The sequence below is a fragment of the Shewanella denitrificans OS217 genome, assembly GCF_000013765.1.
Lineage (GTDB): Bacteria > Pseudomonadota > Gammaproteobacteria > Enterobacterales > Shewanellaceae > Shewanella > Shewanella denitrificans.
In genome coordinates this window covers 633,457-748,799 of the sequence record NC_007954.1, presented here as the reverse complement: position 1 = coordinate 748,799, position 115,343 = coordinate 633,457, and the positions used below count along the sequence as shown (strand labels likewise).

86 protein-coding genes and 2 pseudogenes (2 of these 88 only partly in view) are annotated in these 115,343 nt (G+C 45.5%); 43 read left to right on the top strand and 45 right to left on the bottom strand.

Annotated elements, in window-relative coordinates; translation table 11 throughout:
- A protein-coding gene (locus SDEN_RS03375; protein ID WP_011495102.1) for a RidA family protein crosses the window boundary here: on the top strand, positions 1-396 show its 3' portion. 18 nt of this gene lie to the left of the window's left edge; the window shows 396 of its 414 coding nt (coding positions 19-414); its start codon lies off the left edge, out of view; its stop codon occupies positions 394-396.
- Between the two features lie 95 nt (positions 397-491).
- Complete coding sequence (locus SDEN_RS03370) at positions 492-1,364, top strand: DMT family transporter (protein WP_011495101.1); 873 nt, start codon at positions 492-494, stop codon at positions 1,362-1,364.
- A 78-nt stretch (positions 1,365-1,442) separates the two neighbouring features.
- On the opposite strand, the gene SDEN_RS20140 is transcribed toward SDEN_RS03370, so the two are convergent.
- The 4 genes from SDEN_RS20140 to metF form a co-directional block, all read right to left on the bottom strand.
- On the bottom strand, positions 1,443-1,682 hold the full coding sequence (locus SDEN_RS20140; protein WP_083759636.1) for a cysteine-rich CWC family protein: 240 nt from the start codon (positions 1,680-1,682) through the stop codon (positions 1,443-1,445).
- Positions 1,683-1,819: 137 nt separating this feature from the next.
- Positions 1,820-2,179 carry a GNAT family N-acetyltransferase gene (locus SDEN_RS03365; protein ID WP_011495099.1) on the bottom strand — a complete coding sequence of 120 codons (360 nt, stop codon included), beginning with the start codon at positions 2,177-2,179 and terminating at the stop codon, positions 1,820-1,822.
- A gap of 192 nt (positions 2,180-2,371) precedes the next feature.
- Positions 2,372-2,830 (bottom strand): nuclear transport factor 2 family protein, encoded by a 459-nt coding sequence (locus SDEN_RS03360; protein ID WP_157599821.1) that lies wholly within the window; start codon positions 2,828-2,830, stop codon positions 2,372-2,374.
- 442 nt (positions 2,831-3,272) lie between these two features.
- Positions 3,273-4,169: a methylenetetrahydrofolate reductase gene (gene metF / locus SDEN_RS03355; protein ID WP_011495097.1), complete on the bottom strand. Its 897-nt coding sequence runs from the start codon at positions 4,167-4,169 to the stop codon at positions 3,273-3,275.
- A 643-nt stretch (positions 4,170-4,812) separates the two neighbouring features.
- On the opposite strand from metF, the gene SDEN_RS03350 reads away from it, so the two are divergent.
- Positions 4,813-5,118 carry a GNAT family N-acetyltransferase gene (locus tag SDEN_RS03350; RefSeq protein WP_011495096.1) on the top strand — a complete coding sequence of 102 codons (306 nt, stop codon included), beginning with the start codon at positions 4,813-4,815 and terminating at the stop codon, positions 5,116-5,118.
- Here the strand turns inward: SDEN_RS03350 and SDEN_RS03345 are convergent, their stop codons facing one another.
- From SDEN_RS03345 to SDEN_RS03315, 7 genes are all read right to left on the bottom strand, one after another.
- Positions 5,119-5,928, bottom strand: coding sequence for a PepSY domain-containing protein (locus tag SDEN_RS03345; RefSeq protein ID WP_011495095.1), 810 nt, complete (start codon positions 5,926-5,928; stop codon positions 5,119-5,121).
- Positions 5,929-5,988: 60 nt separating this feature from the next.
- Entirely contained in the window at positions 5,989-6,519 is a 531-nt protein-coding gene (locus tag SDEN_RS03340; RefSeq protein ID WP_011495094.1) for an FMN-binding protein, read from the bottom strand.
- Between the two features lie 139 nt (positions 6,520-6,658).
- Positions 6,659-7,837: a porin gene (locus SDEN_RS03335; protein ID WP_041405651.1), complete on the bottom strand. Its 1,179-nt coding sequence runs from the start codon at positions 7,835-7,837 to the stop codon at positions 6,659-6,661.
- A 625-nt stretch (positions 7,838-8,462) separates the two neighbouring features.
- Positions 8,463-11,213, bottom strand: a complete 2,751-nt coding sequence (locus tag SDEN_RS03330; protein WP_011495092.1) for a TonB-dependent receptor domain-containing protein — start codon at positions 11,211-11,213, stop codon at positions 8,463-8,465.
- A gap of 92 nt (positions 11,214-11,305) precedes the next feature.
- Positions 11,306-14,146, bottom strand: coding sequence for a hypothetical protein (locus SDEN_RS03325; RefSeq protein ID WP_011495091.1), 2,841 nt, complete (start codon positions 14,144-14,146; stop codon positions 11,306-11,308).
- A gap of 1,788 nt (positions 14,147-15,934) precedes the next feature.
- Positions 15,935-16,804, bottom strand: a complete 870-nt coding sequence (gene yghU / locus SDEN_RS03320; RefSeq protein ID WP_011495090.1) for a glutathione-dependent disulfide-bond oxidoreductase — start codon at positions 16,802-16,804, stop codon at positions 15,935-15,937.
- A 154-nt stretch (positions 16,805-16,958) separates the two neighbouring features.
- Positions 16,959-17,684 carry a 4'-phosphopantetheinyl transferase family protein gene (locus SDEN_RS03315; protein ID WP_011495089.1) on the bottom strand — a complete coding sequence of 242 codons (726 nt, stop codon included), beginning with the start codon at positions 17,682-17,684 and terminating at the stop codon, positions 16,959-16,961.
- 1,048 nt (positions 17,685-18,732) lie between these two features.
- Between SDEN_RS03315 and SDEN_RS03310 the strand changes: the two genes are divergently transcribed.
- From SDEN_RS03310 to SDEN_RS03255, 12 genes are all read left to right on the top strand, one after another.
- Complete coding sequence (locus SDEN_RS03310) at positions 18,733-19,842, top strand: hypothetical protein (protein ID WP_011495088.1); 1,110 nt, start codon at positions 18,733-18,735, stop codon at positions 19,840-19,842.
- A gap of 22 nt (positions 19,843-19,864) precedes the next feature.
- Complete coding sequence (locus SDEN_RS03305) at positions 19,865-20,845, top strand: alpha/beta fold hydrolase (RefSeq protein WP_011495087.1); 981 nt, start codon at positions 19,865-19,867, stop codon at positions 20,843-20,845.
- Between the two features lie 12 nt (positions 20,846-20,857).
- A complete protein-coding gene (gene glyA, locus SDEN_RS03300) occupies positions 20,858-22,213 on the top strand; it encodes a serine hydroxymethyltransferase (RefSeq protein ID WP_011495086.1) in 1,356 nt (451 codons plus the stop codon).
- Between the two features lie 168 nt (positions 22,214-22,381).
- Positions 22,382-23,083, top strand: coding sequence for a flavodoxin family protein (locus SDEN_RS03295; RefSeq protein ID WP_011495085.1), 702 nt, complete (start codon positions 22,382-22,384; stop codon positions 23,081-23,083).
- 86 nt (positions 23,084-23,169) lie between these two features.
- On the top strand, positions 23,170-24,273 hold the full coding sequence (locus tag SDEN_RS03290) for a DNA glycosylase AlkZ-like family protein (protein WP_011495084.1): 1,104 nt from the start codon (positions 23,170-23,172) through the stop codon (positions 24,271-24,273).
- Positions 24,274-24,311: 38 nt separating this feature from the next.
- Positions 24,312-29,825: a non-ribosomal peptide synthetase gene (locus tag SDEN_RS03285; protein WP_011495083.1), complete on the top strand. Its 5,514-nt coding sequence runs from the start codon at positions 24,312-24,314 to the stop codon at positions 29,823-29,825.
- A gap of 14 nt (positions 29,826-29,839) precedes the next feature.
- Positions 29,840-31,159 carry a phenylacetate--CoA ligase family protein gene (locus tag SDEN_RS03280; RefSeq protein WP_041406008.1) on the top strand — a complete coding sequence of 440 codons (1,320 nt, stop codon included), beginning with the start codon at positions 29,840-29,842 and terminating at the stop codon, positions 31,157-31,159.
- Positions 31,159-32,559, top strand: coding sequence for an anthranilate synthase component I family protein (locus SDEN_RS03275; RefSeq protein WP_011495081.1), 1,401 nt, complete (start codon positions 31,159-31,161; stop codon positions 32,557-32,559). The genes SDEN_RS03280 and SDEN_RS03275 overlap by 1 nt, the downstream gene beginning before the upstream one ends.
- Before the next feature lie 4 nt (positions 32,560-32,563).
- Positions 32,564-33,184, top strand: coding sequence for an aminodeoxychorismate/anthranilate synthase component II (locus SDEN_RS03270; RefSeq protein ID WP_011495080.1), 621 nt, complete (start codon positions 32,564-32,566; stop codon positions 33,182-33,184).
- A gap of 49 nt (positions 33,185-33,233) precedes the next feature.
- A complete protein-coding gene (locus tag SDEN_RS03265) occupies positions 33,234-34,661 on the top strand; it encodes an MFS transporter (RefSeq protein WP_011495079.1) in 1,428 nt (475 codons plus the stop codon).
- A gap of 5 nt (positions 34,662-34,666) precedes the next feature.
- Positions 34,667-35,980 (top strand): hypothetical protein, encoded by a 1,314-nt coding sequence (locus tag SDEN_RS03260; protein WP_011495078.1) that lies wholly within the window; start codon positions 34,667-34,669, stop codon positions 35,978-35,980.
- A gap of 75 nt (positions 35,981-36,055) precedes the next feature.
- The gene (locus tag SDEN_RS03255; RefSeq protein WP_011495077.1) at positions 36,056-36,931 is read left to right on the top strand and encodes a phospho-2-dehydro-3-deoxyheptonate aldolase; all 876 of its coding nucleotides are present in this window, start codon (positions 36,056-36,058) and stop codon (positions 36,929-36,931) included.
- 317 nt (positions 36,932-37,248) lie between these two features.
- On the opposite strand, the gene SDEN_RS03250 is transcribed toward SDEN_RS03255, so the two are convergent.
- Positions 37,249-39,309, bottom strand: coding sequence for a TonB-dependent receptor (locus SDEN_RS03250; protein WP_011495076.1), 2,061 nt, complete (start codon positions 39,307-39,309; stop codon positions 37,249-37,251).
- A gap of 403 nt (positions 39,310-39,712) precedes the next feature.
- On the opposite strand from SDEN_RS03250, the gene SDEN_RS03240 reads away from it, so the two are divergent.
- Positions 39,713-40,012 carry a hypothetical protein gene (locus SDEN_RS03240; RefSeq protein WP_011495074.1) on the top strand — a complete coding sequence of 100 codons (300 nt, stop codon included), beginning with the start codon at positions 39,713-39,715 and terminating at the stop codon, positions 40,010-40,012.
- Positions 40,009-41,652 (top strand): PepSY-associated TM helix domain-containing protein, encoded by a 1,644-nt coding sequence (locus SDEN_RS03235; protein ID WP_011495073.1) that lies wholly within the window; start codon positions 40,009-40,011, stop codon positions 41,650-41,652. Before SDEN_RS03240 ends, SDEN_RS03235 begins: the two co-directional genes overlap by 4 nt.
- Before the next feature lie 829 nt (positions 41,653-42,481).
- Here SDEN_RS03235 and SDEN_RS03230 read toward each other — a convergent pair.
- The 3 genes from SDEN_RS03230 to metB all read right to left on the bottom strand — a co-directional run bounded on the left by SDEN_RS03230 (position 42,482) and on the right by metB (position 47,922).
- The gene (locus tag SDEN_RS03230) at positions 42,482-43,969 is read right to left on the bottom strand and encodes an alanine/glycine:cation symporter family protein (RefSeq protein WP_011495072.1); all 1,488 of its coding nucleotides are present in this window, start codon (positions 43,967-43,969) and stop codon (positions 42,482-42,484) included.
- Positions 43,970-44,297: 328 nt separating this feature from the next.
- Entirely contained in the window at positions 44,298-46,739 is a 2,442-nt protein-coding gene (locus SDEN_RS03225; protein WP_011495071.1) for a bifunctional aspartate kinase/homoserine dehydrogenase II, read from the bottom strand.
- A 10-nt stretch (positions 46,740-46,749) separates the two neighbouring features.
- Positions 46,750-47,922, bottom strand: coding sequence for a cystathionine gamma-synthase (metB, locus tag SDEN_RS03220; RefSeq protein ID WP_011495070.1), 1,173 nt, complete (start codon positions 47,920-47,922; stop codon positions 46,750-46,752).
- Between the two features lie 200 nt (positions 47,923-48,122).
- On the opposite strand from metB, the gene metJ reads away from it, so the two are divergent.
- Positions 48,123-48,437 carry a met regulon transcriptional regulator MetJ gene (gene metJ, locus SDEN_RS03215; RefSeq protein WP_011495069.1) on the top strand — a complete coding sequence of 105 codons (315 nt, stop codon included), beginning with the start codon at positions 48,123-48,125 and terminating at the stop codon, positions 48,435-48,437.
- Between the two features lie 102 nt (positions 48,438-48,539).
- A complete protein-coding gene (locus SDEN_RS03210; RefSeq protein WP_041406005.1) occupies positions 48,540-49,271 on the top strand; it encodes a sulfite exporter TauE/SafE family protein in 732 nt (243 codons plus the stop codon).
- A gap of 32 nt (positions 49,272-49,303) precedes the next feature.
- On the opposite strand, the gene SDEN_RS03205 is transcribed toward SDEN_RS03210, so the two are convergent.
- Positions 49,304-49,957, bottom strand: coding sequence for a hypothetical protein (locus tag SDEN_RS03205; protein ID WP_011495067.1), 654 nt, complete (start codon positions 49,955-49,957; stop codon positions 49,304-49,306).
- A gap of 162 nt (positions 49,958-50,119) precedes the next feature.
- Positions 50,120-51,004, bottom strand: coding sequence for a sulfite exporter TauE/SafE family protein (locus SDEN_RS03200; protein ID WP_011495066.1), 885 nt, complete (start codon positions 51,002-51,004; stop codon positions 50,120-50,122).
- 133 nt (positions 51,005-51,137) lie between these two features.
- On the opposite strand from SDEN_RS03200, the gene SDEN_RS03195 reads away from it, so the two are divergent.
- Together SDEN_RS03195 and SDEN_RS03190 are read left to right on the top strand one after the other, a co-directional pair.
- Positions 51,138-51,887: an AraC family transcriptional regulator gene (locus SDEN_RS03195; protein WP_232279923.1), complete on the top strand. Its 750-nt coding sequence runs from the start codon at positions 51,138-51,140 to the stop codon at positions 51,885-51,887.
- Positions 51,888-52,144: 257 nt separating this feature from the next.
- Complete coding sequence (locus SDEN_RS03190) at positions 52,145-54,277, top strand: TonB-dependent receptor family protein (protein ID WP_011495064.1); 2,133 nt, start codon at positions 52,145-52,147, stop codon at positions 54,275-54,277.
- Positions 54,278-54,347: 70 nt separating this feature from the next.
- Here SDEN_RS03190 and SDEN_RS03185 read toward each other — a convergent pair whose 3' ends face one another.
- Positions 54,348-54,686, bottom strand: coding sequence for a DUF3703 domain-containing protein (locus SDEN_RS03185; RefSeq protein ID WP_011495063.1), 339 nt, complete (start codon positions 54,684-54,686; stop codon positions 54,348-54,350).
- A 234-nt stretch (positions 54,687-54,920) separates the two neighbouring features.
- Here SDEN_RS03185 and SDEN_RS03180 point away from each other — a divergent pair, with 234 nt between their 5' ends.
- Positions 54,921-55,997 carry a hypothetical protein gene (locus SDEN_RS03180; protein ID WP_011495062.1) on the top strand — a complete coding sequence of 359 codons (1,077 nt, stop codon included), beginning with the start codon at positions 54,921-54,923 and terminating at the stop codon, positions 55,995-55,997.
- Between the two features lie 9 nt (positions 55,998-56,006).
- Complete coding sequence (locus tag SDEN_RS03175) at positions 56,007-56,417, top strand: phosphate ABC transporter substrate-binding protein (protein ID WP_011495061.1); 411 nt, start codon at positions 56,007-56,009, stop codon at positions 56,415-56,417.
- Between the two features lie 118 nt (positions 56,418-56,535).
- Here SDEN_RS03175 and SDEN_RS03170 read toward each other — a convergent pair whose 3' ends face one another.
- Complete coding sequence (locus tag SDEN_RS03170) at positions 56,536-56,772, bottom strand: diguanylate cyclase domain-containing protein (protein ID WP_011495060.1); 237 nt, start codon at positions 56,770-56,772, stop codon at positions 56,536-56,538.
- A 96-nt stretch (positions 56,773-56,868) separates the two neighbouring features.
- Here SDEN_RS03170 and SDEN_RS03165 point away from each other — a divergent pair, with 96 nt between their 5' ends.
- Positions 56,869-58,197, top strand: a complete 1,329-nt coding sequence (locus tag SDEN_RS03165; protein ID WP_269571454.1) for a c-type cytochrome — start codon at positions 56,869-56,871, stop codon at positions 58,195-58,197.
- A gap of 98 nt (positions 58,198-58,295) precedes the next feature.
- Here SDEN_RS03165 and SDEN_RS03160 read toward each other — a convergent pair whose 3' ends face one another.
- From SDEN_RS03160 to SDEN_RS03150, 3 genes are read right to left on the bottom strand one after another with little or no spacing between them, the layout of a single operon-like run.
- Entirely contained in the window at positions 58,296-59,255 is a 960-nt protein-coding gene (locus SDEN_RS03160; RefSeq protein ID WP_011495058.1) for a lipase family protein, read from the bottom strand.
- A 55-nt stretch (positions 59,256-59,310) separates the two neighbouring features.
- Positions 59,311-59,862 (bottom strand): response regulator transcription factor, encoded by a 552-nt coding sequence (locus SDEN_RS03155; RefSeq protein WP_011495057.1) that lies wholly within the window; start codon positions 59,860-59,862, stop codon positions 59,311-59,313.
- Positions 59,859-61,247, bottom strand: a complete 1,389-nt coding sequence (locus SDEN_RS03150; protein ID WP_011495056.1) for a sensor histidine kinase — start codon at positions 61,245-61,247, stop codon at positions 59,859-59,861. The genes SDEN_RS03155 and SDEN_RS03150 overlap by 4 nt, the downstream gene beginning before the upstream one ends.
- Positions 61,248-61,612: 365 nt before the next feature.
- Between SDEN_RS03150 and SDEN_RS20785 the strand changes: the two genes are divergently transcribed.
- Positions 61,613-63,739 carry a hypothetical protein gene (locus SDEN_RS20785; RefSeq protein ID WP_011495055.1) on the top strand — a complete coding sequence of 709 codons (2,127 nt, stop codon included), beginning with the start codon at positions 61,613-61,615 and terminating at the stop codon, positions 63,737-63,739.
- A 1,322-nt stretch (positions 63,740-65,061) separates the two neighbouring features.
- Here the strand turns inward: SDEN_RS20785 and SDEN_RS03135 are convergent.
- The 3 genes from SDEN_RS03135 to SDEN_RS03125 all read right to left on the bottom strand — a co-directional run bounded on the left by SDEN_RS03135 (position 65,062) and on the right by SDEN_RS03125 (position 68,088).
- A complete protein-coding gene (locus SDEN_RS03135) occupies positions 65,062-66,186 on the bottom strand; it encodes an ISAs1-like element ISSde9 family transposase (RefSeq protein ID WP_011495053.1) in 1,125 nt (374 codons plus the stop codon).
- A gap of 510 nt (positions 66,187-66,696) precedes the next feature.
- Positions 66,697-67,578 carry a Kiwa anti-phage protein KwaB-like domain-containing protein gene (locus SDEN_RS19720; RefSeq protein ID WP_011495052.1) on the bottom strand — a complete coding sequence of 294 codons (882 nt, stop codon included), beginning with the start codon at positions 67,576-67,578 and terminating at the stop codon, positions 66,697-66,699.
- A gap of 3 nt (positions 67,579-67,581) precedes the next feature.
- Entirely contained in the window at positions 67,582-68,088 is a 507-nt protein-coding gene (locus tag SDEN_RS03125; protein ID WP_011495051.1) for a hypothetical protein, read from the bottom strand.
- Positions 68,089-68,769: 681 nt separating this feature from the next.
- Between SDEN_RS03125 and SDEN_RS03120 the strand changes: the two are divergent.
- Positions 68,770-69,066: pseudogene (locus SDEN_RS03120) on the top strand (transposase); the annotation flags it as partial.
- A 1,229-nt stretch (positions 69,067-70,295) separates the two neighbouring features.
- Here SDEN_RS03120 and SDEN_RS03110 read toward each other — a convergent pair.
- A protein-coding gene (locus SDEN_RS03110; RefSeq protein WP_086022093.1) for an IS3-like element ISSde8 family transposase occupies positions 70,296-71,455 on the bottom strand; the annotation gives its coding sequence in 2 pieces (ribosomal slippage) (positions 70,296-71,197 and positions 71,197-71,455; 1,161 coding nt in all).
- Positions 71,456-71,616: 161 nt separating this feature from the next.
- Between SDEN_RS03110 and SDEN_RS03100 the strand changes: the two genes are divergently transcribed.
- The 12 genes from SDEN_RS03100 (at position 71,617) to SDEN_RS03050 (ending at position 87,548) form a co-directional block, all read left to right on the top strand.
- Positions 71,617-72,633 carry an IS110-like element ISSde4 family transposase gene (locus SDEN_RS03100; protein WP_011495048.1) on the top strand — a complete coding sequence of 339 codons (1,017 nt, stop codon included), beginning with the start codon at positions 71,617-71,619 and terminating at the stop codon, positions 72,631-72,633.
- Between the two features lie 765 nt (positions 72,634-73,398).
- Positions 73,399-73,542 (top strand): hypothetical protein, encoded by a 144-nt coding sequence (locus SDEN_RS20465; protein WP_157599820.1) that lies wholly within the window; start codon positions 73,399-73,401, stop codon positions 73,540-73,542.
- A 124-nt stretch (positions 73,543-73,666) separates the two neighbouring features.
- Positions 73,667-74,206 carry a DUF1697 domain-containing protein gene (locus SDEN_RS03095; RefSeq protein ID WP_011495047.1) on the top strand — a complete coding sequence of 180 codons (540 nt, stop codon included), beginning with the start codon at positions 73,667-73,669 and terminating at the stop codon, positions 74,204-74,206.
- A 342-nt stretch (positions 74,207-74,548) separates the two neighbouring features.
- Positions 74,549-75,559 carry a 2,3-diaminopropionate biosynthesis protein SbnA gene (sbnA, locus tag SDEN_RS03090; protein ID WP_011495046.1) on the top strand — a complete coding sequence of 337 codons (1,011 nt, stop codon included), beginning with the start codon at positions 74,549-74,551 and terminating at the stop codon, positions 75,557-75,559.
- A gap of 28 nt (positions 75,560-75,587) precedes the next feature.
- Entirely contained in the window at positions 75,588-76,601 is a 1,014-nt protein-coding gene (gene sbnB / locus SDEN_RS03085) for a 2,3-diaminopropionate biosynthesis protein SbnB (RefSeq protein WP_011495045.1), read from the top strand.
- Positions 76,602-76,616: 15 nt separating this feature from the next.
- The gene (locus SDEN_RS03080; protein WP_011495044.1) at positions 76,617-78,311 is read left to right on the top strand and encodes an IucA/IucC family C-terminal-domain containing protein; all 1,695 of its coding nucleotides are present in this window, start codon (positions 76,617-76,619) and stop codon (positions 78,309-78,311) included.
- The gene (locus SDEN_RS03075) at positions 78,304-79,482 is read left to right on the top strand and encodes an MFS transporter (RefSeq protein ID WP_011495043.1); all 1,179 of its coding nucleotides are present in this window, start codon (positions 78,304-78,306) and stop codon (positions 79,480-79,482) included. The genes SDEN_RS03080 and SDEN_RS03075 overlap by 8 nt, the downstream gene beginning before the upstream one ends.
- Entirely contained in the window at positions 79,479-82,925 is a 3,447-nt protein-coding gene (locus SDEN_RS03070) for an IucA/IucC family protein (protein ID WP_011495042.1), read from the top strand. The genes SDEN_RS03075 and SDEN_RS03070 overlap by 4 nt, the downstream gene beginning before the upstream one ends.
- Positions 82,922-83,701 (top strand): HpcH/HpaI aldolase family protein, encoded by a 780-nt coding sequence (locus tag SDEN_RS03065; protein WP_011495041.1) that lies wholly within the window; start codon positions 82,922-82,924, stop codon positions 83,699-83,701. The genes SDEN_RS03070 and SDEN_RS03065 overlap by 4 nt, the downstream gene beginning before the upstream one ends.
- Positions 83,694-84,911: a type III PLP-dependent enzyme gene (locus tag SDEN_RS03060; RefSeq protein WP_011495040.1), complete on the top strand. Its 1,218-nt coding sequence runs from the start codon at positions 83,694-83,696 to the stop codon at positions 84,909-84,911. The genes SDEN_RS03065 and SDEN_RS03060 overlap by 8 nt, the downstream gene beginning before the upstream one ends.
- Positions 84,898-85,293, top strand: a complete 396-nt coding sequence (locus SDEN_RS03055; RefSeq protein WP_049762935.1) for a ParB N-terminal domain-containing protein — start codon at positions 84,898-84,900, stop codon at positions 85,291-85,293. Before SDEN_RS03060 ends, SDEN_RS03055 begins: the two co-directional genes overlap by 14 nt.
- A gap of 125 nt (positions 85,294-85,418) precedes the next feature.
- Entirely contained in the window at positions 85,419-87,548 is a 2,130-nt protein-coding gene (locus SDEN_RS03050) for a TonB-dependent receptor (protein WP_011495038.1), read from the top strand.
- A 29-nt stretch (positions 87,549-87,577) separates the two neighbouring features.
- Here the strand turns inward: SDEN_RS03050 and SDEN_RS21005 are convergent.
- The 15 genes and pseudogenes from SDEN_RS21005 to SDEN_RS02980 all read right to left on the bottom strand — a co-directional run.
- Positions 87,578-87,712 (bottom strand): annotated as a pseudogene (locus SDEN_RS21005) (IS30 family transposase); the annotation flags it as partial.
- A 213-nt stretch (positions 87,713-87,925) separates the two neighbouring features.
- On the bottom strand, positions 87,926-89,221 hold the full coding sequence (locus tag SDEN_RS03045) for a hypothetical protein (protein ID WP_011495037.1): 1,296 nt from the start codon (positions 89,219-89,221) through the stop codon (positions 87,926-87,928).
- Positions 89,196-90,608 carry an MBOAT family O-acyltransferase gene (locus SDEN_RS03040; protein WP_011495036.1) on the bottom strand — a complete coding sequence of 471 codons (1,413 nt, stop codon included), beginning with the start codon at positions 90,606-90,608 and terminating at the stop codon, positions 89,196-89,198. The genes SDEN_RS03045 and SDEN_RS03040 overlap by 26 nt, the downstream gene beginning before the upstream one ends.
- Before the next feature lie 175 nt (positions 90,609-90,783).
- Positions 90,784-92,409, bottom strand: a complete 1,626-nt coding sequence (locus SDEN_RS03035; protein WP_011495035.1) for a M56 family metallopeptidase — start codon at positions 92,407-92,409, stop codon at positions 90,784-90,786.
- Between the two features lie 26 nt (positions 92,410-92,435).
- Positions 92,436-92,816, bottom strand: a complete 381-nt coding sequence (locus SDEN_RS03030) for a BlaI/MecI/CopY family transcriptional regulator (protein ID WP_011495034.1) — start codon at positions 92,814-92,816, stop codon at positions 92,436-92,438.
- A 237-nt stretch (positions 92,817-93,053) separates the two neighbouring features.
- Positions 93,054-93,317, bottom strand: coding sequence for a YdcH family protein (locus SDEN_RS03025; RefSeq protein WP_011495033.1), 264 nt, complete (start codon positions 93,315-93,317; stop codon positions 93,054-93,056).
- A gap of 232 nt (positions 93,318-93,549) precedes the next feature.
- On the bottom strand, positions 93,550-96,783 hold the full coding sequence (locus SDEN_RS03020) for an efflux RND transporter permease subunit (protein WP_011495032.1): 3,234 nt from the start codon (positions 96,781-96,783) through the stop codon (positions 93,550-93,552).
- A 31-nt stretch (positions 96,784-96,814) separates the two neighbouring features.
- A complete protein-coding gene (locus tag SDEN_RS03015) occupies positions 96,815-98,056 on the bottom strand; it encodes an efflux RND transporter periplasmic adaptor subunit (RefSeq protein ID WP_011495031.1) in 1,242 nt (413 codons plus the stop codon).
- A gap of 139 nt (positions 98,057-98,195) precedes the next feature.
- Positions 98,196-98,786 (bottom strand): hypothetical protein, encoded by a 591-nt coding sequence (locus tag SDEN_RS03010; protein WP_011495030.1) that lies wholly within the window; start codon positions 98,784-98,786, stop codon positions 98,196-98,198.
- Between the two features lie 205 nt (positions 98,787-98,991).
- Complete coding sequence (locus SDEN_RS03005) at positions 98,992-99,273, bottom strand: energy transducer TonB (RefSeq protein WP_011495029.1); 282 nt, start codon at positions 99,271-99,273, stop codon at positions 98,992-98,994.
- Between the two features lie 786 nt (positions 99,274-100,059).
- Entirely contained in the window at positions 100,060-102,393 is a 2,334-nt protein-coding gene (locus tag SDEN_RS03000) for a bifunctional diguanylate cyclase/phosphodiesterase (protein ID WP_011495028.1), read from the bottom strand.
- Positions 102,394-102,792: 399 nt separating this feature from the next.
- A complete protein-coding gene (locus tag SDEN_RS02995) occupies positions 102,793-103,269 on the bottom strand; it encodes a hypothetical protein (protein ID WP_011495027.1) in 477 nt (158 codons plus the stop codon).
- Between the two features lie 105 nt (positions 103,270-103,374).
- Positions 103,375-103,773 carry a CC0125/CC1285 family lipoprotein gene (locus SDEN_RS02990; RefSeq protein WP_011495026.1) on the bottom strand — a complete coding sequence of 133 codons (399 nt, stop codon included), beginning with the start codon at positions 103,771-103,773 and terminating at the stop codon, positions 103,375-103,377.
- Between the two features lie 138 nt (positions 103,774-103,911).
- Positions 103,912-104,661: an anti-sigma factor family protein gene (locus SDEN_RS02985; RefSeq protein WP_011495025.1), complete on the bottom strand. Its 750-nt coding sequence runs from the start codon at positions 104,659-104,661 to the stop codon at positions 103,912-103,914.
- Entirely contained in the window at positions 104,658-105,146 is a 489-nt protein-coding gene (locus tag SDEN_RS02980) for an RNA polymerase sigma factor (protein ID WP_011495024.1), read from the bottom strand. The genes SDEN_RS02985 and SDEN_RS02980 overlap by 4 nt, the downstream gene beginning before the upstream one ends.
- Positions 105,147-105,272: 126 nt before the next feature.
- On the opposite strand from SDEN_RS02980, the gene SDEN_RS02975 reads away from it, so the two are divergent.
- Positions 105,273-106,670: a S8 family serine peptidase gene (locus tag SDEN_RS02975; protein ID WP_011495023.1), complete on the top strand. Its 1,398-nt coding sequence runs from the start codon at positions 105,273-105,275 to the stop codon at positions 106,668-106,670.
- Here SDEN_RS02975 and SDEN_RS02970 read toward each other — a convergent pair.
- From SDEN_RS02970 to SDEN_RS02960, 3 genes are all read right to left on the bottom strand, one after another.
- A complete protein-coding gene (locus SDEN_RS02970) occupies positions 106,667-107,587 on the bottom strand; it encodes a surface lipoprotein assembly modifier (protein ID WP_011495022.1) in 921 nt (306 codons plus the stop codon). The two genes, SDEN_RS02975 and SDEN_RS02970, sit on opposite strands and share 4 nt — an antisense overlap.
- A gap of 94 nt (positions 107,588-107,681) precedes the next feature.
- Positions 107,682-108,287: a hypothetical protein gene (locus SDEN_RS02965; RefSeq protein ID WP_011495021.1), complete on the bottom strand. Its 606-nt coding sequence runs from the start codon at positions 108,285-108,287 to the stop codon at positions 107,682-107,684.
- A gap of 565 nt (positions 108,288-108,852) precedes the next feature.
- A complete protein-coding gene (locus SDEN_RS02960; protein ID WP_011495020.1) occupies positions 108,853-109,704 on the bottom strand; it encodes a hypothetical protein in 852 nt (283 codons plus the stop codon).
- Between the two features lie 323 nt (positions 109,705-110,027).
- Between SDEN_RS02960 and SDEN_RS02955 the strand changes: the two genes are divergently transcribed.
- Complete coding sequence (locus SDEN_RS02955) at positions 110,028-112,064, top strand: winged helix-turn-helix domain-containing protein (protein WP_011495019.1); 2,037 nt, start codon at positions 110,028-110,030, stop codon at positions 112,062-112,064.
- Between the two features lie 235 nt (positions 112,065-112,299).
- On the opposite strand, the gene SDEN_RS02950 is transcribed toward SDEN_RS02955, so the two are convergent.
- The gene (locus tag SDEN_RS02950) at positions 112,300-112,821 is read right to left on the bottom strand and encodes a DUF1993 domain-containing protein (RefSeq protein ID WP_011495018.1); all 522 of its coding nucleotides are present in this window, start codon (positions 112,819-112,821) and stop codon (positions 112,300-112,302) included.
- A gap of 319 nt (positions 112,822-113,140) precedes the next feature.
- Here SDEN_RS02950 and ompV point away from each other — a divergent pair, with 319 nt between their 5' ends.
- From ompV to SDEN_RS02935, 3 genes are all read left to right on the top strand, one after another.
- A complete protein-coding gene (gene ompV, locus SDEN_RS02945) occupies positions 113,141-113,914 on the top strand; it encodes an outer membrane protein OmpV (protein WP_011495017.1) in 774 nt (257 codons plus the stop codon).
- A 19-nt stretch (positions 113,915-113,933) separates the two neighbouring features.
- A complete protein-coding gene (locus SDEN_RS02940) occupies positions 113,934-114,416 on the top strand; it encodes a CC0125/CC1285 family lipoprotein (protein WP_011495016.1) in 483 nt (160 codons plus the stop codon).
- Positions 114,417-114,521: 105 nt separating this feature from the next.
- Positions 114,522-115,343: the 5' portion of a hypothetical protein gene (locus tag SDEN_RS02935; RefSeq protein WP_011495015.1), read on the top strand. It continues 177 nt past the right edge of the window; 822 of the gene's 999 nt are visible here — the first part of the coding sequence; the start codon lies at positions 114,522-114,524; its stop codon lies beyond the right edge, outside the window.

The window sequence follows — 115,343 nt, the reverse complement described above, 5'->3', positions numbered from 1 at the left end:
AATTACTCCAACCCAGCAGAGCTATTTGACCCAACACCATTCGGTTTTTGTCACACAGTCAAAGTCCCATCAAATGGTGAGTTGGTGTATATCTCAGGACAAAGTGGTGGTGAAGGACCTGAACACATTTTAAATGAAGATTTTCGTCATCAAGTCCAAGTCCTGTTATCAAACCTTAATATTGCGCTCACAGCACACGAATTACATTTTGATGACGTAATAAAAATTACCATTCTTATTGTGGATCATAATGTCGATAAACTTGAAATTTGGAGTGAAGAAATGCAAAAACGCTGGTCAACAACACTCCCAGCAAGCACGCTAATCCCAGTCCCTAATTTGGCGATTACGGGAATGAAAATTGAAGTCGATGCCATTGCTTTTAAATCTGCATAACCCTTAGAACCGCGGCTCCGCGGTCATATTTATTATCCTCATAAGCATCAGCCTGGCTAACCTAGTCAGGCCCATTTATCTTAGGTATACCTCTAATGATATATAAAAATTACGCAATCCTATTTGCTATCGGCTTTATTTGGGGCTCTCAATTCATCTTTCAAGAGCTGGCATTAAACAGTTTCTCTCCCATTTGGCTAGGCAGCTGCCGAGCGATACTTGGGACAATAACCTTATCCCTAATATGTAAAATGATGGGCCTGAAAGGCGCGAGTAACCAATGGCGACTGTTTACCTTAATAGGGCTATTGGAGGCTAGCATACCCTTTGTGTTGATCCCTTGGGGACAGCAACACTTGACCAGCTCTATCACGGCCATCTTGATGGGAACGATCCCCTTCTATACGCTAATGTTCGCCCCACTATTCATTAAAGATGCAAGGATCAGTATGGGGAGTACCCTAAGCCTGATTGTTGGTTTCTGTGGGTTATTGATCCTATTCTATCCCGAACTGTCTTCAGGGACTGGAACGATAAACCTAACCAGTTCCATAGCAATTATCATCGCTGCTGTGTGCTTTGCTCTTGCACTACTATTGCTCAATCGCGTTAGGGATGAACATCCATTAATTGTGGCTCGAAATGTCCTTTCCATGGCGAGCATTCAACTGATGGTAATTGCACTCATAATGCTCCCAATGGAGTTTACTCAAGCCTCTTTGACTTCAGTATTCTCACTACTTTACTTAGGAGTGATATGTGCGGGCGCCGTTTATTACCTTTACATGGTAAGTATAAAAAATGCGGGAGCAGTATTCACTTCAATGACCAATTATCTAGTCCCTGCAGTTGGGGTGCTAATAGGTGCACTAATCGCGAATGAATCAATCCAAACAACAACTTGGGTAGCATTAGCTGTCATTATTTTCGCCTTAATTATTAACCAATCAATGACGATAAAAAAATAAACCATAAAATGAATAGCCGCCACATACTCTGACACTGCTGAGGTGGTATTTCTAATCTAAGACTGAGGATATATAGGGCTATTGCTGTTTTAGCACGACAAGGCAGGACTGACAGATACAAGCAGGCGCCGTCAATTTAGCTTGCTGAGATGTTGCCAGTACGGCTTTAGGCGGGAAGGTTTGTGACTGGCACCAACACGCTGCTATGGGAGTATTGGTTGTCGCCGCGCACAAGTTTGCTTGCTGGCACAGAGGGCAAGTATCGGCAGTTTGAGTTAACGACTCTTTGGGAGAAAATTTAGTTACCTCAGCAGTCATCTCAGCACTCATTTCAGTACACTCGCAGGTTAAAAGCTAATATTAGCAGCAAATCACAGCCGAATGGCACAGTTAAGTGACATGGTCTCTCTAAAAGGAAACATTGACTAAATCAATTTAGAACACGCCCAATTATGCTAGATACCCGTTTGCTTCTTTAAAAAGTAGCTGGTAAAAGTGGGCGGCATATCGGGCAACTGACCAAATACCGTATAGCCCTGTTTTACATAGAAATCTAATGCTTGGAATGAAGTGGTTTCTAAGCGAACATTGCTCACCCCTTTAGATAAAGCATACGCTTCCAGTTGTTGCAGTAATTTAGCCCCTAACCCACTGCCACGAACATCATCGGCTATCCACAGGCCTTCTATATATAGCCAGCCCCATTTTATTTCCCCAAGGATCCCGTCCACCGTCTTATCATCTTCATCTTTAACAAAAGAAGAGATCGTTTCGCGATAAACAGCCCCAGTATGGCGCTCGTTAAATCCATTCAAGCCCTTTTTTTAATACGTCAAAATCACTCTCTTCAGGTTGAGATACGGCGGTAATTCTCATGTTCTAAAACTTCTCCATAGGGCCAGTGTTAGTATCTTATTCTACTTTTTTACAACCACTTCAATTCTATCTATAGCTTACTTTTCAATGCCTTTAATCGAGTTGGTAAACCACAGCTGATTGATAGCGCGTTATTTCGAGTACTTTCGAATGACTGATACTTTTTCCTTGTCAATTTCGAGCACTTCCATGGTGTCATAGCTTTGATTAATGACCTGACCCGTGTGAGCATGCTTACCACTGCTTGATGTTGAGTAGGTTATTACAATCACATTATGACCGGTAACGACTTTATCAAGCTTGGCTTCATATGAAGTATGAGTGCCTAGATAATAAGTCATGCCTTTTCGAAATTGTTCTTTCCCTTCAGGGGAGCGAGAATCATCTGGATCGTAAGGTAAATGTTGATGTCCGACATCGTCAGCAAGGAAAGAAAGGTAATGCTCAAGGTCTTTTTTAGAAGCATTAGGGGATTGGGATGTTTGCCATGCCTTAAAGTATGATTTTGCAAAATCTTCCAAGTTTTTGTCTCCAGCTTCTACCAAACCGGATAAAGCAAAACCACATAGAAACATGATAATTTTTTTCAAAATAGCCTCCCTTGCCATGAAAAATAAAACCGCTTATTTCACGGCGTTGTACAAAACGGCCGCGTATAAGCGATTGATAAAATTAATACTACATTCCTTGTTCGCTCGAAGTAAAGTGCTGTATTTTCCTGCATTTAACAAACAAGTGTGAAATGACAACACGAAACTTAATAGGCACATCATGGCAATTTGCGAGACGACCTTCTGAGACAGGACGTCGAAGAGAGCTATAGGGATATATTTACGCGTGTCGGTGAGTAAATGCCATTATTTGGCTGTAATCTAATCCCAAGACCTTTCACTACTTTTCTGTAGACTAAAAACCGATAATGCAACATATAAACCACTGATATAAAAGAACATATCACCAAGTGAAACTAAAGTACTCCAGTGGTTCTCTTGCGAAGTGCCGCAGGGATGCTGCACCTGAGCCTGTGCTAGCTTACACTGCCACTTTTGGTCTCACCCCTAAGGTGTGGCAGATGGCGTAGGTGAGTTCGGCGCGATTTAAGGTGTAGAAATGAAAATCCTTCACCCCTTCACGGGACAAGACTTTGACCATGTCGATGGCGACGTTGGCGCCCACCAACTGGCGGGTAGCGGGGTCGTCTTCAAGGCCCGAAAACTGCTGATGTAGCCATTGCGGCAGGGCCACATTGGTCATGGCCGCAAAACGCTTTAACTGAGTAAAGTTAGTCACAGGTAATATGCCTGGGATGATTTCCACATCGATGCCGGCGGTAACGCAGCGATCGCGAAAGCGTAAGTAGGATTCCACATCGAAGAAAAACTGGGTGATGGCACGATTTGCACCGGCATCAATTTTTCGCTTTAGATTAATCAAGTCTGCCTGAGCATTGCGCGCATCGGGGTGCCCTTCTGGATAGGCGGCGACTGAAATATCAAAGTCGGCGACAGAGCGCAGCAAGCGCACTAAATCTGCAGCAAAACGGGTTGGCTTAGGCTGACCTGCTGGCAAATCCCCCCTAAGTGCCACTATGTCACGAATGCCTGACTGCCAATACTGCTTGGCTAAATCGACTAGCTCTTCGTCACTGGCATCCACTAAGGTCAAGTGAGGCGCAGCCACTAATTGGGTTTCTTGTTGAATGCGCTCAATCACAGAGTGGGTTCTGTCACGTACGCCAGAGTTGGCACCATAAGTCACGGAAACAAACTTAGGTTTTAGCGGCTCTAGGCGACGCACTGAGCTCCATAACAACTGTTCCATCTCCGGGGTCGATGGCGGAAAAAATTCAAAGGAGACATTAATCGCGCCATTCACTTCAGATAGGCTTTGGTTCAATGATTGGGCGTGCTGTGCATGATGAAAAGCCATAATTCTTCCTTCGACGTCATAATTAACAAATCAATTTAGCCGCCCAGCCATTTGGACGTCCAGATAGCCATATCTTAGCGTAAATGGATCCCATGTCAATAGCGCGCGATCCCATAAGCTGATCAACCCCCCATTTCTTCAACTCCCCGTTAGCTTGAATCGACTAAACACTGTCATTAGCAGTTAAATAATAGTCGTGTTTCCAATAAGCTGGCGTTAGGATGGCCTTTCACCAACCGTTTTCTTTAAGCTAAGTAGTCTACAAAATGAAAATTGAACGATTAGAAAACCCCGATGCCGATTTAGTGGCATTTTTAAGCGCTAGAATTGTTGAGTTTAATTGGGCCCACTGGGAGTCATACCAATCACATTAATGATGTGATCTATCAGAGCACCTCAAGCTTTTCAATTCAAGGCGCATTAATGCAGTAAGGGTTATTCCCTTTTAAATTAATGCAACGATGAAGTGGAATGCTTGAGACGCTCCCGAGGGCGGGTTTCAAAGGGGATTTCTCTGCGTTGAAGACTTTTGACATAGCACCACTATGCCTGCAAGCCTTCGCCTTGATTAATACCCTTTGAACTCCCGCTGAATGATCAGATAATTAATACGATTGGTATCACCAGCCGCGATCCTTTAGCGGTGCAAGTCACCAATGATCAAGGTGAAGTGTTAGCTGGCGCCGCGGCGCGCTCTTTTGGAGATTGGTTATTATTGGACACGCTCTGGGTGAGTGAGGCGTTAAGAGGTCAAGACATTGGCAGTAAAGTGTTAGCTGAAATTGAAGCTATGGGGCTAGCAAGGGGCTGTACAAAGTGTTTGCTCGATACGCTCAACTTCCAGGCCAAACCTTTTTATGAGCAGCGGGGTTATCAAGTGCAGTGGGTACAAGAAGGTTACCCTAAAACGGGCTGTAAATACTTTATGATCAAGCAGCTCAGCGAATGATTATTTTCGACTTGGAGTTTGCCGCCACCAGATCCAGCAGCCCGTGCCGACCACCATCAATAGTGCCAGCGCAAATAAATCCCACAGCCACACAGTCAGAGAACCAAACAAGCGGCCACTGTGTAAATCCTGCATGACTCGCTCCCAGGTTAAATGACCGCTGCGAGCATTAAGCTCGATAGCCTGCCACTGCTCCTTGGCGAGTTCAGTTTTTGCAATGGGAGTGAGCCATGCAATATCTGAGCGAGCACTCTGCACTGTCGAAGCAGGCTGCCATTCCACTAAGTCTTCATCACTTAAAAACAGTCCTTGGGCCGTTTTAAGCCACACACCAGACTCATCATAGGCCATCGCTTCTATGCCCTGAGGCAAGCCTGTACTTAGGCCTTGAGTTTCATAAAGCTCGCCCGATAATGAAAATAAATACGCTTGCTGGCTATCAATGGCAACCAAAGATGTCCCCAGTTGAACCGCGCCAATCAAGGGTCTTTGACTCTCGAGAATACGTTTATCATTCAGCCATAATTGAGTGTCTGTGGCAGCTAGCACTTGAGGACTAACACTGAAAACACTCAGGCTTTTAGGTGCACTAATACCGTAATAATCCAGTAACCAGCCCTGCCTAACTTGAGCTGTGTCTAGTTTGAAGTCTTGGCTGTGATTAATGGCCACTCCAGTTACCACTAACAGCATAATAAACAGGGCACTGCACAGACCTAAGCGTCTATGCCAGGGGCGTAGCGCCCTTAGCACTTGATTCTTCCAGTCTTGGCGCCTGAATTTTTGGCTCGGATGGCTACTTTTGGTCATAATCTTTTGATCATAGTGGTTTGCTCATAGGGGTTTAGTTATATGAGATTTAGTCATCAATTATGAGCTCGCCTCTGTCTTATTAACATGAGCGTCGAGCCACAAGGCAATGCGGGATAGCTTAGTTAAAGCGCGCACCGACAAGGTCGCCCCTGTGATACCATCGATATGCTTATCTAACTTATTATCCGCTTGCAACTTGGCGGCTTTAAATTGGTCGGTAAAAAAGGCATGACGCACTTCGTCGCCGCGACTCTCACGGTACACCAACACCTTAGTTTCCACTATGGCGCCCGCTTTAACGTGCACCCCAACGGTGATCGGCGCCTCTTTACCAATTTCATCCATGATCCACACACTGGCATCACCTTGCTGCCAATAACGTAAGCGCATTTTGTTGAAACTATGGGATAAAATCTCTTCGATAACAGCCTTGGCCTTGTCATCGAGCCAAAATACTTTGGCTTTGGGTAGCTCGCCTTCGAAGGCATGCTGAATAAATTCTTGGGAAGACGAATACTGAACTTGCTCGGCCTGAGCCGAAGTGAACAAGAAACTTATGCCAAGCAGTAGTAAGCTGATTAATTTCATAAGATCCTAAGGTTTGAAAGAAGGCTAAAAATAAAAACGACACATAAAACAAAGGTGCCTATCATACTGAAAAAATGATAGGCACCCCAAGTGTTTTATCTGCTTAAGTCCAAAGACTTAATACTCGCGATACTATGTCTTAGAATTGGTAACCAACACCTAAGTTAAAGCCGTCAGAATCTGCAGCGCCGCCGATGTTTTCATAATCAGCTTTAAATACCACATTTTCATGTAACCAGTAGTTCACACCTACGTTGGTTTGCTTTTTCTTGGTATCAGCAGCATTGTCGCCAGCGTTGTTGTCCCACTCGTTGTAACGAGCGAATACCCCAAACTGGTCATTGATGCGGTAAGACGGCTCGATGTAGAAACCGTTTTGCTTATCACGGCCTAAGGCTTCAGCTTCTTTACCATCTATGTTCCACTGGGCATAAAGCGCTTTAACAGTGAAGTTTTCAATGTTATAGATAGCGTGAGCTGACACTAAAGTCGCTGATGCTGTATCAACACCTGCTTCACCTTGGGTTAAGTCTGACTGGTATTGCACAGTCGCTGCAAGCTCAAGACCTGGCACCGCAGTGTACTTAACACGGCCGGTGTAGGCTAAGTCTTCGCCTTTAGCTTCAGAGACTTTTTGGCGACCATCACGGATTTTGTATTCTTTACCCTGAGGAATATACAAACCTGAAGTCACAGCAGTATCAAAGGCAACACCAGGTGCCGCTTTAATATTTAAGTTAAGACCCCCTTCCCACCAAGTCGCTGGGATGATGTCTTTCTCAACTGGGTTACGCTCAACACCGTAAAACGTCGTTGGTTCGTGAGTTTCGTTGATGATACCCACTGGCATTAGGAATAGACCCGCTTTACCGGTTAGCATGTCGTTAAAGTCATGCTCGATATAGGCTTGTTCTAATTCAACTTCGCCTTTTTTACCTTCGCCAGCAATGGAGTGCTCAACTTCTAATTCAGAGAAGAAACGGGTTGTGCTGTTGAACTCGTGGCCAACAAACAATACGAAACGGTGGAAATCGAACTCTTTCTTATCGGTGTTTTTTAGATTGTCAGAGATATTGTTGTAGTGCAGCTCACCATAACCACCAATAGTGGTTGCTGATTTACTAGAGGCAGTTGATTCAACCACGTCGGCAGTTTTTTCTACACGTTGTTCTGTCTGCTCGAGACGCTTTTCTAAATCTTTTAATACTTTCTGTTGTTGCTCAATGATTTTACGTAATTCTTGAGTCTCTTCAGACGCCGCTGCAGTTTGGCTTACAAACATGCCTAAAAGTGCGGTAGCAAGTAATGTTTTCTTCATCATTTTCATCCCGATTAGTAGTAAAACGCGTAAATTATTGTAAATTTGCGGGGATTCTACCAATTGATTTGAATAATGCAAACTATTCGTATTTAGAATGCTTGATTAACATCAAAGAAATAAAAATACTTCAACACTAACAATAAGATAAAGATTTAAGATTCCTGACAATAAAAAAACAATTTTAGTTTACATTGAAACATTCGTTAATGGGTAGCTCTCCTCAATACAGCTCAACTCAACAATGAAGCAAGGTTTTCAAATATTCAGTCATAAAAAAGGCCACTTCCCGTTCCAAGGAAGTGGCCTGATGGGCCTAGCTTTACTGCTTAAAAAGTTAAACTCATCTTGTACTATTTCAGCAATTGAAATGATGAGGAACGATTGCTAAAACCTGGTACTCGGTCCCTGCACACTAGCCTATCGCAGCGCTAATGGTTCATTTCATGCTGGTGTGGCATGAATACCATAAACAGCAATTTCAATGTAATACATTGTAAACAAAGCAATAAAATCAATAAAAAGTAATTCATAACTCCCTTCACTCCTGTGTTTAACCCTGCTTTAAAACCCGCTTTAAAGTTAGTCCCTAGTGCTTTTTTATAATTTCAGTGATGCAGATAAATTAGTACTCATAGCTAAACTGCAGGCTGTATTCTGTGCCCGGTTCTTTGGCGTAGACCAGCTGGCCTTGCTGCTTGTATTCCGTGGTTTCATCGAGCATATTCTTCGCCTTCAGCTTGATGCTTATGCTATCGGTTGGGAAAAAGCTGTAGGTGAAATCTAGGCTGTTAAAAGGTTGTTCAAACACATCATCAAGCCCGCCGCGACCACCATAAGCAATGCGCTCACCAAAAATGTTATAAACCAAGGTGGCACTGTGGTAGTCATCTGAGGAGTCATAACTTAGCTGCATATTGGCCACCCATTTTGAGTGCCCAGTCATGACTCGTGAATGATGTGTTGGGTCGATTTCACCATTGCTGGCGATATCTATGGCCGAATCCCCTAAGGTTAAGTTGCCTGCGATAAAGAAATCCTCCCACAGGCTGCCCTCATCGCCCAAAAAGCCTAACTGCTGTAAAAACTCAGTTTCGATACCGTAAATGTAGCCAGATTCAGCATTATAAAATTTAAGCTGACGTCCGGCTTCTGAGATCCGCTGAATAGGCTCAATGGGCGCATCCACATCCTTATAAAAAGCACCAACACTTAAGTTGTTGCCCGAATCTGAATAGTATTCCCAGCGTAAATCTAGGTTATAAATGTCTGAGCTTTTAAGCTCTGGATTGCCGAAAAAATCAAAGCCTGTAACTGGGTCCTGAAAGCGCACCGGTGACACTTCGCGTAAATCTGGTCGCACTAAGGTTTTGCTCGCGCCAAGGCGCCACTGAGTAGTATCGGTTTGCTTCCAGGTTACTGATATTGAAGGGAACCAAGCGTCTTCAGCGATGGCGTAATCATCAAGCTGATAACGGCCGCCCTCATCGGATATTTTGCCCTCTGGATCTATCGGTAAAGTGACCCGCCTAAAGTCTTCATAACGCACCCCAGCGTACACCCGCCACACATCTTCAAAGTCGATATCTAGGCTGATAAACGCCGCGTCATTCATCTCGGCGGCAATATAATCTTCGGTATCGGTTGAGGCGTCTTTAAGCTCTAAACCTAAGACATCACTGCTGATATTGGCATTTGAGAAAATCTGATTAAAATCTTGAGATAATATGCCGCCATTAACATCACTTGGGCTTAAATCCACGTCAAAGCCTAAACGGGTGGCATAGCTTTCACGGCTACGCTCAAAGTATTCATAACCTGTGGTGATTTTAACCAGGGCGCCATCAAAGTTGATGGGGTAGCTTACATCCCAGCCATAGTTTTGGCTGTCATCTTCTAAGCGGCTATAGACATATTTAGGCGCATCTTGAGTGTTCAAATTGCGCGATAACACCTTGTTAGCATCATCTAAAATCACGTTATAGGTATATGACATTTCATTGGGCGCATAACGCTCTGAGCGCGCATCGGAAAACTTCCAATTAAATTCGGCATCATTTAAATATTCAATAAAATGATGGCCTTTTATCTGATTGCTAATAAGACTACGTTCTTCATAACCTATGCCGAATATTTGCAAGGCATTGGGTTCACCTAAGGTATCTATGGTCTCTTCTATGCCCATGGACACATCGTCTGAAGTATCGTGCAGATAAGTAGTGAAGGTTTCAATTTTGTGGTTATAGCCGATTTCTAAACCTAAATTCACCATGCCCGAAACTTGCACGATTGAGTCTGTGCCCATGATGTCTTTTTGGTTTTCGATATTAATATTGCTGGCATCACCATCAAGCTCAAGCTCTTTTTTACGGTAGTTGTCTTGCTGCTTTTTATAAGAAAACGCCGAGATAACGCCAAGAATCATCTCATCACTGAGATCCCAGCGATCGCCGATGGCAATATCCCCTTTAAAGCCAGGTGAGCTATCCTGAGCCTGCACTGTCATATCCCTGTGCATGCCAAGGGCAAGTTCACGGTTAAGCTGCTGCGCCGCAGGATAATTAATCCCGCCCTGAGAGCCGGTAACAATATCAATGGGGCTTATGCCGCCATACTGATTAGTGGTATTGGCAATGGCATCAGGCATGGCGCGCTTGCCATCATCTTTACCTAAGCCGCTGTTATCTAAGCTATAACCTAGAGCATCATCTGTGTCGTTAGTGTTGTAACGCCCGCCTACCGAAGCTTTAAAGAAGAAGTCTGCCGGAATCGATTTAGTGCGTATATCCACATGCCCGCCGCCAAAGGCCGCTGGCGCATTGGCTGAAGCCGACTTTTGCACCGATAAAGACTCAATAATTGAGGCCGGGAACATGTCCAAAGGCACCACGTTACGGGTGGGATCGGGCGATGGCACAGTTGCGCCATTGAGTGAGGTGCTGGAATAGCGCTCCCCTAGGCCGCGAACATAAATAAACTTGCCATCTTTTAGGGTTAAACCCGTTACCCGCCTAAGGGCTGCGGCGGCGTCACCATCACCGGTTCTGGCAATTTGCTCTGCGCCCATGATATCCGTGACGTTAACTTGCTCACGGCGCTCTTCAGTCGCCGCCGATGCCGAGGTACGCAGTCGCCCCACCACTGAAATCACTTCAATGGGCTCAATGGGGAAGGATTCACCCTGAGCTGACGGGCTTGATTCAGTAGATTGAGTTGATTGAGCGGTTTCTGTTGATTGAGCATTGATTTCGCTGTGTTCTATTTTCACAGCGTCTTGCGAGTATACGGGTAAGGCTGGAAATACGCTGGCCACTGAAATCAATGAGGCAATGGCAAGACTTAGCTTATTGACGGTAAAACTCGGCTTGGTTTTCATAGGGTTACTATCCTAGATGCGATTCAAATGCTAGCCGCCCTAGGGCGGCTATTAAACGGGAGACTTGTTTAGCTCCCGCTATGCTCTACAGGTTATTGCGGAATGTGGACCCAACCTTGGCGCCAATCTTTCTTGCCATCAAACGCCCCTATGTAGTTTGTTGATTCGAAGAAGCTATCTTGAGCGCTTAAGTCCTTACCTTTACCCAGCAACACAGTATCTGTGGCTGCTGGCATACCATCTGTCAGGGTTACAGCACTTGTGCTGTTGCCTGTTTGACCTAGGAACCAAGTTTCAACATTCACGGCATTGGCGGTAGCGGCATTATCTGAGCTGTATTTAAACGGCTCGTTACAATCGATAACCGAGTGAGACATGGTTAAGGTCTTGTTATTAACGTTATCAATAAGGCCCGCGTAGCTGCCATCTAACTCTAAACACTCACCAGACTCTGTGGTGCTAGTGCTGCCTTTACGGCCCTGAACCAAGACGTTATAAAGCTCACCTGCGGTGGCAACCCTTAGCAATATGCCTTCGCCTTTATCGCCACTGGCATTTTCAACATCAACTCCAGGCAAGATAGTGAAGTTTGCCAACTTAGGCGCCGAGATTGGGGTATCGCTAGCACCTTTATGGCTATCGCCTTCGATGCCGCGGTTAGCTTGACCATCTTCATGGGTGATATAGACAAATTGCGCCTTACCAGTCCAGCCGTTGGTCCAATCCAATGAGTCATCGAAGTTATGGGTTAAATACACGTATTTAAGGTTAACCGCGCCGCCCCAGAACTCGACCCCATCATCGCCATTGGCATGGACTTGGATATGGTCAACTTGAGTGCCGCTGCCCACTGCCGCAAAAGAGATGCCGTTCATTTCTTGGGTGTCGTTGACTTTAAAGCCAGCGTATTTGATCACCACATAGCTTATCTGGCCACTGTTGTCGCTGTTGTCGTTGCCACCATATGGGAAGTCGCCCACCTCGAATGAGGCATCACAGGCATTTTTATCCGGGCAAGTATTAGTCAGGCCTTTACCTAGTACCACTAAGCCGCCCCATTGACCGCGCTCGCCCTCTGCGCCCATTAGCACGTCTTGCTGTGAGGTCATCACAATCGGGTGCGCCGCACTGCCTTTGGCCATGATTTTTGAGCCACGGCTAACAGCAATGTAGCTATTAGGTGTTGCAAATAACTGCGCGCCCGCTTGAATGGCTAAGGTGGCCGAGTCTTTTTTATCACCGCCAACAATCACGGCCCCGCCATCAATCTTGTACATCACATTCTGGCCCGCAAGCAGCGTGGTATTGCTGAGCACATTGCCCTCTAGGCGGCACACTAAGTTGATTTTGCTGTCCTTAAGGGTGCCCGCCACCACGCTTTCTGCGCTGGTGCCCACAGGGCATGAAGTTAAGGTTGGCAATGCAGTAGGGACTGGCGTTGTGTCACTGTGAATTGCTGTGGTCCAGTCTTTAGTCCAGTCGGTGCTGCCATCAAAGGCGCCGATATAATTTGCATTGGTTAATCTGTCATCTAAGTTACTTAAATTCGCTTTACCGGCAGAGAGTGCAATAGAAGATGAATTTGGCATGTAGCCTGTGAGATCTGAGGCGCCAACCAAGTTGCCAGTTTGCCCTTGATACCAAGCTTTGACATCCAGCGCCAAGGTGCGGCCTTCAGCTGCATCGGCCTTGGCATTTTTAAAGGGCTCAACACAATCGATTAAGCTGTGCTCCATGGTAAGCTCAGCGGTATTAGCATTGTTAACTGTGTTGTCGTCGTTAACTTCTAAACACTCGCCTGAATTCACATCACCTTTAACGAGCAAGTTGTAAGCGGTAACCCCGGTGCCTTTGCGAAACAATATTCCTTCGGCATCATCACCATTTGAGTTAGTGCCATTACCCACTTGCACAGTAATGTTTGCCAGCGCAGGCTTAGACATAGGCGATGCCGCGGCATCACTGTTACTGTCGGCTTCAATACCCCGGTTTGAACTATTGTCCCCTTGGCGGATATACACGTGCTGGGCACTGCCCTGCCAGCCGTTGGTCCAGTCTAGAGAGTCATCGAAGTTTTCAGTTAATACCACGTGAGATACCGATACATTACCGCCCCAGAACTCTAGGCCGTCATCGTTATTCATGTGCACTTGCACATGGTCAACCACAGTACCGCTACCTACCCCGGCAAAGCTGATGCCGTTCATTTCTTGGGTATCGTTAATCTTAAAGCCGCCAAACTCAACCCGCACATATTGCAGTGTGCCTGAGCTGTCTTGGGTGTCGTTGCCGCCATAGTTATGGTTGCCCACTTCAAAGGCTGCGGCGCAGTTATTTAAATCTGGACAAGAGTTTACCGGTGCATTACCCAGTAACACTAAGCCGCCCCATTGGCCGGCTTTGCCTGCCTCACCTAATGCCGTTTCCAAAGAGGTAAACACAATAGGCGCGGCTTTAGTGCCCTGGGCATAAATTTTTGAGCCACGGCTGATAACAAGGTAGGAGTCACTGCCGCCCAGCACTTTAGTGCCCGCTTCTAGGGTCAACTCCATTGGGTTAGTATTATCACCGCCCACTATCACAGCGCCATCAAGCTGCCATACCACGTCATTGCCCAGCACGATTTTGTTGCCTGTTTGACCGCCCGTGCTTTGAGAAGACGAGGATTGTGATGAAGCTTTAGCGGCAGTGCTAGCTAACGTACCTTTAAGCAGCCACACTTCTTTACCATCAACGCTAGTTACGCTGGTACTTTTAGTGGCAAAACCACTGTAAGCTATCTGTTGCGGGGTTTGAGTCACAGGTGGTGGGGTTACCGGTATTGTTGGCGCAGCAGGGTCTGCAGCCGTACTAATATTAATGTCACCGCCACAACCAGCAAGAATTAAAGCCGTAGAAATTGCACCTAGTTTAAACAGATTTTTCAGTTCCATTGTCATCTCCGAGACGGATATATTTGGCAATTAGTCCCAACTTGATAGCAGCGAATAGTGTGTAAACCGCCATATAACGCAGCGATAACACCCACCAAAAACACAAACCAAAGTTAGCGAACCTAATCACAATAGTGGGTTAGCTGGTGCATAAAACTACCCAGTAAAAATGACAAACAGACGGCACTAATGTGAAGCTAACATTTCATCAAGATGACATTAACGTTTAAAATTCAAGCAGATTCGAGCGCGGATAGGCGCTACAGCGAGGAGAGTCAAACAGTAAAAAGAATGATTTTTTACTTAAATAACTCAATATTTTGATTAAGTGGCTTTGTATCATGAGCAACAGGCTCACCACTTCAATATTGGTGTAACCTGCTGACTTAAAAGCGGGCGCAAAAATTTAGCTGTGGGTGGCCAATTGAATTCTCAATTGAATTCTTACCAATTGAATTGATACCCTAACCTACTGATTTAAAATAATGCCGCTAAAATTTCGCAAATACAGGGTACTGATTAAGTTCTGACAAGTTTCTGCACCAAAGTTTGTTTAGAATCTTGTGATAAGTTGCAAGGTGACCTCGGTCATTGGACTAACGTCCCGAGTGACGCCGTCAACACCTCCCTGTGGGCTCGGGCGCAGCATCCCTGCTGCCTCATTCAAGAGATAGACTCGAGCTATTTAGTCCAACACCCTCTCATTAGCTTCAGTGTTACCATTTAGATAAAAAATCAGCATATTTCTGCATGTATATAATTATTAAATTCTGACACGTTTATGCCCCAAAGCTTGTTTGTAAGATGTCCAAACTTCATTTGAATTAACGTCGTGGGTCTTCAACCCACACCCGAACAAGGGGGAAAGATCAACAGCAATCCCTCCCCCTTGGAGCTCCCTCCATGCCGCCCCGACGAAGTTGTTGAACCTCATATTCACCTAAAAATACCTAACGGCTCGACAGCACATCCCGGTGCCCAACGGGCCTTAACCATCATCCCTGATGGTTGCACGGTATTTTTAGGTGAATCAATCGGCAACTTCGAGGGGAGTTTATGTACCCTGTGAATGTACTGTTAGGGTTTACATAAGTATGGGCCTAGATTTTAAACACAAATGCTAAGAAGGTGAACCATGAGTGTTTGCGAGACGACCGTCCATCCCATGGACGGGATGTTCGAGCCCTCATGGACGAGTTTACGGCGTGTCGTTGAGTAAATGCCATGGCGAGCCTGTATGCAGAAATTTCAGTGACAGGTTTCAAGCCTTCAGCAAGTGGCTTTTTCAGACAAGTTCAGTGTGAATTTCTAGCTCACTTTTGTCCAAAAACGTGTTAAATCTGATCGCGGTGGATGCTTATCGATCGCGAAAATCAGGTTAGTAATCTTTTAAGGCTAACAGATACGCCAATGCTAAAAAGGTGAACCATGGTGATTTGCGAGCCGACCGTCCGACCCATGGCCGCTCTCTGGCATCCATGCCATCGCGGCATTTGTGAGTCCCTTCACATCAGACGGGATGTTCGAGCATCCACGGATGGACTTGCTGCATGTCGACGAGACTTTTTATGAAAGAAATGGGTCACGTCAAGCCTGTACGCAGGAATGTCAGCAACTGGCTTTCCAGGGTTCAGTGTAATTTTTCTAGCTCATTTATGTCCAAAAATGGTTCAAGGAGCTAGCTCAAAACAAAAAGCCTCAACATGGGTTGAGGCTTTTATGAATATCAGCACATTAAACTGATTAACGCGCTTAGGCTTGGGCGCTTTAGGCGCTTGTGTTTGAGGCTTAAGGTTTGAGTTTAAGCACGGCATCAATATCGGCACTGCTGTGACGATGCTCTAGCATTTCCCAGGGCTCGCCCCAGGTGCAGTTGACTATGCGGCCCCGCTCAACGGCTGGACGCTTTGCTATGGCTTTAGCCCAGCGCGAAACGTGCTGATAACTGGCGACATCTAAAAACTCGGCGGCGCTGTATAAGTTGCCTAAGACCAGATTGCCATACCAAGGCCAAATCGCGATATCGGCAATGCTGTATTCATCGCCAGCGATAAACTCATGCTTAGCAAGTTGCTTATCCAAGACATCCAGCTGACGTTTAGTCTCCATGGTGAAACGGTTTATGGGGTACTCGAACTTTTCTGGGGCGTAAGAATAAAAATGACCGAAACCGCCACCTAAATAAGGGGCTGAGCCTTGCAGCCAGAACAACCAGTTGAGTACCAGGGTGCGCTTAGCCAATGTTGCCGCTTGTGATTTGGGAATAAAGCGCTCAAATTTATCGGCCAAATAGAGCAAAATCGCGCCAGATTCAAACACTGAAATCGCTGTCGACTGGCTATTATCCACCAGCGCTGGGATTTTAGAATTAGGGTTGATATCGACAAAACCTGAAGAGAACTGATGTGACTCACTGATATTAATCATAAAAGCATCATACTCGGCGCGCTTTTCACCGCTGGCTAACAACTCTTCCAGCATAATGGTAATTTTCTGGCCGTTGGGCGTACCCATAGAATACAGCTGCAGAGGATGCTTGCCGACTGGCAATGTTTTTTCATGGGTGGCCCCAGAAACAGGACGATTAGTTTTAGCCCATGTGCCACCGCTTTGGGCATCGAAGGTCCACACTTTTTCCGGTGTATATTGCTTTGACATAAGATCTCCTGATGTAGTGTATCTATCATTTTTTGGCTAACATTAAACCCCAAGCTCCATTGACTTAAGCTGTGAGGCTACTTTACTTTCGTAGGCCTATTTATTAAATTTGAATATACTGCACTAAACGCCTGCCTCTCAAGATGGCTATCAATTAACTCACCACAATAGAGCCAGTGATCATAGTAAAAACGGTGTCAGCACCCAGTTCAAATATCCCTTCAAAACGAGTACCGACAGGCAAAGATGGGTTAAGTTCCTTTACCAGCTCTAGTGAAAATATTCCCGTCTTGAAATTAATTATTTTTGTCTGTACTACATCAAAATCAAAATAACGTCCGATTTCTGGATACAATGCCTTGAAAAGGCTCTCTTTTGCGGAAAAAATAAGGGTCACTATGACAGGATTCGGATTGGAATATGTCCCCACGAGTGTGTATTCAGATCTGATAAGTACACTTCCCACGATATCTCTAGCGGATTTTTCGTCAAGAAAGTTCTCAACATCGATACCGAGCCTTGTTATATTCGCTACATTAGCCACTGCACAAATGGCATATTCCTTAGAGTGACTGATTGAGCCAACAAAAGCATCAGGCCATAACGGCGCCCTATTTGTGCCTATTCCCACTGTAAAGCTTGTCGATCCTAAAGCGATTAACGCCTGACGTGCCATGTATCTTCCAGCCACAAACTCTGATTTACGTTTAGTAACTGCTAAGGAAAGAGAGCCATGAAGATCTTCCCCAAGAAGCTGCATAACATTCGAATCTGAATATCCGCCCGTATCAAAGCGACATTGATAACAAACACCTGGAAAACCTAGAATTTTCTTTTCAGAAACATGTTTAATGTAGGGGACAGTAGCGTAATTCAACATACTAAAATGAATTTCCTTAGACTTTATTTCTGAAGATTATATACCGACAAATTCAGGATTTTTTAGCTTAAAACTCGATCGATTCTGATAATGGCGACCTTACTACTCTTGCTATCATGGTCACTTTTTCAGCTATTCCTCACTATTTTCAGCTAATAGTACCGCAATTATGTCACTGCGACTAAAAGCCTCTATAGAAGGAGGAGTATTCGCTTTAGCCAATAATGTTAGAAGGCTCAATACCCTGTCGACTGATTTTATGCTTAAGATGAATAATCCATTACAGTGTAATATTAGATGCAATGACAAGCTATCATATTGTCCATATGTGAATGATTTAGAGAGTTAGACGAGAAAATGAACTTTTAAAAGCTAACTTGTTTGTATAATCAGCCATATTTATGCGTGAATCACCTATAAAACTCACAATTAAAATAATAAATTAATCCCTTTATTTTATAATTACCTAGTCAAAGTCCTTGTCCAATCACGACTCTACTGAATATGGTATCACCTTTAAGTAGTGCGACATAAAATGAAATACATTTGTTATGTGAAACTCAAACCTATCAATATAATAAAGAACACTAAATCAAAAGTATTAATTAAGTTATTATCACACCGAAACACAGCTATACCAACATACATCTAAAGTAGCAACGGAGAATGAAACGGTAACAATCTTATCGGAAAAATTAAATCAAAAGTAGTATTTAAACCTTAAAAATATAACTAGAACATAGAAATAACATATAAAAATAACAATAACGACTGACATTCATATTAACAATATATAAATAAAAACTTAACAAAAACATATTTGACAATGTAAATTAGCATGTTAACTTTGGCTGATTGATTTCAACTGTTAGATTTAAAACCATCAACACCGTCAACAATAAGTATTAGTTTGTGACAATAGAAAATTAACTTTCACCTTAAACATTTAATAGTTTTTATTTAATTAAAAATAAACATTACTTTTAGCTAAACAAAGTTTTCTATTTTAAGTTTAAAATTAAGTATATAAAGTTAAGGATAACTCGTAATGCTAACAAGTTCACTAACACCTATTGATGGTCGACCCACCATAAAAAATGAAAAAGTGATGCGAATCTTAGCTGATGCCCTATTAAGTGCCGAGGCTAAAGCAGTAGTTGCTCATGAATTTCATACGGGTATCGCAGCTGAGATCTCCACCGTTATTGAACTAGAGCTTGAAGTAAGCGTGTTTGAGCAACTTCTGCATGAGATGATTGTTGCCGGGTGGGGTGAACAAATTGGCCAATATTTTAAAGTCATTAACACGATTGATTCAAATGAACACGAAACTTTGCGGCATACGCAGCTTGCAGTGAGATCTGGCTCAGCCCTATTCGCAGCTGCCAAGGTGACAACGGCTAATGCACAACGCTATTACTTATCAGTTCACCATGCCCTCGCAGATGAGCATACGCTTGAAATTATTAGAAATTACCTCAAGTTATCCAACAAAAAAGCAAAAGATTTAGTGTTAAATGACATGGATCATGGCAGGCAAGCCTATTGCCGTTATGTGAAGCGCCAGCAAACGAAAGCAAAAGAAGCCAGTGCTTTGGTTAAGGTCAGTACACCCCATATGGCACCACTTATATTATCACAAGATGGACGACTGGCGTGGAATGCACAAGCAAAACGAATTAGCGTGCAGCGTAGATTAAACACCCAGAGACCCGCTCATGAAATACGCCCTATTGACACTGTGCTCACTCGATTATCTGAGGCTGGTGTCATTTTACAGGGCAATACCTTGTGCTCCTCCAAAAATTGGCGTTTAGCAGATGAAACACATGCCATAGGTATGATGACAGGCCTTATAACTAAGCCGCTTAAGCCGTCAACAAAGAGTTTATGTGAACCAGATATTGCCCTTGAGGCAAGTGCACGATATAGCCCAGATGCCCGTGCAGCGCTTGAATGCTGCCGCAGATCAGAAATTTTCATTAATGGTGCAGCACCTAGGCGAATTTCAGGAACACAAGTGATTGATACGGCATTTCCAGTCGGTTTAGATATTAGACGTACTGGTGAATTTGAAATTCAGTTCGAAATTGAAGGACCATTCAGCAGTAAAGCTGCAGTGATTGAAGTACTCAATGAACTTACTGATGTTTTCTAAGGATAGAGGGTAAAGGGATCAAATGACTGACATGACATATGACGTTGAACAAGATGTAGTGGCTGAATCGGAACGCATCAGCGCAATTTTTAGTGAAGTGCTTGATATAGGTCAAGTCGCTGCAACAGATAACTTTTTTAACCTTGGAGGTGATTCTTTTGATGCCATTAGAGTGATGTCTAGGTTGGATGGCAACTTGCCGATTGTGGCGCTATTTGAGCACCCAACTGCAGAAACCCTAGCCAGATTTAGACTTACTGAAGAGAGCCTTGCTATTACACGCCTTGTGCCGCTATTTGATCAGACGAAAACAAACGGACCGATTGTGGTGATCTGTGTTCCATATGGCGGTGGTGACCCTACAGCATATCGAGACCTATTTAACGACCATCCAGATGTACGAGTCTTCGGTGTCGACTTCGGGGATGCCGAAATACACTCTCCTTCAGACTTCTCTGGATTAATTAACACTCTCGTCAACGAGATTGAAGCGATTGATGCTGAACAAATTATTGTTTATGGACATTGTGCAGGGGCAGCCACTGCGGCTTGCCTCGCTTCAGCTATCACATTTACAACAAGTGCAGTTTCATTAGTCGTTGCAGCTTCAAATCCTGTGGATGACCCTGATGCGGCAATACATGATGCAGCGATGACCTCGGATGCTGATTGGGGCCAATATTTAAGATCTTTGGGTGCCTTCAATGGGCTGACAGACAAAGAGACTGACGCAATGCTAACTAAAGGGCGACGAGATCACTTTATTGCTACAGAGGCCTATCGGACGTTAGCACGCCAACCGGCCAGAGGGATCCCTGCAATGCTGCTGCTAGGCGACAAAGATCCTGCAACGGTAAAGGTCGAGGAGATCGTCAATAAATGGCGCAAGATTATCGACCTTGTTAAGTCAGCCAATGTTACTGGTGGCGAACATTACTTCATACGCACTCATGCACAAGAAGTGGCTAGCAAGGTCTTGTCGTTTCAACTCAAACATAAATAGAAGGAACCTATTATGACATCCGAAAACTCTTTGATTTACGGGCAAGCTGATTTGTTAGCAAAAGGCTTGCAAGAACTCGCCACTCATGACCCAGAACTTATGGGAATTTTAGACGCTGACGTAAAACGACAACATAATACCTTGTCACTGGTCGCTTCTTGCTGTGCAGTCAAAACTCGAACATTAGCAGCATCTGCTTCTGTCTTGGTGAATGTCACAGCCGAAGGCACACCGGGTCGACGCTACCACGCAGGATGTGAAAATGTCGATTTAGTTGAATCGCTGGCAATTTCAAGAGCACGGCAATTATTTGATGCACAATACGCTGGGGTACAGTCCCACTCGGCATCAAGTGCCAATTACCAAGTACTTTCAGCCTTTCTTGAACCTGGAGACACTTTGCTAGGGATGAGTTTAGATCACGGCGGACACCTTACACATGGAAGCCCAGTCACTTTCTCCGGAAGTTATTATCAAGCTATAGGTTACGGAACTACGTCCCAAGGACTGATAGATTATGATGAGGTGCTTAAGTTAGCTAGGCTTCATAAACCCCGACTGATTATTTGCGGAGCTACCGCTTATTCACGGATCGTCGATTTCGAAAGATTCCGTGAGATTGCCGATGAGGTCGGGGCCATTCTACTGGCTGACATTTCACATATTGCAGGACTTGTCGCAACAGGGCGTCATCCGAGTCCGATCAATGCAGCACATGTTACGACTACTTGTACCCACAAACAGCTCGCGGGACCTCGTGGCGGCTTGATCATGTCAGGCCGCGATGCGAACGAAATGGTTCCAGGGCGAAATAAAACCTTCGCCGCCTCTCTTGAACAATCTGTATTCCCTTGGATGCAAGGCGCTCCCGCCGTGAATATCATCGCCGCCAAAGCCGCTGCATTTGGCTATGCAATGTCACCAGAGTTTGATGCCTATATGGAACGGATAAGAACTGCGGCAGACACAGTGGCAATGGCTTTTCAGCAAAAAGATTACGAAGTGGTGGGAAGAAAGTCTGAGAACCACACTGTTTTGATCCGTTTACGTGGCGATCTTACCGGTGCTATAGCCGAGTCAGCCTTGGAGAAATGCGGAATTATAGTGAACAAAAATCGCGTCCCTGGTGAGACACGATCGGCATTCGTTACCAGTGGCTTACGCATTGGTACAGGCTCTTTGGCACAAAGGAACCTTGATCCTGAGGGCTGCCTCAGAGTTGTCGATTTGATTTGTAAGATTCTAGACGAGGTAAAACCTCTGGGCGATCGAGAATACACACTCGACCCCACAATGGAGCAACAGTTCCGGGCACAGGCCAAGGCTTTGTGTGTCGCCTTCCCACTGGAAGATTATACCCAGCCATAATACTCAGCCCATAAAACATCACCCAAGACGATTTGGGTGATGAAAAACCGCTTGCTTTGGGCAGCCTAACTGATAACTGCCACACCATGGCTATCGGGTACAAGGAGCCGATGCTTAAAGTCCCTGCATAGCAGGGATGCCGTATCGCTAAATTAAAGGAGTCATCACATGCAAGAGCAAATTAAGTATGTCGCAATTAACGGTTCACCACGGATCGATGGTAATAACGCTCGAGTACTTGAATGGGCCACACATTATCTCAAGGAACAAGGTGTCACTTTAGAAGTGTTTTCATTGGCACAAGCCAATATTCAACCTTGTATGTGTGGTGATTGTAATTTTCGTAACTCACCCTGTGAACAAAATGATGATGCTGCCCACGCAGTGAGTCTGATGGAAGCAAGCGATGGTGTGATTTATGCCAGTCCGGTGCATGGATTTGGCTCAACACCCTTGATGTCAACATTCTTAGAACGGGTGGGCACAGGTTTCCTACGTCATAACAGAACACTGACTAATAAAGTCGCAGGGGTACTCGTCACTGGACGACGTATGGGACATGTCGAGGTTTACAACCAGATGCTGCAATGTGCATTACTGAATCGAATGATTGTAACTGGATATGGTTTTCCTGCGATGTTAGTGGGCGACAAAAAAGGTGAAGTACTGGGCGATGAAGAGGGGATGGAAATGGTGCGCCGTATGCTTGACCGTATGGTGTCTATGACTCGCCTTATTCGTGAGTACGAAACGCTTACGGGGCATAAAGCACTGGAAATTGTGGTACCTGGTGAGCGCCACCGTGAGAATAAAAATGGCGAGTTCTGGGTTCCGCCAAAGGCTGACATGTATCGAAATGAAACCAGGTAATAAATTTACCCTATTGATTTGTTTAGCAACGGCTAGCAATAGGGTGCATTCACAGTAACACCTAGAAATGAGGCCTACATAACAAGATGTCTAGTAGTAAAGCACAAAGGGTTGGATTAACTAATGAGAGCCTCGCACAGTGGATTGTATCGGAGCACTTTGAACGTTTTTCAGAAGCGACTGTAGTGGATATGGCTGAGGCGTATGTGGGTCTGTACTCCAACCGCCCTACCAGCTGGCTAGCATTTTTAGCTCGCAATCAAAGTAGCGAACTGACCACGGCAATTGCCATGGAAACCGCTCCCAGTGTCGTGCGAGTCCCTGGAATGCGGCGATCAAAGTTTCTGTTGCCCCAATCTTTAGCTGCCACGGTTTTTGCTGCCACACGTTTAGCGCTTATTAAACATGAGTGGCGATTGCAAGAAGTAGGGCTGACGTTAGCGGATTACCAAAAAATGTTACCTGAGCTTATCGAGATAACATCAAAAGGCCCAGTTCAATTAAAAGATATTGGGGCGGCATTAGGATTAATAGGCTCTCAGGCCAGCATCTTGACCACTGTGGCCACCTATGACGGAGCGCTTATCAGAGTGCCATCATCGAATCTATGGTCCAACCGCTGGTTATATGTCGCTGCCGCAGATGAATTTTTATCAGCGCTAGAGTTAAACATGGATCTTGAGAAATGCCAGCAAGCTATTGCTGACCGCTATATAGAACACTATGGGCCAGTATCAATTGATGATCTTGCATGGTGGTTAGCGGTATCAAAAAAGACAGCTCGAGCGCTAATCGCAGGCTCTGGAGCCAAGGAATTTTTGCCAGGGATGTGGATAAGCCCCACTCGTCAGGAACGCTTGGAGCTGCATATCTCTCACCCTAGCAAAGCCCCTTCTACAGAGGTGAGGTTTTTGCCAGCCTGGGATCCACTCTTGATGGGATATTCACCAGGTTCACAGCAAAGGCAGTGTTTAGGATTAGATCTGATTGGGGGTTTCGATTCCGCAGGAAACGGGCGTCCAGTCGTGATGCTAGGCGGTCAAGCCGTTGCTACATGGAAGTCTAGCTTGAGTGGCTCTAAGCGTAGTATTTCATTGGAGCACACACATTGTTCAGAGAATCAAAGAAAAGTAATTGAAGCAGCGACCTCAGTTTGGGCAGAAAAAATCGGAGTGAATTACAACCGATAAAGGGATATCCGCAGCCTATAAATATAAGGAATAATGAAATGACGTTAGGAACAATTGATTTAGGCGAACAGTTACGGGTTCATAAGCGAGTAAAAGACAGTCCAAATGGCAATAAAACAATTTGGGACGCGTTTGAAACGCTGGATTCAAACCACTCAAGCGAGGTTGAACGTGTTGAGGAGGAGATAATCTTACCTGATGGGCTGACAGCTTCTTTCAATGATCTCACTGCTATTGCGGCCATGTTGGGCTCCTTGTTAAGTCCTGAAGCTTGTATCAATGTTGGCTTATTCGCTGATGGATTGGCAACCTGTGTTGAGGTTGATGCTAATGACCTATGCCATAGCCATAACGTCAAGGCTTACCTTGCTGAGCAGCGCTTGTCTAAAGAATTGCCAAGGCGTGACGTTACTGCTCGTGTTGATATAGAGGTAACGGACGGAACCATTAACCCACCTATCACCTCATTGGTGTGGTTTTTAGCACAAAATGGACGGTTTTTGTTATCAGTAAGACAAGATCGCATCGATTTATCAGCACGTATGCAGCTACGAAAATTAATAGCCTTTGCCTGTGCGCGGGTATTGGATCCTAGGGCAATCCCAACCTATGATGCCATGCCAACTCGCCGTCACGATAAATGCCATCAATCTAAACCCTTGGTAGAGCTTGTCTTCAAACATAAACAGCTGCGCCCCACTGCCCTAGCCATTATAGACAATACCAGTAGCCAAACATTGACTTATGCCGAGCTTTGGCATGCCTCCAGTGTCATATTGCAACAGATATCCGAGCAAGTGAACCTCAGCCGAAAACACCCAAGAATTGCATTATTCATGGAGCGAAGTTGGCAACATTTAGCCTCGATAATCGCGATTCAGCGCATGGGGGGCACCTGTGTACTGATCGATCCTGTACATCCTGATTATAGGATCAACTCCTACATAGAGGAATGCGCTCCAGACGCCATACTTGCAGCAGCCAGCACCACAGCTAGAGCAGATAATTTGTCTGGCTACACTGTGATTAATATTGGCAAAAAATATCTGCAGCTCTCTCAGCTTGACCGTAAATATGCTGACTGGGTCAAGACCACTGAGCAAGACTGTTTTATCGCTGAAACATCAGGAAGTACTGGGCGTCCGAAAGCGGCTCGGCTGTCGTACACAGGCATGGTCGCAACCATTGGCACCATCATAGATTATACGGCGCTAAACGAACGCTCAAGAGGCTCTTGGTTATCGTCTCCAGGATACGGCATGGTTGAAGTTGACCCTTTACCCGTCCTTGGTGCTGGCGGCACTGTGTGTATCCCCTCCTCTGAGGTTGTAAAGGATGCTCGTTTACTGGCGCAGTGGTTTAAAAAACACAATGTAACTCATACCTTAGTCATGACATCCATTGCAGAAACACTGTGGGCCAATGAACAGCAACTTGCGCTAAATACCATGTTAATTGCTGGTGAACGTTGTAAGCAGTGGCCACCAACATCCCTTAATTACCGAGTACTTAATGTCTATGGTTCAGCGGAAGCGGCTGTGGTTTCCATTGAAGATCTTTCAGCGACTCGGCGCACCTTATTACCTTCGACAGGACGGGCAGTGCCTGGGGTGAATTTGTATATTGTGGATGAGCATGGCCAAGAGTTGCCCGCCAATTGTATTGGTGAGCTAATTATCACAGGGTCTACCTTGTCCATCGGTTACCTTAACGATCAAGATACCGTGAAGAATTTCCACTCGAATAAACTCGATAGTAGTTCAGCGCTACAGTATACCTCAGGTGACAGAGCTCGGATGCGTTTAGATGGAACGCTAGACATTTTCGGACGCTCTGACGCTGTGGTAAAGATCAGAGGAAACAGGGTGGATCTGGCTGAGGTGGATATCACCGCACTCGAAGTTGAAGGGGTGATAAAGGCTGCCACTACCAGTATCACAGATGATACAGGAACAACCTTAGTCCTGTTTGTTGAGCAGGCTCCTGGAGCCGCCTGCGTTGTGGAGGCTGTGCGTCAGCATCTTGGTGATAGGCTGCAACCCGCCGCTCAGCCAAGTCAGATCGTTTCAGGAATACTGCCACTTGGAAGCAATGGCAAGGTTGACTATAGCGCGTTACGATCGGTTAAGATCAAACGAGATGCTAATCAATTAGTCTTTTATCCCAGCACAAAAGTTGAAACGGCTGTGCGTGATTGCTGGCTCACCTGGACCCGCTCAGATGAAGCCATATTAACATCCAGCTTTTTTCAATCTGGTGGAGACTCATTACGAGCCATGCGCTTAGTGGGTGAGCTTGCTTGCAAGCACGGGATCAACATTGAAATGAGTGCGTTCATTGGCAATCCTGTTCTATCCAACCTAGTGCAATTAGCCAATGCATCCAAAGAAGCACATCTGCCCCAATTTGATAACTTAGCCGCCAATGAACAACTATTACCCTTTGAGCTCAACGAAAGTCAGCAGGCGTTATGGATTGGTCGCGGTGCTGATTTCGATTACGGAGGTGTAGGCTGCCAAGGGTATTTCGAATGGGAGGTGAAGCAGCTTAATCATAAGAATTTTGTGCGTGCTGTGGGGTTATTAGTCGCCCGTCACCCTATGCTTAGAATGACGATTGATGACACTGGCAAACAGAGGATCGGAGCAGTTGATGGCACCCAGGCGGTTAAGTTTGTTGATTTAAGTGAGCTTCCACAGAGCAAAATTAACGAAGAAATTGATCTCATTCGAAGCCAGATGGCAGACGAAGAGATTGGTACGAGCCAGTGGCCTTTATTCCAGTTTAAGGTAAGCAAAATCAGCAGTGATTTAAGCAGAATTCATTTTTGTGTTGATATGCTAATTGCCGATGCATGGTCGATTTTTCAAGTGATCATTCCAGATCTGATAGAGCTTTACAAGGATGATAAAGCCCAGCTACCTGAGCTCAAAACCACCTTCAGTGATTATGTTGCCTACAGACACAAGGTGGTTAAAAGTGAGCGTTATCGCGCGGATAAAGATTACTGGCTACAAAAAATCACTCAGCTGCCGGCCGCGCCTAAATTACCACTGCTCGAAAAGGGTGAATCATCTTTAATCCAAAAGTTTCAACGACATCACAGTACCCTAGAAAAAGACAGCTGGGATCAGCTCAAGGCACAGGCCCAAAAACGCAACATATCTCCGTCAGGGGTAGTGGCTTTGGCGTTATGTGAAGTATTGCGTTGTTGGAGCGAAGAACGTCAATTTACCTTGAATTTCCCTGTCTCAGACAGGATGCCTGTCAGTGATGACATAGACCTGGTCGTGGGCGACTTCACTAATACACTATTAGTCCCCTATGAGCCTGTTGCCAATGAAACCTTCGAGGTCCGTGGCCAGCGATTGCAAAACTCGATTTGGCAAGCACTTGATCACAGACTATTTACTGGCGTCGAAGTATTACGTGAGTTATCAAGATTTCGCCAGTCAGGGCTAACTCCGCTTATGCCCGTGGTTTTGACCAGCCTGCTTGGGCACCCTGGTCGACATGATGTGTCCCTGCTGGGACGTGAAGTATTCGGTGTTTCACAGACCCCACAGGTGACACTGGATGTCCAGATCCGAGAATCACAGGGCACGCTTTATTTCAAATGGGATTACCTTTCAGGGGTTATTCGACCAGATGTGATAGAGGCGATGTTTGAGGCATTCTGTGAATTCCTACAAGAACTCTCAAAGGATCCCCAAGAGTGGGATCGCACAGAGCGTGAATTTAGACCCCAAGCACAAATAGCAATACGCAACTCAGTGAACATGACAGAGGCTGCAGTACCACAAATTCACTTGCGCGATATGCTGTTAGCACGCGTTAAAGACCCTGGTAACGCGTTAGCGTTAATTGATGCTAATCATAGCTACACTTGGGCTGAGCTAGGCAATGCGTCTGCACATATTAGCCAGCTTATGAAAGGCGTTTCTAAGCCGAATGATCAGTTTGTTGGCATCATACTCCCAAAAGGCGTTTTACATTACGCCAGTGTTTACGCTTGCCTATTGGCGGGGCTGGGCTACGTCCCCATAGATATCGATCTGCCTCCTGAGCGGATGCGAAAAATGCTTGTTAAAGCAGGGGTTCGCGCGGTGATCACGGTTCCTGGCGCTATAACACCTGATGGTTTGCAAAAGATAGAGCTGACAGCTCGTGATTTTGAGGTTTGGGCGAAACAGCCGATGGACTTCGAACTCGCACCGGTCCCACAACACTACGTACCTTATGTGATCTTCACTTCAGGCTCTACCGGGGAACCTAAGGGCGTTGAAATCCCAGAAATAGCAGTCGTTAATCACGTATATGATGTGGTCGAACGCTTCGCTTTGGATAATTCCAGTAGGCATCTTGCTACCGCTGCTTTGCATTTCGATATGTCAGTATTTGATATTTTCGGTCCACTATTACATGGGGGCTCAGTTGTGATGCCTGAACCCGCAGCTGGGCCTGATCCAGAAGCTTGGCTACGACTACATCATAGACACCAGGTCACATTCTGGGCATGTGTGCCTGCCATCATGGACCTGTTATGTACCGTCGCTGAAACAGCAAATATAACTCGGATAGTCGATTCCGTAAAAAACATAGTCATGGCTGGAGACTGGATACCACTTTCACTGCTTCCTCGGGCCAGAGCTTTGTTCCCATCGGCCACCCTGTATTCCTGTGGAGGGCCAACTGAAACCACAAACTGGTCAGTGATCCATGAGATCCACCATGATGAAGGCAGCATTGCTCGTTCCGTGATTTATGGAAAACCAATGATGAATTCCAAATATCATATTGTCGCTGATGATTTGGCTGACCGTCCAGATTGGGTGCCAGGGGAAATGCTAGTAGAGAGTGATATTTCGCTAGCAAATGGCTATATCGGCCAGCCGGAACTGAGTCAACAGACATTCATTTTCCACCCAAAAACAGGACGTAGGATGTACCGTACAGGGGATCTGGGACGTTACTTGCCTAACGGCGAAATAGAGATCTTAGGTCGAGTGGATAATCAAATCAAGATCAATGGCCTCAGGGTTGAACTGGGTGAAATCGAAAATGTGTCACAAAAATGTTCAGGTGTTTCAAGAGCCTGCGCAGTAGCATTGCTCGGCTCGGATGGACGGCCAAAGCAAATCGCATTGGCTTATATTGGCAAGGCTAATCTCGAGCCTGTGATCCATGCTGCACTCATAGCCAGCTTACCTACATACATGGTACCTAAGGTTATCCAACAGCTAGATGAATTACCCCTGTCTAAGAATGGAAAAGTAGATATTCGAACCCTCCGTGAAATATTAAGGAATGATATGAAAGAGCAAAAGCCAAATAACACCAATAGCATTTTACGCGAAATCATACCTGTGATTTCGACCATCCTTGCCAAACCAGTAATACTACCCGATGACAATTTTTTTGATTTGGGTGGTGACTCCCTAACGGCAATGAAGATCAAGATTGAATTGGAAGCTAAATTATCGCACCCCATTTCACTTGAGAACATTATGCTGACTGACACCATTGGTGAATTAGCCCAATGCATATCTTAGAGGGAGAGAAAGCTATGTTTAACAATCAATTACATCAAGAGTGGCTCGAACATATAGATGACTATATCAACGGGCAAATAGAACTGAAAAATCTATTCCAAACGACTGAATCTCACGCGGAAAAAGTCATCGATTATGTGGATGAGCAATCTTCGTTTTATCGTGAGCATCTACGCAATAAATCCGGTTCCTCAAGTCAATTTAAGGTTCTCGATGGGGTGCCTTTCACGACTAAGGAAGATCTTCGCTTTGCAGGTACCTCTGTCTGCAGCCTTCCTTTCGATAAAATTGCTATGTACTACGAGACGACTGGAACCACAGGAACACCCACCCCCTGCCCCAGATCCTCGATTGATGTAGAAACCAGTGGTGCTTTTGTCAAAAAAGCCATGAATGATGTGTACCAAGCAAGATTCGGCACTATGAATGCATTAACGGCCATCATGGGGCCTTCTGAATTGTATGCATTTGGGGATACCTATGGAGAAATTTGTCGGAAACTGGGTATTCCCTTTGTTAGATTGTGGCCGGAGAGTCCCAGAGTTGGTCTTGATAAAGCCGCTCATTTAATTACCAATCTTGGTGTACGTTCACTCATTTGCTCGCCGGCGGTAGCGCTGGCATTAGCACGCTTTTATACCAGCATTGGCGTAGCCCCCCGTGAGACGAGTGTCGATCAGATTTTCGTACTGGGTGAATTATGCACCCCTGAAATGCTACAAAATATTGCTCACCTTTGGGGAGCTAACTGTAGTCATGGCCTTTATGGCTCACAGGAGGCCCATGCGGTTGCCACCGGTTGCTCACAAGGTAATTTACATTTTTGCGAAACAAATTATCTCGCTGAAATTCTACCTATCCCAGGTTTAGAAGGGATTGGCGAACTGTGTTTGACCATGTTGGTGCCTGGCGCTAAGCCATTGATTCGATTCCGCACCGGCGATTTAGCTAGCTTTAGTCCTGCAACTAACTGCAGCTGTGGCAGCCATTCTCGCTGCCTGAAAGTCTTTGGTCGAGTTGATGACATTATTACCATAGCTGAGCGTCAAATGCTGCCCGCGTCAATTGAGTCAGCAGTCTTAGGTGCCGTTGATAATGTTCTAGGATACCAAGTGGCGGTTTCAACTGCAGACAATGGGACAGAAACGATAGAAGTCTCAGTGATAGCCACTATTGAACCCGGTTCCATTGCACAGATCCAAAAGAAAATGACGGATTATTTTGCTATTCCAGTCAAGCTGAATGTAACCGAACAGTTAGACGCACGAACGGAAACAGGAGCTTATGTATCCTGGAAACATGCTCGTATCATTGATAATAGGAAATCAAGCTAATGTTAGTTCAGCTAACAGAAAGTTCCTGGGCGGTAGAGCGCACTAAGGTGCCTGAGGCTGCCCCATTAGCACAGGTGCGAAAAGGCATGCTCGGCCTGTACCCTCATCCAGCATTGTTCGAAACGAAACGAGGCTTTCAAGACATTGATGGTTCAAAAACCATGTTTATGCTTGATAAATTACTCGAAATCAAACTCGTGGATAACATCTGGTACATAGATGGCAAAGGGCCTTTTGAGCAATATGTTGCAGCATGTTATGCACTGGTCAATGACGCAAATCAGCCGCTGTGTGAGCGGTTGCGTCAGGTGACTAAGCTGCTGTCATTGCCTGAGGAATATCCCATTATGTTGACTTTAGGCTATAGTGCCGCTCGCTTTTTTGAGCACTTACCGCAAATGACGGCTGAACAAGGTGAGCCTGAAGTGCTTATGCGGGTTTATCGTTATCTAGTGCACTATGACCATGGGGATGATGCAGAAAAAGGCGCACAAATAGACGTACTTAAAACTCAACATGATGAGGTCGTTAATACTCAGATATTAGTTGATGCACTGACCCAGCCTGAACAATCTTCCGCTCCGATGAAACCTTGGCAGCTAGGAAGCATAAAGGATTTGACCGAAAAAGATGCCTTTTACGCTGCGGTTGAACGGGCTAAAGAACATATACGTATCGGTGATATTTACCAAGTACAATTATGTCGTCGCGCGATATCAAATGCGGCTATTCCTCCTGTCGATCTCTACGAACGTCTGGTGTCGATTAATCCGGCTCCCTATATGTATTACTTAGATCTTGGCGATCGGCATGTTATTTCATCGAGTCCAGAACTTATGCTCCGTGTTAGCGGCGGAATGGCCCAAGTTCGTCCCATTGCAGGCACCATGACTCATGAAGAATATGGAGGTAGTCCATTAGAAAAAATCCCCAAAGAAGCTGCTGAACACCTGATGCTGGTTGATTTAGCCCGTAATGATCTAGCCCGGTGCGCTGTCACGGGTGGGGTAAAGGTGAGCTCATTTATGCAGGAGGATGCTTATGGTCCACTGCTTCATTTGGTCTCAACCATTGATACCCCTGTGCGCCGTGAATGTGACATATGGGATTTGATTGCAACGAATTTCCCTGCAGGCACCATGACGGGAGCCCCAAAAATCCGTGCGATGGAAATTATTTCGGATTTAGAACAGGCGGCTCGCGGCTTGTATACCGGCTGCGCCGGATATATCTCGGGGACGAATAGTGCTGTGCTTGCTTTAACAATTCGAACCATCATTGGAGATTCAGGGCTTTACCTATTGCAATCAGCTGCAGGGGTTGTTGCCGATTCACAGGCTTCCTCTGAATGGGAAGAAGCTGGGGCGAAGATCAATTCTTTTTCTCGTGCTATGGGGTAAGTATATGAAAGTATTATTAGTAGATGCCTTCGATAGCTTTGTTTTTGTTATTGAACATTATTACGCTAAGTGCGGTGCCAAGACTAAAGTGGTGCGAGTAAACGATAATCCACTAGAGCATTACCAGCAATGGCAGCCAGATCTGCTTGTTTTGGGACCAGGTCCTGGCACCCATGAGGAGCATGGTTACTTAGACATACTCAATGCAATAGATGAAGATCAAGCAGTATTTGGCGTCTGTTTAGGCCACCAAGCCATAGGAGCCTTCTTCGGCTGGAAACTCATGCGTGCTCCGACAGTGGAGCATGGTAAATATGCAATGATTCAACATGACGGACAAGGCATTTTTAACCGTGTTCCATCTCCAATAAAGGTTGTTCGGTACCATTCGCTCGCTATTGCGGCTCCCGAACTCGATGGAGAATTGCTCACGACGGCAATCACCCAAGGCAGTGGTGTGAATATGGCGATACGCCATCGTACTCGTCCCATTGAAGCTGTTCAGTTTCACCCCGAGAGTATCGGAACTGAGCATGGCCTCGCTATGGTTCGTAATTCATTAGCCTTGGTTAATCGGGTCAGCATAATGGAGCAATCCTTAGCGCCAGAAAAAAGTACTGCATAACAGAAAATACCAATAGGGAAGTTAATTTAAATGAGTGGAGTGAAATAAAATGACTGAGATTTTAGGAAAGCAAACAATGAATGCTAAGCGATGGCAGATACTGAGTGTTATCTCTATTATGCAGCTGGTACTACTGCTTGACGCTACTGTAGTGAATGTGGCTTTGCCGCAAATCAAACATGATCTAGGCCTTACCGATGGCTCTTTAACTTGGGTCGTTAATGCCTACCTGATTGCCGCAGGGTCGCTGCTGCTGCTAGGTGGCCGCATAGGTGATGCCTATGGCGTGCTGCGTATATTTAAATTTGGGGTAGCCATTTTTGCTATCTTCTCCGTGGTAGCAACGCTTGCACCTAACGCTACACTACTCATAGTCGGGCGTGCAGGACAAGGTGTAGGTGAAGCGCTCGCAGCTGCAAATGGTTTAGCCATGATATCCTTATTGTTCCCCTCTGGCCCCGAACGCGGCAAAGCATTCGGGATTTGGGCAGGACTTGGTGGACTTGGATCTATTTTGGGAGTTTTACTCTCTGGAGTCCTCACAGAATACCTGTCGTGGCGCTGGATCTTTGGTATTAACATCCCGATTATCTTAGCCTTAGGCGTTGCTATTGTGCTTGTCATCCCAACATTCCCTAAAAAGATATCCACACACTTAGATCTTGGTAATGCATGCATCCTAGTTTTTGCTATGGTCGCCATCGTTATGGCTATTATAGGTACAGGCATAGAGCAACTGACTTTGCTGCGTATCACATTATTACTACTGGGTGCTTTGGGCATTACCTTGGTGCTTAAACGTTGTAAACAATCCGAAGATGGCATAATACCCGCTCGGCTTATGACGCGTTCACCTAGGCTTGCTGGTTATGGCATCATTGCGATTCAAGCCGCGACTTCCGGTGCGCTGTTCTATCTTGGTGTGTTACTAATGCAAGACTCCCTTGGCATGACACCGCTGCAAACAGGTCTAGCTTGGCTGCCATTCTGTTTAGGTTTTTTCCCTGGTATTTTCCTGTCCATAACCATAGAGCAACGAAAAAGTGCCTTAGCTGCTGCCGTTATCGGCCTGATAATTTCATCCTTAGGCTTTGTGCTGTTTGCACTTGGGGTGAATGCTAATAACTATTGGGTTGGCATGATGCCTGCGATGCTGGTCACTGCTATAGGTTTTGGCTGTGTCGCGCCGGTTGCACAATCGCTTGCGACCAGCGATCTGTCTGAAGCTGATGCGGGTTCAGGATCGGGGATCGCGACCACAATACAGCAATTACTTCAGGTCGGTGGCGTTACGATTCTAGTTTCCATCGCTCTTGCAGTCAAAGACGATACCAGTGTAGTGAATATTGACTCAAACGGATTTATGACTGCGTTTTTAATCGCCTCTTTTGTACTAATAACTGGCGCCATTGTTGTTGGTTTCAGCCGTAATGCCTTAGCACCGACTATCGGTGAACCCAGTGCAGAAATTAGGTGATAACCATGCTTGATAATACTTTAATCCCAGCAGTTGACGGCCCTAAACTAGCAGTACCTAGCTCTACGGGAATGCGTGAAAAATGGACCGGGGCAATGCTAGATCAAACAGGTCGTGCATATTGTGGTGCCATACGCTTGGACTTCTCCCCGAGTTGTGTAGCCCAAAAAGTGTATTGTGCAATAGCCGATACACTGGCACGGCATGCCATTCTTGCCGCGAAGTTTGATATTGAAGCTGACGAACTTGTGGGTTATGCACCTGAAGAAGCTCAGCTTCGCGAAGTGCTGCTTAAGCATCTTGCCATTGAGCATACAGGTATGACGGATGGATCTTTTTTGTCTTATAGAGCCAAAAAAGCCAACATTCCAGGACTCAGGCTGGCTTCAGTCACCGATGATACTGGCTTACATGTTTGGATCGGTTTTTGGATCTTTACCTGTGATGGCGCATCAATCGATCTACTAATGCAAGATATTGTTGATCGCTATAATGGCAAGACATCTGTGTCATCACAGTGCTGGGGTGAGTACATCAAGTTAAAAAGCAGCTCTCCAAACAAACACTTAGTCAGTGAGCAGGAGCGGCTGTTAGCTTATCCAGCTCCTGGCCCCTATGGACTTGATGCCATAAGGAAACCACAGGCAAGTACTTCATTGAAAATGCAAAGTGTTCATTTCAACACTTCGGTGCCACGTATTAAGCTTTTAGCCTGTGCTAAGGCTTATCGTGTCACACCATTTGTATTAATGTTTGGTGCCTTTCAGCGTGCTGTTTGTGCATTAAGTAAGGTCAAAACGGTTGTTACCGGGGTGCCTTTTGCCAACAGACTAGAAAATGATGACCTCAATGTCGTAGGCCCTCTATCAATCACTGTACCAGTGACAACCACGCACCGGCTTGATGAGGGTATAACTGCTGAACTCAAAGGTCTGCAACGTTCTGTGATAAGCGCTGCTAGTCGTCAGCAAATTGAACCCTCTTATCTCTATCCTCAAGGTATATCGCCTCGAACTGCGGCTTATGCCCTACCTTTTCCTCAGCTATTCAATGCATGGAATTCAAAAAGTGATGGGAAGACTATGCCCCTGAGTAAAACTGAGTCGCTGACAATGAAATTACTCCCAAATGACACCTGTCGTGTCGGCTTTGAAATCACACTAGATGACAATAGCGACAATATTTCTGGACGAATAGATATGGATTTTGGTTTATATGAAGGGCTAGCAGAACCCGTTATTAAGTATATAACAGATGAGCTAAAGGAAATTTGTGAGAATTATCACCACGAGACACTAGAAGCATTATCTGATGGTTAAGTTTACCAATAACAGCAACGCACAAAAATCAGTTTTCAACATTTTTTAGAACTTAGAAATTACAGGACGTAAGATATGAGTATAGCTAAAAAGTTAAAATCAAGTTTGCTTTCCAGTTTACTAAACAAAGGACCATTATTTATTGCTGGCCCCTGTAGTGCCGAAACAAAAAAACAACTACTGCAAACCGCTCATAGTGTCAAAGCATCGGGAGCCCAGGTTATACGTGCCGGAATTTGGAAACCAAGGACTCGACCAGGAAAATTTGAAGGTGTGGGTGAACAAGGCTTAGAGTGGCTAGCGCAGGCTAAAGAGGAAACTGGGCTACCCATAACAACAGAAGTCGCCAATGCCGCCCATGTTAAACTAGCATTAGAATATGGTCTAGATATGCTATGGATAGGTGCTAGGACGACAGTGAGCCCTTTTGCTATTCAAGAGATTGCGGATGCTCTTGCTGGTAATGACATTCCTGTGCTCATTAAAAACCCTATCAATCCTGATATTGAATTATGGATTGGGGCAATAGAACGCATTCAAGCCGCAGGTATTACTGAAATTGCAGGAATTCATAGGGGGTTTTCTACTGTGGAAAAATTTATGTATAGAAACCCGCCAATCTGGGAAATCCCAATCGAGTTAAAAAATAGATTGCCGGACTTGCCTATTATTTGCGACCCAAGTCATATTAGCGGGAATCGTGAATTTATTAAATTGATATCAGAATTAGCTATTGGATATGGCTTTAATGGATTAATGATAGAGTCTCACATAGACCCAGATAATGCATGGTCAGATGCAAAACAACAAATAACGCCTAAAGAGTTGGAAATTATTATTTCACAAATATTATCCTTTAATAAAAAAGGAAGTAAGCTATTTGATAAAAAAGTCATTAAAGAACATCTGGCTTTCAATAATGAGATAAATAAAGAATATCTCTTAGAATAATTTAATGATTAAAAGTGGTGAATGCCTCTCTATACAGGCTTCACCTCCAGCTGGATGGTTAACTTGAAACTAGCCTAACGATTAATCCACGTCGAAGGCCGTTTAAATGAAGATATCTACTTATGTGCCATAATCACTTTGATTTAGATCCCAGCCATAAATGGTTACGAGAACTGATCACCAACAATGTAATGAACGCTCAAAAACTAAGATATCAGAGTAATAGTATGTTGTACTCTGAATTTAAGAGTAAAAAATACGCCAGTGAATTAACACTGGCGTAAAATAATTAAGTGCAATTTACTGACTGCTCCAGCCTAGAAAGAGTAAGTCACTGATACCCCAAACGCGCGGGGCTCTATAATAGCGGCATAACCTTGAGGATAACTGCGATTCGCAGGCTCATTTACGGTAAGTGCTTGTTCATCAAAAAGGTTATTAACAAACCCACTCACTCGCCATTGATCGTTTTGATAATCAAGATTCAAACGTGACACCACATAATCTCCGGCAACGCGCTCAGTGGTGTTATTAATATCAGCGTAATACTCGCCCACATAATTCCCGGACAAACCTAAGGTCAATTCATCGTTAACCCAATATTTAAGGCCAATATTAGCCGTAATTTTAGGGGCTGAATTTAACTCGTTACCTATAATGTCACCATAGCTTGGGGAGGCAGCTTTTATCTCACTTTTTAGCAAACCTAACCCAGAGTTTAGCTGCCAATCGTCATTGAGCATAACCCCCGCTTCAAGCTCAAGCCCGTAAGTAACAGCTTCATCTATATTAGTGATTTTACGTTCATTATTGGAGGCTTGATAGCCATCAAAATTATTGTAAAACACGTTACTGCTAATATTGATATTACCGTCATCAAAGCTGCTACGAGAGCTTAGCTCAAAGGTGTCTACCGTTTCTTTTTCATAGTAATAATAGGCATTGTCAGCAAACGAGAGCGCCCCGCCACCTGCGTTATAGCCACTTCTAGCGCTCACTGCTAGCGTAGTATCCTGATTTAACGCATATTGTAATACCAGTTTAGGTAAAGCTATGTTGTGGTCATCATCTAGCTTATCAGCCACTACCCTTCCTCGGGTGCTCATAGCAAAGTTACGAATTTGCTGCTCTTTCTCTACCCGACCACCAGCAATAATTTTCCATTGCTCTGTTAAGGCGTAGCTCACTTCACCATAAATAGAATGCGAGCTACTGCTGTCGTCACCCACATAAGTTACGCCACCAGAGCTGCTAAAATCCTGTTCACGCTTATAATAAGATAAACCAACAAAACCATTAAATTCAGGGTTTTGCAATCCAAAATTAAACTTACCGTCTAAGGTGTAGCTCTTATCTTGCATTATGACCTGCTGCTCAGCTGCAGCTACGGATTCATAGCCCTCAAAACCCCAATCATAATCGATATAAGCCGCTAGCAAATCAAAAGAGTAATCATCATTTAGGCGGTAATCTATTTTGACAGAATGAGTATTAGATTCTGTTTCAATGTAGCGCTGAAATAGCGGCTTGTATGCCCAAGGATTATCACCAGAGAAATAGTTTCTCCCTGTATCCCCTTTCTCATCGTTATAGGTAAAACTATAGAGCAGAGTAAAGTTATCAGCGCCTGTGGGTTGCCACAATAGCTTGCCTCGCCAACGACGACTAATTAACTCATTGAGATCAAAATGGGCAGGGTTACCAGCGTAAACCTCACCTTTGTTAAAGGTGTTACCGGTTAAGTTTTGCCCAGAAATTCTAAAGGCAAGTTGGTCTTCAAAAATGGGACCAGACAACATGACTGCACTGTCGATGTAATCTTGCTGATTGCGATACCCCCCTCGCACAGCGCCATTCCAATCAAAAGTAGGATCTTTGGTTTTTACAAATATGGTGCCACCTATGCTATTGCGGCCATTGATAGTAGATTGCGGGCCGCGAAACACTTCTACCTGCTCAATATCCCAAAGCCCACTATCACCGGTCATATCGGCCACAAACGGCTCGGCCACCCCATCAACTAAGGTTGAAACCCTCGCCTTAGCACCACCAGTAAATGAGTTAAATCCAGTGGCTGAACCATTACCAGAGATACCGCGAATATCAGGTACTGAACCCGTTAAGGTCACTAGGTTCGGCACTTCAGATAAGGCATTTGATACAGATAAGTATTGGCCACTGGCAAGTTTGTCTTCATCAATAACTGAAACCGAAGAAGTCGTATCCTTCAAGCTACGCTCGGTCTTCTCCCCTACGACTTTAATCACTTCAATCGATCTCATCGGCTGCGCATCTACGGCGGCATTTACAGGAGACATTATTGGAGTGCAAAGTATTGCTGCGACTAAAAGTTTCTTTTTAAACATTTTCTGTTCCATGATATACCTCAAAATTCTCTCGGTGATAGCTAGGCCTGACTATTTTAAGCCCCACAAGCTACATCAAACGCAATTGCAAATCACTCTCATTTACAATATTATATTTGCCGTTCGATACTCAAACATAAGGAAATTGAGTCGTCATGTTTCAACTTGCTGCAATAGCCTTAAATATTTTGGGTTCTGTACTGATATACCTCAGTAGCAGACATCAAAAGATGATTAAACAGCGACTCACAAAGGGATTTCTAATCTTAGGTTGCCTGTTAATTCTTCTCTCCCTATGGCCGCTTTTAACGGCTCTGCATCCGCCATCGGCACTGTTTATTTGGCTACTGATAAGCTTCACTAACTTGATTTCTATTCCCTTTCTTAGCCTATTAAAAAACTCGGAACGTCCCCAATGATCCAGGCCTATCGCAATCAAAAAATCCAACCTCATTGGTGGTCAAAAACTATTATTTCCTTGATTTTAGGCTTAAGCCTTGCCTATGCCTTAATCGGGATATTTGCCTGGCAAGGCCCAGGAGGAATAGATGCACCGGTGAAAGTGCAATTTAATATGTGGATGCTGTGCTTGCTCTGGCTAATGATTTTGTCATTCAGCTTTATGTTCAAAACTCGATGGAGTGCTTTGTGCTATCTAGGCGGGGCAAATCTAGTGGCTTATTTAGGTTACTTAGTGGCGAGGCTATTATCATGAAAATTCGCTCTGACATACTTCGTACCTATCAAAGCATACACACTTGGACGGGCATCCTCTCTGGATTAGTGCTCTTTATTGGCTTTTACGCTGGGGCATTATCATTATTTAAACCACAAATTACCCAGTGGGCCACCCCAGTTCATCAGCATTTAGCTGCCATCCCGCAGGCTAAATTAGACAATTTAATCTCCCAAGCTTTTAAAGAATATCCTAAAACTCAGCAGGGATTTATTGTTGATCTTAGCGGGGACACCTCACCCTTAAGTTGGTATACACAAGGTGGAGGACGCGGGATCCGCTTAGATGATATCCGCAGTCACGCAAGCCTTGATGATAATGATAAAATTATTAGCCAGACTCATGCTCAGAATGAATTAGGCAGCTTAATCGATCAGCTACATCGCACCGCTGGGATCCTGGGTGAGGTTGACCATTTCGAGGTTGGGGTGCTGATCTTGGGCCTTGCAGCAGGTTTGTATTTTTTAGCCTTAGTGTCAGGCGTTATTTTTTTACTGCCCACATTGACGAAAAACTTGTTCGCCTTAAGAAAAAATAAAGGAGCTAGCCGTTTCTGGCTGGATAGCCATAATCTCATCGGCGTTATCAGTCTCCCATTTCATTTGATTATTGCTTGGACTGTTGTGGTATTTGCCTTTCATGATTTTGCCTATGGCGGGCTTGGGCTTATTTATGGTGATAAGCCATTATTTGAACGGCCGCAAAGAAGCGCTATGATCTATAAAATAAGTGACTTGCCTTCTATCCAGACTTATATCAATAAAGTGGCTGAAATCACTGATGGCTATGACATCAAATCTTTAACCTTTTCTAATCTGTCTTCACCGGGTCCTGCGCTGGCCATTAATATCACCAGCGACACTCAAGTTATGCGCTCTGGTTATAGCGATGTGATTTATATGCATCCTTATACCTTGGAGGTGCAATTTAGCACCGCAAGCTTAGAAAATGGGCCGATTTACGACCCAATAGTAACCAGTTTCTTTGCGCTGCACTTTGGAAATTATGCCGGTAATTTTGGCCGCTTGGTGTATTTTATACTTGGGCTACTTGGGGCCTTTTTATTTTACAGTGGCAATTTACTTTGGCTAGAAAAGCGTAGACAAAAACAGTCCATTCAGAGCCGCGCTAACCGCTTCATGGGGGCATTAACCATAGGGGTATGCTTGGGCTCTATGCTAGGGGTAGCTTGCAGTTTTTTAATCACTAAATGGCTCTATTTAGTCGCCGAGCAAGTTAACACTTATTATATGATGTGCTACTACAGCATCTTTTTTAGCGCCCTTGGTTACAGCTTTATTAGGGGTACCGCCAGCGCTGCAATTCATTTACTTTATGCACTATTCTTAAGCTGCCTGTTAATTCCTACTACCAGTTTATTGGCCGTATTATTGCCAAGCCTATTTTCTGAAGGCATTAGAGCACCATCATCCTATCTTATTGACGTGTTTGCAGCTTTGTTTGCTATTGCTTTCTACCTAGGGGCTAAAAAAGTGCAACAGCGCGCCTATTATGGAGAGCCAAACAGTATTTGGGCTATCTCAACGGCTCACAGCTCAAGCTTAGAAAAAACACCAGAATCAAGATTAGAGTCAAATCCTGCAAGTCAGCAGTCTTAAAAAAATTAAAATAGTCTAAAAAGAAAGCGCACCCTAAGGTGCGCTGGTTTGTAATGAAACTTATCAAACTGTTATGTCCTCCTAAAGTAAGTTAATAATGAATGTAGACTATGTCTTACTGTCTTACTGTCTTACTGTCTTACTGTCTTACTGTCTTACTGTCTTACTGTCTTACACTAACAGGCTTTCATAACACCTTTCTTGCGAGCAGTTTATCGATCAAACTGTGTTGCTGGGACATCTATGGCTTTGGCCATGTTGAACTCTGCATATAGCTGAGTAAAGGTTTAACTATGTTTTCAAACGCTATTATCAATCTAACTTGCTTAACTCCTTATACCGGTTTAAGTACTATTGGATAAAGGGTTTGCTGTGTACTTTCGTAATCGCCTATACCTCCTCACTAGGGTTAAACAACTGAACCTATAGCATTTAGATTTTCACTTGCACTTTTTACTTGCACTTTCAACTTGCACTTTAAGTATTACCACGATGAGAGATGAGTTGCTCGCGAGCACTGTGGCCTCGTCCAGAATCAAATCAACTTGAACAACCCATTGGCCTTAGCGTACAAGGTTAAGCGTTCAACAATAAAAATTCACCAAGGCACATAATTCAGCATAGCACTCACAAACAAATATGCCGCATTTTCTGTATAAATTTTACGGTATTTATCACGCCGTTTAGTTACATTTTGATATCACTCAGATTTATACCATTTGATGCCTCGCACCATGAGTAGATAATGAATTACCTGTGGTAGTACAGATGCCTAAAAAGTAAAAAACCAGCAATTAATGCTGGTTTTTTGTTGGCGAAAAAAAGTCTTTTACGGCGTATTGCTAGCTTGTGCTTTGGCGGCTTCATCCGCGATTGCTTGATGCTGTTTCTTACGTTCTACCCAAAAATCAGCATTTTCAATCCCCATGGCTTCAGGGTCGAAGACGGGATCTAAGCCTTGGGCTTTTTGCGCTTCATAATCTTTAAGGCAAGCAAAGGCTTTATTATGCAGAAGTAAAATGGCGACTATGTTAAGCCACGCCATCAGGCCGACACCTATGTCACCTAAACCCCATGCAAGATCGGCGGTTTTGACAGTGCCGTACACAGTGGCCGCAATTAAGGCAAACTTAAGCAGTAAGGTTAACCAAGGGCGGTGCACCTGACGATTAATATAAGCAATATTGGTTTCGGCAATATAGTAGTAAGCAATGATGGTGGTAAAGGCAAAGAAGAATAAGGCTATCGCCACAAACATATTGCCAAAACCTGGCATCATGCTTTCCATCGCAGTCTGCACGTAACCAGGTCCTGCGGCTATTCCGGCAATACCGGTAAATATCGCCTCACCTTCTGGCCCCTGAACATTATAAAGCCCCGTAATCAACAACATAAAACCCGTTGCAGAACACACAAACAAGGTATCGATATACACAGAGAACGCCTGTACTAGGCCTTGCTTGGCGGGATGACTCACGGCTGCTGCAGAAGAGGCGTGAGGCGCTGTACCTTGACCTGCTTCGTTAGAATATATACCGCGCTTAACCCCCCACATAATAGCCAGACCTAAGATGGCGCCAAAACCTGCTTCTAAACCAAAGGCACTCTTAACCACCAAGATAATGACATCAGGAAGCTGTTCTATATGCATGCCTATGATAACGCAGGCCACTATGATGTAACCCAGCGCCATAAAAGGCACTACCGCACTGGCAAAATGGGCGATACGCTTAACACCACCAAAAATAATAAAGCCAAGCAATAAGGCTATTAGAGCCGCTGTCACTGCCGGGCTTAAATCAAAGGCCGTTTCTAATGCTGAGCCGATTGAATTGGCTTGCACACCTGGAAGTAAAATACCGCAGGCAAAAATGGTCGCCACCGCAAAAATCCATGCGTACCATTTCATCCCTAAGCCCTTTTCAATATAAAACGCTGGGCCGCCGCGAAACTCACCATCAATTTTTTCTTTATAGATTTGACCTAACGTCGATTCCACAAACGCTGAACTGGCGCCAAAGAAGGCCACCATCCACATCCAAAACAAGGCACCAGGGCCGCCGAAAGTAATGGCTGTCGCCACCCCGGCTATGTTACCCGTACCGACACGGCCAGCCAAAGTCATGGCTAGGGCTTGAAATGAAGAAACACCCGCTGCGTTACTCTTGCCATCAAATATCAAGCGCACCATCTCAGGCACGTGACGTAACTGCACAAAACGGCTACGAATTGTGAAATATAACCCCACCCCTAAACAGAGGAAAATCAATGCAGGGCTCCAAATCACCCCATTAATAGTGCTCACCAGTTGATCCATAGCTAATAACTCCTATTTTTATTGTTTTAACCAAGCATTTATTAGCACGACCAGCATTCTAGGACTCAATAGCAGAGTAGAAACTAAGGTTAAGCGCCTCAATGACACTGCAAGATAGCAAGCTAGGGGGTAACTTAAAAGTTAAAAGTGTTTAGCTTAGGTTATCAATAGGTGTTTTTTTATAGAGACGCTGAAAAAATACCCAAAAAAAACACCAGCCACTGAGTGTACTGATGTTTGTTCTAATCTTATGAGTCTCACTCGTTACATGACACTCACATCCTGTTATATCGGCGCAATTGGCCGAGATGCAAACATACTCAAGGATTTACTCTTGCAGTAAATCCTTACAGATCTGCACCAGATCCGATTGAATCGCAGCGGCGGTGACTTCTCGGCCTGCACCAGGCCCACGTATGATCAGTGGGTTACCTTGGTAAAAAGCACTACGAATAACAAACACATTGTCACCAGGAGTCAGATTGGCATAAGGATGATGACTGTCGACCCACTTAAGCCCGACTTCAGCTTGCAGTTTGCCATCGACTCGGTCCAATGAAGCCACGTAGCGCAGCACCTTGTTTTGCTCGGCAGCACTTAAATATTGCTGCAAAATATCACTGTCTAGAGAGCGAATTTGAGCTAAAAAGTCATCCAGCGGTAAATCCACTAGTTCGCTTGGCACTAAAGAATGCAGTTTAATATCATCAAGTTCGATACCAAGGCCGATTTCACGGGCAAGAATAAGCAACTTGCGCTGCATATCACGGCCAGATAAATCATCCCTAGGATCGGGCTCCGTCAGGCCTAAAGACTTGGCTTCAAGTACCAATTCAGAGAATGATTTTTTACCGTCAAAATTTTCAAATAACCAGCATAGGGTGCCTGAAAAAATACCGCCAACCGCCTCTATGGTGTCACCACTATTGCGTAAATCATTGAGGGCATGTTGAATAGGTAAACCCGCGCCGCAACTGGCGTTATAGCGCCAGAACAGTCTGCGATTACTCAGTTGCTGCTTTAATTCTTTATAGAAGGGTAAAGGTCCCGAACCCGCAAGCTTGTTAGCACTGACCACATGAATACCTCGAGCGAATAACTCTGGGTATTGCAAGGTTAAACTGGCGCTGGCGCTGATGTCTAATGCCACTATTTCATCACAATCTAACTTATCTAGGCGCTCAAACAGCTGCTCGTATTGCCACTGACACGCCTTTTCCGCAAAGATCTGCTGCCAATGGTTAAGATCAATCCCTTGCTCGGCGATCAAGGCTTTTTTCGAACTAACAATGCCCACCAGCTCGACACTGGCTTCTAATTCATTGTTAAGGGCATGATTGGCACGGCGAAATAAATCCACCCAGGCCTCACCTATGTTACCCACGCCAAGTAATAACACCCCGATCCGCATCTTGGGACCGGCGCAGCGGCGATGAACTTTCTGGGTTAACAGATTCACTTGTGCCCGAGGCACTAAGGTCACTAAGCTTAAATTGTCTTGATAAATGGGCTTAGCATCACGGCTTAACAACCTGGCAAAACTGCGTCTAAAATGCTCAGCATCGGCACTCACTAGGGCGACTAGGCCTAAGTCCAGATTAAGCTGCAGCTCAGTAATGCCAAATGTCGGCGCCTGCTTGCTTAGCAGTGCATTTACTTGCTTTTGATTTTCCAGCATAAAGGCCAGTTCGTGCTTATCTGCGCCATATTCCCAGTGGGCCAAAGGCGTAAGACCCGCCGAAGTCAACGCCGCCAATACAGACTCAAACTGCGACTGAGGCTGTGGCTTAGATTGAGAGTCTGACTCTATCTTGTTATGGGTCTCAAGCTTAAAACTAAACAGCACCACTTGCGACAAGCTGGTCACCACAGGTGCGCTGGCCGATGAGCTTTGGGGAGCAATCAAGGTGAAATCTGTGTGTGAAGCGTAACTTGAACGCACCGCTAGACTCACTTGAGTATTGAATAACGGCTGCAAGGTGCGTGAATGCAGGGCAGGAGATCCAAGGCGAGCTAATCTATCCGCCTCAGCCAACGACATGCTTTTTAATAATTTGGCATCGTTAATTTTATTAGGGTCGGCATTGAATATGCCTTCTACGTCGGTCCAAATGGTCACTCGGCCAATGTCGGCAAGGCTGGCTATCAAGGTGGCGCTAAAGTCTGAACCATTGCGGCCCAGTAATAAGGTGTCGCCCTGAGCATTGGCGCAAATAAACCCTGTGATCACGAGACGTTCGTTAGTACGTTCAGCAAGTAAGGTCTGGATTTTGGCTTTCGATTCTTCTACTCGAATTTTGGGTACCGCGCCTTCATCGGCCACCAGAATGGAACAGGCATCCACATGACTTGCGGCCACGCCCGATTCTCGCAGTAATGCTGCCATCAAGCGCGCCGACCAACGCTCACCAAAGCTAACTACATGGCTGATTTGGTATTCGTTACGCTGTTCAAGGGACAGCAAACTCGCCAACTGAGCTTTATCGTTAGATAAGCGCTCGCGCAGATCCCGCGCCTGCTCGTTTGATAACAGCTGTTCTATGAGTGCCTGCTGAAAACTTATCAGCACCTGTAACTCTTCTTGCCATAGCTGGCCTGTATCGCGCAGATCCAATAATTTATATAAGAAGTTAGTGCTCTTCCCTGCAGCAGACACCACGACCAAGTCATCGCTGTGACCATGGGTCAACAGAATATGAGCGACACGGCGATAGCAGTCAGCATCAGCAAGACTCGAACCACCAAACTTATGTAAATGACTACGCGCCATTCCTAACTCCTTAAACAACGACTTTCAGTGTTGCAACAGCGGCTAAGGCTGCTTCAATATCGGCGACAAGATCAACGCCATCTTCGATGCCGACAGATAATCTCAATAATGTGTCACTAATGCCAGCCTCATCACGGGCCTTGGCCGTCATGGCTCTGTGGGTCATGGTGGCTGGCACGGCAACCAGACTCTCCACCCCCCCTAAGCTCTCGGCAAGACTAAATAATTTAAGCTCACTTAAGAAGGCCACGAGTGCTGCTTCTCCACCATTAAGCTCAAAACTTACCATGCCACCAAAACCTTGTTGCTGTTTTAATGCAATTTCGTGACCTGGGTGGGCTGTTAAACCTGGGTAATATACCTTATTCACCACTGGACTGTTAATTAAGGACTCAATAATTAGTTGGGTATTTTCCTGATGTTGGCGCATTCGTACACTTAATGTTCTAAGTCCACGTAAGGTCAGGTAACTATCAAACGCGCTACCGGTTAAACCTAAGGTATTTGCCCACCAATCGAGTCGCTCGCCAATGTCGGCATCTTTAGCCACCACGGCGCCGCCAACAACATCGCTATGACCATTAATGTATTTAGTGGTGGAGTGCACCACTATGTCAGCCCCTAGGGTTAATGGCTGTTGCAATGCAGGGGAAAGAAAGGTGTTATCCACCACCACTTTAGCGCCCACTTGATGACTCAGTTGGCAAATTGCGCTGATATCCACCACCCTAAGCAGTGGATTCGACGGAGTTTCTAGCCAAACATATTTAGGCTTAAGCTGCAGAGCGTCTGCCAATGCATTAGCGTCATTTTGATCGATAACCACGAGCTTAAAACTGCCCTTAGCTGCCAAGTGAGTAAACAATCGGTAGCTGCCGCCATAGCAATCATGGGGGATGACTAACACATCTTCAGGGGCTAACAAACTGGTGACTAAGGTGATGGCCGCCATACCAGTACAAGTGACAACTGCACTATGACCTTGCTCTAACTTTGCCAGCGCCTCTGCCAATAAGTTACGCGTTGGGTTGCCCGAGCGGCTATAGTCAAACTCTCTGGGCTGTTGATGCCCTTCAAAGCTGTAATTGGTCGACAAATAAATCGGTGGCACCACAGATCCATGCTGAGTATCCGACTCTATGCCGTGACGAACGGCCAAGGTGGCTAATTTATGCTGACTCATGTGGACTCCATCAATTTGCAGTGTAGATGTCTAGATGGCTAAATCTACGCGTAAGTCTAGGCCTGGTCAAGCACTTTAGCCATCTAAACGTCCAAAAGTAAAGAAATCTATTTGCAATCAACAACAAATAGTAGCAATAATTTGACTGTGGCCTGTAAGGGGTTAAAATCTGCACCGAATTTCAAGTTAAGGGTGAGTTAATGACTGAGTGGAATGGCGAATATATTAGCCCATACGCCGAGCATGGCAAAAAGAACGAGCAAGTAAAAAAAGTGACTGTGTCTATTCCGTTAAAAGTACTCAAAGTACTGACAGATGAACGCACTCGTCGCCAGGTGGGTAACCTAAGACACGCAACCAACAGTGAACTCCTCTGTGAAGCCTTCTTGCATGCCTATACTGGGCAACCTCTTCCCAATGATGAGGATCTATCAAAAGATCAAATTGACGGTATACCCAGTGAAGCCAAGAAAATGATGGAAGCTATGGGCTTAGAGTGGGAAGAGTTAGAATAAACCCGCTTAAGCAAAGTCATACCTAGCAAGTAACACAGGGTTAGTTGGCTAACAATGCGCTAACCCAAATTTTCGGCAAGTTTACTTTAGGCCTTCTCCTTGATCATCGATCCCCTGAGCCTTGCCCTAGCGGCGATTATTATCTTCTTTGCCGCCATCACTCAAAGTCTAATTGGCTTTGGTTTAGCCGTCGTAGCCAGTCCGCTACTTTATCTTGTTGAGCCTGATCTGGTACCTGCACCCGTTATCATGATGGGCTTTGCCATCTCTGTGCTCACCTTGATCCGCGAGCGCGGCCATTTAGAATTTAATGGCCTGCAATATGCGTTACTTGGACGTATTCCCGGGGGCTTTCTTGGGGCAAGTTTATTGATCTTAGCGCCACAAGCCGTCTTAGGCTTAGTGATCGCCGCCATTGTGGCTATTGCCGTGATTTTGAGTGTGTTTAAATTCAGCGTGCCAGTGAATCGCACCAGTTTATTTATTGCGGGGATTATTTCGGGTATTTTTGGCAATATCGCTGCCATCGGTGGGCCGCCAATGGCCATTTTACTCTCAGGAAAAGATGCCAGTCAGTTTCGCGCCGCCTTGTCCGCGTTTTTTATCTTCAGTTCCCTTATCGCGTTAATTATTTTGGCCGTCACAGGTTTATTGAGCTGGCGTCATCTATGGCTTGCCTGCATGCTGCTGCCGTCTGTGGTGTTCGGATTTCTTGTGGCGGGAAGATTAGTGGGCAGAGTTGATAAACAAAAGACTCGCAGCGCGACATTAATCCTCTGTAGCCTTAGCGCCTTGGTGCTGACAGTACAATCTGTGCTGACGCTAGTTAACTAAGACAAAATCACTGACATCACGGCCTATTGCGGTTAAAAATGGTATGAGGTTTTTAACAGCGCCCCTTTACTGGTATCACTGCCCAGCAAACCAATAAATTGCACACTAAAACTGCGATTAAGATCCAACTTAGTCGCAAGGGCAAACACATCTTGAGCGTTATCAGCCATACCTTGGTGAAAGTTTAATGAAAAGGTCAGCCAATCCATCGGCCTGTATTCCCCGCCTACATTTAGCTCACCGACCTTGAAGTAGGAGTAATCCTGCATTTGATTAGCCTGCTCAAACATTTGCGGTGAGTCCGCATAGAAGGGTTGATTAATATTAGCCCCTAATGACAAGGCAAAGTCATCGAATTCATAACTTAGGGTCCATCGAGACTCGGATTGATAGCCCGCACCATCCAGAAAGTTAACAGCTAACGGGGTTAATACATCATGAGTTAATGGGGGGCGACTCAAGATAAGCCCTGTGCCTTGCGCCTGACTATGACTATCACCATGACTCCCCCCAAGGTTAAAAAAATAGCCCTCAGAAGCCACAGGCATATTGACTATAGAGAGTTTAAAACCATAGAGGGATTGATTGATTAAGGTGGCGGCTTCCAGAGGGGCGCAGCTCCCAGACAGAGGAGAGAAACTGAGAAAAACTAGGCTCAAGATAGCGCTTTTTTGAGTGAAGTTCATCTGGGTTCCTTAAGCTCGACGGGGGACGTCAATTAAAGATAGCAGCAAATAAAAGTTTGCAGCAGAGAATCATAAGAAGATAGTGAAAAACTAATTAAAACATTGATTTTAAAATATTTTAAAAATAAAAAATTCTATCCATTCATTTTCTCTCCCCATTTTTTACACTAGGCTGGAAAACATTTTTAGGCTGAGGATAATCAGTAAGCAAGCAAATAGCTTTTTAAGCAAGCCTACCGGCAGTTTATGGGCGAGCACAACCCCATAGGGAGCGCTGAAATAACTGCCAAATGCCACACAAACCGCCGCCGGAACCGAAATAAAACCTAAACTCATATCAAGGCTCTGAGCCGCCACTTGCCACCAGCCATCTCCCATTACAGCGCGGGTTTGAGCGCCTATGTCATAAATACCCATTTCTTGTGCTGCCTCAGCAGATGTCAGCCCATTAACCCAGTAGCCTAGGCTCGCCGCTATGGCTATGGGTAAGCCTATGGCCGCCGAAGTGCCGATGGCATGCTTAATGTTTATGCCTCTATTGCTCAAGTAAGGCACAGTTAAGGAACCGCCACCGATAGACACTAAGGCCGAAATCGCGCCTATGCCTAGCCCAGCTAGCCCCATACTGCTTGGGGTGAGTCTTTTACTGTCGTGAACTTGCCCTGAACTCGTTTGCCTTAACATCTTGATAGCCACACTCAGCATAAACACAGAGAAAATACCAGCCAACACTTGGGTACTTAGCGCGGTTGCAATAAAGGTTGCTGCAAAGGTGCCCAGTATTATCCAAGGGGCCATAGAGTTAACTATCGGCCACTGCACTGTGCCTTTGGCATTATGTGCTCGCATGCTGGCAAAAGAGGTCACCAAGATACAGGCCATTGAAGTGGCGATGGCATAATGCATCACTAAATGACTTTGCATACCTTGGGCTAGAAAAATGCTCACAAAGGCCGGGACTAAGACTCCGCCACCGCCAATGCCAAAGAGCCCAGCCATAACGCCCACTGCGCCGCCCAATATAAGATAAATTCCTAACCATTCCATAATTACACTCTGTCCTATAGACGTGCTTGTTAATGATAGGCATTATCCTAACTGAACTTTAGCGCGTCTTAATATCGACCAATTGCCACAAAATATCGACTTTATGCCAAAACTTGCTTCAATCGCTCCTTCCATGGAATCGACTCGGCCGTTATTACAGCCCATCACTGTCGTTAATCGGCAGCTGCAAGCCCATTGCCATGTCATGTCCCATAGCCATCTTTGGGGCCAGTTCGTCTATGCCAGCCAAGGGGTGCTCGCAGTCAACACGCCCGCCGCCAGATATTTAGTCACGCCGGAACAAGGGGTGTGGGTGAATTCCAACATCAGCCACAGCGTGACTGCCATTACTGAGGTGAGGTTAACCAGTTTCTACCTTGACGAGTCCCAATGCCAAGCCTTGCCCGAGCAATCTTGCGTACTCAATGTGGCGCCGTTTTTACACGCCTTAATACAAGAAGCGCGCCTTATACCCAGCGACTTTGATTGGCAGGGCCCTCGAGGAAGGTTGCTAAGATTAATCAGAGACTGGCTCAGTGAGGCGAAAAATGCCCCCTTTCATTTGCCCTATTCCAGCCACCCCAAACTAATGCAGCTCTTTGGTGAACTGCAAAACAACCCCGCCAATCAGGACAACATTGCCACTTGGGGCCAGCGTCTGGGGGCATCATCACGCACCCTATCCCGCTTAATAAAGGCCGAAACAGGCTTAAGCTATCGCCATTGGCGTCAACGTCTCAATCTGCAATTGTCATTAAGCTTGCTTGCTCAAGGTCATAGCATCAATCATATCGCCGACAGCCTAGGGTACGCTTCACCTTCGGCCTTCATTCACATGTTTAAGCAGCAAACCGGTGACTCACCAGCCCGCTATCGTAAATAATCCCCTTAATGCTATCCTTACCGTAAATTTACCTTTGTGATAAAAAAGTTAAGTCACAACTAGCGCTGTGACTAATACTGCTTCCTAGCGACTTTTTAACTATTAAGAATTTAACATTGGACATAACATTAAATTAATTCAATGCCACCCACCCATAAACGCTAACAATTCTCATTACCGTATAGTATATTCCTTTCGCTTTAAGACTTATTACTCTTCAAGTATTAAAACAGAGTCAATAAACCTAGGAATTACATATGTTAAACTCAAAAAATCGCTTCAGACTAACCAGCGTCGCCATGGCCATTACCATGAGTTTTACCGCCACAGTTGTGGCTGCAGAAGCGAAGAAAATAGAATCGACACCCGAAGTGATAGTGGTTAGCGGTAGCGTATTGGGTAACTCAGAAGTTGCCGACTTAAAAACCTACACAGGTAACCGCTCCATCATCACCTCAGATCAAATAGAGCGCACCGGCGTACACTCCATAGATAGCGCATTGCAACAAGTACCCGGCCTTAAAATTAAAGATGAAACCGGCACCGGCATTTTGCCGAATATTTCGGTGCGAGGATTAGACAGTAGTCGCAGTGGTTATGCTCAAGTGCTGTTGGACGGTATCCCCATGACACTCGCCCCTTATGGGCACACGGGCCAATCTTTATTTCCTGCAACCCTCTTTATGATAGATAGGATTGACGTGGCTCGCGGCGGCGCATCGGTGCAATATGGCCCGAATAATGTCGGCGGCGTGATTAACCTGATTTCAAAGCCTATCCCTGATGATTGGGAAACCCATTTGCATGAACGCATGACCTTCTTTGGTGAAGGCCAAACCCTGTTTGATACCAATATCAGCACAGGCGGCGCGGTGAATGATGATTTCGCCCTGCGCTTAGATGGCAATATCACTAAAGGCGAGTCTTTTCGTGAGCACTCAGACACAGACATCAAAAATCTGCTGTTAAAAACCGTCTGGAATATCGATGAGCGCAATAGCCTAGATACCAGTTTGCAATATTATGATGCTTTCTCTGAGTTGCCAGGCGCGCTGCACACCGCAGCCTATGAAGCAGACAGCCAACAATCCCTGCGTCCCAATGATGAGTTTAAGGCCGACACTAAACGCCTATCGATGAAATACAGCCATGTGCTCGCGGGCTCAGACACCATAGACTACGGTGAGTTCGACTTAACGGCCTTTGGCAATAAGAGCTCACGTAATTTTCAATGGGATTTTTACGATAAAAACAAAGACACCGACGGTAATTTAGGCAGCAGCTGGAGCGACACCACCCAAGAAGCCACTCACTTGCGCAATTCCCCCCGTGACTTCACTGTGGTCGGCATAGAGCCCAAAATGAGCCTATTTATTGATGGTGACGTGAGCCAACATATTATCGCGGGAGCCCGTTACGTTAACGAAGATATTACCTATCAACTCAACCACATAGAAAAATCGACCCAAGCCGCAGTGCGCCCCCGTGACTGGCAGATGGACACAGATGCCATGGCCTATTTTATCAGTAACAAAATCGGCTTCTTGGATGACAGCTTGTCTGTTACCCCAGGGCTGAGATACGAAGACGTACGCATGACCTTTACCAACCTAGGTCAAGATTATAGCCAAGATAACCATGTTACTGAGCTGCTTCCCGGCATCACTTTAGGCTATGAGTTTACTGACGCTTGGTTTGCTTATGCCAATGCTCAGCGCTCACTCAGAACGCCGCAGATCTCACAGCTTTGGCCTAAAGGCCAGACCCTTGAGTCTGAACTCTCGTGGAACTATGAAGCCGGCATTCGTTTTACTCCCACAGAGCGCAGCAATATTAACCTAGCAGCGTACCGCATCGACTTTAAAAACAAAGCCGAATACGACAGAAATATCAGCATGTTCGTCAATATTGGGCAAACCAAAAACCAAGGTATTGAGTTAGAAGGCACTTATTCCCCCCTGTCTTTACCTGAGCTAACCTTAAGCGGTGCGTATAACTATTTGGATACCGAGCAGCTTGATGGAGAGTATGCGGGTAATGAACTGCCTTCAGTCTCCAAGCATCAGCTATCGGCCAGTGCGCTCTACAGTATTGATGATATAGATTTAGGCTTAATGGCCTACTATTACAGTCAATCCTTCGCCGATTTAGCCAACACTGTCACCGAAAGTGTCTCAGGCACTGAAGGCGAAGTCCCCGCTTATACTGTGATTAACTTCAACATAAGTACCGAGTTTTTTAAACAAGACAATAAAGGCCTTAAGGTCGGTTTATCCGTTAACAACCTGTTTGATAATGACTATTACTTTAGAGGTTTAGATGTCTCTCCCGCTGGACGAGTTGCAGCCCCAGGGCGCTCATTGAGCCTAGACATAGGTTATCGCTTCTAGGGCTTTGACTAAAATCTAAATCAAAATCTAAATCAAAACACAAAAGCATGGAAGCCTAAAGCAATGAAAGCTATTTCTGTAAAATAGCTTTTAAATCTTCTGGGATAGCCATAGGTTCGAAGGGACTGACCTTGGCGCCACCGGTATTACCCACAGGCACCCAAATGCGAGAAAAAATTACTGAGGCTAACATACGGGGAATTTGACCTAACACTTCTCTGGCATCATGAGTTTTTAGGCCCACTTTTAGCATCCACCAATGGGATTGGGTATGCGGAATCACATAAGCCTGCCCCAGAATATGGGCCCGCTCAAGATGGAAAAAGGCCTTAGTAAATTGACCTTGCTCGTACAATTGTTGAGCGCTATCCATTTCGGCAATGAAAGCCCGTTTCACATTAACCTTCATATTAACTTCCTATTGTTGAACTTTAATTCAAGCGGCATTGGATAATATACCACCAAGAGTTAATGACCTATAATTCAATGACCTAACACTAAGTAAAACACTTTTCCGCCACCCTCCGACAACATTTTCTGTCTAAAGTTCAAAAAAATATTAATAAAAACTTCAATTAAAATTGCAGTTATAAAAAGCTGTTCTAGTCTTTAGCTTGAATATAAACCACTTGAAAGGTTTTCTATGAAAAATAAGATAGCGCTAGGTATTTGCTCAATCTTACTCAGTACAACTGCTTATGCCGAAGTGAATGTTTCAGGGTTTGCCTCTGTCGTAGGAGGTCAAGTCTTGGACGGCACGGGTGTTGCTGAATTTGATTTAGGGCCCACATTTTTAGCTGACTACCCGCTAGTTGGCAAGTACGAAGAAGAAATTACCTTTGATCCTGATACCTTATTCGGGTTGCAGTTCTCAGCCGATCTGATGGATGGATTAAGAGCCACGGCTCAAGTCGTCTCCCGTGGCGCTAACGATTATTCAGCTAGCTTTGAATGGGCTTATTTATCCTATGAGCTAAACGATAACTGGACAGTGCAAGCAGGTAAAAAACGCTTACCTCTCTATTATTACAGCGACTTTTTCGACGTCGGCTATGCCTATGTTTGGATAAGACCACCAGCAGATAATTACACTTGGCAAATCTTTAACTACACTGGCGTCAGTGGCTTGTATAACTATGTCGTGGGTGATTGGACAGTCTCTGGCCAGGTCTATTTTGGCAGTGAAGACAGTGAGCCCAATAAGCTATTATCTGAATTTTTCTTCCTCGAAAATACCCGAGAAATTTGGAAAGACATCAAAGGTATTGTGGTTGAGTTAAATAAAGATTGGTTCGAACTTCGCCTCACGCATATGCAATACACCAATGAACGTTATATTGGTGGGGTGCAGCAAGAATGGAATGGCAGCACAGAGCGTACAGGTAAATTTTATGGCTTAGCGGCTAATGTTGAATATGACAACTATCTAATTTTATCTGAAATCAATCGCTTGGTGCTAGATAACACCAACTTAGACACTTATCTCATCACCTTCGGCTACCGTATAGATTCGGTCATGCCCTATATTTCCTATTCAAATTTTGATGATGGAGAAGATGGCGAAGTACACAATACAACATCTGTAGGTATTCGCTGGGACTTTCATCCTTCTGCAGCATTTAAAATTCAATATGACGACGTAAAAGATAAGGGTGGACCAGGACTTAAAGTTGCTGGTGATGCTACAGCCATCAGTGTCGGTGTCGATGTTGTTTTCTAGGAGAGGCATATGAACAAGATAATATTAACTCTGGTATTAAGCTTACTATCCCTGCCGATTTTTGCCGAAGTTGTGGTGATTGCGCACCCAAGCAATGGGGATACATTCGATAGAAAAGAAATTGAAAACATCTATTTGGGAAAATCAAGAACCTTCCCAAGTGGTGCTGCCGTGCTACCATTAAATTTGGATAACTCAGTGCCAGCCAGAGAGGCATTTGATAGCAAGGTGCTGAATAAAACATCGACTCAAATTAAGTCTTATTGGGCTCAAAAAGTGTTTACTGGTAAAGGCACGCCACCCAAAGAAGTGGGCAGTGTCGCCGAAATGCTGGAGTTAGTGGCAGCGAATCCAAGCATCATAGGTTATGTCGATAGTAGTGATGCTACAGACGCTGTAAAAGTGATAGGCAAGTTTTAATGGACTGTCACTAACTCCCACCGCGCTTGTAACGACACTCCAAGGAGGAGAAACTGAGGCGAGTTTTCACTCGCCTCAGTTCTTTCTCTGCATGTCACAATTTGGCTATCCTCAAGGCTTAACTCTGGGCCATAGAAATGGTGAACACCCGATTTCGACCTTCATTTTTAGCACGATACAAGGCGTAATCGGTAATTTTAAGTAAAGTATCAAAGCACGCATCATCAGGCATGGAGGTCAGATCGCTGATGCCAAAGCTTGCGGTGGTATGAATCCCCTGAGGGTTAAGTTGCTCAATCTGTTGGCGCAGTTGCTCGGCTTTGCCAAAGGCATCATGCTGATCGCAATTAGGCAAATAAATAATGACGGTTATAGAGTTTGGTGAGCTGATCCTTCATGGCTAACTCATACATTTGCAATCGTTGGCTTTCTATATCTTTAAGCGCCGCGGATAACTCTTGAGTTCGTTAAGGTACAGGAAGGCTATGGCCGCCTCGATGCATTAAACCGTATCGGCAATCAAGTCTTCGCCACAAACCTTGATCGCAGAGAAAACTATCAGCCCATAGATGCACCGGTTAACTATCCCTTTATCTGGACCTCATCTTGGTTTAAATGGGTGCAATACGATGCCTCTATTATGCAGCCATTGGTGCGTAACGTCGGCGAGTCCATAGGTGTGAGTGCCCAAGTAGACATGCTCTCCCCTAAAGACGAGGGTCGATTCCAATCTTCTGTGCCCATTGAAAATATGGTGTGGATTGAAAATTTCTTGAAAGGCGAGGCGTTTAATCAAGGCCTCACCGCCCCTGCTTGGCCCTTTGAGCCCATTAGCGAAAGTGATGAAAATTATAAATTTGGCAAGGACTTGTATCAGCAGCGCTGCCAAGGATGCCACTTACCTGTGATTTCAGATCCGGCCCTATTGGCACATTTAACACCCATCGAATACCGCCAAGATGGCCAACGGCTGCAAACCGAAGAGAAAGTGCTCGACTTAGTGATAATACCTCAGCAAGACATAGGCACAGATCCCGCCCAAGGCAATATATTGAAGACACGTTTAATAGACACCTCAGGAAAGGAGCAAGGCCGCACCGATAGGCAAACGTCAGGCTTAGGATTGGATGCCGTACTCTGCAGTTTAGATACGCAGCAAGTGCTTAACAACCAATTGTTTGAAAGTGAAAACCCACAAAACGTCGACCTAATTAATGGCATTAAAATGAGCGATGGCGGTGATGCTAATTTTGCCCTCGCCCTTGGCTCAACCGTTGAGCAAACCATCTTGGCCTGGTACAAGGAAAACGTTATTTCAGATCCCAAACTAATCGAAAAGTTATCCGGCGGTCGACCTAACTGCTTGCAGGCAGGTCAAGGTTATAAAGCCAGACCCTTAAATGGGGTTTGGGCAACCGCCCCTTATTTGCATAATGGCTCGGTGGCGACCATTAAGGATCTTATCTGTAACACCCAGCAGCAAAGGCCCAAATTTGTGCTCTTAGGTGACATACGATTCGATGCGGACAACCTAGGTCTCTATCAAGCGCCCAAGCTGCAAAACATCGCTAAGCAAACCTTAGCTACTGGCAAGCTATACACGGATGAAGGCTACTTTATTCTCGATACTTCCCTTGGGGGTAATAGCAATCAAGGCCACAGTTTTAGCGACGAATTTAATCCCGCCTTGCCCCACAATAAACAGTCAACAGGCGTAATTGGTGAAAAGTTTACTGACAAGGAATGCGAGGCTATCCTCGATTACCTTAAGATGATTTAATTCGCGCTTTTAGCATAAAAAAGTCGGCACTAGTGCCGACTTTTTTTATGCGTTAATTAATACGTAATTACCGAGTCATTGAGCGGAAATTAATACGGTCACAACAAGCCTATGGTGTTCGGATTTGGGGCCTGTGAGCTAATAAAGTCTGTCGCCCCTACAGGCAAACGCTCATCAACACACACACCTTGCTGGTTTTTTGCCGCCGCAATTAACACGGCGCTGTAATTGGCAGAGGCATGGCTGTCTAAAAAATCGAACTTACCCAATAAGCTGTCTTTATGGAAGGCAATAAGGAGAGCGTGGGGAATATGCTGATACCCCATCAATGTGGGCGGAACACAGGGAACCTTGTCATAGGTATTTTGCACCCTAAGGGTTTGGCGACTGGGGTCTTGCTGCGCCCCTTGCTGCATATAAAACTGCACAAAATCACTGTTGCCCACTCTTGGACAAGCAAAGTTAATGTTCGATGCCATAATCTTAGGCCGAGACACTGCCACATCTAAGGTGAACAGCTCACTTAACGCTGATCCTAGGCTGTGACCCGTGATTAACAATTCTGCTATGGGTTTATCCGATGCGTTATATTTATCAAGTAAACTAAAGACTTGCTGCTGCATTGAGGGGGTTGGCGCTTGGCTGTCGCTTTTACTGTCACTATAGACGTCGAAGAACCCTGACTCCACCTGAACCTGGGCCGGTACAGCTTGAGTCACATCAAAGGGCACAAATAATCTTTTCTCCGTCCCTAAATCGTCAAGCACATCCAAGAAAGAGGCCGTGCCCCTAAATGCAAAGATATACTTAAAGGGCGCCTTGAGTGTGCGAAACACCACCCCATAACACTCTAAGGTCTTATCTCGATTAAAAATGGCATCCACACCCGTCCAATAATCGACATATTCAAACCCTTGTGGGGGGATTAACCCATCAAGCTGACAATCCATAGGGTCTTGAGTATTAAAGGCCTGATAAGCTTGAAGGCTCGCCTCCATGAGTTGTAGTACTTTGTTTTTATCTGTGGCATTTATGCTTGTCAGGTACGCTGTGGTCATGGTGGCTATTCCAAGCTAATTTTTAACCAAAGCATACTTATATCAAGCTTATAAATCAATTGGATAGACTAGACACAGGTTTTTTCAGTAACTTGCGCTGCAAGGTGCGTCTGTGCATCCCAAGCTGTCTGGCGGTTTCTGAGACATTGCCTTGATTAGCGCTCAGCACTTGCTGAATATGCTCCCACTCCAAACGCTTAGGATTTAGCGGTAAGTCATCCTGCTCATCTGACTTAGTCTCTCCTTGCATAGCATCCTTGTTGACGTCCAGTGCCGCAAGTAAAGTATGGGTGTCCACAGGTTTGGCAAGGTAATTATTTGCCCCAAGACGCATGGCCTCTACGGCTGTCGCTATACTGGCATAGCCTGTCAGTAGCACCATCATGGTCTTGGGCAGCAGATTGCGCAGTGGCACAATGAGATTTAAACCGTTATCTTTTGCAAGCTTCATGTCCAATAAGATATGGCTCGGCTGAAAATGGCGCGCGGTTAATAGGGCGTCACTGGCATCATGACTCAGCTGACATTCAAACCCATGGCGCGCCATACGGCGGCTCAGGATGGCAGCAAGCCCTTGATCGTCTTCAATAATGAGTAACCTTTTCATGCTGTCCTTTTTGTTCCTGTTTCGCTATTTACTGTGGGCAAACGCACTTCGGCGACCGTGCCGCCCTGTGGATGCTGAGCCAAAATCAATTGCCCGCCCAAACGCTCTATGCTTGCATGACTAAGTAATAACGCGGCCCCCAAACCCTTAGGGCTTTGCACTAAGCGGTTGCCCAGTTGCGCCAAGAGTGCCGGCGCTATGCCTTGGCCAAAGTCGCGAATACGCAAACCTATGCCTTGCCCCGCAGCCTGTAACGCCACAGTGATGCTCACTTTTGGCTGTTGAATATTGTCCATGCTCGCCCTGAGGCCATTGTCTATGAGGGCCATCAAAGCCGGCACCACACTGGGATCGGTATTGAGCTCGATTGCAGCTAACCCTGAGGACAAAGTATCAGGCCAGCTGATTTTCGCCTGCGGCATAAACAGCAAACAACTGTGCTGCAAGGCGTTAATTAAGTCAGCCAAGTTCTGCTTGGCCATATGCTGAGAGCGTATGTTTTCTGTGGCTAAGCGTAATTCTTTAAGCGTGTGCTCACAGCGCCCAAGGGCAAGATCCATTTCTTCAGCCGTCTGAGTTTGATAAGCCAGCGCTTGGGGGCTTTCTTTAGCTTCATCCAGCAATAGCCGTAAGCTTGAAAGCGGCGTTGCTAATTGGTGGGCCATCTGCGCCGAGGCAGTGCCTAAAGCGAGCAGCTGCTCTTGAGTCAACTGCGCTTCCCTGTGATAGGCAAGCTCGGCATCTTGTTTGCGCATCCGCCTTGCTATCAAGGCGACGCTGGTGGTTAATGCCAGTGCCGACACCACAAAATTAAGCCACATGCCTACATAATGAGAGCCCATGTCCATGGTGCCATGGGCCATGTGTGCCATCATCTCATGCCCCATGGCGGCATGTTCACTTGTGCTCGGCGCGCCTCCAGTATCAAAACTTGGCACAAAAAAAATCATCAAACTATAGGCTAAGGTCGATAATGCCGTCAGGCTCCACGCCGCCCACAAGGGCAAGGTCACAGCCGCCAGGGCGATAGGTAATAGCAGCAATGAAATAAAAGCGTTAGTGGCGCCGCCCGAAAAATACAGCCAAGCCGTCCACAATAAGGTGTCTATCAGTAATACTGAAAACAGCCCTGTCTCGTGTAAAAATAACCCTTTGCGATACCAAAGCGTTACCAGCAAATAGCCAAACGCTAAGCCAAGCACCCAAGTTAACGGGGTTAATTGCAGGCTTAAGCCAAAGGCTTGCTCGCCCACTAAGGTCAGTAATAGTTGCAGCAACCAACCTAAGGCTCTGAGCAAGGCGAGTTGATCCGCTGAGCCTAGCCCTCGGCTTAACATTTTCACCGCTGAAGCTTCACGCTTAGACAAAATACTGGCTTCCTTCATTGTTCATATATGCTTGAAGATCTATTACTAAAATAGCTATGGATACATTTTCACGCCTCACCCTAGCAGTCCCCAAAAAAACAGCAAGCCTAGGTTTGCTGTTCCGCTATCAAAATCACACATTAACCGCCACATCAGCATATAAGCTGACGTGGCTCCCCCCCGCGTTTTCACGTTAAGCCTAAGTGTCGGCCTAACCCACGACAACTGATGGTTCACAGCTTGAAATAATTATGGCTTGGCAAACCTAGATGAGATGTTTACCCTTATCATTTATTGTAACTTAAGCCAAGGCCATAGGTAATTAACCTTAAACGCTAGAAACTTACATTACACCCAAAACCTGAGTGCTTATAAGCGATCCTATGACAGCTGACTTACCTTTGATCTTAGCCGGCCCTTTTCTGCGCCACTGTGATAATGATAATTTCACCTTGTGCTGGGTAAGCCGTGAGCCTTTGACTGAGCTTAAGCTCACCCTGGCAGCCAAGCAGCATTCATTAACCTCTGAGCATTTACAAGAATTTGCCTTAGGCGATAAAGCGTTTTACTACTTGCTGCACCTAACGCAAACAGACTTGCTCCCGAGCAATCAAGGGATTAGCTATCATTTAAGCGCTAATGGTCATTCAGACGTGTTCGCCTCTATTAGCGAGTTAACCTATGCTGCCCAAATCCCCCCCACCACTGAGCCTGCCAACGCAGATGGCACAGAAGTAGACGGCACAGACACAGTCAACAAAGCGCAATCAACTAAAGCGTTAGCTAACTCGGCAAACGGGCCGGTATTTTATATCAAGCCAGACATAGTTGACATGCTTCATGGCTCTTGCCGTAACCCCCACCATCACAGCGATGATGCGCTAAAAGCTGCCGACACCCGCCTGAGTCAAGACTTAAGCCTTGAAGCCAGACCAAGCCTACTCATGTTAAGTGGCGATCAAGTCTATGTGGATGATGTCTCAGGCCCCATGCTCTTTGCCATAGGCCAAGTCATCACCCTACTGGGACTAAAACAAGAGTGCTTCGAAGGAGCGAAAATAGCCGACAGTGAGGCGTTAGATTACAACCCAGGCTCCATGTATCAGCGCCATAATAAGTTATTGCCGCACACTCAATATCCCGCTAAAACCGCCTTGTGGCGTTGGTATCGCAACCACCCAATTTTTACCTCCTCCATGGCGGAAAACCACTTACTCAGTCTTGCTGAAGTCATCGCCCTCTACCTGCTGACCTGGTCGCCCAGCTTGTGGCAATGTGTCGATATTCCGCAGCATGCCACTGAGCTTAACAAGTTAGCTAGCCAGCGCTGGAATAAGCAATATCAGTACTTGATGGTATTTGTAGAGGGACTCGGTCAAGTGAGGCGTTTACTGGCCCATCTGCCGACGTATATGATGTTTGACGATCATGATGTGACCGATGACTGGAACCTCACCGCCCGTTGGGAAGAGGCCGCCTATGGCCATGCCTTCTCCAAGCGCATCATAGGCAATGCCCTAATTGGCTACACCCTGTTTCAAGGCCTTGGCAATAACCCAGACAAGTTCAAGCTTGAACTGCTGCCCTTGATACATAAGCTGTTTAGCCAAGCTAACACGCTGACAATCAACACTAACAGCCATTCAATCGATGCAGCGTGCACAGATCAGAATGCTGCTGAGGTTGCGAGTGAGAATACCCCTGGTAAGACTGCAGTTAAGACAGCAGGTGAGACTGCTGCTGAGAAAGCAGATGAGACAGTTGGGCCACAAGATGTGCTTATTCAAGCCTTGCTCAAATTTGAGCATTGGCATTACAGCCTAGCCACCTCCCCTAAAGTCGTGGTGCTCGATACCCGCACCCGCCGTTGGCGCAGCGAATCCAACTTAGCCAAACCTTCAGGCTTGATGGACTGGGAAGCCTTGATGGATTTACAGCAAGAGCTTATCGACCAAGACAAGGTGATTATCGTCTCCCCCGCCCCCATCTTTGGGGTTAAGTTTATTGAAGCGATTCAGCGCACAGCCACCTTAATCGGCGGCTCGCTGTTAGTGGATGCGGAAAATTGGATGGCGCACCCTGGGGCCGCCAATGCACTGCTGAGCATCTTTATGCACCGCAAGACACCGCAGCAATTTGTGATCTTATCTGGGGATGTGCACTACTCATTTAGCTACGATATTCGCATTCGCTTTCGCCACGGCAGCCCGCATATTTACCAAATCACCTGCAGCGGCATTAAGAATCAGTTTCCCGAAAAGTTGTTACCCTGGTTTGATAAACTCAATGGCTGGCTTTATGGTCATTTTTCACCACTCAACTGGTTCACTAAGCGTAAACGCATGCTCATTCGTGGCCGCCGCCCCAACGGCCATAGCAGCCAGCGCCTCGTTAATCGCAGCGGTTTAGGCATATTAACCTTGGCCGAAAACGGCGCCCCCAAACAGATAAGCGTGCTTCACAGCGATCTCAGTCAGACCATCTTCGAACCACCAAGAAATGAGCGCTAAATAAGCGTTAGATGAGCGCTAATACACACTGTATTTGAGCCTTAAATTGCCGAACAGTCACTTATTAACGGCCCCCCAATAACTGCACGCCAAGAAACAGCGACACCTGTAACCCCTTGTATGACCATAATTTAGTTTGATGGTTTATCTGAGCACGAATGTCATTTTCTTATAAAAAGTTTGATCACTTTCTAACGCACTTTTGGACATAAACTATTTTACATAAACTCTGCCATACAGGCTCGCCATGGCATTTACTCAACGACACGCAGCAAGTCCGTCCTTGGATGCTCGAACATCCCGTCCATGGGATAGACGGTCGTCTCGCAAATTGCCATGGTTCGCCTTTTCAACCTCAGTGTTGCCCTTCAGCTCTCAAGGGCTGAAAAATACCAAGCCTTGAATTAACACCCTACTCACAGGTTGCACCAAACTCCCCCTCGAAGTTGCCGAAATATTCACGTAAAAATACCGTGTAACCATCAAGGATGATGGTTAAGGCGCGTTAGCACAGGGAAGTGCTGTCGAGCCGTTAGGCATTTTTACGCGAATATAAGGAATAACAACTTCGTCGGGGCGGCACGGAGGGAGCTCCAAGGGGGAGGGATTGCTGTTGATCTTTCCCCCTTGGTCGGGTGTGGGTTGAAGACCCACGACGTAAATCCAAACGAAGTTTGGACATCTTACTGACACACTTTTGGACAAAACATTGTTAGATAATTCACTCTTATTAGCCAGATTCGGATTAGCTATTCTAATAGTAATGCTTCGTTTGGTTGCAAACTAACCAACACTCGATATCACCAGTCGGAATCGGCATAACAGGGACATGAATCAATTCTCTAGAGATCTGATTCATCTTAAGGGAAAAAATCGCCCCAGAACAGCTGCAAACGGGGCGATAGGGCGGGTTTTAGCGGATGGCGTGAATCAGTCTGAGCCAGAGTGATTCACTGGCACAATTTAGGGCTGATATTGATAATAAATGGGATCATACCATTCCTTATCAAGTGGCCAAATTTAATGTCAACTACACCACGAGTTTACACTCTATCAGGGTCATTTACTGTTGCGGAAATATAGGTACAACAAGCCTATAGGAGCAATAAATATTGCCAAGCACCAGCAAAGTGCCATTGTAAACAATTTAACAACTAGCATAAAAATGGCGTTTACAAAAAACACCTGCCTTCCGAGTATGAAGCCAACCACATTTTCATACACGAATCTTGAGTATGGATAGAGTAAAGTATTAGCTATTAGCAAACCAATAAACCCATACTGGATAGGCCCTTCCCCCTGGGCAACCGCATGAGTGTTCATTATTTAGTCGGTGCGCATAATCCAGCGATTAACACCTTCTCCAGAAATGCTGGATTCATTAAACAACGCTTTCGTTTACCAACAATACTGAGCTTTGTCGGTTCTTTTTGCAGCATGTTTAGCGACATGTGCCTTAAGTAAGCGAGATTTTCAGCGCCGTTATTTTTGTAGATCTGGCATTCATCTTCGTTCATGCTGACATCCAAGACCCAGTGCATTGACTCGATCCCCCAATGTTCGCGAGTCGCACTTAAGGCTTGCTCTGCTGATAACACTTTCGAACTGATATAGTAACGATATTCAAGGCTCGCCGTCTTACCTTTAACAGCCCTAAAGCTTTCAACCATAACGATGGATTTGAGTGCTTCCCAATGTGTAAAATCACCGTCAAGTGCAGCAGAACTCAGCACATAGCAGGTTCGGTTTTCAATACGACCATGGCTTTTTTCTATATTGACATGGTCATCACTTAAGCCAGCTGAACGATGCGGACTAAAGGCTTTATTTACCGCTTTAGCTAAGTTGCCTTGATTGTTTTTTACCGCCAGTAGGTAGTCACCACCTTTGTCGATAATCGTTGTAGCAATAGCCGTTTGACAGCCCATAGCATCGATTGTCACTAGCGCTCCGCGCAGGTCTAGCATTTTTAATAGGGTTGGAATGGCTGTGATTTCATTACTTTTTTGCTCTGCTTTTAATTGACCCAGTACCAGCTTATTCGCTGAAGCATAGGCACTTATCATGTGGATAGTGCTGCTTCGATCATCACGATTATATGAACCACGTAGCGTCTTTCCATCAATCGCAATGACTTCTCCATTAGTCAGCTGGTGAACTGACTTCATCCATGCAAGAAAACAGGCATTAAAGCTATCAGGATCAATCATAGAAACTATCCTGGCAATGGTATCGTCAGCAGGGATCCCATCGATGAACATTTTTTGTTTTTTGAACCAAGAATGGTGACCAAGAATGTATTCTCGGATCTCGAACCAGCCATTGGAACTCGCAATAACAGCGCACAGCGAACCGAACAGTACATCGAACAGGGGATAGGTAACTTTTGCACTTTGGCGATGGTCGTCAATGGCACTAAAATGCTGCTTGAATGATTCGATATACATGAGCTGACTCCTGAAAAAGGAGTATAAGATCACAAGCACGTGATCAGGTCAATATTCTTCTTAAATCGCTCAAATAACGTTCACGATCTGGCCTTGGCCCTTCCCCCTGAGCTACAACGTATAAAATAAATGCAGAGAATAACGCTGCAAAGAAAATTTGACGGAGATAGTATTCAGTAGACAATCCGCCTAGCGAACCACACCTAGCATTGATATTTAGGTTGCTTGAAAATACCTGCTCAATGAAAAATTCGGAGCGGGTGATGAAAACCTACAGAACAAGTATACAGTGGCAGATAATTGTGCCCGTTATTCAGTCTGGGCCAGAGTGATTCACTGGCTCATTTTTGGACATTTCCGAGTTAGACCATTAATTCTAATTCATGAGTTTCAGGTTAAATTTTCTATGGGTAACGCCTCAAACACCGGCTTGGTCAAGTTTGCGGCAATTTTGGAACAAAATTGATGACAGCTTTACCAAGTCCGCGTGCTTTGACTTGTTAGCCGAATTTAGTTTCCAAGGACTCTTTTAGAGTTAGTAATAAAGTTTGTTTTAGATAGTGGAGATTTGTAATAGTCTTCATCTAGGAAACGCAATAACTTCTTGAGGTCAGACTTATTGTCTGGGATTTTGATCAATTCATCGCCGTTTTCGGTAATGGTAATAAAAGGAATGCTAAATTCTGTAGCAACAGCTTTCATTTCATTAATTGGTACATTTTGAAGAATACCACTTTGCTGAATGAGTGATATCTTTCGCCTAACCCATGAATCTGACATTTCTAGGAGTTGACTATTATCTGCGGATTTTATCAAATCCATATTTGAAAACTCAATCACATCATCGTCGGTTGCTTCTTTGTAATATTCACTTAAATCAAAAATCTGTCTGGTATTATGGAAGCTAAAAAATTTTAATTTACCTTCTTCTAGCGTAGCGGTTAGCTTGTGGTCGATGGTAAGACCAATACCCTCTATTTTTTTATATACATTAGCTGAGTGAAAAATTGATAACCCATTCGTAGATATAATTTTTCTTCTGTCGAAGTTTTGAAGTAGTACTTTAACTCCACCAGTTTCCAGTATATACCCAGAAAATAACGCCTTTATATAATGAAAAAAATCTTCACTCGGATCAACTAAATCCAAGCTAGTAGGGTTTCTTATGGCGCTTTCAAGATTATCAATGTCGTCATAATTCTCGATACAAAGAACTTCACCTGCATCGGGCTTATATTTTCCATCAAAGACAATTTCATCTTGCTGAAGGTCAAACGAGGATTCTTGGTCTTTTAGGTATGTCGTAAGGTCGGCCTGCACATCATTGGAAAGGTTAAATTTAACAATTCTTTTGGCTGGATCACTGGTTAATGCAAAAAGGCTAAGCGTCATGTTCTACTCCATTAGCATGCTGTTTGATATTTGTTTTACTACGGTTATGTTTTTAGGGCTTCTAATTTCTCTTCTGGTTATCAACGTGTAAACCATGCCGCTTTCTGATTCGATTTTATAGAATCTAAATTTTGCGAGGTACAAAACTGGGTGGGATGGAATATTAGAAACAACCCAAGCCACTAAAAAAATCACACCCACTGTTAATAACATCAAGCCGAAGTCAATCTCTGCTATTTTCATTATTATTGGCGATGCATAACTTCCCAGGAAGACCAACAGATAATAATCGGCAGATTCAACTTTTTTGGCCGTGAAGTTAAGGGATTCTGTCTGACCCTTAACCCAAGATAAGATCAAAAACGGAAGAGTTATCCCGATAAGAGAAATTACTATTAGCTGATACAGAAGTGCATCAACAATACCTGAATAGTACCTTACGCCAGCTAGTACAAGCAGCGTTGGTGAAAAAGCCGATACGAAGAGTATTGTTTTTAACCAGTTTCTCAAATTTATTCCTTATTCGGCTAACGTCTTAGTATTTATGCGCTGCGCTGTTTGCAGGGCATAAATCGCTTGTTGGACTTGGCCGCTGCCACATCCGTGTAAATGGGTATGAATGATGCTATAGGAATTTGCTTTTTTGCGGTAGCGGTTTTTTATACCATTTGATGGTTAATCACTTGATATCGTTTTAGCTTTCTCATGGTTTTACGCTCACTTTAGACTGATTATTGACCTTGGTTAACAGCATTTGGAGCCCACATTCAGGCTGATACTCGTATGACATTTTCTCATTGGCTCACATGATTGCGGTTGGATAAAACTGATAAGGCCGGCTCTGTAGCATTACTAAAATTGGGTCAATGTTTTGATGTTGGAGTTAGCTAGATGCCACTTTGCTAACAAGGAATGGGGCATAAACGTGCCAGAATTGATCGGCCTGACACGAGTTTTGACCAAAGCGCGTTAGCCCGAAGTCAGTGTAAAATGGCAGGATTGTATGCGTGAACCAGAGTGATTCACTGGCTCATTTTTGCACAAATGTGCGCTAGAGCATAAGTGATATTCAGTATTCTTTGGATTAATATTTCCCTGGGCTGACACATAGATATGCTCAAGGTTCATAAGTTTGTTAGATTTTCAGCTCTAATTCGTGAGTTTCGGATTAGATATTCTATTAGTAATGCCCCAAAACAATTCGCCTCAGGCAACAAGAGCGTTAATCGCTGTATCACCAAACGCGGCGACGGCTACTTACGCAAACAACTTATTCACGGTGCCAGAACCGTAGTCAGCCATGCAAGTAAGAAAAATGATGATTTAAATCAGTGGATAACCCAATTAAGAAACCGTAAAAGCATCTGCACAACTGTGGTTGCCACCGCTCATCGACTCGCTAGGCTGATGTGGATTTTATTGCACAAGCAAGTGCCCTATGCGCCGCAATACGGCGCTTATCAAGGCATAAGCCATGAAGCCAATTAACCCTGTTATCGCTATCTTGCTCAGCTCGGTCGTGCCAAGGGCTTATAGCCCGTCTGGATGATAAGAGCGGCAAGATAGCACCTAATACTCAAGGTTGTTGTTAACGATGAAGAAATGGCTCAGTCCAACCAGTGTAAGCCCGAACAGGCCAAGGATGGGGTAACCCAATCCGTATGGGTGTTTCACATTTTAAGGCGCAGTGGTACGGATTTCATTAGGGGCAGCACATTCAGACGAATGCGTGCATAGCCCGTATATATGGCAGTACAACCGCTTTTAGCGGAAATGAGTCGCATCAATAACAATGGCAGGAGTAAAGCAGTTGAACAGAAAAATAAGGCCAAAAAGCCTTCGGTGAGCAGATTATTGCCTTGACTCACCGGGAGCGTCCATATATGGCACCTTATTTTGCACCTTATTTTTATACTAACAGTACATTCACAGGGTACATCAACTCCCCTCGAAGTTGCCGATTTATTCACCTAAAAATACCGTGCAACCATCAGGGATGATGGTTAAGGCGCGTTGGGCACAGGGATGTGCTGTCGAGCCGTTAGGTATTTTTAGGTGAATATGAGGATCAACAACTTCGCGGGCGGCACAGGGGTGTTCCAAGAGGGGAGAATGCTGTTGTTTTCCCCTCTTGGCCAGTGCAGAGTGGAACCCTGCGACTTTGATCCAAACGAAGTTTGGACAGAAGTGAGCTAGAAAACTTACACTGAACTTGCCTCAAAAAGCCAGTTGATGACATTCCTGCATACTGGCTTGCCATGGTATTCACTCGTCGACACGCCGTAAACTCGTCCATGAGGGCTCGAACATCCCGTCCATGGGATGGACGGTCTTCTCGCAAACACTCATGGTTCACCTTTTTAGCATTCGTGCAATCTGTTAGCTCTTAAAATCTAGTCCCATGCCTATGTTAAGCCTAATAATACTCTCACAGGTTGCACCCATCACCCTCGAAGTTGCCGACGACTGCATGGATGCAGGAGGTAGAACGAAGCAGGATGCCCGAGTCGAAATACGACGATTAAAATCCCGTGAAACCATCAGGGCCACTCTCATCCATCCTTGGATTACATGTCATTCAGGCATCCTGCCTATCAGAAATGGTTAAGGATCAAAGGGCACAGGGGCGAATAAAAATCTACGATTTTTAGCTTATGAACGAGAGATAGGGTCAATGATGTTCCTGACTGTAATGGTCAAGTTTTTCTGGAGAGATTTTAAGCCGCTTTTTTTAACTCATTATATTTTTGATGTGGCGTCTTATAATCTATTGCCGAATGTCTGCGTTTGTAATTGTAGAACTGAATATATTGCTCAACCACGCTCACTACTGCGCTGTGATTTATAAATGCTAAATGGTTTAATCTTTCAGTCTTTAAACTCCTAAAAAATCGTTCCATCACCGCATTATCCCAGCAATTGCCTCTACGACTCATGCTTTGCTCGATACCTAAGTGTTTTAGCCGCTCTCTAAACACTTTGGCTGAGTACTGACAGCCCTGGTCGGAGTGAAACATCAATGCCTGTGTATTGGGCCTCTTACGTTGTATCGCGTTATTTAAGGCCGCTGTCGCTAATGCTGCATTGGGTTGACTTGATAAAGCATATCCAACGATCTCTTTGGTTCCTAAATCAAGCACACAGGCTAAATAACTCCAGCCTTGATGTGATTTTATATAGGTAATATCACCAACCCAGTGAGTATTATAAGTCGTAGGATTAAACTGTCGTCTAAGCAAATTAGGGGCGTAAACTTGCTCCTCACCTTGGTTAGGATAGTAATGCTTTTTCTTTGGCCTAATCGCCCTTAGCCCCAAGTTTTTCATGACCGTAGAAATAGCGTAAACACCTACTCTACAATCTAAATCAAGTAGTTCAGCCTGTATTCTTCGTTTGCCATAAGTAGAGTAAGAATCAGTGAAAACTTCCTCAACCAACTGCATAACTGACTGTTTCTTAATACTTAACGGTATTGGTTTGTAATAGAAACTACTGCAACTTATTTCGAAGGCGCGACATAACTCATTCACTTTAAACTCGGGGTTTGCTTTCTTTACTTCGCGCATCATTTTAAGTTTTGATTGTCTCGAATGAAGAAAGCTGCAGCCTTTTTTAAGATATCATTATCCCTCATGGCTTGTTTTAGTTGGGCTTCTAGAAGCTGTATTCTTCGTTGGTCTTCAGTTAATGCTTTGGCATTTTCTGGGGTTTCACCGGCTAATTCAGCTTGATACTGCACTTTCCATCTAGACACCGCAGATTTACCGGCACCTGACATATCTTCAATTTGCTTGTTGGTGTAACCCTGTTCGACCATCAGCTTGGCATATTCTAATTTTTGAAGAGGGCTGATATGGACTGCGCTTTTTCTGGTCATGTTTAATACCGATAAGATTTTGTGTATTTTAAGCTGAAAATCACTCCAGTTTCATTAGACCATTACAAGGATAATGGAATGGACCCATCCACTTTTAATCGGCCTCGCAATGGGCCACGATGTAGTTGCTAAAACTCATCAACAAAGAGGACGGGTCCACCATGAAGATTACTACAGTTGGTTTAGATATCGCAAAGTCTGTTTTTCATTTTGTTGGTGTAAACAAAGCGGGAAAACTAGTCAAAAAGAAGATGATAAAGCGTAAAGACTTGCTCCACTTTCTTGCTCAGATAGAGCCCTGCCTGGTCGTCATGGAAGCCTGTGGTGGAGCAAATTACTGGGCAAGGGAATTTGAGAAAGTAGGCCATCAAGTCAAATTAATAGCACCTCAGTATGTTGTTCCCTACAGGCAGGGAAATAAAAATGACTATAACGATGCACTTGCTATAGCGGAAGCAGCCCAAAGACCTAACATGCGCTTTGTACAACCTAAGCCCGCAGAGCAACAAGATATTCAGATGTTACACCGAATGAGAGAAAGGCTTAGCAAGCAGTCTACTGCACTGGTTAATCAGGTCAGAGGAATGCTCGCTGAGTACGGGATTGTCATCACAAAAGGAAAAGCGTCTTTTAGGTCAAAACTGCCAGATATTCTAGAAAACGCCGACAATGAGTTAACCGCCAAAGGTAGAAGCATTTTCTATCAACTGTACGAAGAGTTTAACGGTATCGAGGAGCGGCTTAAACGCTGTGACAATCAGGTGCAGCAAGAGACGAAGAACAATCATGTATGTCAGCGTTTAGAAAGTGTACCAGGTATCGGTCCTGTAACAGCAACTGCATTTTATGCCGCAGTAGGAGAAGGCAAAGACTTTACTAATGGCAGGCATTTTTCTGCATGGTGCGGCCTAGTGCCAAAACAGCACAGCAGTGGCGGTAAAGATAATTTGCTGGGGATCAGTAAACGCGGCAATGCTTATCTTCGAACTTTATTTATCCATGGAGCAAGAGCTGTCCTTTACCATAGTGATGGTAAAGGAGATAGATTTAGTCGCTGGGCAATAGCACTTGCAGAAAGGCGAGGATTTAACAGAGCTTGCGTTGCAGTGGCTAACAAGCTAGCGCGAATAGCATGGGTCATTGCAGCAAGAGAGGATGAATATCGGATGGCAGTATAAAGATCCAAAGCCGATGTTGATGTTTTAACGATAATTTTTTACCAACCACCAAGTTGCTTAGACACTTGATTTGATGATGAGACAGTCAGACTGATCTACTTAAAACCTTTTTTCGGCATAGGCTCTAAAGAAGCCGTAAGGATGATAAGGAAAGTAGAAGCACATATCCATCAGGGCCAGAGGTAATCTCATAAATAGGCCGAATATATGGGTGCAATGAACTCTTCTCAAAATTAATATCGAATGCCTTGCAAACCGGATGGGTCCATATATGCCGAGCTGGTTCTTAAACATGGATGTTGTTGGAATGCTGTTGTTTTCCCCTCTTGGCCACTCTTTATATATGGCAGGGGGAGTGGAACCCTGCGACTTTGATCCAAACGAAGTTTGGACAGAAGTGAGCTAGAAATTTACACTGAACTTGTCTGAAAAAGCCACTTGCTGAAGGCTTGAAACCTGTCACTGAAATTTCTGTATACAGGCTCGCCATGGCATTTACTCAACGACACGCAGCAAGTCCGTCCTTGGATGCTCGAACATCCCGTCCATGGGATGGACGGTCGTCTCACAAACACTCATGGTTCACCTTTTTAGCATTCGTGCAATCTGTTAGCTCTTAAAATCTAGTCCAATGCCTATGTTAACCTTAACAGTACATTCACAGGTTGCACCAACTCCCCACGACGTTAATCCAAAAGGTGAATAATCACCTTTGGTGATTGTGCTTATGAGCGAGAGGCAAGGACGCCGAACTGGCTTTTTAATATGGATGTTATTGTTTGGACATCTTGCAAACAAGCTTTGGGGCAAAAATGCGTTACTCTAACCCGTGCCAGCATTGAAAATAACGGCGGTTTTTTTGCCGGTGCCCCCCGCAGTGCCTATGTGGAATTTAGCGCTCAGTTCTAATGCGCAGCATGAGCATCAGAACTGCTCCATCAGCGCTAAGCTTTTAACCTTAGCCGATACTCATTAGGCGATAGATGCGCTAGTCTATTGCCTAATGTATTAAGTACCAAGGAACATAAAGGCCATGCAAACCTATATCATCTTACTAAGAGGCATCAATGTCGGCGGCAATAATCTGGTGCCCATGAAGGCCCTGACCCAAGTGCTCTTGGACGCGGGCTTTTGCCAAATAAAGACTTACATTCAGACGGGCAATATTTTGCTGCAAAGCCCGCATTCATCCCATGAATCCGATGGCGCTCAACTTGAACAGGATATTGCCAAGCTTATTCACACACACTTTGGTTTTACGCCCGATATCATGCAACTAAGTTTGAGTGAATTTAGCACTGCGGCGGCCAACAATCCTTATCAAGATAAGCCAGGCAACACAGTGCATTGTTACTTCTGCCAGCAATTGCCAAGCCCTGATGAAGCGCGCCTTAAAGAACTTGCCACCAGCACAGAGGAATATCGCATCGAAGGCAGAGTCTTATACTTACACGCCCCCGATGGCATAGGTCGCTCTAAGCTGGCTGCCAATATAGAAAAGTGCTTAAAGGTCCCTGCCACTGCCAGAAACCTCAACACAGTCAATAAGCTACTGGATATGGTTAACACATAGTTTAACTTGCTCGCTCTGTGTTTACTCACGCATAAGCAGCCAAAGGAAACGCTGCTCCATGCGGGGAGAGCCTATCCTGCAGCGCAATCAAATCGGCATTGATATCGAGTAAAAGCTATTTTAACCCTCGGGCCGAGAAAGGCTAATCCATAAAATTCAGACCTATAGGAGTTCTAGCCACTTAATTCAGTATCCTTGTCCGGCATATAGCCATGCCTATATTTAAAGTTTTAATTTAAACCTCCATTAAAGAAGTCAATGTAAACCCATTGTAAATGATAATGAAAATCATTACCAGTCCTTGTAGGCTATGCTAAATCCAACAAGGAAGGGACAATTAACATGTTTGAAACTATTCATTCCAGTATTTTATCCTGCATTGGCAATACCCCCATAGTGCGACTTGAGCGCTTATTTGCTGATTACCCGCAAACTGTACTCACCAAGCTCGAAATGCTCAATCCTGGTGGCAGTGTTAAGGATCGCCCCGCTCGTTATATGCTGGAGCAAGGGATCGCCAATGGCACCATCAACGACAACAGCCATATTATCGAGAGTTCATCAGGTAATCTGGCGATTGCACTGGCGATGAGTTGCTTACAGTTAGGTTTACTCTTTACTGCCGTTGTGGATCCTAAGATCTCACCAACCAATTTAAAATTGCTCGAAATTTTTGGCGCTAAAGTAGTTCAAGTCACTGAAAAAGATTGCAATAACGGCTATCTGTTAACGCGGATAAACACTGTTAATCAACTACTACTATCTACACCCAATGCCGTTTGGATCAATCAATATGCCAATCCAGACAACTGGCGCAGCCACTATTACGGTGAAGCCGAGGAAATCTTACAGCAAGTTGCTGCGCCCATTGACTATCTGGTGATAGGTGCCAGCACCTCGGGCACTTTGATGGGCATTTCTCGCCGCTTAAAAGAAGCGTATCCACAAATGCGTGTTATCGCCGTAGATATTGTCGGTTCAGTGCTTTTCGGTGGTCACTCAGCACCACGTGAATTACCCGGTATTGGTGCTAGTCGAGTGCCTGAACTGCTCAATGCCAGTGAAGTCGATGACGTAATTTACGTAGATGATTACGAATCAGCCATGGCTTGCCACCGCTTAGTCAAGACTGAAAGCATTTTTGCCGGAGGTTCGAGTGGTTCAGCAGTCGCCGCCATTGAAAAATTACTGCCACAAATTCCAGCTAACAGCACAATACTGACCTTATTTGCCGATCGCGGCGATCGCTACCTCGACTTAGTGTACGACCAAGATTGGCTCAACATGGTGAAAGCTAACCATGAGCAAAGCCTGCGAGCCCAAACACCCTTCTTAATCGAAAAAACTGCCTAATTTTTTAGCTGTATATTCAGGAAATACCATGAACATCACCACTGAACTGCGTTACCTAAGTCAATCCGATATTCGACTGCTTGGCGGCGATCATAGCCATGCATTTATGAGCGCCATTGAAGAGGGATTGCGTTTACACGCGAAGCGACAATTTGTACAACCGCTCAAACCTTACTTACGCTGGCCAGATGCGCCACACATAGCTGACCGCATTATTGCCATGCCTTGCTATCTTGGGGGCGATAATCCCATCGCGGGCATTAAATGGATTGGCTCACGTCAACATAATCCAACTAAACACCAATTACCGCGCGCCAGTGCAGTGATCATCTTAAATGATGCTGAAACTAACTACCCAGTGGCGATTCTTGAAGCGAGTTTAATCAGCGCCATGCGCACCGCGGCGATCACGGGTATTGCGACTAAATATTTAGCTAAAGAAAACTTTAAAGAAGTCAGCATCATCGGCTGCGGCCCCATTGCGCAAATGCAAGTGCAAACGCTGCTAGAACAATATCCGCAGATAATGATAGTGAACTTGTACGATCTCAACCCAGCCGCCGCTGATATGTTGATCAGCCAATTTGCTACGCGCTTCCCTAATGTTCACTTTACCATTCAAGCCAGTGCTGAAGCCGCGGTCAAATGTGCCGAAGTGCTGGTCACCTGCACGGTATCGGATGCACCATATATCCCGTTCTCCTGGCTACAACCAGGTTGTTTCGTTTCTAACATTTCCATTATGGATATCGAGAAGGATGTGTTCTTAAAAGCCGACAAAGTCATTGTCGATGATTGGGACCAATCTAATCGCGAAAAGAAAGTCATCAATCAATTGGTTGAAGAAGGCTTATTTAGCCGTGAGCAACTCCACGCCGAACTTGGCGACATTCTCACAGGTGAAGTTGGCGGACGTGATAATGACGATGAGATCATTCTGCTGAACCCTATGGGAATGGCGATTGATGATATTGTCTGTGCTCGCTGGTTCTATCAAGCCGCGCTAGCCAAAGACATTGGTACTCGCTTACCACTGTTTTAACCTAAGGAGCGCGACATGCAACATTGGCAAACTGCTCAACTCAATTCGTTGATTGCTGCATTGTATTTAGAAAATTTCGCCAATTTTCGCCATTTTTGTCACCTCGATGGTGAAAAACTGTTGATTACCTTAGACCCATCGCGCACTTTAAAGCTATCAGTCCGACAACCGACAAGGGCAACCTGCCTGCTACCTATGGTGATTAAGGATGAGTCTGTCATCCTCATCGTGGAAGGCGGCGAGCATGCCAGTCGGGTGACCTTGTACGACATGCTTAACGTGTTGACGAGTGCCCATTGGTGGCCCGAAAGCACTCAGGCGAAAGCCATCAATTTGTGGCACCAAGCACTGCAAGGTCGAACAGCATTGGCAAACTTGCCGGCGCTAAGTTCGGTTTCGCTTGAGCAAGCAAGCTTGTCTGAAACTACGTTTGAAACTGTAATGGAATATAGGGCGATGCAGATTGATCGCCCAAATCATCCTTTTGCCCACGCTAAAGGTTCATTGCAGGCCTTGCTTGGCCAAAGCAGTACAGAGATTGATTGGTGGGCGTTGCCCAAAGAGCACATTTTTACCCAGCAAATCACAGGGCCGGCAATGGCACTACTGAATCGTGAACAGCAACATGATATCGCAGTGAAAATGCGCGCTTTATTCGCAGAAGATGCGACTCTTTATCTCGCGTTACCCGCCTTGAAAAGTGAACGCCCCATCATCAGCTTACTGCCAGCTGCCGTTTGTCTTAATACTCAAACACTTGTACAGAGCACGACTAGCTCATTGCGAAGCTTTCAGTTTACGGCCAGGCAACACGTCAAGTTTGCTACCAGTCAAACCACCTTAGGTGCTAAGCGCACTATGCCACCGCGTTACTTACATAATGGCGATGCCGCATATCAACTACTGCAGGCACTAGTATTACGAAGTGCGGTAGTGGCTGATTTACTGCAATTGTGTGATGAGCGCGCTTGGTGGAGCACAGGGAGCGAGCACAATCTGATCGCTTGTCAGGGAGAGTTTGCGGTACAAATGCGCAGTTTCCCCGCCACAGGGCTGGCCAAATTACCACGCTTTACCATGGCGGCACTCAATCATCCGCAGAGCTGGCTATGGCTTAAAGCCCAAGGTTTTTCACTACCCGCACTGTGGATGCAACTGTTAACTGGTTTTGTGCAGCTGCATCTCACACTATGGCAGTACGGTGTATTACCGGAATGTCATGGCCAAAATCTACAGGTTTGGCTAGACGATAGTGGCAGTTGGCGTTTTATTTTACGCGATCACGACACCTTAAGAATTTGCCCCACACAGTTACAGCATCAAGGCATGGAGGTGCCGGACTATAAAATAAACTGGCACACACCCAACACCTTAGTCCTACCCGATTTAGCAGCCCTACTGGCTTATTTCACGACACTAGGGGTGCAAGTTAACCTCTATCCGATCGCCAAAGCACTGGAAAGTATCGGTGAATACCATGAAACACAATTCTGGCAGCAGCTCAGAGAGTGCGTTGCCAACGTTGCCAAAACCTTGCCAACTGAAGAACGAACCGTACTAGAAAGCAACCTATTGCATGCACAGGAGTGGCCATTCAAAGCCATTATTGCCCCCTTACTCCATGCCAATGAAAGCGCAACCGGTATGCCAAGTGCGCTTTACCGTATCGATAATCCCTTGATAGCGCACAGTAAGGAACTGTATGCGTAACACATTTTACACTTTGCTCTGCATACAGTTTCTCGTCACTTTTGCATTGATGCTGCTGATCCCTGTGATGCCACTTTATTTACAGCAATTAAATAATAATGTGCCATTGTCAGGCTTTTGGTCAGCCGCCGCGATAGCTGCCCCCGCTATCGGTGCGCTCTTGAGTGCGCCGATGATCGGCAAAGGCTGTGACCGCTTCGAGAAAAAAACCATGCTGATGCTGACCCAGTGCCTCTTTGTGATATCGCTGTTCGCCATGGCATTGGCTTCCAGTCTTATCAGCTTTTTAGTTGCTCGTTTATTGCTGGGGTTTGCCGGGATTTCTGTGGTGCTTACGGTCTACTTCTGTCATGCCAGCTATCAGAGCGAAGCGCTGCAACTGGCTAAACAACAGCGTGCCATCGCACTGGCTTGTCTATTTGGACCATTAGTGGGTGGTTATGCGCTAGACAGTCTCAGCATGCACGCCTTATTACTATTTTCCGCGATAAGCAGTGCGGTTTTGCTGGGAATATCCACTGTGATAGTCCGTGACCTTGTGCAGCCTCAGCCCCCTGCAGAGCCCTCTGTGATCAACGCCCGCTTATGGTCTTGGCCCTTGGTAGGTTGGCTTGCGGCAGGTTGTGCTGTGCAGGCGGCCGCTTTTGCCTTGGTGGTGGCGTTTGCCTTGTATTACCAAGCTCAGTGGCCAGGCACTGAGCACATTGCCAGTCAAATTGGTGCACTTCACGCCACAGCTTGGTTGGCGACGTTTTTGTTTGCCGGTTTTTGGGGTAAGCGTAATCAATCTGGCAATCCAAGGTTTAACTTCATGTTAGCCAGTGCAGGCTGTGGCCTAGCACTCCTGTGTATACCTTGGGTAAATCAATTATGGCTATTTATGCTAGCCCGTTTTTGCCAAGGTGCTTGTTTTGCAGCTTTACCACAAACCCTATTTTTACAGATCAGCAAAATTTGCCCGATTAATCAACGTGGTGCGGCGCTAGGTTTAGCACGCAGTAGCCAAGTTGTGGGGCAACTGCTTGGGCCGCTCTCAGTCGCGCTAGTGTATGACCAGTTTGGTGCAAACTCAGTGCTTTGGCCTGTGGTGTTGTGGTTTTTTGCTGGTAGCTGTTTCGTGATCCTTCCAACCCTATTTACTTCAACTTCATTTAAAGTGACATCAATATGATCTGGACAAGTTTACAGAAAAAGCTTTCTGAACAATATCTTAATACGTATTTTCGTGAATTAGAAATTGATCTGGCGCAGTATGGTGACAAGCATCATGCTTATAGAGTTCCCCTGACTGACGGCATAACGCAGTTATGCTTCAGCATTAATCATTTCTCCAGTAGTGGTTATCACAGTTATCACTATCCAATACAGCTACAACAGGGATCCAGCATCAACTCGATTACCGATGTTGATCAGCTCGTCTCCTTGCTCTGTGATGCACTCACCACCATTAGTCATCCAGCGGCAACTCAACAACTATTGGGTAGTATTCGTAATAGCTTGGCACAGAGCACTTACTTTACCGAGGCGCGTCGTTCACTGGTGCATATGGGTACCATTGCTGGCGACTTTATTGCCGCTGAGCAAGGCCTATTACTGGGGCATCCATTTCATGTCACATCAAAAGCGATGCAAGGTTTTAATGATGCGGATCTGCGGCGCTACAGCCCGGAATTAGGCGCTGCATTTAAACTCCACTACTTTGCCGTTGCCCCTACCCTGATGCTTGAGCGTCCACTTCAAGGCAGCGAAATCCCCCAAGACAGTAGCGCAGTGACCGCAGCTAACGCCTTATTAGCCTCAGCTTTCCAGCACTATACTTTATTGCCTTGCCATCCTTGGCAAGCTAACTATTTACTCGATAAACCAGAATTACAGCCATACCTGCGGGACGAAAGTATCTTATCCCTTGGCCCGCTCGGAGAAACCGTTTGGCCCACGTCGTCAGTACGTACCGTGTTTGCTCCCAACTTAGGTTTGTTTATTAAACTCAGCCTAGATGTACGGATCACTAATTTTATTCGCAACAATCCACCCAGCCATTTAGCGCGAGCAATGGATGCGAGCGATTACTTATGCCAACACCAGCTATGTGATGCTATTCCTGGGTTACTTGTACTACCAGAACTTGGCGCCCATAGTTTGGCGATTACTGGGTTGGAAGCCTCTTTCGCCGTACTTTATCGCCAAGGTCTAACGCCAGCGCAAACTCGTCATACCCGAGTGGTTGCCAGTTTAGTGGAGGAGTGCCCGCTAACAGGGCAATTGCCGCTGGCCGAATTTATCTGTGAAGCGGCTGCCGATCATGGCACAACACCCAATGCAGAGTTTGTCTGTTCTTGGTGGCGCGCCTATGTTTATGCTTCATTACTGCCAGCATTACAGTTATTTGCAAAAAGTGGGGTCAGTCTTGAAGCGCATCTACAGAACAGTCTGATGCTGTTTACCAATGGCTGGCCCACAACCTTAGTCGTGCGTGATATGGAAGGTGCCAGCATAGCCCCGCGAGCTGAGTTTGCATTAGCACCGGACAGTCATGCGAGTTACACCGAGTCACAGGCTTGGTTCCGCTTTCAGTACTATGTCTTGGTCAATCACGTTGCCCATGTGCTTAGTGCGATTGCCCGCCATTTCCCCGTTCGCGAAACTCAGCTTTGGCAAGTATGTGCCGAGATATTACGCGATAAACACTTAGCAATGGCGTTGCAACCTTATTGCAAGCAGTTACTGCAAGCAACGCACTTGCCTGCAAAAGGGAATTTATTGAGTACCTTAAAGGGCTGCGGTGAAGCGCCTGTTTGGGTGAATATTCCTAATCCGCTAGCCTTACTAAATGACGTATATATATCACCGAGTGCATGGCAACGCAGTGAAAGTCGAGTGCTAAGTCAGCTATTAGAAGCCCTGTGTTATGAGCAGTTATTGTCACTCGATTGGCATGGGGGAATCGCACACATCCGAATAACGCCAACTCTGGCATACCAGTTTAAGGCCGACTATACCGCCCATTTTAACCGGTTGCGCATTGACCCCAACTCCCTAATACGCCTTGCAGAACATCATTACCAACAACCTAGCCTAGCAACGCTATTGAAAGATTTGGGGCAGTTACAACTTACAGATCAGCACGCATGGCTGCGTTTTAGTGATGAACTGTACCAAACAACAGCCAAACACGCGCAAGTCCTCGCTGCCGACGCCCACGGTTTACTTCGCGACTTGCCCTATGTCACCCTAGAAGCCAAGGTGAACAATGGTCACTTATATCACCCAAGCTTTAAGTCTCGCCTCGGCTTCACCTTGGCAGACAATGCACAGTTTGGTCCTGAACTCGCCAGCCCCTTTACCTTACAATGGCTAGCAGTCAGTAAATCGCAGGCACGTTTCAACGCTTTAGCTGAATATGCAGATGGGACTTTATTGCTGCAGAGTTTTACAACAGCGCAGCAAAGGGAGCTATCAAGAGAATTAGCCACGCAGGGATTATCACTCGACACTGTGTACTTAGTACCGGTCCATCCTTGGCAATGGCAGCACATAGGTGCCTTGTATTTTGCGCGTGTGCCTGGCGTATATACGCTGAAATGCAATGGCCCACATTATCTGCCGCAACAATCTATTCGCACCTTAAGTCATGCCGATCACCCCCAAAGCTTGTCGGTGAAACTCGCCCTGAGTATCACCAACACGTCAACCTCGCGGGTGTTAGCCCCCCATACCGTGGCGAATGCCAGTGCCATCAGTGATTGGTTGAGCCTGTGTGTTGCAGACAATTTTGCATGGCAACAAGTGCGTAAGCCTTTGTTATTACGTGAAGTGGCAGGGTTAAGCATTGCAGGCCAAAACGCATTACCCGCCGAATATGGCGCATTGGCTTGTATCTGGCGTGAAAGCATTGAGAGCAAAATCAGCACTATGCAGCGAGCCGTTCCCGTCACTAGCTTGACGCAATTGGATAACGATGGCCAACCGCTGATCGCACCTTGGATAGCAAAACATGGTTTAAGCCACTGGTTGCAGCAGTTAATCGACGTGGCTTTCATTCCGGTTATGCACTTACTCTGGCATCACGGTCTCGCCATGGAGTCCCATGCGCAAAATATGATATTGGTTTTGGAAAATGATTTACCCGTTCAAGTGGCGCTCAAGGATTTCCACGACGGCGTACGCTATAACCCCGCATGGTTAGCCAATCCCGATCTCTTACCGCAATTAACCGATGCCCCAGCGGCACATGCTGCGGTTAACCCTAACTCATTTCTAGTAACCACAGAGGCAGATGAGCTACGTGATTTTACCCAAGATGCCTTGTGCTTTGTTAATTTGGGTGAGCTTGGCTGGTTTATTGAGCAACACTTTGGCCTAAGTGGCGAAGCATTCTGGCAATCAGTGGCCAAGCGAGTCATGCATTATCAGACTAAACACCCTGAGCTTAAGGCGCGTTTTGCCTTGTTTGACTTTTTTGCCCCGCAAATTGCGGTCGAGCAACTCGCCAGTCGCCGCTTTTTGCCAGAACAGCGCCTACGGGTCATGGCGGTAGATAATCCGCTGCACATTGCACAGCAACAAATGGCGTTCAACATGACTAAAAATAGCCGAAACGAGGTGACTAGATGACGCCGTTAGCCTTAAAACAACGTTTGAGTAGTGCATCGCCGACCTTTGGAGTGTTTAGCTCAATAGCCAGCTGCGTTGCATTCGAGCAACTCGCGCTTGCGGGTTACGACTATGTGATTATCGACGTAGAACACACGCTATTTAATCCAGCGCAACTGGACAGTCTATTGCTGGCGGCAAAAGCTTCGGGTATCAGTGCGTTAGTGCGCATCCCGAATTCACGCTGGGATTGGATTGCACCGCTGCTCGATGCGGGTGCCACAGGCATTATCGCCGCTAATATTAAAACGGCAGCAGAAGCAGAAGCTCTGGTGGCTGCCAGTTATTATTATCCACTGGGTAAAAGAGGCCTCAACAGCACCCGCTTTAACGGTTACGCCAGCCAAGATTTGGCAGCGAGTAACACAGCAGCAAACACGAAAATCGTATTGATTGCTATGATAGAGAGCCGTGAAGGCCTCGCCAATGCCAGTGCTATCACAGCTGTCACTGGTATTGACGCCATTCTGGAAGGGGCAGCCGATCTTTCTCAAGATTTAGGTTTACCTTGGCAAACCCAACACCCCGACGTCAAATCAGCACTACAAGATCTGCAAACCGTTTGTGCCCGTCAAAGTTGCGGCTACATAGCTTTGCCGCGACAACTGCCAGATATCAGCCAGTGGCGTATGCGTGGCATCCATCATTTTGTGCTGGGTGACGATCGCAGCATTATGCGCCGTGCCCATCAACAACATCTCAATGCCTATTTACAGGAGTACCAACTCGGTGGTTAATAGCAAACTTATCGGCGACTATATTGCCGAGCAACACAGCGAAGTCTGTGCTTTTATTTACGACTTAGATCAACTCAGTGCCCATATACGCACTATGACAAGTCGTTTACCTAAACAAGTAGATTGTTACTACGCGATTAAGGCCAATAGTGATAGCGCCATCCTCCGCGCATTGTTGCCACATGTTTACGGCTTCGAAGTGGCTTCGATGGGGGAAATCGAAAAGGTCCGGGCGATAAGCCAGAATGTGCCGATCGCTTTTGGTGGACCAGGTAAAACCATTACCGAATTAACCCGTGCACTGACACTCAATGTTCAGTTATATCATCTCGAAAGTGAACTGCAATTAGCACGTTTAAATCAACTGGCTAAAGAGCAAAATCAGCTCGTCCGCTGTTTGCTGCGCGTGAATCCGTACTTTGACTTACCGAGTGCGACGCTGCAAATGGCAGGTCAGGCGACCCAATTTGGCATTGATGAACGGGAATTATTGGCACTACTGCCACGCCTTGGGGACTATCCGAATATTCAAGTTGAAGGACTCCATTTTCACTGTTTATCGAACAATCTCGACGCGGTTAAACATGTAACCTTAGTCAGGCACTACCTACAAACGGCCAGTACTTGGGCGGCCCAGTTTGGATTGACATGGACCACAGTGAACATAGGCGGTGGTATTGGGGTCACCTATCAAGGGGAAACTGAGTTTGACTTCCCCCTCTACGCCGAGCAGCTGACGCTGCTGTGTCGTGACTATCCACAACTACATCTAGCGACTGAGTGTGGCCGCTATATCAGCGCCGATTGTGGTGTGTATTTAACAGAAGTGACCGATATAAAATTGAGTCACAATGAGTATTTTGCAGTACTGCGTGGTGGTACTCATCACTTCCGTTTGCCTTCATCATGGCAACATAGTCATCCCTTCAAGATCTACCCTCGAGAAACTTGGCATTATCCCTTCACGCGGCCATCGGTGACCGATACAGCAATCACACTATGCGGAGAGCTCTGCACGCCCAAAGATGTGTTGGCAAAAAACGTACATGTTGCTCAGCTGAAAGTCGCAGATGTCATAGTCTTTCAGAAGGCCGGCGCCTATGGATGGCATATTTCTCACCATGACTTTCTAAGCCACCCTCACCCGCAACGATTGTACATTAAGGAAAATCAATTCATGAAGAATGGAGACGACCATGTTGCTCAATAAGACACTGAGTTTTTTAGTACCTTCAACGCTAAAACCGAATGAAGAAATCCTACCCGATCGCGTTGCTTGGTTGAGCAAAAAAATCCAAACTGAGCAACTATGGCGAGTCCCTATTACTGTCGACAGTCGAAGCATGTCAATTATGGATGGACACCATAGGTACACAGTGGCGATGCAGTTAGGTCTAGCAAAAGTCCCCTGCCTGCTATTGTCATACGAAGAGGTCGAATTCTGGAGTACTCATCCTAACATTCAACTCACCCCACACATGGTTGTAGAGTATGCCAACAAAGGAATACGTTTACCGCCTAAAAGCACACGCCATCAATTTAAGACACCACTCCCAGACTGTAACGTGTCACTGAAGTTACTTTTTGACTGACACTTGCATCACTCAAACATACTTTTGAATGACATTTACATTGTTTACACCCGGTCATTATTGATAATGGTTACTATTCGCAGTAGCATTGCCGCAATTTTTAAAACTAAGAGTCTAACGTCATTATGAATCACACTTTCTCTGTTATTTCACTTGCAGTTGTAGGATCTTTGCTCTCGCTCCCCTTAGTTGCATTTGCAGATGATGGTATTGAACGAATTGCAATCCACGCAGAGCGTATGCCCAGTGAGCTAAACGCTATTGCTCGAAGCGTTTCAGTCATTGACGAAAACATGCTACGCCAACAATTCGCGACGGCTAACAATCTCGCTGAAGTGCTCGCGAAAGTGGTACCCGGCATGGCACCCCCCAGTCCCGCGCTGTCCAACTTTGGCACGACAATACGTGGTCGTAATGCCTTAGTATTAATTGACGGTGTTCCCATGAACACCAATCGTAATATCTCACGCGATTTACACAACTTGCACCCAAGCCAAGTTGCCCGTGTGGAAATTTTTCGTGGGGGTAATGCACTTTTTGGCAGTGGGGCAACGGGCGGTGTGATCTACATTCATACCAAAACAGGCCAAGCCGAAAGTCAGCAACACTCTAGAATCGGTTTAAAATCTAGCTTAAATGAATTGAGTGGTGATGCACTCAGCTACCTTGTTAGCCATGCGAGTAGCGGTGAGGCTCAAGGCTGGCTCTACCGTGTTGCGGGTAGTACGGAAAAAACAAATGGCTATTATGATGCCGATGGTGACCGTTTAGCACCAGAGCCAAGCCAAGGTGATAGCTATGATAGCCCAATTTATAGCCTTGATACCAAGGTCAGCAAAGAATGGGATAATCAAAAACTGACGCTGTCAGCACTTTGGTACTCATTAGAGCAAGATTCTGACTATGCCAGCGATCCTTCTGCAGCAACAGAGCCCTACATTACTAAGGCTCGTGCAATTAAAGGCTTGCAACTTGATAAACAGAACGAAATTAAAAACCTCGTCCTTAACGCTCAATATCAAAGGCTATTAACCGAAGACGCCACCCTTCATACGCAAGCGTATTACCGAGATTACGCAGCACGCTTCGCACCGTTTGATGGCCGTCCTTTTGCTACATGGGATCATCTGGCACAGACCTATTTAGAAAGCAGTAATATAGGCCTTCGAATAACCATTAACACTCAGTTAAGCGATAGCATTGAACTGGATTGGGGCTTAGATACCAATGATGAACGTAGTGAAATGCCCGTCACCACTTATGATGGCCAAGTATATGATGATTCGAACGGTTTAGTATTTCAGCCACTAGGGGATAAAGATTTTGTACCCGAGATTAGCCATAAGTCACTAGCGGGCTTTACACAAATCCGCGCAAAAATTAGCAATCAATTTTCCGTTGAAGGCGGATTACGTTATGAACGTATCGACGCCAGCTTTAAGCCGTTTGTCACCTTAGGCTCACAAACTGCGGTACCCGGTAGCAGCTACGACTACAGCTCATTTGTTTATAATCTAGGGGGTACATACAATATTAACGATGATCACACCCTATATTTTGCCACGAATGAAGGTTACGACCTCCCAGACATAGGTCTACAAATTCGCTACGCAAGCAGCCAATTTGATCTTAGTCAGTCTAATTTAGAACCCGTTGAGACAACAGATTATGAGCTTGGCTGGCGCGGTGTGGTTGGCCCAATTGCCGCTAACTTTGCTTATTTTACTTCAAGCTCAGATTTGGGGAACGTCAAAAGCGAAAATATGGGGCTGGCTCTCTCACGCAATAAAGTGCGTATCGATGGCTTTGAGGCATCAGCTAACTACCAAATTAATACCGCTTGGTCTGTTGATATAAATTACAGTTATATCAATGGTGAGGAAAAACCTGATGGTAAAATTGATTACACGACTATGAATGGTTTTAGCATCCCACCTAATAAGCTGGCGGCGGTGTTAGGTTATGAATCGGATAGTGGTTGGAATAGCCAATTAACTTGGCTAAATGTCGCAGGTAAGGACTATCGCCTTGATGGGAAAAACGCCTTTGGCCGTCGTGATACCGAGAGCTACAATGTATTAGACTGGCAAAATAGCTTTGAACTTGGCGCAGGAATGTTGACAATTGGCATTGAAAACCTACTAAACGAACAGTATTTTTCGCTATACAGCCAGTTACAGCGTAACTCAAATAACACAAGTTCAATCCCAGGCCGAGGCCGTACACTGTCTTTACAATACCAATTTAATTGGTGATCCCTAACAAGATGGTAGTTAGCGTCAAATTAAGCGGCTAATTGTTTAAACACAACAGCTAGCCGCTTAAACTTCAAGCATTTATTAGGATGATAGTTGATTCTGTTCAGGGAAAACAAGATGATGTCATCGTTTACTGCCCTTAAGTCAGTCGCTTTCGTTACATCCTCAGCAGATTTTGAGGCCACTTTTTTATCAAATAAAAACGGGGTTACGCTCCAATATCGTCCCGATTGAACAAGCAAGCGATGAGTTAAGGCGCGCTAACAGAGCACACCTTATGGCCAACTAAAGTTCACCTCTACGCAGTCAGCCTGCAATTGGCAATGCAACGCTGACCGTGATGTTAACTTATTACCATGACTTAGATTTGTGGCTTATAGCGCCCTGCCAAAGTCTCGAATGAGAATATCCGTATAAGCGATATCTCCCGTGTATCTGTCTAGGTGAGTGGTGTCACGAAACATCTTGTCATCTATGCCTTCAAGCTGCTGATGATCAACGACTTTCACTCCCGTTGCCGCTTCAATTTGCGCCACAGCAGCATCGAGACGCGCCTGTGTCTCAGGGGAATACTGGATCCAGCGGCTATTGCGCGGCAGCATGATAACGGCCACCTTGTCAGATATTGACTGGAAATTTTTCACCGTATTAATGAAGCTTTCAATCAATAGCGGCTCAAAATCCAGCCCTTCGATGTCGGCCGAGCGAATGCGGCTTAAGCGATCATTTTTCATATAGACATCCGTGTAAGCCACTGCACTGTACTCCTTAACCAGTGCCAAGGTTTCACTGGAGCGCTCCTCAGGGATAGTGCCGCCGCCCTGCCAATCATAGGACCACTGCTCCCCTTGGTAATTTGGGTATTCACGCTCAAAGGCCTCAGATATTTGTTTTCCAAGGGCCCGTTTTTCTTTGACTACCGCTTCAGCTTCTTTAAAGACTTGCTTTCGCTCAGGGGGAAACAGCTCATGGCCGTAGTAACTTGTGATCATCTCCGCCGAAATTTGATTGCGCACATACTTAATATTAAATAGCCGCACCCCACGGGTAACATCATCCAACGCCATGGCTAACATTTCTTTATCCGTTGCCAGCATAGTCACAAAGGAATCTAGGCTGGATGCGGCCCCCTGCCAGCGCGCTTTAGTGCTTTGGAAGGGATTAAACTCTATCATGGCAAGTTTAAGGCGCTTATCTTTGGCCTGAAAACCTTCGGCGATACGCCTTGATAGCAAGTCCTGAAAGTAAGGATTGAGGCCACCGAAACCAAAGTTAAATGATTTAATGTTTTTACCTGATGTGCTCTCATTTAACGAGTTGACTTCTTTATCAAATTTTCTCGGAGAAAAGCCAGCCTGAGTCATGGATGAGCCGTAGAACATCACTAAATCATCGGGCTCTGAAGTTATCCGCTCAAGGGCCAATTGCGCCTGATGAACACGGCCAAGTACCCCCCCTTTATTAGCATCAATGTACTCATAGAAAACTCGCACTAAGCCCATGGATAATAGTGAAACCAAAATGATGGCCAGCAGTAGGTTAGCAAAAAGCCTGCGGGGTTCGGCGTGATTGATGCCGAGTTGGCTCGCTGTACTTTCAGTACCAGAGGCCGCAACTGCCACACCCTCAGGGCCAATAGCCGGATTAAAATTGGAAGTAGATGAACTCATTGCTTGGCTCTCCTATTAATAAACACAGGGTCTGAATTAAGATAATTAGGCTCCAAAATAGCCAAGGTTGGTTTTCCAGCTTATCGGCGGCGTTAATCACATAAAAGTCCATCACATGTACTAACAACACCCAAATAGCCGTCATGGTGAATATGGTCATGGCGTGCTTGCCCATCACCACATTGCTGCCTACATCATGCAAACTGGTAAAAATCAGCAGCGCGCTACTCATATCTACAGCGCGAAACAGCACCCAGCCCATCATGACTAAATAAAAGGTGATGGCCCATTTCACAAACTTAGTGGTCAAGGCGTTTGACTGACTAAAACCATTAAACATCTTAAGGGAACCTAAGTAATGGGTCGCGGTAATGATGGCCCCATGAAAGGCGCCCCAGGCCACAAAGGTCCAGGCCGCCCCATGCCAAAGCCCGCCGAGCAGCATAGTGATAAAGATGTTCCTCGCCCTGTGATTATTGCGATTACCACCAAGAGAAATGTACAAATAATCCTTAAGCCAGCTTGAGAGTGAGATATGCCAGCGGCGCCAAAAGTCCACCGGTGACAATGCAAAATACGGCACCCTAAAGTTAAGCGGGATACTGAACCCCAGCAGCAGGGCTATGCCTATAGCCATATCGGTATAGCCAGAAAAGTCACCGTAAATTTGCCCAGTAAAGGCCAGCACTCCGGTCCACATTTCTAATGTGCTTAGTGCCTCCTCTGCTTCAAATGCCTTGTTGGCAGGGATGGCCAGCAAGTCTGCGCCAGTTTTTTTCAAAAGCCCCACACTGATGAGCAAGAAACCGTGCTTCACCGCATCCCACTTAGGCAGGGCGATGGCGTGCATTTGCGGCAGAATATGTTTTGCCCTAAGAATGGGCCCCGCCACCAGCTGAGGGAAGAAAGACAGCGCCGCCACAAATTCAACTAAACCTTTACGGGGTTTAATCTCGCCGCGATACACGTCTATGGTGTAACTCATGCTCTGGAAGGTATAGAAGGAAATCCCCACAGGCAACACCCAAGCTAATGTGCCTAAGGAAGGCTGATAGCCTAAGACGTCCAGTAATGACGCCACTGAGTTAAGGGCGAAGTCGGCATATTTGAATACCGCCAAAATGCCAATATTTAGCGCTATGGAAAGCCCTAGCCAATATTGCTTTATTCTCTGTTGCTGGCTATTGGCTATGGCCTGGGCGATAAAATAATCGGCAATACCACTGCCCACCAGTAGTGGAATAAAGCTGTAATTCCACGCGCCGTAGAAGACTAAACTGCCCACTAAGATGAGATAGACTCTTGGGGTTTGTTTTAGAAACACAAAGCCATAGAAGAGGATGAAAATACAGAAAAACCAGAAGAAAATCGGCGTGTTAAATATCATATTCCAACCCTCTTATTCTGCTTATTTTTGTTATTTTTGTTGTTTTTGTGTTCGTAAAACATACAAAACACCTTATTTAGGATGTTAAAAACCCGTCTATCCAAAGTGAGGGATAAACCGCCGTATTAAATTTATGATTGGTTGTGCCTAGCTGAGAGGGCCTAACACTGAAGCATTAACGCCTGGCCAGAACACCATCTTGGCTGGCGCCTTGGCTGATGAGATAATCTTTGATCTGTTGATTTCGAGCGCGATTAAGCGGTGAGCGAATTTCTCCGCCATCCCCTGGACCCGTCTTGACGGCCAAGTTAACGTCGGCGCCCCGCTCCACCAGCAGACGGGTCATTTCCATAAAGCCGCGATAACTCGCGTTGATAAGCGCTGTCTCATCGTGATGCACTATGGCGTTCACGTCAGCGCCAGCATCCAGCAGCACCTTGGCAATTTCAAGGTCATTCACCATGGCCGCCACGATAAGCGGATTGCCATCCCCGATGGAGGGCTGATCTACATTGACCCCAAGGGAGAGCAAGGCCTGCACCATAGTTAGGTTATGCTTCTGCACTGCCACCATTAAGGCTGTGCCATCGCCAATGGCAGGGATGTCCAAATCGACACCGGCATTTTGCATCGTCTTAATAGTCGCTATGTCGTTATTCAACACGGCATCCACCAAGCGCTGCCCTTGAGTCTGGGGCAACAAGGAATATTGCTTACCATCGGCTCTTGCTTCGCTAACAATTATTTTGGGTGATAAGCTCGTTGCCGCCTGAATACTGCCCACGCTTAAGCCCAAACACAGCGCCGTCACCCAAAATTTATTCACTTGAGTGAAAGCATTTTTTTGCAGCACTTGATCGACTCTGTAGACTAACTCTTTCTTTTTGCTAAATAATCCCATGGTTAATACACTCCGTTGTTCTTGTATCATTAATTTAGCGCAGTCCAGCAGTGACTGAGCATACTGCTTACCCGTCAGTTGCTTGGCCGCACGAATATCGCAGGCTAACTCTCTATCTATATGAATTTTCTTATTTAAAAATCGAATTACTGGGCTCCACCAAAATAAAATGGCGATAACTTCTTGAAATAAACCGCACCAGATGTCTTTTCGCTGAATATGGGCCTGCTCATGCAGCACAATAGGGATGAGCTGTTCCACACTCAGCTGCCGAGCTAAGCTTAAGGGGATGATTATCTTGGGTGACCACAGGCCAGTAACCAAGGGCGAGCTCACCCCTTGGCATAGTGAAATCCTAGGCACGGCAAAGGCATTAAGGCGAGTGTCTAACGCAATATGCTTATCGTTAATCTCTGCCTGTAAGTGAGCCGCAAGGCCCATTTTACTGCGCCCTAAGAGCCGCCAAGTTCGCACTAATGACACACAAAAATGATAACCGCGCCACACACTGCCCAGCAGCCAGATGACCAAGAAACCTTGCAATAGCGGGCTTAACATAAACACCACGGCGCTGGATAAGTGCCAGCCCTGCTCTGCCAAGGGAAATTTGATGGGACCTGTATTGGGCCTTGCGTCAATGACTTGCGTGCCACTTATGGCTAATACCTGGCTGGCGCCTTGACTAGATGCACTGTTTGTTACCGCCGCGGACTCATTGAAAGACAACAAAGAAAAAGGCACTAAGGTCACCAGAACAAATACCGTCATCCACAGCCAACTTCTTAGCTCGGCGCTTGATGGCACCAACTTAAGGGTGAGTAATAACCCAAGGCTTAATAGCCCACCTATGGTGAGGTGATGAAAAGCCAAAGTGGTAAAGAGTGTTAATTCTGTCATCATGATCCCATTCCCTTTTGATCTTTGGCTTAGTCTTTACTGGCGTCGATTTGACGCTGCAGCGCGGCGAGATCTTTAAGCTCTATGTCCGTTTCCTGCATTAGATGTTGGGCTAACACTTCGGGCGAGCCACCAAAGAAACGATTCAGCAGGCTGGCTAATGCGCCCTGACGGGCTTCTTTTTGGGTCATGGTCGGTGCATAGATGAACGCCTTGCCTTCCTTTCGAAATTCCGCGTACCCCTTTTCCACCAAAATTTTGCACATGGTCTGCACTGTGGTGTAGGCACTGGCCTTGTCTTCAGACAGCGCATCGGCGATATCACGCACCGAGGCCTCACCCTTTTGCCATAGCACTTCCATGATGCTTTGCTCACTATCCGTTAATTGCGACGATTTTTTACGTGCCATCACTCACCTCTCAATGTAACTACTAAACAATTAGTTTTAACTAGCATAGCCAGAGTGAAAACATTTATCAACTAATTAATTAGTTTTAAATTACCCAGATGAAATCCAGCGATGTTTATTGAAGAATAAGCATCTCATTTGACTTAGGTTTTTTCCGTTTCAAACACGCAAAAAAAGACAAAAAAATAGCCGACTTAAGTCGACTAGTTGATGAAAATGGTTTCTGAGGGAGTTGCACTAATTGGTGGCCACAGCCTCATCATGATGGGCTTTTAACTGTTGGAATAAAACATCTTTTAAGTTTGCCCTACGTACTTTAAGTGCGTGCATATGTTCATCATCCGTTGGACTGCCGGCAACTTCTAACTGACGGATATCGTAATCCAATAGGTGATACTGCTTAGACAAGGCTTGAAACTCTGGTTTTTTATAATTCAAATACACAATGTCTTGCTTAAATTCTGGGAAGTCGAAAATAAGCGCATGATTCTCATTTAACATAGGTAACCCCTGAATGGTGAAGTGGTTGAACGCTTGCTTGAACTGTAAAAACTATAGCATCACTAAGTTTAACAAAGCATTAACTTTTGTGATTTCAGCGATCCAGTTAACAATAAATCCTGCATTTACCATCACACTGAAATTGATACCCCGGATGCCACCTTGTGAGAAGCCTAAAAAATAGCCGACATCAGCCGGCTATTTGAATATGAGGTTTGTTCTGCACTCTGCTTTAGCTGTTGCGCTTAGCTTGATATAAAAAGCGGTACAGAGTAGGTAATACCAGCAAGGTTAAGGCGGTAGAGCTAAACAGACCGCCGATGATAACCACGGCTAAGGGCTTTTGAATTTCACTGCCCACCCCAGATGACATTAAAATTGGGATGAGTCCCAATGCCGATGTCAGCGCCGTCATTAATACGGGCCGCAAACGTCCAACCGTGCCTTCATAGACTGACTCATATAGGCTTTCGCCGCTTTGACGGCGCTGGTTTATCGAGTCCACCAAGACCACGCCATTAAGCACTGCCACCCCAAACAAGGTGATAAACCCTATGGAGCTAGGCACTGACAAATAAGTGCCACTAAGGTACAAGGCGATAACCCCACCAAACAGCGCTAAAGGCACGTTTGCCATAATTAGCCCCACTTGCTTTAGCGAGCCAAAGGAGAAATACAGCAACAAGGCAATCAAACCTATGGAAATAGGCACCACTAACATCAGTTTTTGCTGAGCGCGCTGCTGATTCTCATATTGACCGCCAATCACGACTGTGTAGCCCGCAGGCAACTGCGCCTCGGGAATGATTTTATAGATATCCGCCACCACCGAGCCCATGTCTCGCCCTGCAACATTGGCTTGCACTACCACGCGGCGCTGCACATCATCACGGCGAATGTTAGGTGGCGCCATTTCAACTTCGACGCTTGCCACATCACCAAGACGTACTGTGGCACCGTTGGCGCCCACTAGCAGCAAGTCTTGCACTGCATCTGGCGTTTGCCTAAATGACTTAGCTAAGCGCACATTGATATCGTATCTGGCATTACCATCGATAACTTGACCGGCACTAACACCGCCAACGCCTTGACTCACCAGACTCATCACCTGATCGACACTGATGCCATAACGGGCCAAACTATCCCGCTTAGGGCGAATAACCAGCTGAGCTTCACCACTCACTTGCTCTAATGACACATCCACGGCCCCTGGTATTTTAGCCACTAAGTCACTGAGTACCTGACCTTTAGTTGCTAGCACATCCAGAGAATCTCCGAAGATTTTAATCGCCAGCTGCGCTTTTACGCCCGACAATAATTCATCCACTCGGGTGGCTATGGGTTGTGAGAAGGTAAACAACAAGCCTGGGAACACTTTGAGTTTGTCTTCCATCTCCCGTTGCAATGCCAGGCGTGAATCTGCCGTGGTCCAAGACTCGATGGGGTTTAAGCCTATGTAAATCTCGATATTACTCACAGGCTCTGGATCGCCGCCAAGCTCTGGCGCACCAATGCGGCTTAGGGCGTAGCTCACCTCAGGAAACTCAAGCAGCATGGCTTCGATCTTAGGGGCTACGGCAAGCGAAGTCTCAAGGCTTGCCGTGGGCGCTAAGGTTACCCTCAAGTTAATGGTGCCCTCTTCAAGCTCGGGCACAAATTCAGTCCCTAATTTTGGCACTAACAATAAGCTGCCAACAAATAGCCCCGCAGCAGCCAATATCACAAGCTTTGGCCGTGCCATGGTGGCGGTCAATAGTTTGCGATAGCCAGATTCCAGCGGCACTAATAGCGGGCTTTGGCGCAATACCACGCCTTTTTTAAATAAGAATACTGCTAAGGCAGGCACGACAATTAATGCCACCAACAAGGCCGCGAGCATCGCCAGAATAATACTCACCGCCATGGGCTGAAACAGCTTACCTTCCACTCCTTCTAGGGCAAATAAGGGCGCAAATACCACGATAATAATCGCGGTAGCAAAGAAGATAGGGCTACAGACTTCTTTAGCCGCCAGCATGATGCGCAGCGCCATATTGGGCTCATGGTTTTCATCGAATGCGATCTCATGCTCACTGGCGGGCAAAGCACCATCTTCATAGCCGTGATAAGGGTCAGCTTCGCCATCGGCCCTCATTTGCGCGGCTTTAAGATGGCGTCTATCTGGCTGAGTTAAATGCTTAAAGATATTTTCAACCATTACCACAGAGCCATCCACCAGCATACCTATGGCTACGGCAAGGCCGCCTAATGACATCAAATTAGCCGACAGGCCAAAATAGGACATTACCATTAAGGCTAGACCAATCGAAACTGGAATAGATAATAAAACCAATAAGGTAGCGCGAAGGTTAACTAAAAACAGCGCCAAGATGATAATGATAAACACAAAAGCCATGAGTAGCGCATCACGCACTGTGGTGATGGCTTGGTCGACTAAATCTGCTTGGTCGTAAAATACCTCAAATGACACCCCCCTAGGCAAGGCTTGCTCGATGAGTTTTACCCGAGCCTTGATGTCATCTATGGTAGATTTAGTGTTCGCCCCCATGCGCTTGAGTACCACTCCGGCCACCACTTCACCTAGTTTTTCAGCATCGCCATTGGCATCGCGGCGGGTCATGGTCACGGCGCCGACGCGGATTTCACTGCCAAAGGCCACCTTGGCAATGTCGGCCACCCGCACTGGGGTGCCTTTGACTTCTGTTAGCGGTATTTGCCCTATGGCCAATAAGCCTTCGTTTCCTGCTGGTAACATGCCGTAGCCGCGCACCACCAATTGCTCTTGGCCTTGGTCCATAAACCAGCCGCCGGCATTGCGGTTATTGCTCTCAAGGGCCGTGGTGACTTGGGTCATCGATAAGCCATAACTGCTGAGTTTGTTGGGGTCGACCTGCACCTGATATTGGCGCACATCGCCGCCAAAAGATAACACCTCGGTAACCCCAGAGACTGGCATTAAAATCAGCTTTATCAGGTAATCATTCAGGCTTCTAAGCTCAAACGCGCTCACCCCAGAATCAGGCTCCGCCTTAAGAATGTACTGATAAATTTGCCCAAGTCCCGAGGTATTAGGGCCAATTTCAGGCACGCCCACACCCGTTGGGATCATTTCCTTAGCGGCTTGCAACTGCTCGAACACTTGCTGGCGAGCAAAGTAAATATCTGTGCCCTCGGCGAACACCACAGTCACAATAGACAGCCCAGTGCGGGACAAAGAGCGTACATCCGTCACTGCTGGCAAGGCATACATGGCCGACTCAACCGGATAACTGATGAGCTTCTCCACTTCTTCGGCCGCTAAGCCTTCGGCGGCGGTGTTAATGGTCACCTGCACATTGGTCACATCGGGGAAAGCATCGAGATTTAACTTAGGCAAAGCCGCTAAGCTCGCCAATAGGGCGCACACTAGGGCAATCACCACTAACAGGCGATTAGCAACAGCGGCCTGAATTAATTTTTGTAACATAGAAGTTCCTTAACGCTCAAACGGTCGCTAATTAGTGGTTGTGGATATCAAAACCAGACTTTGCCAGTTCCGAGGCCAAGAAAAAGGCGCCAGACACCACCACCTTGGCGTTATCATCTAAACCACGCACTAGGCTTAGCCCGCGCTGACGCTCCACCACTTGCACTTCTACCGCTTCAAAGCCGTCTTCATCTTCAATAAATACCTGCCAATCACCGTCACCACTGCGGGTTAGCGCCGCATCGGGCACGACTATGCCCATGGGATTAGCTTTCGCGCCCGCCCCTGATGTGAGGTATAACTCGGCAAACTGACCCGCATGTAATTGGTGCTCAGTGTTAGCGATACGCAGCAAGACTTGCTCGGTGCGCGTGATGCTGTCTATCTCATGGGAGCGACCTATGATTTCCCCTTGCAGGGTTTTATCTTCCACTCGCACTAACGCTTGGGTGCCAATGTCCACAGTGTCTGCTTGCGCGGGACTCAATTGAGCCTCAACCCAGAGTGAGGATTCATCGGTGAGCTGCATTAAGGCCGTGCCTGCCGCCAAAACTTGGCCTAACATGGCGATATCTTGCTGTACTCGGCCTGAAAAGGGCGCCAACAAAGCATAACTGCCGATAGCACTGGGTGAAGTTGCAAGGGTTGCAATTTGGCTTTTCGTCATCTTAAGGGATTCTAAAATCGCCCGTTTTAGCTCAGCATTCACTTGTGCCTGCAGCCGCTGACTGTCACTGATGGCGCCATTCGACAAGCGTTTTACTCTGTCCCACTCGGACGCCGCATTGATGTAATCCGCCTGCGCCTGCGCCACAGCAGCGCCGCCCAAGGTCAGTAACGGCTGCCCCGCTTCAACCCTTTGCCCTGGCACTACGTGGCGAGCAATCACTTTCACTTCCAGCTGGGCGGCTAGGCTTGCTGTCTTATCCCTGTCCACCAGCAGGGTAGCGGTGGCAAAGGAGGCGAGGTTAAAATGCTGCGCCTGTAACTCGCTGACTTCTATGCCTGCAAGGTTACGCTGAACTTGAGTCAGCTTAAGGGCTTCATTGCCATGCTTCTCTTCCCCATGAGCTTGAGCCTCTTGTTTTTCACCCGAGATGTTGGCGGCTAGCGGCTGTGCATTCACACTGGCCTTAGGTGTTGCATCATGGCCATGACCTTCTCCAGCTTGGGCTGGAAATCCAAGGGCCGCTAATGCGAATAGACTAGAAAATAGCAGGCTAGCGCCCACTGAAGAAGCGGCAAAAAAAGCATTGAACGTTTGATTTTTCATGTTAAATCCTAACATTGGTATTCACGCCAAGACTTTGATTTACAATCATAATGTTAATAGATGTCATCAAAGCATTGGCTTAGCCATGGGATACAATAACCCCATGAAAAATAGATAAATTGAGTGAATAAGCGCAGGATTAAACTATTGGAGGGCGGTAACTGGGTAAACTTTCTGGGGGGAAATAATTCAAAGCCAATAGCACTGGGCTATCGGTGAGTGGCGAAGGCGCTAAAGGACTCATGCCACCAACCAGGCTTGCATGGCCGCCATGACACTGACAATCAAGGCAAATATCTACATCTTGAGTTTCAGTGCTAACAACTTGATGGCTGTCAGTATGTGACGGCTCCCCATCATTAGCCGCACCATGAAAATCAGCAACCTGATGTTCAGTTGCATTGGTATGAGCATCAAGATGATCGCTGATTTCGCATTGGCTTAAGGTCGTCACTTGTGTGGTCAATTGCAGATGCGAGTGCTGGCCGCCCTCTTCAACCTTGGTATCCGGGTGCAATTGATGCGCACCGACATTGGCACCCACAAGCTGCAACAGCACTATACCAATCAACAACTTGGTTTTAACAAAGGCCGTGAACCATCTATTTGAAAGCCATGAATTTGAAAGATAAGCGTTGGAAACGTGAGCTTTTGAAATGCGAGCCAAAGCAAAACCATCGGCAAAAAGGCCGATAACGTTTTGCAACGCTTGTGACGCAAATCTTAGCAAACGGTATCCTTAAGAATAAATTGATTAAGCACTTTCGATTCAATACGCCTGAGCCAAGTTAGTTGAATAAACACGGTCGATTAAAGACAGCCGATTAACCAACTATTGATTAACCTCAGGGTTAACTCAGAGTCACAGGGTAGCCGAAAGTTTCCCCAATGGCGAAATATTTCACAGTGAGTGTTGTTGACTGGCCTTGTTCGTTTTATTTTTTGGGGGTGAAATCTAGCTGCACCTTAAGATCAACTTGTCGAACAGTTACGCCGTTTACCACCTTTGGTTTGTACTTCCATTTTGATAGCGATTTTTTTGCTTCTTCATCAAAGAAACCACTTGGAACAGACTTAATTACTTTTATGTTATCTGTTGCTCCTGCTTCAGTAATATCAAACTGAAGCTGAACATAGCCCTCAGTAGGCTGAGAAGGAGTAGTGTTGCAACCACTCAAAAACACAACAATGGTTAAAATCGTTAATAGGTACTTCATCGAATCTCACTTGAATTTAGTCTTTATGCGCTGTTTACAAGGCATAAATCGCCTGTTGGACTTGGCCGATGCCAAGCTCAACGTAAATTGATAATCTTTATTTAACGTACGATGTTATAGGAACCCGCTGTTTTTCGGTAGTTGTTTTTTGTACAGCCTTACGCTAACAGTCTGTTCTAATAGCACTTTAAAAGGTCTATTTCCTGATGACTTATCTTTTTATGATCCTATATTGCGTTTTATCCTGATATCCCAACTTGAAAATATAAATTATTTCCTCGCAGCTTTTACGGTGGATAGCCATGCTTCACCTTGCTTATCTCTGTTAGACAATTAACCCTTCACTCCAACACACCAAGTCCTCCATGAAAACGGTACTCACAGGTTGCACCAATCCCCCCCTCGAAGTTGCCGAAATACAACAGCAAAAATACCGTGTAAGCATCATGGATGATGGTTGAGGCTCGTTAGCACATGGATGTGCTGTCGAGCCGTTAGGTATTTTTGCTGTTGGATGAGGAACCACAACTTCGCGGGCGGCACGGAGGGAGATCCAAGAGGGAGGATTTGCTGTTGAATCTTCCCTCTTGGCCAGTGCAGAGTGGAACCCTGCGATCTTATTCCAAACGAAGTTTGGACATCTTAAGCTAAAAATCAACAGAAAATTAACTGTGCCAGGCACCGTTAAATTCTGTGCATTACAGTTAAAAGCCACCGCTGAAGTTTATGAAAGGTCCCTAGGCTATTAAATATCAGCGCGAGCAGGTCACCGAGTTTCATTGACGCCTAATCTTGGTGTTCTTTAAGCCATATTTTTAAGGCATGGTAAGGCATAGGCCGCGCAAAATAGTAGCCTTGGATTTGATTGCAACCAAGCTGTAATAAATGTTCAAGCTCTCGTTCATTTTCGACACCTTCAGCAATGAGGTTCATGCCCAATTCATGACCTATGTTGATGATATTTCTTACCATGACATCATCCCCTAGGCTAAGAGGGGTGATGAAGCTGCGATCAATTTTTAGCGTATCAAATGGCAAGTGTTTTAAGCGCTCTAAAGAAGAGTAGCCGGTACCAAAATCATCTAAATGGAATTTAAAACCTTGGTTAACTAAGGCTCTCATTATGGGTAAAATTTCGCTCTCAGATTGTGCAATCATGCTCTCGGTTAACTCAAGATGCAGTGCTGATGCAGGTAGCTGATATTTTACTCTACAAGCGACTATATCGCTTATCAATTGAGGATCACGAAATTGCTGTACAGACAGGTTAACATTACACTCAAGGGCTGGGTATTGCAGGCGTAGTTCTTGTAATACTGCCCCCACCTTATCTAACACTTGCTTACCAAGTTGAGCAACCATCCCTGAGGCTTCGGCAATACTAATAAATTCGTCCGCGGGGATATATTCCCCCTCCAATGACCAGCGCGAGAGCGCCTCCATACCAACGATTTTGCCATAGCGTGCATCTATAATAGGTTGAAACCACACTTCAAGACTCTGCTGATTTAATGCTTCTCGGAGCGCCTGCTCTAAATGCATCCGCCTAGACACAGTATCGAGTAAATTAACGGTAAAAATGGCAACCTGATTTTTACCTCTGCGCTTCGCTTCATACATGGCCAAATCGGCATTGCGTATCACATCCTCCTTGGAAAGCTTTAACTTAACTTGTGCAAAACCAATCGAGGCGCGCAGATTAAGCTGATGCTCTTGATATACGAATGGAACGGCAAGATGTTGCAGTAAATCCGTAGCAAAGTCTTGGGTAGAGGCTAGGGACACATTTTCTTGTAAAATAGCGAAGGCATCGCCACCCAAACGCACTAACGTATCTGAATCTTTTACCTTCGTACTTAGACGTTTAGCGATTAAACAGAGTATCTCATCGCCTGCTGCGTGACCCAAGCCGTCATTGAATAGCTTAAATTGATCTATATCCAGTAACAGTAAGTTACAGGTAAATTTTGGGTTGCTTTTCAATAGTTCCATCTTGTCGTCAAGACTCGCCATGAGCAAGCGGCGGTTACCTATACCCGTCAGTGGATCATGGTTGGCTAAGTAGTTTAGCTCCTTGTGCCTCACTTCAACTTCGGTAATAAAATCATTCATGGATGAAGCTAAATTATCGAGTTCATCACTGCCCGAGACGGGCCAGCGGATCGACTGAGCACGTGTTTGCCGATTTTTATCCGCAAGCTTTGAAAATAACTCTAGCCTTCTTATTACCTTAAGATGAATAAGCCAATAAATCCCAAACAAAGCCACTATGCTAAGCCCTGCCACACTAAAGGCTAACAAAGTAAAGGTTAACTGGCGTTCGGCTTGTAAATGTGTGCTTCCTTGAACTTGAATAAGTGCAGGTAACCCCGTTAAATTCATGCTTGTAAGCCAATGGGGATGACTCTTATGGCGCTTATAAGTAAATTGAGTTTCAACGGTATCCATGCTGGTTGTTTGTGCCAATCTAAAATTAACGCCAGTGAGTTCACGCAGAGCACCCAATCTAGCCTCATCAAGATGACGGATAAAGAAGAGGTAGCCACTGGGGGCATTAGCCTGAGCTGTGTCAGTGATATGAGTACCAGAGACCATAATGACCTCATCTTCAAACCAGACGAATCGAGTGTGGGCCGTGCTTTTGTCATTCTTAATCAGGGAGGGCAGCTGCTGGCTAATGGCTTCCCACATAGGGTCAGGCATAGGGGTGAGCTCGGCACCAACTCGTAACAGCGGCGGTGTAACTAGGCTGCCATCGAGACGGGTAAAGATAAAACCATCGACTTGAATATTCGCTAAAGAAGTAGGAAACAGATTTTCTTCTATATAAGCTGGCTGCTGATTTAACACGAACGCTTCGGTATGGTCCCATCTGGCATAATCATTGACCTGAAGCTCAAAGGAAAGGCGATTTTGCTCAAAGATGCCACTGACTCGCAAAAGCTGTTGCTCATAGACACTTGCATCAAAATTATCGAAGCGAGAATCAACTAGGCTATGTGCCCCCCATAAGAAAAAGGCGCTGACAGTCAATAGTACTGCAGCCATACAATTGAGTATCCATCGTCCCAGGCTGTCACGCTGTACTGGGGCCGTTTTTAACGGAAGCTCTTTTTGCATACACGCCCTTGCACTATGATAGGCCAGCTCTAGTGAGATTATTGTTAGTCTACTAACAATGAAACTGCTTGAAACTAGGGTGGAATATAGAAAACAACTACAAGGAAGTCTAGATTAGTGAGGGATATTTTAAAAGCGGTAAATTAAACAACATATTATTTATAATATCTAGCAGTTGAACAACCCATCCGACACCTAAAAGCGGCCATAGGATGGATGCCCGTCTCGCAAATTGCCATGCTTCACCTTTCCAACATTGGTGTTAGTTGTTGACTTAAAAGGCTACTGCTGAAATTTGACTATGCATGGCATAGTTAACCATTAGCTAGAATACCAGAAAACTCAGCTCGCATTCTGAGTGGTTTTGAGTAAGTTCCGCAATACACTGATCTGAAAACATCAAGGTTCAAGGTCTTTTTTGAGTTGCTCAATCTGCCTATCGATAGACTCCACTAGAGTGTCAGCCTCTTGAGTCGCGGCAAGTTGTTCTTGAGCTAGGCTTTGCTGCCAGGTCGCTCCAGCTAAATTATTATTGGCGTACTGGCTACTCTCACGCAGGTTACGCAAACGCTGGTCACGTTGTGCTATGACCCGCCGACGGTCGCTTTCAAGCTGGGCGATTTCGCGGCTAATGCGGCGCTTTTCAATGTAAGTGGTGATTTCTTTTTTCTTGTCTGAGGTCGCAGTTGAAACCGCGCTTGATTGAACAGTAGTTTCACTCCGTTGAATAACACTGCCTACGCCACTTAAATCAACGGGTTGACTATTTTCATCGCAAGGATCCGCCTGATACTTTCCATCAGCACATTGATAGACTTCGGCAGAAGCCGAAAATGACAGCGCAAAAGCGAGTAGTATTGAAGATTTTCTTTCCATAGATCACCTCATATTTTAAGCATTAATACTAGCAATTGAGGCCAGTTAAAAACACTCAAAAATTCCCCTTATTCAAATTATTAGACTGGGGGTAATTGACTCGCCCTAAGGCTTAACCCCAATTCCCATGTGGATCTCGATAATATGCGAGTCCTGCTTGCTTGCCGAGGTCCCCGCTTTGTTAACTTGGCTTGGGGTTTGACGCTTTACTTCTTGCTGCTGAGTGGGGCTAATGACCACAAACCAATCATAGCCTTGTTGCTCCGTCAGTTCCCTAGCCCTGTTTAGGGCCTGCTGTTCGAGGGCTTTATGGTCGAAGGTTTGATGTTCGAGATTGTTATGCTTGGCTGAGCTAACACTTATCCGATAATAGCCTTGGGTTATCTTGTACTCAGTAAAACGGTAGCCCGCCTCTTCCACTGTATTGGGCTGAAAAAGAGCATGCTGACTGCACCCAATTAAGAACAAGCCTGCAAAGATTAACGTCAGGGTTTTTAGTATCATATGAACCTATACTTAAGTTACAAGCCTGATTTACAAGCTTTAGTGGCAAACTTGAGTTAACAACTTGAGTTAGAAAGCGGCTGATAGCTTAAGGTTTGGCCCAATTCCATTGCAATTGACGACTATCAGCCTCGCGGATCAATCTTGTAAACTTGCCAGTGCCTGTTGTTCCTGCACTAAGGTAAGCCCAGATCCTTTCATCATACTATCTAACACTGAGTCGAGCGCCGAGCCGCCACTTGCGGTCTGATATTGGGCATCTCCAGTCTTATCCTTGGGCAAACTGACACTGGCCACCTGCTGCCACTCACCTTGTTGCCTGCAGCTAATATTTTCGCTCATTTGGCTGTCGCTTTCTAAACCATACTGACGGCACAAGTCACCCTCTTGATTGTAAAAACTTAACCTTATCGATAAAGCTTGATTGTCGGTAAGGGCGATCCTTTGGCCGCTCATTTGACTTTCTAATTGCTCACCTAAGTTAAGATCAAACGACGAGGTTTGGCTGGCAAAGGTTGAGGATGGCTCTGGGGCAGTGCCACTGATGATGTCAAATTGCGACACCCCATAGCCTGCTAACAAGGCAATAAACACCCATGCCGCTGCATGTTGTTGTACCTGTTGTTGCAGTTTTCGCCAACTTGGAAAGGCGATGATCTTAGCCGTGGGCGCCACATCCTCCTCCAGCAATCTTAAGGTGGCTTCAGGCACTGGGTGCTGGTCGATATCCTGATAATAAGCCTTCACCATAGGGTCGACCATGGCCAAATCGGCGAGGCGCTCGGCGAGGGTTTCATCTAAGGCAATGGCCTCCCTAACCTGCTCCATCTGCGCTTCTGGCAGCTGAGCATCGATAAAGGCGGATAAGGTTTCGTCAGTAATTTTCATGCCATGCTCCCACTTTTTTGATTGAAAAAACTCACCATATTGGCCCTGGCGCGTGCTAAACGGCTCATTATGGTGCCCGTCGGGATGGCTAATATATCGGCAGCCTCACTGTAACTCATGCCTTGCACCGCGATCAGGGAGAGCACTTCACGCTGCTCATCCGATAATGAGTTCATGGCGGTATTGACTTCCCCTAGAGTAATATCGTTAATCATCTCGGCTTCACCGTCGGTGAAGTTTTCGTCTTGCAATTCTGGCTTATCCGTTGCCAAGGTGCGCACTTTTTGCGAGCGATAATCATCTATCCATTGATTACGGCAAATTTTAAAGGCCCACTTAGCCAAGGGCACGCCCTCTGGCGGCGGGGATTTTAAGAGCCGTACCACAGTATTTTGCACCAGATCATCCGCATCTGGCATAGTGCCAGTGAGCGAGTAGGCAAAGCGCCTCAACGCGGGCAGTAGCAAGGTTAATTCAGTTTTCATATTTAGGGTATACTCCTCTTTACCCTGATGACGGTTCAGCGGGCAAAGTTATTCCAAGGTGGAGGGAATTTTTTTTGTTTTCAGACGTTTTTATCTTACACACTATTGTCACAGGTAGATAAATCCATGAGCACTTTTACACTATCTTCAATGGCCTTACTTGGCCTTGGCCTCTTGCCCTTAACGGCAAACGCCCAGTTATTGCCCCTGCCGCCACTGCCCTCTCAGGTTATAGGCACCCTAGACAAAACCACAGAGCGTCAGACTGAGCGGCTAAATGCATTGAAACAACAAGGTTTACTCGAACAGCAATTACAACAATCCTTGGCAAGCAAAGCCACATTATTAAATCCCTTGACCCAACTGCCCAACATAGTCCCAGTGGTGAATGCCTTAGGCCAAACTGTCTTTAATGACGTCGCTGTCGAACAAGGGCTTAGAGCGGTAGAGCGTGAATGGTTATTGCTGCTATCGACCTCACAATGGCAACAGTTATTAACCCAGGCGCCCGAGCTTGAATCATACCTCAGTTCGCAAATAACCCTGACTCAATTACAATTGCAGTTAATAAAAATCCGCGTGCCGAGTCAACTCGATAACATGGCGGCATTACGCCTCAATTTACCCGAGCTGTTGGCGCCTTATCTCAGTCGCAATTACATTTACCAAACCCAAACGGCTGAGCCGTTAGCCCATCAAGAAACGGCAAATCCAGCACCGACCGATAAAGCCCTTGCCACCACGGTGCCGGCAGCGCCCATCTGTAACCAACCCATCACCTTAGGCATGGTGGATACGGCTATTAGCCCCCATCACAGCGCGCTCACTCAAACGGCGCAGTTCGCCTTGCTGCAACGAAGTTTTTTAGCCGAAGGCATTGCTATTTCCTATGCCCATGGTACAGCGGTAGCCGGGGTGTTAGCCGGCAGAGATAAGCAACTCAACCCCTTGTTGTCGTCATTAACCTTACTCAATGCAGGGGCGTTTTATGCTCAAAACGCCTACCAACAAGGTGCCAGCCTAGAGAGCATCTTACAGGCATTAAATTGGTTGGTCAGCGAAGGGGTACGGGTTGTCAACATGAGCCTCACTGGCCCAGATAATCCGGTATTACAACAGGTAGTGACAGGTTTAGCCGAGCAAGGCACAGTGTTAATCGCCGCCGCAGGTAATGGGGGGCCAGCAGCCGCGCCATTATTTCCCGCCGCTTACCCACAAGTGATCGCGGTCACTGCGGTAGACAAACGGCTTGAATTATATCGCTGGGCCAATCAGGGGGACTATATCGATTTTGCGGCGCTTGGGGTGAAGGTACTCACCACGCGCGCAGATGGCAGTATCGGAATGGAGAGCGGCACTTCCATGGCCACACCTGTAGTAACGGCAAAAATTGCCTGCCTGCTTGCTGCAAAACCTGAGCTAGATTTAAGTCAAATAGTGCAGCAATTACAGCAACAAGTGGTAGATTTAGGGGTCCCAGGAAAGGACCCACTGTTTGGTCATGGGGTATTGGTGCGGCCTTAAAAACTCACCTGTAACATCAATCCCGCCCGTGTCTCATTATAATTGGCACTGTCTAATACCGACTGATAATCACCATATTCTAGGCTAGTCACCACAGCAAAATGGGAGTTGATGTTCAGCGTCCATTTAGCATCGAACTGCTGATGCAGATCATCACGACTCGCGCCATCGATGCCTTGCGCATAATCCCTAAGGCTGAGTTTCATCCCCAGTTGGAGTTGCTGTGATAACTGCCATAAATCAAATTTACTCGAGGCTCGAACGCTCACCCCTTTGGCGCCATAGCTGAACGCATTATCTTGTGCGGCTTCATCTTCATAGTTCAGCCCCACAGAAACGAAGCGCTGACCTTGATCGAAAAACCAATAAGAATCCAGATTAGCACCGTTATTGCTGGCATCGCGAGACTCAAGTTGAGCAAAGGTTTTCTCACTGCGCTTCACACTCGGGCGCAGGTACCAAGTGTCACTGAGATTATGCATGCTGTAGAGGCTGTACTGATTTAAACTCATGAAATCGCGCTGGGCTAAATCAGCCTTTGCATGATAAAAATTGGCACCTAGGTTCATGTTATCAAACCTATAGTTACTATCGATAAAGGCCAATTGCAGGCGAGTATCATAGTCACTGGCGTCCTGATAACGCTTGTCATTGATGCTATAACCCGTATCGAATCGCAGCGCTTCGCTCGCCTGCCAACCCAAATTGATTTCAGCCTCTAACACTGTGGCCGAGTCTGATGCACCACTCGCCTGTTCCAGTTCACTGATATTAACGTTTGATTGATATTCCATGCCTGCTTGCGCTTTGCCAGTGACAGTTACAGCATCATTTTGAGTTTCAGTTTGAGCCATGGCGCTCGGTTGAGCACAGCTGAGTAGCAAGACACAGGTAATACGAGAGTATATAGCCATCATAAAGGCTCCTAAATATTGAGTTATTGTCGAGTTGCTATCGAGTTAATCTTTGGGGGTGTGGCCGGCACGGATGCCGGCCTGTTGGGCGTTAGGCTTATAAACCGCCTGATAATCGCAGGGTGTTTTTAATGGTATTGGATACCTCGGCATTGACAGATTGACTCACTGTTTGCGCCACCTGTTCACGGGTATTTTGTTGCACTAGACCAGTAGTACTCGCCTGTACCTGCTGCGAAATGGCATTCGCCGATACCAAAGCCGCCTGGGATACCCCTTGGGTGCTGCTTGCCGTGACCGAATTGACAGCGGACAAGGCTTGCTCAGGCAGTATGATCACTTCTTTGATATCTTCATCGCCTGACGCTTGGCCAAACAGACCCGCCGCCATCTCACCTTGATTAATGCCATCAAGGGTCAGTGACTCATCGCTATCGGCAATCGCAACCGTTTTGCCGCTCGCCTCGCCGTTTGCTTCGGCGTTAGCAGCACTTGCTTCAGTGTTAGCCGCACCGCTCGCCTTAGTTTGATTGTTGGCATTGGCACTTCCATTAGCACTTGACGATTGCGCCAGGGGTTGCTCAGTTTTTAGCTGCGGTGAACCGCTAGTGGAAGTTGAGGCGTTGAGCGACATTTCAGCGCCTATGGCCAGAGTAGAAAAGCAGGTAAGGGCGATAAGTGTTGGAGTAAAAAGTGTTTTCATTTTAGTTTCCTCATAATGTCGTCATTGACACTGGGTTAACGAGGCAAACTAGACTTCTATTCCATTTATTTTATAAAAAATTTAAATAACAATCAGAAAAAACACTTAACATAATGATAAACAATAGTTTATTTATCTAAAATATTTATCTCCTTATCCCTCAATCTTGTGGTTAGGTAAGGCTGGGACGTGTTTATCACAGCCAATAAGCGGCGACTAATTTTTTTGAAGTGAACATTCTATTTCCCTTTGACTTGGGTCGGCTAGCTTAGCGCTAACCCGAAGAGGCTATCAAAAATCACCACATGGCCCCAAAATCGCCTTGTAGAATTGATAAACTGATAAGGGAATTATAAGCTTGGCTTATGTAAATAAACGTCAGTAAAAGGTAAACAAAAGCAAAGGTTTGAGAAAGATAAATGAACCTCATTCTCCAATATCATTGTTATCTTTGTTATTTATTTTACAAAACCAAGCAAGCACAAACAAAAAAGACCCAATAGCATAAACCGCTGTGCTCGCTCAGTCGTGCTCCGACACTGTTCTCAACACTAGATAAATTCGATTAGAATGTTGGACAGGCAGGCTTATCCGCGAGCACCTCTGACACCACTTGCCCAAAAATCGACTGAATTTGTTCACTTATTGCAATATTTGAGAGATAAGGCAAAAGATCAGCCGAGCGCCCTGTTATGACTTCATAAAACACTAAGGCTGTTAAAAAATTACCTAACGATGACGCATGGTTCCCATCTGGCGCATGAAGGTGAACGTCGGGTAATAGCTGTATCACCCGCTCCCACACTAAGGGAATAGGTGCAAGGCAGCTTGACTGCATACTTGTTATACCTTGGTGTAGCTGATAAACATACTCACCTTCCTCTAATTTGCCATCTTGAGGATGTTCAGGAAATAATATCGGGGTTATTCCTAAAGATTTTGCCTTATCCAACCATTTTTGCGCGGCTGTCGTAGGATAGATTGATGTTCCAGATTGAGAGTATTTTTGTCCCTGAAAAATAGCATGTGTCCAAGGGGTTGCAGTTAATCGCGCCTGATACGCATCATTATAATAGCTCTCATCTAAAAATCCTCCGCCAACGTTTTTTACTTCAACCCTCACTTGAGGGACTCCAGTATTGATTAATAGCTGAATTAGGCTAGGTAGCCCTGAAACATGGCTATTACCATATAGAATGACCCGAAAATAATCCGTTTGTTGATTATTAGGCACGGGTAAATTCTGCTCCAGCACACCTTGTTGTTCACCTAAATTTGGCTGGGGAGAGACTGGCTCATTAGCATCCACAAGCCCCCCTGTCTCGGATCCTGATTGGCCACAGGCAGAAGCCAATAAGCCCAGAATAACCATTATTATTGAGCCGTTAATTTTAGAAAAAGGCTTTACAAATCCCATAGAGTACCTCTGTTTGATAATTGTCTTCATGATTAACATTACGCATAATTGAGAGCTTGATTGGTGAGGTAATTACTCTATTGAGTTGTGACAACATCCGTACTGGTAATGCTCAACCTCTTTAAAAAATTCATCACAGGTGTTTAGGCTGGCAACAACCAAACACCCAATGGGTAGACCTAACCTTCTGACCATAACTATTTTTTTTTCCTATTTATTCATGTAGTCTAAGTCACTGTCTCTCCTTACTGACTAATTGTCTTAACTAAAGCATGATTTTTTTATAATTAAATAGTAATGACAATATAAATCAATAGGATAATATGATTTTCGTTTTCGATAATATTGAAATAAACACCGCGTTAGTCACGATCACTAGGAATAGACAAGCCCTTGAAATCGAACCTAAGCTATTTTCACTGCTGGTTTATCTTTGTCAAAACCCTAACAGAGCCATTTCTAGGGATGAGTTAATTAACACGGTTTGGGAAAATAGGTTTGTTTCTGAAGCGGCAATCAACAGGGCCATAGGTCAACTCAGAAAACACATAGAAGATGATACTTCTCACCCCAAATACATCAGAACTGTCAGCAAGGTAGGCTATAGACTGGATGCCGTAGTCCAACACATACCCCAAGCACAATTTCAATGGGAGGCAAAAAAACAGCTAAGCAACAATAAAAGAAACATTTCACCAAAAGCCGTTATTTTTGTTTTCTTTGTGCTCATAAGCATCATATTAGTGCTATTTACAGTACCGCAACTCGATACCCCACAACTATCAACATCGGTTTCCATCGACAACATCAGCCCTATCACCACAAGCAGTAACATCAGCTTTAATCCTCACTTCGATACCGCTAACAATGAGCTACTGTATCTATTTAAGGAACATTCACGATCAAGCGCGCAAATAAAAGCCCTCAATTCGCAGCATAAAACCCTTGAGCTTTCCCAGGATAATTATTACTACACGGATGTGGTGTCATTCGATGATACTCGGGTGATCGCCAGTAGACTGACAGATCTGAAGCAACGGGATTGTGAAATTGTCACTATTAATAAAATCACCCATGAGACGCAAAAAATAACTGACTGCGGAAAATCAATTATCAACGATCTCCTATTCGATAAAGTCAGCAATATGCTTTACTATCGATTTCGCAAGAACGTCAGTCACCCCTATGCTATTTACGCCATTTCACTGGCAAGCTTTCGCATTCATCAGCTTTCAAGGCCCGTATCAACCGGTAATGGCCTAGGTCACACGGTTTTTACCTTATCGCCTAATAAGCAACAGTTAGCCATGATCGAGTACCAAAGCACCGCCGAGGATGAATTACAAGTATTTGATTTACAATCACAACAGATAATTCAGCGACACAGTGTCCCAAAGGATATCCATTCCGTGTTGTATCGTTCTCCAACATCCTTGCTGATGGTTAACTCTGAGGGGATGCACAGCCTAGACTTGGTAAACGCCCAAATAACCTCGGTTGAGCATACGGCTGAATTTGGCAGGTTTTCCTACAAAGGCGACAATGAAATTGTATTTGAAAAATACTATTTTCAATCGAATCTGGTACAAATTCCATTAGATACCACAGAATCAACTAATTTAACCAAGCTTATGGGGGTCAATGGTAACGCCTCCATAGCTCACCACTCGGACACGATTATTTTCTATGCCATCACACCCCAGTCAACCGCGATAAAACTGCGTCAACCGGATGGAGAAATACTCGATAGTCAATTCCCAGAAACGGCTAGGCATGTTGCCAATTTTGATTGGTTTGATGATGATAGCCAGCTAGTGGCCTCGGTTAATAGTCAGCTTTATCTATTGAACTTAAAAAACCTAAAATGGCGTAGGTTACCACTTGATTTTAAGACAATTCATCATGTCAGTGTTATCGATGGGGAAAATGTGCTTTTCAGCGCAGAAAAAAATGGTGATTGGAATCTTTGGTCATTGGATCTTGCAACCAATGCCCTCACCTTAATGACCAATACCGAAGCCTATAGCGGTCAAGTGTACAAAAATACGCTGTATTACACTAAATTCAGCACCCCAGGGCTTTTCTATAAAGATATCACCACGGATAACGAGCAATCGTTGATCCCAGACCTGCCCGTTACCGAGTGGACCAATTGGCAGATAATTGAAGATACCTTGATATATCGGCAAGATCATCATCTTATGCAATATGACCTTAACAGTAAGAAAACCCTCCTATTATTCGACTTGAACAATAAGCCAATCAGAGCCTGTAGAGTAAACCATAAGATAAGCAAGCTGATATGTGAATTACAACAGCATTCGGTCAGTAATATATGGCAGGCGGATATTCGCGATTGATGGCACTAGAAACCATGTTGATGAACAAGTCTAGATATTGGGGTTTATGTCAGGCCTATCGATGTTTTGACCTGTCTTAAAAAGAAAAGATCAATCTCTTCCCAAAATACCCTCGGGGCATAATTCGAATACCATTAAATTTTTTAGCTTAGAGCCTGAGTGACCTCAGGCTCTAGTGACAAAGACTATTTCCTAACATTCTTAGTTAGAACGGTTAACACTAATTAGTATTGAGTTAAAGAATTGGCGCTTTATAAGGCATGGCGCCTAGGTAGTCTTTCTTACCCACTTCTACACCGTTATGACGCAATATGCCGTAGGCGGTGGTGATGTGGAAATAGAGGTTAGGAATGGCATGTTCTATGGCAAATTCATAGCCCGTGAGGTACTTACCTTGCCAGCGTGGCTGTGATATTTGGATAGTAGCCGCATTGGCAAAATCGGCTTCGCTAAAACCTTCAAGGTATGTAAGTACTGAGGCAATACGTTGACGAAGTTCAGCCAAGGTGGTTTCGCTGTCATCGTGCTTTGGTGCTGTCTCTAACTGGCCAGTTAAACGGGCAACGCCGACTTTGGCCGTATCGCAGGCGATTTGCACCTGACGGATAAGATTGAATTGGTCCGCCGCTAAGCGTGAATTCAATAACACGTCCATATCCACTTTTTTGAGCTCAGCAAATGCCTCGGCCTTATCAAAAATAGCATTCAAATTTTTTAGCATCTTGCTAAATTGTACAACGGTCAGATCGTAAAGCATGGCAGAGTCCTCTGTTATGGCGGTAAATCTGCAGCACTGGCGGCTGAAATTTAAGGATGAATAACCTCACTAGATGAAGTTAACTGGTGATTAATACTTTGAAAAAACACTAGGAGTGTAACCTAATTAAGCCATATATCCCCGATAATCTCCCCACTTTTAACCAACATTAATCATCAGTTGCTGAAAAAATAAGTTAACCGCGTTAATTCCCATAGGCGGATCCTGCCCGAGGTTACAATTGGATACAGAGTCCGAATTACAACTGGAATATAGTGACTCCACTAACGACTCCACAGACGTAATAAGGATCCAAACAATGAAAACTCTTTGCATCGCGATTTCAGCAATCTTAATGTCAACTCACGCTATGGCTGATGACAACAGTTATATCCGCAACGGTAATATCTACAGCAATCAAGGTCAGTATTTCGTTGGCGCAGGCGTTGCCACCGGCAGCAAGTTTTTTAAAGACCAAGACGATCAAACAGGAGTGTATTTCAATGGTGGTTACCACGGCGAAGACTTTAACGCCGATTTAGGCGGCATCAATTATCGCTTTTTTGGTAACAATGACAGTGCCATTAATTTCAGTGCCTATATGGTCGCAAACCCAGGTTTTGACACCGACAGCGAAGATATATTAAAAGGCATGAAAGAGCGTGATTTCAGTGGTGATTTAGGCTTAAACGCCGATTTCCACTTAGGCCAAGGCACGCTTTCAGCTAAATTCCAACACGATATCACAGGAGCTTATGATGGCTACCAGGCCGACATCACCTATTACCACCCAATGGATTTAGGCTTTGCAAGCTTAGTGCCTTATGCTGGCGCTCATTACTTTAGTAACGAATTCGTCAATTATTACACCGGGGTTGCCTCCTTTGAAGCCACGTCAAAGCGCCCTGCTTACCAAAGTAACGGTGCCTTAGCCTTCAAAGTGGGCTATGTCTTAGACATCCCCATTACTGAAAACCTAAGCCTTACACAAGCTACTGCTTACACCCACCTTGGGTCTAACATGGCCGACTCGCCGATTATTGACGCTAAAAACCAATGGTTAACCACCTTTGGTGTTAACTATAGTTTTTGATCAATAGCGAGATAGCATCATGAAATCAGTAATTAAATCAGCGCTTAAATCAAACATTAGATCATGCTTATGCCTTGGCGTAGCATTGGCTCTAACGGCTTGTGCCACCTCTTATGACACTCAAAAGGAGTTCTGGTCTTTTGGTAAAGGCTTTGAAACTGTGCAAATTGCGCCTAATAGCTGGCAAATCAGCTTTGTGGGCAATACCAATACCGACAGAAGTTTAGCGCGTAAATACGTATTGCGAAAATCGGCAGAACTTAGCCAGCAAGCAGGCTTCCCTTACTTTGCCTTTACCAATGAGCAGATGGATCGCGACGCTGTAGGTCAGTTCGGCGTCGGCTTTGAAGGCGGCCATGACACCTTATGGGGCAGCTCAAGTACCACTCAGGAAACCTCAGTATTGGTTGAGGTCACCGGCCTTAAAACCAAAGAGGAACACCAAGGTTCTCGGGTGTATGACGCCAAGTTCATCATGAATAATGTCGCTGTAGAAGACTAACCCCTAGCATTTTACTCACTTTTAGTTCGCACCTTGCCAGAGCATAACTACTGGCAGGCGCGAGCCCGCTTAACACCAATATTTTAATGTATTTATAAGGTTTCTATGAAAATAGCCATCGTCTCTTTGCTTGCCACGCTCGTTGTTTTACAAGCTTGTGGCAACTCAGATAATAAAAAAGCAATCGTTAAGCAACAGGTCAATGAAGTCCATGGCATTCAACCTGATAAAGTCCCGAATTATATTGAAAACTTTAAGTTGCAATATGAGCAGCTAGATCTTCAAATTGACGGGGTAAAATACTCGCTTTCATTCTTCGATACCGATGACGCTGAAAAAGTCATCATAGCGAAATATGGTAATGGACTGATTTACCTTGGATTTGACTTTGAAAAAGAGCAACCCATCAACAGCATAATGCTGCTAGAGGGCGACATCAGTGATCTTGAAGACTTCAAGCCTACAGCAATACTTAAGGGGAGTAATATAGAGCTGAGTGAACGAGAAGACAATATGGTTTACCAAGGTTCAATTGAAGATGTTAATACCAAAAAGCTTTATTCCATTAGAGCCGTCATCAATGAATCACTGTTAGAAGCAGGCGATTCTACATTAACCCTTGAGGGTAATGTTGCCACATTAAATGGCACCTTAGGCACAGCGACTTATATTCAAATGGATGAGTTAATCAAAACTAAATCTTTCGATACTCTTAAATTCGGCAAAGTTAGCGGCTCAATCAATGATGACATTAATATGCACACAGGCCGCTTAATTCGCGCCGCTAAGTTAACCACCTTGATGCCAACAGGCAGCTTCGCTTACTCTGGTGGGGTTGACTTATTTGCTGCGGGTAACCAGAGAATTTTTCAAGATGGCGGTGAGTTAGGGGTTCATTCTTGGTGCTGTCTTGCCGGAAAAGATGCA

Coding starts and splice junctions, on each gene's coding strand:
- SDEN_RS03370 (WP_011495101.1), top strand. CDS start 492: ATGATATATAAAAATTACGCAATCCTATTTGCTATCGGCTTTATTTGG.
- SDEN_RS20140 (WP_083759636.1), bottom strand. CDS start 1,682: ATGACTGCTGAGGTAACTAAATTTTCTCCCAAAGAGTCGTTAACTCAA.
- metF (WP_011495097.1), bottom strand. CDS start 4,169: ATGGCTTTTCATCATGCACAGCACGCCCAATCATTGAACCAAAGCCTA.
- SDEN_RS03345 (WP_011495095.1), bottom strand. CDS start 5,928: ATGACCAAAAGTAGCCATCCGAGCCAAAAATTCAGGCGCCAAGACTGG.
- SDEN_RS03340 (WP_011495094.1), bottom strand. CDS start 6,519: ATGAAATTAATCAGCTTACTACTGCTTGGCATAAGTTTCTTGTTCACT.
- SDEN_RS03335 (WP_041405651.1), bottom strand. CDS start 7,837: ATGAAGAAAACATTACTTGCTACCGCACTTTTAGGCATGTTTGTAAGC.
- SDEN_RS03330 (WP_011495092.1), bottom strand. CDS start 11,213: ATGAAAACCAAGCCGAGTTTTACCGTCAATAAGCTAAGTCTTGCCATT.
- SDEN_RS03325 (WP_011495091.1), bottom strand. CDS start 14,146: ATGGAACTGAAAAATCTGTTTAAACTAGGTGCAATTTCTACGGCTTTA.
- yghU (WP_011495090.1), bottom strand. CDS start 16,804: ATGTCAAAGCAATATACACCGGAAAAAGTGTGGACCTTCGATGCCCAA.
- SDEN_RS03315 (WP_011495089.1), bottom strand. CDS start 17,684: ATGTTGAATTACGCTACTGTCCCCTACATTAAACATGTTTCTGAAAAG.
- SDEN_RS03310 (WP_011495088.1), top strand. CDS start 18,733: ATGCTAACAAGTTCACTAACACCTATTGATGGTCGACCCACCATAAAA.
- SDEN_RS03305 (WP_011495087.1), top strand. CDS start 19,865: ATGACTGACATGACATATGACGTTGAACAAGATGTAGTGGCTGAATCG.
- glyA (WP_011495086.1), top strand. CDS start 20,858: ATGACATCCGAAAACTCTTTGATTTACGGGCAAGCTGATTTGTTAGCA.
- SDEN_RS03295 (WP_011495085.1), top strand. CDS start 22,382: ATGCAAGAGCAAATTAAGTATGTCGCAATTAACGGTTCACCACGGATC.
- SDEN_RS03290 (WP_011495084.1), top strand. CDS start 23,170: ATGTCTAGTAGTAAAGCACAAAGGGTTGGATTAACTAATGAGAGCCTC.
- SDEN_RS03285 (WP_011495083.1), top strand. CDS start 24,312: ATGACGTTAGGAACAATTGATTTAGGCGAACAGTTACGGGTTCATAAG.
- SDEN_RS03280 (WP_041406008.1), top strand. CDS start 29,840: ATGTTTAACAATCAATTACATCAAGAGTGGCTCGAACATATAGATGAC.
- SDEN_RS03275 (WP_011495081.1), top strand. CDS start 31,159: ATGTTAGTTCAGCTAACAGAAAGTTCCTGGGCGGTAGAGCGCACTAAG.
- SDEN_RS03270 (WP_011495080.1), top strand. CDS start 32,564: ATGAAAGTATTATTAGTAGATGCCTTCGATAGCTTTGTTTTTGTTATT.
- SDEN_RS03265 (WP_011495079.1), top strand. CDS start 33,234: ATGACTGAGATTTTAGGAAAGCAAACAATGAATGCTAAGCGATGGCAG.
- SDEN_RS03260 (WP_011495078.1), top strand. CDS start 34,667: ATGCTTGATAATACTTTAATCCCAGCAGTTGACGGCCCTAAACTAGCA.
- SDEN_RS03255 (WP_011495077.1), top strand. CDS start 36,056: ATGAGTATAGCTAAAAAGTTAAAATCAAGTTTGCTTTCCAGTTTACTA.
- SDEN_RS03250 (WP_011495076.1), bottom strand. CDS start 39,309: ATGGAACAGAAAATGTTTAAAAAGAAACTTTTAGTCGCAGCAATACTT.
- SDEN_RS03240 (WP_011495074.1), top strand. CDS start 39,713: ATGATCCAGGCCTATCGCAATCAAAAAATCCAACCTCATTGGTGGTCA.
- SDEN_RS03235 (WP_011495073.1), top strand. CDS start 40,009: ATGAAAATTCGCTCTGACATACTTCGTACCTATCAAAGCATACACACT.
- SDEN_RS03230 (WP_011495072.1), bottom strand. CDS start 43,969: ATGGATCAACTGGTGAGCACTATTAATGGGGTGATTTGGAGCCCTGCA.
- SDEN_RS03225 (WP_011495071.1), bottom strand. CDS start 46,739: ATGGCGCGTAGTCATTTACATAAGTTTGGTGGTTCGAGTCTTGCTGAT.
- metB (WP_011495070.1), bottom strand. CDS start 47,922: ATGAGTCAGCATAAATTAGCCACCTTGGCCGTTCGTCACGGCATAGAG.
- metJ (WP_011495069.1), top strand. CDS start 48,123: ATGACTGAGTGGAATGGCGAATATATTAGCCCATACGCCGAGCATGGC.
- SDEN_RS03205 (WP_011495067.1), bottom strand. CDS start 49,957: ATGAACTTCACTCAAAAAAGCGCTATCTTGAGCCTAGTTTTTCTCAGT.
- SDEN_RS03200 (WP_011495066.1), bottom strand. CDS start 51,004: ATGGAATGGTTAGGAATTTATCTTATATTGGGCGGCGCAGTGGGCGTT.
- SDEN_RS03195 (WP_232279923.1), top strand. CDS start 51,138: ATGGAATCGACTCGGCCGTTATTACAGCCCATCACTGTCGTTAATCGG.
- SDEN_RS03190 (WP_011495064.1), top strand. CDS start 52,145: ATGTTAAACTCAAAAAATCGCTTCAGACTAACCAGCGTCGCCATGGCC.
- SDEN_RS03185 (WP_011495063.1), bottom strand. CDS start 54,686: ATGAAGGTTAATGTGAAACGGGCTTTCATTGCCGAAATGGATAGCGCT.
- SDEN_RS03180 (WP_011495062.1), top strand. CDS start 54,921: ATGAAAAATAAGATAGCGCTAGGTATTTGCTCAATCTTACTCAGTACA.
- SDEN_RS03175 (WP_011495061.1), top strand. CDS start 56,007: ATGAACAAGATAATATTAACTCTGGTATTAAGCTTACTATCCCTGCCG.
- SDEN_RS03160 (WP_011495058.1), bottom strand. CDS start 59,255: ATGACCACAGCGTACCTGACAAGCATAAATGCCACAGATAAAAACAAA.
- SDEN_RS03155 (WP_011495057.1), bottom strand. CDS start 59,862: ATGAAAAGGTTACTCATTATTGAAGACGATCAAGGGCTTGCTGCCATC.
- SDEN_RS03150 (WP_011495056.1), bottom strand. CDS start 61,247: ATGAAGGAAGCCAGTATTTTGTCTAAGCGTGAAGCTTCAGCGGTGAAA.
- SDEN_RS20785 (WP_011495055.1), top strand. CDS start 61,613: ATGACAGCTGACTTACCTTTGATCTTAGCCGGCCCTTTTCTGCGCCAC.
- SDEN_RS03135 (WP_011495053.1), bottom strand. CDS start 66,186: ATGTATATCGAATCATTCAAGCAGCATTTTAGTGCCATTGACGACCAT.
- SDEN_RS19720 (WP_011495052.1), bottom strand. CDS start 67,578: ATGACGCTTAGCCTTTTTGCATTAACCAGTGATCCAGCCAAAAGAATT.
- SDEN_RS03100 (WP_011495048.1), top strand. CDS start 71,617: ATGAAGATTACTACAGTTGGTTTAGATATCGCAAAGTCTGTTTTTCAT.
- SDEN_RS20465 (WP_157599820.1), top strand. CDS start 73,399: ATGGATGTTATTGTTTGGACATCTTGCAAACAAGCTTTGGGGCAAAAA.
- SDEN_RS03095 (WP_011495047.1), top strand. CDS start 73,667: ATGCAAACCTATATCATCTTACTAAGAGGCATCAATGTCGGCGGCAAT.
- sbnA (WP_011495046.1), top strand. CDS start 74,549: ATGTTTGAAACTATTCATTCCAGTATTTTATCCTGCATTGGCAATACC.
- sbnB (WP_011495045.1), top strand. CDS start 75,588: ATGAACATCACCACTGAACTGCGTTACCTAAGTCAATCCGATATTCGA.
- SDEN_RS03080 (WP_011495044.1), top strand. CDS start 76,617: ATGCAACATTGGCAAACTGCTCAACTCAATTCGTTGATTGCTGCATTG.
- SDEN_RS03075 (WP_011495043.1), top strand. CDS start 78,304: ATGCGTAACACATTTTACACTTTGCTCTGCATACAGTTTCTCGTCACT.
- SDEN_RS03070 (WP_011495042.1), top strand. CDS start 79,479: ATGATCTGGACAAGTTTACAGAAAAAGCTTTCTGAACAATATCTTAAT.
- SDEN_RS03065 (WP_011495041.1), top strand. CDS start 82,922: ATGACGCCGTTAGCCTTAAAACAACGTTTGAGTAGTGCATCGCCGACC.
- SDEN_RS03055 (WP_049762935.1), top strand. CDS start 84,898: ATGTTGCTCAATAAGACACTGAGTTTTTTAGTACCTTCAACGCTAAAA.
- SDEN_RS03050 (WP_011495038.1), top strand. CDS start 85,419: ATGAATCACACTTTCTCTGTTATTTCACTTGCAGTTGTAGGATCTTTG.
- SDEN_RS03045 (WP_011495037.1), bottom strand. CDS start 89,221: ATGAGTTCATCTACTTCCAATTTTAATCCGGCTATTGGCCCTGAGGGT.
- SDEN_RS03040 (WP_011495036.1), bottom strand. CDS start 90,608: ATGATATTTAACACGCCGATTTTCTTCTGGTTTTTCTGTATTTTCATC.
- SDEN_RS03035 (WP_011495035.1), bottom strand. CDS start 92,409: ATGATGACAGAATTAACACTCTTTACCACTTTGGCTTTTCATCACCTC.
- SDEN_RS03030 (WP_011495034.1), bottom strand. CDS start 92,816: ATGGCACGTAAAAAATCGTCGCAATTAACGGATAGTGAGCAAAGCATC.
- SDEN_RS03025 (WP_011495033.1), bottom strand. CDS start 93,317: ATGTTAAATGAGAATCATGCGCTTATTTTCGACTTCCCAGAATTTAAG.
- SDEN_RS03020 (WP_011495032.1), bottom strand. CDS start 96,783: ATGTTACAAAAATTAATTCAGGCCGCTGTTGCTAATCGCCTGTTAGTG.
- SDEN_RS03015 (WP_011495031.1), bottom strand. CDS start 98,056: ATGAAAAATCAAACGTTCAATGCTTTTTTTGCCGCTTCTTCAGTGGGC.
- SDEN_RS03005 (WP_011495029.1), bottom strand. CDS start 99,273: ATGAAGTACCTATTAACGATTTTAACCATTGTTGTGTTTTTGAGTGGT.
- SDEN_RS03000 (WP_011495028.1), bottom strand. CDS start 102,393: ATGCAAAAAGAGCTTCCGTTAAAAACGGCCCCAGTACAGCGTGACAGC.
- SDEN_RS02995 (WP_011495027.1), bottom strand. CDS start 103,269: ATGGAAAGAAAATCTTCAATACTACTCGCTTTTGCGCTGTCATTTTCG.
- SDEN_RS02990 (WP_011495026.1), bottom strand. CDS start 103,773: ATGATACTAAAAACCCTGACGTTAATCTTTGCAGGCTTGTTCTTAATT.
- SDEN_RS02985 (WP_011495025.1), bottom strand. CDS start 104,661: ATGAAAATTACTGACGAAACCTTATCCGCCTTTATCGATGCTCAGCTG.
- SDEN_RS02980 (WP_011495024.1), bottom strand. CDS start 105,146: ATGAAAACTGAATTAACCTTGCTACTGCCCGCGTTGAGGCGCTTTGCC.
- SDEN_RS02975 (WP_011495023.1), top strand. CDS start 105,273: ATGAGCACTTTTACACTATCTTCAATGGCCTTACTTGGCCTTGGCCTC.
- SDEN_RS02970 (WP_011495022.1), bottom strand. CDS start 107,587: ATGATGGCTATATACTCTCGTATTACCTGTGTCTTGCTACTCAGCTGT.
- SDEN_RS02965 (WP_011495021.1), bottom strand. CDS start 108,287: ATGAAAACACTTTTTACTCCAACACTTATCGCCCTTACCTGCTTTTCT.
- SDEN_RS02960 (WP_011495020.1), bottom strand. CDS start 109,704: ATGGGATTTGTAAAGCCTTTTTCTAAAATTAACGGCTCAATAATAATG.
- SDEN_RS02955 (WP_011495019.1), top strand. CDS start 110,028: ATGATTTTCGTTTTCGATAATATTGAAATAAACACCGCGTTAGTCACG.
- SDEN_RS02950 (WP_011495018.1), bottom strand. CDS start 112,821: ATGCTTTACGATCTGACCGTTGTACAATTTAGCAAGATGCTAAAAAAT.
- ompV (WP_011495017.1), top strand. CDS start 113,141: ATGAAAACTCTTTGCATCGCGATTTCAGCAATCTTAATGTCAACTCAC.
- SDEN_RS02940 (WP_011495016.1), top strand. CDS start 113,934: ATGAAATCAGTAATTAAATCAGCGCTTAAATCAAACATTAGATCATGC.